The sequence below is a fragment of the Streptomyces sp. NPDC029674 genome (assembly GCF_044903205.1).
GTDB lineage: Bacteria > Actinomycetota > Actinomycetes > Streptomycetales > Streptomycetaceae > Streptomyces.
Window position 1 is genome coordinate 54,793 of sequence record NZ_JBJDPY010000018.1, and the last position, 93,987, is coordinate 148,779.

Annotated in this window: 76 protein-coding genes and 6 pseudogenes (1 of these 82 only partly in view); 39 read left to right on the forward strand and 43 right to left on the reverse strand. The window is 71.7% G+C overall.

The genetic code is table 11. The features are described from left to right. A protein-coding gene (locus ACI2L3_RS32965) for a hypothetical protein (RefSeq protein WP_404756072.1) crosses the window boundary here: on the forward strand, positions 1–8 show its final stretch. Its footprint begins 664 nt before the window's first position; the window shows 8 of its 672 coding nt (coding positions 665–672); its start codon lies beyond the left edge, outside the window; it ends in the stop codon at positions 6–8. A gap of 119 nt (positions 9–127) precedes the next feature. Here the strand turns inward: ACI2L3_RS32965 and ACI2L3_RS32970 are convergent, their stop codons facing one another. Next, positions 128–358: a chaplin gene (locus ACI2L3_RS32970; protein WP_404756073.1), complete on the reverse strand. Its 231-nt coding sequence runs from the start codon at positions 356–358 to the stop codon at positions 128–130. 384 nt (positions 359–742) lie between these two features. Between ACI2L3_RS32970 and ACI2L3_RS32975 the strand changes: the two genes are divergently transcribed. Together ACI2L3_RS32975 and ACI2L3_RS32980 are read left to right on the forward strand one after the other, a co-directional pair. After that, positions 743–988, forward strand: coding sequence for a hypothetical protein (locus ACI2L3_RS32975; protein ID WP_404756074.1), 246 nt, complete (start codon positions 743–745; stop codon positions 986–988). After that, entirely contained in the window at positions 985–1,236 is a 252-nt protein-coding gene (locus ACI2L3_RS32980; RefSeq protein WP_404756075.1) for a hypothetical protein, read from the forward strand. The genes ACI2L3_RS32975 and ACI2L3_RS32980 overlap by 4 nt, the downstream gene beginning before the upstream one ends. A 96-nt stretch (positions 1,237–1,332) precedes the next feature. Here the strand turns inward: ACI2L3_RS32980 and ACI2L3_RS32985 are convergent, their stop codons facing one another. Further along, entirely contained in the window at positions 1,333–1,473 is a 141-nt protein-coding gene (locus ACI2L3_RS32985; RefSeq protein WP_404756076.1) for a hypothetical protein, read from the reverse strand. Between the two features lie 609 nt (positions 1,474–2,082). Between ACI2L3_RS32985 and ACI2L3_RS32990 the strand changes: the two genes are divergently transcribed. From ACI2L3_RS32990 to ACI2L3_RS33000, 3 genes are all read left to right on the forward strand, one after another. Further along, a complete protein-coding gene (locus ACI2L3_RS32990) occupies positions 2,083–2,877 on the forward strand; it encodes a hypothetical protein (protein WP_404756077.1) in 795 nt (264 codons plus the stop codon). Positions 2,878–4,101: 1,224 nt separating this feature from the next. Further along, entirely contained in the window at positions 4,102–4,491 is a 390-nt protein-coding gene (locus ACI2L3_RS32995) for a hypothetical protein (protein WP_404756078.1), read from the forward strand. Between the two features lie 219 nt (positions 4,492–4,710). Beyond that, on the forward strand, positions 4,711–5,109 hold the full coding sequence (locus tag ACI2L3_RS33000; protein ID WP_404756079.1) for a hypothetical protein: 399 nt from the start codon (positions 4,711–4,713) through the stop codon (positions 5,107–5,109). A 74-nt stretch (positions 5,110–5,183) separates the two neighbouring features. Here ACI2L3_RS33000 and ACI2L3_RS33005 read toward each other — a convergent pair whose 3' ends face one another. Next, positions 5,184–6,056, reverse strand: a complete 873-nt coding sequence (locus ACI2L3_RS33005; protein WP_404756080.1) for an undecaprenyl-diphosphate phosphatase — start codon at positions 6,054–6,056, stop codon at positions 5,184–5,186. 151 nt (positions 6,057–6,207) lie between these two features. After that, positions 6,208–6,696: a winged helix-turn-helix transcriptional regulator gene (locus ACI2L3_RS33010; RefSeq protein WP_404756081.1), complete on the reverse strand. Its 489-nt coding sequence runs from the start codon at positions 6,694–6,696 to the stop codon at positions 6,208–6,210. A 140-nt stretch (positions 6,697–6,836) separates the two neighbouring features. On the opposite strand from ACI2L3_RS33010, the gene ACI2L3_RS33015 reads away from it, so the two are divergent. Then, on the forward strand, positions 6,837–8,006 hold the full coding sequence (locus ACI2L3_RS33015) for a thiolase family protein (RefSeq protein ID WP_404756082.1): 1,170 nt from the start codon (positions 6,837–6,839) through the stop codon (positions 8,004–8,006). 35 nt (positions 8,007–8,041) lie between these two features. Here the strand turns inward: ACI2L3_RS33015 and ACI2L3_RS33020 are convergent, their stop codons facing one another. Next, complete coding sequence (locus ACI2L3_RS33020) at positions 8,042–8,746, reverse strand: TVP38/TMEM64 family protein (RefSeq protein ID WP_404756083.1); 705 nt, start codon at positions 8,744–8,746, stop codon at positions 8,042–8,044. 49 nt (positions 8,747–8,795) lie between these two features. Here ACI2L3_RS33020 and ACI2L3_RS33025 point away from each other — a divergent pair, with 49 nt between their 5' ends. The 3 genes from ACI2L3_RS33025 (at position 8,796) to ACI2L3_RS33035 (ending at position 11,978) form a co-directional block, all read left to right on the forward strand. Further along, complete coding sequence (locus tag ACI2L3_RS33025) at positions 8,796–9,506, forward strand: DNA alkylation repair protein (RefSeq protein ID WP_404756084.1); 711 nt, start codon at positions 8,796–8,798, stop codon at positions 9,504–9,506. 332 nt (positions 9,507–9,838) lie between these two features. After that, positions 9,839–11,017 (forward strand): elongation factor Tu, encoded by a 1,179-nt coding sequence (gene tuf / locus ACI2L3_RS33030; protein ID WP_404756085.1) that lies wholly within the window; start codon positions 9,839–9,841, stop codon positions 11,015–11,017. 169 nt (positions 11,018–11,186) lie between these two features. Next, positions 11,187–11,978 carry a spermidine synthase gene (locus ACI2L3_RS33035; RefSeq protein ID WP_404756145.1) on the forward strand — a complete coding sequence of 264 codons (792 nt, stop codon included), beginning with the start codon at positions 11,187–11,189 and terminating at the stop codon, positions 11,976–11,978. On the opposite strand, the pseudogene ACI2L3_RS33040 reads toward ACI2L3_RS33035, so the two are convergent. The 4 genes and pseudogenes from ACI2L3_RS33040 to ACI2L3_RS33055 all read right to left on the reverse strand — a co-directional run. Beyond that, positions 11,940–12,128, reverse strand: a pseudogene (locus tag ACI2L3_RS33040) (MFS transporter); the annotation flags it as partial. The gene ACI2L3_RS33035 and the pseudogene ACI2L3_RS33040 sit on opposite strands and share 39 nt — an antisense overlap. Before the next feature lie 81 nt (positions 12,129–12,209). After that, positions 12,210–13,286, reverse strand: coding sequence for a hypothetical protein (locus tag ACI2L3_RS33045; protein ID WP_404756086.1), 1,077 nt, complete (start codon positions 13,284–13,286; stop codon positions 12,210–12,212). Between the two features lie 60 nt (positions 13,287–13,346). Beyond that, positions 13,347–14,345, reverse strand: coding sequence for a hypothetical protein (locus ACI2L3_RS33050; RefSeq protein ID WP_404756087.1), 999 nt, complete (start codon positions 14,343–14,345; stop codon positions 13,347–13,349). A 46-nt stretch (positions 14,346–14,391) separates the two neighbouring features. Next, positions 14,392–15,396, reverse strand: a complete 1,005-nt coding sequence (locus ACI2L3_RS33055) for a hypothetical protein (protein WP_404756088.1) — start codon at positions 15,394–15,396, stop codon at positions 14,392–14,394. A gap of 82 nt (positions 15,397–15,478) precedes the next feature. Between ACI2L3_RS33055 and ACI2L3_RS33060 the strand changes: the two genes are divergently transcribed. The 4 genes from ACI2L3_RS33060 (at position 15,479) to ACI2L3_RS33075 (ending at position 21,056) form a co-directional block, all read left to right on the forward strand. Further along, positions 15,479–15,931 carry a DUF4442 domain-containing protein gene (locus tag ACI2L3_RS33060; protein ID WP_404756089.1) on the forward strand — a complete coding sequence of 151 codons (453 nt, stop codon included), beginning with the start codon at positions 15,479–15,481 and terminating at the stop codon, positions 15,929–15,931. A gap of 204 nt (positions 15,932–16,135) precedes the next feature. After that, the gene (locus ACI2L3_RS33065; RefSeq protein WP_404756090.1) at positions 16,136–18,577 is read left to right on the forward strand and encodes a beta-glucosidase; all 2,442 of its coding nucleotides are present in this window, start codon (positions 16,136–16,138) and stop codon (positions 18,575–18,577) included. A gap of 31 nt (positions 18,578–18,608) precedes the next feature. Further along, complete coding sequence (locus tag ACI2L3_RS33070) at positions 18,609–20,291, forward strand: carboxylesterase/lipase family protein (RefSeq protein WP_404756091.1); 1,683 nt, start codon at positions 18,609–18,611, stop codon at positions 20,289–20,291. Positions 20,292–20,375: 84 nt separating this feature from the next. Further along, positions 20,376–21,056, forward strand: coding sequence for a DedA family protein (locus ACI2L3_RS33075; RefSeq protein WP_404756092.1), 681 nt, complete (start codon positions 20,376–20,378; stop codon positions 21,054–21,056). Position 21,057: 1 nt separating this feature from the next. Here ACI2L3_RS33075 and ACI2L3_RS33080 read toward each other — a convergent pair whose 3' ends face one another. Then, positions 21,058–21,591 carry a gamma carbonic anhydrase family protein gene (locus ACI2L3_RS33080; RefSeq protein ID WP_404756093.1) on the reverse strand — a complete coding sequence of 178 codons (534 nt, stop codon included), beginning with the start codon at positions 21,589–21,591 and terminating at the stop codon, positions 21,058–21,060. A gap of 153 nt (positions 21,592–21,744) precedes the next feature. Between ACI2L3_RS33080 and ACI2L3_RS33085 the strand changes: the two genes are divergently transcribed. From ACI2L3_RS33085 to ACI2L3_RS33095, 3 genes are all read left to right on the forward strand, one after another. Beyond that, on the forward strand, positions 21,745–22,482 hold the full coding sequence (locus ACI2L3_RS33085) for an acyltransferase (protein WP_404756094.1): 738 nt from the start codon (positions 21,745–21,747) through the stop codon (positions 22,480–22,482). A 59-nt stretch (positions 22,483–22,541) separates the two neighbouring features. Then, complete coding sequence (locus ACI2L3_RS33090; protein WP_404756095.1) at positions 22,542–23,126, forward strand: helix-turn-helix domain-containing protein; 585 nt, start codon at positions 22,542–22,544, stop codon at positions 23,124–23,126. Between the two features lie 74 nt (positions 23,127–23,200). Then, positions 23,201–23,788: a YbaK/EbsC family protein gene (locus ACI2L3_RS33095; protein WP_404756096.1), complete on the forward strand. Its 588-nt coding sequence runs from the start codon at positions 23,201–23,203 to the stop codon at positions 23,786–23,788. Positions 23,789–23,803: 15 nt separating this feature from the next. Here the strand turns inward: ACI2L3_RS33095 and ACI2L3_RS33100 are convergent, their stop codons facing one another. After that, the gene (locus tag ACI2L3_RS33100; protein ID WP_404756097.1) at positions 23,804–25,042 is read right to left on the reverse strand and encodes a CaiB/BaiF CoA transferase family protein; all 1,239 of its coding nucleotides are present in this window, start codon (positions 25,040–25,042) and stop codon (positions 23,804–23,806) included. 844 nt (positions 25,043–25,886) lie between these two features. On the opposite strand from ACI2L3_RS33100, the gene ACI2L3_RS33105 reads away from it, so the two are divergent. The 4 genes and pseudogenes from ACI2L3_RS33105 to ACI2L3_RS33120 all read left to right on the forward strand — a co-directional run. Continuing rightward, on the forward strand, positions 25,887–26,654 hold the full coding sequence (locus ACI2L3_RS33105) for a GNAT family N-acetyltransferase (RefSeq protein WP_404756098.1): 768 nt from the start codon (positions 25,887–25,889) through the stop codon (positions 26,652–26,654). Next, on the forward strand, positions 26,651–27,460 hold the full coding sequence (locus ACI2L3_RS33110) for a lysophospholipid acyltransferase family protein (protein ID WP_404756099.1): 810 nt from the start codon (positions 26,651–26,653) through the stop codon (positions 27,458–27,460). The genes ACI2L3_RS33105 and ACI2L3_RS33110 overlap by 4 nt, the downstream gene beginning before the upstream one ends. A 123-nt stretch (positions 27,461–27,583) precedes the next feature. Then, positions 27,584–29,011: pseudogene (locus ACI2L3_RS33115) on the forward strand (alpha-amylase family protein); the annotation flags it as partial. 179 nt (positions 29,012–29,190) lie between these two features. Continuing rightward, positions 29,191–32,250: pseudogene (locus tag ACI2L3_RS33120) on the forward strand (alpha-amylase family glycosyl hydrolase); the annotation flags it as partial. Between the two features lie 41 nt (positions 32,251–32,291). Here ACI2L3_RS33120 and ACI2L3_RS33125 read toward each other — a convergent pair. From ACI2L3_RS33125 to ACI2L3_RS33190, 14 genes are read right to left on the reverse strand one after another with little or no spacing between them, the layout of a single operon-like run. Continuing rightward, positions 32,292–33,215 (reverse strand): sugar nucleotide-binding protein, encoded by a 924-nt coding sequence (locus ACI2L3_RS33125; protein ID WP_404756100.1) that lies wholly within the window; start codon positions 33,213–33,215, stop codon positions 32,292–32,294. Further along, on the reverse strand, positions 33,212–34,273 hold the full coding sequence (locus ACI2L3_RS33130; protein ID WP_404756101.1) for an ROK family protein: 1,062 nt from the start codon (positions 34,271–34,273) through the stop codon (positions 33,212–33,214). Before ACI2L3_RS33130 ends, ACI2L3_RS33125 begins: the two co-directional genes overlap by 4 nt. Beyond that, positions 34,254–34,631, reverse strand: coding sequence for a cupin domain-containing protein (locus ACI2L3_RS33135; RefSeq protein ID WP_404756102.1), 378 nt, complete (start codon positions 34,629–34,631; stop codon positions 34,254–34,256). The genes ACI2L3_RS33130 and ACI2L3_RS33135 overlap by 20 nt, the downstream gene beginning before the upstream one ends. Beyond that, positions 34,624–35,844, reverse strand: coding sequence for a sedoheptulose 7-phosphate cyclase (locus tag ACI2L3_RS33140; RefSeq protein ID WP_404756103.1), 1,221 nt, complete (start codon positions 35,842–35,844; stop codon positions 34,624–34,626). The genes ACI2L3_RS33135 and ACI2L3_RS33140 overlap by 8 nt, the downstream gene beginning before the upstream one ends. Beyond that, entirely contained in the window at positions 35,822–37,951 is a 2,130-nt protein-coding gene (gene malQ / locus ACI2L3_RS33145) for a 4-alpha-glucanotransferase (protein ID WP_404756104.1), read from the reverse strand. The genes ACI2L3_RS33140 and malQ overlap by 23 nt, the downstream gene beginning before the upstream one ends. Further along, positions 37,948–41,562 carry an HAD hydrolase family protein gene (locus ACI2L3_RS33150; RefSeq protein ID WP_404756105.1) on the reverse strand — a complete coding sequence of 1,205 codons (3,615 nt, stop codon included), beginning with the start codon at positions 41,560–41,562 and terminating at the stop codon, positions 37,948–37,950. The genes malQ and ACI2L3_RS33150 overlap by 4 nt, the downstream gene beginning before the upstream one ends. A gap of 14 nt (positions 41,563–41,576) precedes the next feature. After that, positions 41,577–42,524 carry a carbohydrate kinase family protein gene (locus ACI2L3_RS33155; RefSeq protein ID WP_404756106.1) on the reverse strand — a complete coding sequence of 316 codons (948 nt, stop codon included), beginning with the start codon at positions 42,522–42,524 and terminating at the stop codon, positions 41,577–41,579. Further along, a complete protein-coding gene (locus tag ACI2L3_RS33160) occupies positions 42,521–43,705 on the reverse strand; it encodes a sugar phosphate nucleotidyltransferase (protein WP_404756107.1) in 1,185 nt (394 codons plus the stop codon). Before ACI2L3_RS33160 ends, ACI2L3_RS33155 begins: the two co-directional genes overlap by 4 nt. Next, positions 43,698–45,815 carry a glycosyltransferase gene (locus ACI2L3_RS33165; protein WP_404756108.1) on the reverse strand — a complete coding sequence of 706 codons (2,118 nt, stop codon included), beginning with the start codon at positions 45,813–45,815 and terminating at the stop codon, positions 43,698–43,700. Before ACI2L3_RS33165 ends, ACI2L3_RS33160 begins: the two co-directional genes overlap by 8 nt. Further along, entirely contained in the window at positions 45,812–47,269 is a 1,458-nt protein-coding gene (locus ACI2L3_RS33170) for a hypothetical protein (RefSeq protein ID WP_404756109.1), read from the reverse strand. Before ACI2L3_RS33170 ends, ACI2L3_RS33165 begins: the two co-directional genes overlap by 4 nt. Continuing rightward, positions 47,269–48,081, reverse strand: a complete 813-nt coding sequence (locus ACI2L3_RS33175; protein WP_404756110.1) for an ABC transporter permease — start codon at positions 48,079–48,081, stop codon at positions 47,269–47,271. The genes ACI2L3_RS33170 and ACI2L3_RS33175 overlap by 1 nt, the downstream gene beginning before the upstream one ends. After that, complete coding sequence (locus ACI2L3_RS33180; RefSeq protein ID WP_404756111.1) at positions 48,078–48,890, reverse strand: ABC transporter permease; 813 nt, start codon at positions 48,888–48,890, stop codon at positions 48,078–48,080. Before ACI2L3_RS33180 ends, ACI2L3_RS33175 begins: the two co-directional genes overlap by 4 nt. After that, positions 48,887–49,918, reverse strand: a complete 1,032-nt coding sequence (locus ACI2L3_RS33185) for an ATP-binding cassette domain-containing protein (protein WP_404756112.1) — start codon at positions 49,916–49,918, stop codon at positions 48,887–48,889. Before ACI2L3_RS33185 ends, ACI2L3_RS33180 begins: the two co-directional genes overlap by 4 nt. Then, positions 49,915–51,219, reverse strand: a complete 1,305-nt coding sequence (locus tag ACI2L3_RS33190; RefSeq protein WP_404756113.1) for an aspartate aminotransferase family protein — start codon at positions 51,217–51,219, stop codon at positions 49,915–49,917. The genes ACI2L3_RS33185 and ACI2L3_RS33190 overlap by 4 nt, the downstream gene beginning before the upstream one ends. 241 nt (positions 51,220–51,460) lie before the next feature. Here ACI2L3_RS33190 and ACI2L3_RS33195 point away from each other — a divergent pair, with 241 nt between their 5' ends. Both ACI2L3_RS33195 and rfbB read left to right on the forward strand, forming a co-directional pair. Beyond that, positions 51,461–52,528, forward strand: a complete 1,068-nt coding sequence (locus ACI2L3_RS33195) for a glucose-1-phosphate thymidylyltransferase (RefSeq protein ID WP_404756114.1) — start codon at positions 51,461–51,463, stop codon at positions 52,526–52,528. Next, a complete protein-coding gene (gene rfbB / locus ACI2L3_RS33200; RefSeq protein ID WP_404756115.1) occupies positions 52,525–53,526 on the forward strand; it encodes a dTDP-glucose 4,6-dehydratase in 1,002 nt (333 codons plus the stop codon). Before ACI2L3_RS33195 ends, rfbB begins: the two co-directional genes overlap by 4 nt. Positions 53,527–53,550: 24 nt before the next feature. On the opposite strand, the gene ACI2L3_RS33205 is transcribed toward rfbB, so the two are convergent. Then, the gene (locus ACI2L3_RS33205) at positions 53,551–54,576 is read right to left on the reverse strand and encodes a LacI family DNA-binding transcriptional regulator (RefSeq protein WP_404756116.1); all 1,026 of its coding nucleotides are present in this window, start codon (positions 54,574–54,576) and stop codon (positions 53,551–53,553) included. Between the two features lie 327 nt (positions 54,577–54,903). Between ACI2L3_RS33205 and ACI2L3_RS33210 the strand changes: the two genes are divergently transcribed. From ACI2L3_RS33210 to pulA, 7 genes and pseudogenes are all read left to right on the forward strand, one after another. Then, positions 54,904–56,178, forward strand: a complete 1,275-nt coding sequence (locus ACI2L3_RS33210; RefSeq protein ID WP_404756117.1) for an extracellular solute-binding protein — start codon at positions 54,904–54,906, stop codon at positions 56,176–56,178. A gap of 20 nt (positions 56,179–56,198) precedes the next feature. After that, positions 56,199–57,209: a carbohydrate ABC transporter permease gene (locus tag ACI2L3_RS33215; RefSeq protein ID WP_404756118.1), complete on the forward strand. Its 1,011-nt coding sequence runs from the start codon at positions 56,199–56,201 to the stop codon at positions 57,207–57,209. Positions 57,210–57,214: 5 nt separating this feature from the next. Continuing rightward, positions 57,215–58,081: a sugar ABC transporter permease gene (locus ACI2L3_RS33220; protein ID WP_404756119.1), complete on the forward strand. Its 867-nt coding sequence runs from the start codon at positions 57,215–57,217 to the stop codon at positions 58,079–58,081. A gap of 56 nt (positions 58,082–58,137) precedes the next feature. Beyond that, complete coding sequence (locus ACI2L3_RS33225) at positions 58,138–59,802, forward strand: glycoside hydrolase family 13 protein (protein WP_404756120.1); 1,665 nt, start codon at positions 58,138–58,140, stop codon at positions 59,800–59,802. Then, positions 59,790–60,854, forward strand: a complete 1,065-nt coding sequence (locus tag ACI2L3_RS33230; RefSeq protein ID WP_404756121.1) for a LacI family DNA-binding transcriptional regulator — start codon at positions 59,790–59,792, stop codon at positions 60,852–60,854. The genes ACI2L3_RS33225 and ACI2L3_RS33230 overlap by 13 nt, the downstream gene beginning before the upstream one ends. Positions 60,855–60,954: 100 nt before the next feature. Continuing rightward, a pseudogene (locus ACI2L3_RS33235) lies at positions 60,955–62,352 on the forward strand (alpha-amylase family glycosyl hydrolase); the annotation flags it as partial. 99 nt (positions 62,353–62,451) lie between these two features. Beyond that, positions 62,452–65,169 (forward strand): pullulanase-type alpha-1,6-glucosidase, encoded by a 2,718-nt coding sequence (gene pulA / locus ACI2L3_RS33240; protein WP_404756122.1) that lies wholly within the window; start codon positions 62,452–62,454, stop codon positions 65,167–65,169. A gap of 24 nt (positions 65,170–65,193) precedes the next feature. Here the strand turns inward: pulA and ACI2L3_RS33245 are convergent, their stop codons facing one another. The 5 genes from ACI2L3_RS33245 to ACI2L3_RS33265 all read right to left on the reverse strand — a co-directional run bounded on the left by ACI2L3_RS33245 (position 65,194) and on the right by ACI2L3_RS33265 (position 71,841). After that, positions 65,194–65,355 (reverse strand): hypothetical protein, encoded by a 162-nt coding sequence (locus tag ACI2L3_RS33245; RefSeq protein WP_404756123.1) that lies wholly within the window; start codon positions 65,353–65,355, stop codon positions 65,194–65,196. Between the two features lie 220 nt (positions 65,356–65,575). Then, positions 65,576–66,280 (reverse strand): RNA polymerase sigma factor, encoded by a 705-nt coding sequence (locus tag ACI2L3_RS33250; protein ID WP_404756124.1) that lies wholly within the window; start codon positions 66,278–66,280, stop codon positions 65,576–65,578. Positions 66,281–66,399: 119 nt separating this feature from the next. Then, entirely contained in the window at positions 66,400–70,098 is a 3,699-nt protein-coding gene (locus ACI2L3_RS33255; protein WP_404756125.1) for a hypothetical protein, read from the reverse strand. Positions 70,099–70,161: 63 nt separating this feature from the next. Further along, positions 70,162–71,256: a chitinase gene (locus tag ACI2L3_RS33260; RefSeq protein WP_404756146.1), complete on the reverse strand. Its 1,095-nt coding sequence runs from the start codon at positions 71,254–71,256 to the stop codon at positions 70,162–70,164. 132 nt (positions 71,257–71,388) lie between these two features. Beyond that, a complete protein-coding gene (locus ACI2L3_RS33265; RefSeq protein ID WP_404756126.1) occupies positions 71,389–71,841 on the reverse strand; it encodes an Lrp/AsnC family transcriptional regulator in 453 nt (150 codons plus the stop codon). Positions 71,842–71,981: 140 nt separating this feature from the next. On the opposite strand from ACI2L3_RS33265, the gene ACI2L3_RS33270 reads away from it, so the two are divergent. Together ACI2L3_RS33270 and aspA are read left to right on the forward strand one after the other, a co-directional pair. Then, positions 71,982–73,004 carry an asparaginase gene (locus ACI2L3_RS33270; protein ID WP_404756127.1) on the forward strand — a complete coding sequence of 341 codons (1,023 nt, stop codon included), beginning with the start codon at positions 71,982–71,984 and terminating at the stop codon, positions 73,002–73,004. Between the two features lie 107 nt (positions 73,005–73,111). Further along, positions 73,112–74,521 carry an aspartate ammonia-lyase gene (gene aspA, locus ACI2L3_RS33275; RefSeq protein WP_404756128.1) on the forward strand — a complete coding sequence of 470 codons (1,410 nt, stop codon included), beginning with the start codon at positions 73,112–73,114 and terminating at the stop codon, positions 74,519–74,521. 96 nt (positions 74,522–74,617) lie between these two features. Here aspA and ACI2L3_RS33280 read toward each other — a convergent pair whose 3' ends face one another. The 6 genes from ACI2L3_RS33280 to ACI2L3_RS33305 form a co-directional block, all read right to left on the reverse strand. Beyond that, positions 74,618–75,304, reverse strand: a complete 687-nt coding sequence (locus ACI2L3_RS33280; RefSeq protein ID WP_404756129.1) for an HAD family hydrolase — start codon at positions 75,302–75,304, stop codon at positions 74,618–74,620. A gap of 26 nt (positions 75,305–75,330) precedes the next feature. Further along, entirely contained in the window at positions 75,331–75,813 is a 483-nt protein-coding gene (locus tag ACI2L3_RS33285; protein ID WP_404756130.1) for an Lrp/AsnC family transcriptional regulator, read from the reverse strand. A 206-nt stretch (positions 75,814–76,019) separates the two neighbouring features. Next, positions 76,020–76,229, reverse strand: coding sequence for a hypothetical protein (locus ACI2L3_RS33290; RefSeq protein ID WP_404756131.1), 210 nt, complete (start codon positions 76,227–76,229; stop codon positions 76,020–76,022). 61 nt (positions 76,230–76,290) lie between these two features. After that, positions 76,291–77,577, reverse strand: a complete 1,287-nt coding sequence (locus tag ACI2L3_RS33295) for a ricin-type beta-trefoil lectin domain protein (RefSeq protein ID WP_404756132.1) — start codon at positions 77,575–77,577, stop codon at positions 76,291–76,293. A gap of 93 nt (positions 77,578–77,670) precedes the next feature. Then, positions 77,671–79,191 carry an MFS transporter gene (locus tag ACI2L3_RS33300; RefSeq protein ID WP_404756133.1) on the reverse strand — a complete coding sequence of 507 codons (1,521 nt, stop codon included), beginning with the start codon at positions 79,189–79,191 and terminating at the stop codon, positions 77,671–77,673. An 88-nt stretch (positions 79,192–79,279) separates the two neighbouring features. Then, entirely contained in the window at positions 79,280–80,446 is a 1,167-nt protein-coding gene (locus ACI2L3_RS33305) for an alpha-hydroxy-acid oxidizing protein (RefSeq protein WP_404756134.1), read from the reverse strand. Positions 80,447–80,677: 231 nt separating this feature from the next. On the opposite strand from ACI2L3_RS33305, the gene ACI2L3_RS33310 reads away from it, so the two are divergent. Together ACI2L3_RS33310 and ACI2L3_RS33315 are read left to right on the forward strand one after the other, a co-directional pair. Continuing rightward, positions 80,678–81,094, forward strand: a complete 417-nt coding sequence (locus ACI2L3_RS33310) for an ATP-binding protein (protein WP_404756135.1) — start codon at positions 80,678–80,680, stop codon at positions 81,092–81,094. 180 nt (positions 81,095–81,274) lie between these two features. After that, a pseudogene (locus ACI2L3_RS33315) lies at positions 81,275–82,020 on the forward strand (GNAT family N-acetyltransferase). Between the two features lie 49 nt (positions 82,021–82,069). On the opposite strand, the gene ACI2L3_RS33320 reads toward ACI2L3_RS33315, so the two are convergent. From ACI2L3_RS33320 to ACI2L3_RS33330, 3 genes and pseudogenes are all read right to left on the reverse strand, one after another. Further along, positions 82,070–83,563 carry a hypothetical protein gene (locus tag ACI2L3_RS33320; protein ID WP_404756136.1) on the reverse strand — a complete coding sequence of 498 codons (1,494 nt, stop codon included), beginning with the start codon at positions 83,561–83,563 and terminating at the stop codon, positions 82,070–82,072. A gap of 79 nt (positions 83,564–83,642) precedes the next feature. Then, positions 83,643–84,209: pseudogene (locus ACI2L3_RS33325) on the reverse strand (dioxygenase); the annotation flags it as partial. 212 nt (positions 84,210–84,421) lie between these two features. Next, entirely contained in the window at positions 84,422–85,408 is a 987-nt protein-coding gene (locus tag ACI2L3_RS33330; RefSeq protein WP_404756137.1) for an AraC family transcriptional regulator, read from the reverse strand. Between the two features lie 196 nt (positions 85,409–85,604). On the opposite strand from ACI2L3_RS33330, the gene ACI2L3_RS33335 reads away from it, so the two are divergent. The 5 genes from ACI2L3_RS33335 to ACI2L3_RS33355 all read left to right on the forward strand — a co-directional run bounded on the left by ACI2L3_RS33335 (position 85,605) and on the right by ACI2L3_RS33355 (position 89,855). Beyond that, positions 85,605–86,234: a TetR family transcriptional regulator gene (locus ACI2L3_RS33335; RefSeq protein ID WP_404756138.1), complete on the forward strand. Its 630-nt coding sequence runs from the start codon at positions 85,605–85,607 to the stop codon at positions 86,232–86,234. Positions 86,235–86,248: 14 nt separating this feature from the next. Then, positions 86,249–87,040 (forward strand): SDR family NAD(P)-dependent oxidoreductase, encoded by a 792-nt coding sequence (locus tag ACI2L3_RS33340; RefSeq protein WP_404756139.1) that lies wholly within the window; start codon positions 86,249–86,251, stop codon positions 87,038–87,040. Between the two features lie 84 nt (positions 87,041–87,124). Then, positions 87,125–88,171: an NAD(P)-dependent alcohol dehydrogenase gene (locus ACI2L3_RS33345; protein ID WP_404756147.1), complete on the forward strand. Its 1,047-nt coding sequence runs from the start codon at positions 87,125–87,127 to the stop codon at positions 88,169–88,171. 110 nt (positions 88,172–88,281) lie between these two features. Continuing rightward, positions 88,282–88,689, forward strand: coding sequence for a YciI family protein (locus ACI2L3_RS33350; RefSeq protein ID WP_404756140.1), 408 nt, complete (start codon positions 88,282–88,284; stop codon positions 88,687–88,689). A gap of 20 nt (positions 88,690–88,709) precedes the next feature. Then, positions 88,710–89,855, forward strand: a complete 1,146-nt coding sequence (locus ACI2L3_RS33355; RefSeq protein WP_404756148.1) for an RNA polymerase sigma factor — start codon at positions 88,710–88,712, stop codon at positions 89,853–89,855. Positions 89,856–89,876: 21 nt separating this feature from the next. Here ACI2L3_RS33355 and glgB read toward each other — a convergent pair whose 3' ends face one another. From glgB to ACI2L3_RS33370, 3 genes are all read right to left on the reverse strand, one after another. Then, complete coding sequence (glgB, locus tag ACI2L3_RS33360) at positions 89,877–92,066, reverse strand: 1,4-alpha-glucan branching enzyme (protein WP_404756149.1); 2,190 nt, start codon at positions 92,064–92,066, stop codon at positions 89,877–89,879. 186 nt (positions 92,067–92,252) lie between these two features. After that, on the reverse strand, positions 92,253–93,596 hold the full coding sequence (locus ACI2L3_RS33365) for a maltokinase (RefSeq protein ID WP_404756141.1): 1,344 nt from the start codon (positions 93,594–93,596) through the stop codon (positions 92,253–92,255). 13 nt (positions 93,597–93,609) lie between these two features. Beyond that, on the reverse strand, positions 93,610–93,987 hold a 378-nt coding region (locus tag ACI2L3_RS33370; RefSeq protein ID WP_404756142.1), incomplete at its 5' end, for an alpha-glucosidase C-terminal domain-containing protein.

Genomic DNA, 93,987 nt, shown 5'->3' on the forward strand with positions numbered 1-93,987 from the left:
TGAAGTAGCGGCCCCTCCGAGGTGCGCGCCCACGCACGCGAGCGCGCCACCGATAGGGAAAGTCGGTGACGCGCTCGCTCGGAACGCCGCGGTGCCCGTGTGGGGCCTCAGCGGTGAAATGCGTCGGTCAGTCGTTGACGCAGGTGTTGCCGAAGGCCGGGTTGAGCAGGCCGATGACGTTGATGGTGTTGCCGCAGGCGTTGACCGGGATGTGGATCGGGACCTGAATGGCGTTGCCCGAGATAACGCCCGGCGAGTTCTGGGCCGCGCCCTGGGCGCCGGCGTCCGCGGTCGCCATACCCGCGGCGCCCATCACGAGGGCGCCGGTGCCCAGCACCACGCTCATCGTCTTCTTCATGGTGGTTCTCCTTGGTGATTTGGTTGAGCTTGTGGGCGCCTGGCCGTGTCGCGCGGCCGGAGCAGCACTCTGTGTGGACACCCAGCCAGACCAACGCCGCACCGCACTCATGGACACGCTGAAGCGACCGATCCCCAGCGAAGGGCGTAAGCCCCGGAACCATTCAGTCGACGCTGCCCGGCCCACGCGCCGGTCGGCAGTGAAGGCGTCGCTGCACCTGGGGGAGCCTCATGGCATCCGGCCACAGCGGATACCCGCTGAACGGCAGCCCGATCACCGCGTACGCGAGCGAAGCTGGTAGCGCCCAACCGAGGCGCGTCTTCAACAACTTGCCGCTCGGCTCCGACTGCTTCACACGGCCCGATTCCCCCGAAGAGACGCCCGATGACCCTGGCGCTCCGCACCGCCCCCCGCACCTTCACCCTCACGGCGACCGAGCCCACCGATCACATCGCCGCCACCCGCGAACAGCTCGCCGCGCTCCTCGTGCCCCATGCCGACGTCATCGCCGCCCGATGGGACGCCGTCGCCCACGGCCGCGGACCCCGGGAGGTCGCCACGGCGCACGAACTCCTCGGCTCGCACTTCTCCTTCGAGGCCGACACCGAGCCCGCCCCGGGCCCATCGTGATCGGTGAAGCGCTCGACACCGCGCTCACCCTCCTCCGCGCCTTCATCTGGTGGATCATCGCCGCCGCAGCCATCGCCACCCTCCTGTTGCTCAGCCTCCTCGCCATCCTCTGGCACCTCTGGGCAGCCCTCCGAGGACGCCCCGCGCGCCCCTCATGGGCGCGCGGCAGACGCGGCGCCAGGACATTCGCCCGCACCCGCACCACCCCTACGAGCCGCACGGAGCCTCACCGTCGGGAGCTCCCATGACCAGTGCCGGCCTCGGTCGACGAAATGCGGCCTTAGCTGAACTCTCGCCGTAGTACGCACGATCGGCGGTAATCGCTCCTGCCCGGACTCGGACGTTCAGCGTTGGTTACGACGTCGCCGGATGAGGCCTCCGACGATGAAGACACCGGCGATCGCCCACACGACGAGGAACATGACCTGGCCCCATACCGGCCAGTCAGGACCGCCACCGGGGGCGGCGATGAGGGTGGCACGCATCGGATTCCTCCCGGATCGATGGATCGATGTACTTCTCAGTGCCCGCCTCCGCGGAGAGGACGCGTGGCACATGCCGCGTCCGAAGACGCAGCCGGCCCCCGGCCCCCGTCCAATCCGGCAGACCCGCCGCGCCCTCGCCGCGCGCCAGGTACGTCGACCTGCACAAGTTGCCGTCCACCGATCACGTCTTGGAGCAGCCCGTGCGCCATCGAGTATTCGCCGCAGAAATCGCCGCGCAGCACCGCACCTTGGAGCAGCGGTGCGCTTGCGGCGGTGCAATCGACGTCCACGGCGGCGAAGGGCGGCAGCCCCTCGCGCACTGCACAGGTTGCGGGCGCATCTGGACGGAGGGAGGACTCGTCGCCGCATGATGCAAGGAGCAGCAGACGGCAAAAGCCAGCACTAAACACCCAATGGGCTTGAAAGTGCGGTGACCAAGGTCCTGATAAGCAGGCAAACGCAAGGACCAAAGCCCTCAACTTCGCCGAGCTCAGTCGAACACCCTTCCCGTGATCGTTTGCGCATGCCAAGGTCATCGCAACCCCGGCGCCAGCCACCCCCCTCCACCGGCTGCGCCGGGGCCCGCGCACCATCCACGAAGGGTTTTCCATGAACCACCGTCAGCGCATAGTGAGGGGCGTCGTCGCCTCCATCAGCACGGCCGCCCTCACCCTGGGATCCGCTTCGCTGGCCATGGCCAGCGAGGCCCCCTCTGCAGCCGAAGGCACTGCGGCCACGGTAGAGAAGGCCACCGGCACCGCCGGCATCGCCTCGGCCCCGGCCTTAGGAACCACGATCCCCCAGCGTTCCACGGGGGACGCGAAGGCGGTCGCCGCAACGGGTGCCGCCGTATCCATCACACTCCCCAGCAGCAACAACGTCATCGGCACCAAGGCCGGCAAGAACACCACCGTCTACCCCGGGGCGGGCAAAGCCACCGACCTCGCGATCCAGCCCACCACTGACGGCGGCATCCGCGCCCTGGCCGTCCTCAAGAACTCCACCGCTCCGCGCGAACAGCGCTACGACATCGGCCTGCCCGACGGTGCCCACTTGGTCAAGCTCAACACCGGCGCCGTCGCCGCCTTCGCCAAGAACGGCACATTCCTCGGCGGTTTCACTACGCCCTGGGCCAAGGACGCCACCGGCAAACCCGTACCCACCAGCTACCGCATCGACGGCAACACCCTCATCCAGTCGGTACGGACCACGGACTCCACAGCCTTCCCCGTCGTCGCCGACCCCAAGTGGGTGCACGACGCGGCGAAGGGCACCGCCATGGGACTTGTCAGCGGGTGCGTGGGGGGCGCCATAGCCGGAGGAGGAGCTGGATGCATCCCCGGGGCTGTCGGAGGAGGTCTGGGCGGAGCCGTCGCCGGAGTCGTCGGCGGTCTGTTCGACTAACAGGCGACGCTGTCGCCCTTCCCGCGCCGACGACATGACTCGTGAGGAGCACTGCGATGACAGATGACTTGAAGAACCGTCACACCCGAGCCGAACGGGCCGCCTCGCTAGCGGTGTTGGCCGGCATGGGGGTGTTCCTCGGCCTTACTGTGAGCGATCAGTCCTGGGTAGCTTGCATGTTGTGGGCACTGGTCGGGGGGATCGCCGTAGTGCCCGTAGTCCTGGGCGCCCAACGAGTCGCCCGATACGTGAGCAGACGGCGAACACCCTGACACCTTCGAGCCGGTCCACTCCTGACAACCGCCAAGGCCGACGCCAGGAGTGGACCGGCCGCAAGGCCACAACCGACACAACCGATCCGTCTGACACAGTCGCAGGCATGTCGAGTCAGCCCGCCCACCCGACATCGAGCACCTCGGCGACGCCGTCCGCCACCGTGCACGTGATCCAACTCGCCCCGAGGGGCGGGCTTTGCGGCTACCAGCCGGCACCACGGGTCGCAAAGAGCCACGTGGCCATCACACCCGCGTCCCGCCCACCGACGCCGGTGACGTCTCGTTGGTGCCACCGTGCCGCCGCTAGCGCTCGGGCACCCCGCCGTCACCTCGTGACCGCCCACGTCGAGCTCGGCTTCGTAACGGATGGCGTACGTGCAGCCATCGTCGGAGGCGGTGAAGACCACGCGGCAGGGCCGGGTGTGCTCCAGTGCGGTGACTCGCTGGTCGACAATGAAGGCGTCGCTGTACCTGGGGAGTATGCGCCAGGCCTGGTGCCGACGACGCTGACGGGGGCGCGGCCGCAGCTCATCGGGCGGCTCAGCCCTTCTTCCGGCGTTTCTGTCGCCGAGCACTCAACTCCAGCGCCAGGATGACCAAGACCAGCGTGCCGCCGAAGACCACGAAGCGCCCCACGCATCCGGCCACAGCGGATACCTGCTGAACGGCAGCCCGGTCAGCGCGTACACCACCGACGCAAGTAGCGCCCAACCGAGGCGCCTCTTCAACGACCTGCCTCTCGGCTCCAACTGCTTCACGCAGCTCGACTGCCCCCAAATTGACGTCCGATGACCCTGCCGACGTCATCGCCGCCCGCCGTCACCGAGCCGCTCGACTGGCGCTCTGTACGAGGGCCCGAACAGGGCCCCGAGTAGGGCTTCGCCCGTTCCCGCCGCCAGCACCCGCCGGTCCCGCTACGCTCCGTGCCCCATTACATCTGGGGAGACCATTGCGCCGCACCACCATCCTGCTTGCCGCCGTCCTGCTCGCCGTCGGGGCGGTCGGCTGCTCGAAGTCCGACGAAGAGAAAGCCAAGGACTGTGCCACCGCGCTCACGGAGCGGACCGGAAGCGATTCCGCGGACACACCGACTGTCAGCGAGGCGGAGGGGCGGGTAGATGCGCTCGACGAGACGCTCGCGGGCATGGCCCGTGCGGGGCATGCAGGCGTAGCCAAGGACGCCGCGGACGCTGTGGAGAAGAAGTCCAAGGAGGGCGGAAAGAGCTGGCCGGAGGCGTGCGAGCCGCTCGCGGAGGATGACTACACCGCGCTGCTCGTGGCCAAGGCGATCGGCGGTCTCGGCTGGACGGGCGAGGGCGGGGAGTTCGACAAGAACTAGATGCTGGACAGCTCGCTCGACGACTAAGTCTCGGTCACTACGCCCGTAGTTGCATTCTCGCCGACCATCCCCCGCGCTGAGCCGCAGATCCGGCATGCCCTGAAACAACCAGGGCCGCCAGGTGCGGGCCCTGCTTATGTCACAGGACAGCCACTCTCCATTCATGCTGCTCTCACATGCCGCAGGATCTCCCTCACGCACAACATCCCAGGGGGGACCATGCGCACACGCATCACCATCACCGCACTCGCGGCCGCCGGATTACTCGCACTCACCGGATGCGGCGCCGAGGACACCGGCTCCGACACCACAGCCACGGGCACCAGCAAGGCGGACGACGCCAAGGAGGACAAGGCCCCCGGCTCAGACGCGGACTCAGGCGCGGAAGCGACAACGGCGAAGCTGCCCGACATGACCGGGAAGGGACTCCAAGCCGCCCAAGATGAGGCCCAGGCCGCAGGATTCTTCCTCCTCACGTCCACCGACGCCACAGGCGCCGACCGCATGCAGGCATTCGACCGGAACTGGAAGGTCTGCTCGCAGACGCCAGCGGCGGGTGAGCACCCTGTGGAGACCAAGGTCGAGTTCGACACGGTGAAGCTCGACGAGGCTTGCTGAACACGCTCTGGACGGCCCGGCCCCTCGCGTGAGCGGCCGGGCCTTCGCGCAAAGGCCTCGTCCCAAGACCCGTCTCAGCCGGCCGATTCCCCCGCATGCGGGCTCAGCGCACCCATGCTGACCAGCACCACCAGGACGATGCCGAGCAGGATCCGGTAGTAGACGAACGGCATGAAGCTCTTGGTGGTGATGAACTTCATGAACCAGGCGATGACCGCGTAGCCGACCACGAAGGCGATGATCGTGGCGAAGATCGTCGGGCCCCAGGAGACGTGGCCCTCGCCCGCGTCCTTGAGTTCGAAGGCGCCGGAGGCGAGGACGGCGGGGATGGCGAGGAGGAAGGAGTAGCGGGCCGCCGCCTCGCGGGTGTAGCCCATGAGGAGGCCGCCGCTGATGGTGGCGCCCGAGCGTGAGACGCCGGGGATCAGGGCCATCGCCTGGCAGACGCCGAAGATGAGGCCGTCCTTGACGCCGAGTTCCTTGAGGCTCTTGCGTTCCCGTACGGCACGGTGCTTGCCGCCCGTCTCGTCGCGGGCCGCCAGGCGGTCGGCGATGCCGAGGACGATGCCCATCACGATCAGCGTGGTGGCGATCAGGCGCAGATCCCGGAACGGGCCCTCGATCTGGTCCTTGAAGGTCACGCCGAGGACGCCGATCGGGATCGAGCCGACGATGACCAGCCAGCCCATCTGCGCGTCGTGGTCCGAGCGCGGCACCTTGCCGAGGAGCGAGCCGAACCACGCCGACAGGATCCGCGCGATGTCCTTGCGGAAGTAGATCAGCACGGCGGTCTCGGTGCCGATCTGTGTGATCGCCGTGAACGCGGCTCCGGGATCGTGCCAGCCGGCGAACGCCGCCGTCAGCCGCAGGTGCGCGCTGGAGGAGATCGGGAGGAACTCGGTCAGTCCCTGGACGAGTCCGAGGATGAAGGATTCAAGCCAAGACATGAGAACTGCGCCGTCCAAGTACTGATCATCAGGCCGCGGATGCGGTCGTAGCGGTCATAGAGGGGCGTAGCGGGGGTGGGAGGTAGGAGAAGGGGACGTGTGGGGTGAGGGGTGATCACGTCCCTTCGGGGGGCAGCGTAGCGGTCCTGGGTTACGGGACGGTGGGAGGGCCGACCGGGGACTGCGCCACCGGGCCCGCCGTCGTCCAGCCCGGGGCCTGCGGATGGGCGGTGAGGTCGTCGTGGCGGACCGGGTCGCCGCACGTCGAGCAGGTCACCACCGGCACGAGTTCGTGGCCGCAGGCGTGTTCGAGGACCATCGGGCGATCGTTCTCCCCGCGCAGGTGGCGGTCGCCCCAGGCCATCAGGGTCATCAGGACGGGCTCCAGTTCGAGGCCGGCGGGGGTCGGGCGGTAGAGGAAGCGCTGCGGGCGTTCGCTGTAGGTCACCTTCTCCAGGACGCCTGCTTCCACCAGGCGGCGCAGACGTGTCGCGAGGACGTCGCGGGGTGCGCCGATGTTGCGTACCAGCTGGTCGAAGCGTTCGTTGCCGAGGCACACCTCGCGGAGCACGAGCAGGGAGTGCTTCTCGCCGACGAGGGCGAGGGCATCGGCGATGGAGCAGGGGCGCGGATCCTTCATGCGGGCAGTGTAGGGCGCCGAGAGTGGAGGGTTTGTTTTTCCAACTCGCTTGGCTATGGTGAGTTTGGATTTCCTACTCACTGGTAGTCCGCCGTAGTCGCCGCCCGGCAGTTCACTGGTAGTCGAAAGAGGACCGGACCATGCGTGACGCCGTCATCGTCGAAGCCATCCGCACCCCGGTCGGCAAGGGCAAGCCCCAGGGCGCCCTCGCCGCCGTCCACCCCGTCGAGCTCCTCGCCCACACCCTGCGCACCCTCGTCGAACGCACCGGAATCGACCCGTCCCTGGTCGACGACGTGATCGGCGGCACCGTCGACCAGGTCGCCGAGCAGGCCATGAACACGACCCGCTACGCCGTCCTGTCCGCCGGTTTCCCCGAGTCCGTGCCCGCGACCACCGTCGACCGGCAGTGCGGCTCCTCCCAGCAGGCCGTGCACTTCGCGGCGCAGGGCGTCATGTCGGGCGCGTACGACATGGTCATCGCCTGCGGTGTGGAGTCGATGAGCCGCGTGCCCATGTGGTCGAACGTGCCCGAAGGCGCCGACCCGTTCGGGCCCGGCGTCGCCGAGCGTTACCCCGAAGGCCTGGTCCCGCAGGGCATCAGCGCCGAACTCATCGCCGCCAAGTGGTCCATCGGGCGCGAGCGCATGGACGAGTTCGCGACGACCTCCCACCAGCGGGCCGCGCGCGCCTGGGACAGCGGCCTCTTCGACGCCGAGACCGCGCCGATCGCGGGCCTCACGCGCGACGAGTCCGTACGTCCCGCCACCACCCCCGAGATCCTCGCCGGCCTCAAGCCCGCCTACTACGACCCGCACTTCGGCGAGCGCTTCCCGCAGATCGACTGGTCCGTCACAGCGGGCAACGCCAGCCCCGTCAACGACGGCGCGTCCGCCGTCCTCATCACCACCGGGGAGAACGCCGCCCGGCTCGGCCTGCGCCCGCTCGCCAGGCTGCACAGCTTCGCCGTCACCGGCTCCGACCCGCTCCTCATGCTCACCGGCGTCCTGCCCGCCACCGAGAAGGTGCTGCGCAGGGCCTCGCTGACCCTGGACGACATCGACCTCTTCGAAGTCAACGAGGCCTTCGCGAGCGTCGTCCTCGCCTGGCTGCAGGAGACCGGCGCCGACCCGGAGAAGGTCAACGTGCACGGCGGCGCCATCGCCATCGGCCACCCGCTCGGCGCCAGCGGCACCCGGCTGATGACCACGCTCGTCCACGCGATGCGCGTACGCGGCGCGCGGTACGCCCTGCAGACGATGTGCGAGGCGGGCGGCCTCGCCAACGCGACCATCCTGGAAGCCCTGTAATGCAACGACAGAGGTGAGGGACGGCCCCGGCGGGCTCAGCGGTCGCGGAAGTGGTGGCGCTTGAACCACGCCACCGTCGCGCCGCCCAGTCCCGTCACCGCGATGAACCCCATCGCGATCAGGAAGACGGGCGACGTCGGCGTCGACGCGCGGGCGCCCGCGATGACGTACGCCGCCGTGTTGGGGATCGACCCGAGGCCCGTGGCGATCAGGAACGGCAGCCAGCCCATGCGGGACACCGCCGCGCAGTAGTTGGCCGCGGCGAACGGCACGCCGGGGAACAGCCGCACGGCCAGCATCGACCGGAACCCGTGCCGGCTGAGCTGGCCGTCGGCCGCCTTCAGCCAGCGGCCGCGCAGCAGCGGGCGCAGCGCGTCCTGGCCCAGCATCCGGCCGAGCCCGAAGGCGATCCCGGCACCGAAGACCGTGCCGGCGATCGCCGCGCCGAGCCCCGCCTGCGAGCCGAAGAGCGCGCCCGCCGCCAGATTGAGCAGCGGACGCGGCACGAACGCGGCGGTGCACGCCCCGTACGCCACGGCGAACAGGGCCACCGCCGTGGCGCCGCCCAATTGCGCGGGCCACCCGTCGGAGAGGAGCCGCTGCGGCTCGAAGAGGAGCACGCACGTGGCCGCCGCGGCCAGCAGCGCCACCAGCAAGGACAGCCGCGACCACGGCGAGAGCAGCACTCTGGCGCAGCGCACGGCGAGGCCCTGCGGGCGGGCGGTGACGGTCTCGGACATCCCGGAAGCGTAACCGGCGCATGTGTCTGATCGCCGTATGGTGCGTCTCATGAGCGTCACAGTCCCGAGAACGGCTCCGAACAGTGACCTGGCCGACACGGTCGTCGAACGGCTCTTCACGACCTACCGGGCGGCGGCCGATCCGGTGCGGGCCGCGCAGATGAGGGCGTACATGAAGGACGTCGCCCCCTTCCTCGGACTGACCTCTCCGGTGCGCCGCGAACTGTCCCGCGCCGTCCTCGCCGGCACCCCGCGCCCCGACGAGACCGACTGCGCGGCGATCGCGCTGCGCTGCTGGGAACTGCCCGAACGCGAGTACGCCTACTTCGCCGTCGACTACCTGCGCCGCCACGTGAAGCGCTGCTCCTCGGGTTTCCTGCCCGTCGTCCGGCACCTCGTCACGACGCACTCCTGGTGGGACACGGTCGACCTGCTCGCCGCGCACGTCGTCGGCGGCCTGGTCGCGGCCGACCCTGAGCTGCGGACCGCCATGGACGAGTGGATCGAGGACGAGGACCTGTGGGTGGCCCGTACCGCCCTCCTCCACCAGCTCCGGTACAAGTCGGCCACGGACGCGGAGCGCCTCTTCGCCTACTGCGTGCGCCAGTCCGGGCACCCGGATTTCTTTCTCCGCAAGGCGATCGGTTGGTGTCTGCGGGAGTACGCCAAGACCGATCCGGACGCCGTCCGCGCCTTCGTGGAGCGGGAGCGGGGGAGGCTCGCGCCGCTGTCGGTGCGTGAGGCCCTGAAGAACCTCTGAAGCGGTCGCCGTTCGCGCGAAAACCATTCGACGTGCGCGGCTCCTTCGGTGAGGATCAGGCACATGTTCCGGTACGCCTTTTTCGCAGCCACGCCCGCAGTCGCGGGCGCTGCGAAGGCTGCCGTCCCCACGCCTGCCGTTCCCATGCCGGCCATCCCCACGCCTGTCGCCTTCGACGGCGCCCGAAGCTGACCCTCCCCGGATACTCCGGCGGACCCCGCAGGGGGAGGGTCGGTTCGGCCCCCGGGGTCCCCGTCCCGACCGCGCGCACGCCGCACGGCGCATGCCGCAGGTCCGGGGCAACAGCTTCGAGTTCCGGAGAAGGAACCACCATGTCCAAGACCGCCTACATCCGCACGAAGCCGCACCTCAACATCGGCACCATGGGCCACGTCGACCACGGCAAGACGACGCTGACCGCCGCCATCACCAAGGTCCTGAGCGAGCGCGGCACCGGCGGCGGCACCCAGTACGTCTCCTTCGACCGCATCGACCGCGCCCCGGAAGAGGCGCAGCGCGGCATCACCATCAACATCGCCCATGTCGAGTACGAGACCGACACCAGGCACTACGCGCACGTGGACATGCCGGGCCACGCGGACTACATCAAGAACATGGTCACCGGCGCGGCGCAGCTCGACGGGGCGATCCTCGTCGTGTCGGCGCTCGACGGGATCATGCCGCAGACCGCCGAGCACGTGCTGCTGGCCCGGCAGGTCGGCGTGGACCACATCGTCGTCGCCCTCAACAAGGCCGACGCGGGCGACGAGGAGCTCACCGACCTCGTCGAGCTGGAGGTCCGCGACCTGCTCACGGAGCACGGATACGGAGGGGACTCCGTGCCCGTCGTAAGGGTCTCGGGACTCGGGGCGCTGCGGGGCGACCCGCGGTGGACGTCCTCGATCGAGGCGCTGCTCGACGCGGTGGACACGTACGTGCCGACGCCCGAGCGCTATCTCGACGCGCCGTTCCTGCTGTCCGTCGAGAACGTGCTCACCATCACCGGGCGCGGCACCGTCGTCACCGGCGCCGTGGAGCGCGGCACCGTCCGCCCGGGGGACCGCGTCGAGGTCCTCGGCGCGGACACGGAGACGGTCGTCACCGGCCTGGAGACCTTCGGCAAACCGATGCAGGAGGCGCAGGCAGGGGACAACGTGGCGCTGTTGCTGCGCGGGCTGCCACGTGACGCCGTACGACGCGGCCATGTCGTCGCGGCGCCCGGCAGCGTCGTCCCCCGGCGCCGGTTCACCGCGCAGGTGTACGTCCTGTCGGCGCGCGAGGGCGGTCGTACGACGCCGATCGCCTCCGGGTACCGACCGCAGTTCTACATCCGCACCGCGGACGTGGTCGGCGACGTCGACCTCGGCGCCGCCGCCGTGGCCCGCCCCGGCGACACGGTCACGATGACGGTCGAACTCGGCCGCGACGTACCGCTGGAGACGGGCCTCGGCTTCGCGATCCGCGAGGGCGGCCGCACGGTCGGGGCGGGCACCGTCACCGGGGTCGTGTGACGCCGTCGCCCCGTTCCGCCCGCCTCGGGGGCACCGGCCCCCGGGGCGGGCGGGCACAATGGACGACGTGGACGCGCACGAGCACGAGTTCGAGGACGAGCCCGAGGACGAGGGCGAGAACGAGGCGGTTCCGGTGATCCGCGACGTCGATCACGGGACCGCCAAGCTCATGCCCGACATCGACCGGCCCCGGGCCTGGCTGCTCACGGTCGACGGGGCGCCCCAGTCGTACGTCGACCTGGACGAGCCCACGCACCTGGAGTTCGAGTACGCGCGCCGGCTCGCCCACCTCCTGGACACCGCGGCCGAGCCGGGCACCCCCCTCGACGTCATCCACCTCGGCGGCGGCGCCCTTACCCTGCCCCGCTATCTCGCCGCCACCCGCCCCGGCTCCCGGCAGCAAGTGGTCGAGGCGGACCGGGGACTGCTCCGACTGGTCGCCGAGAGGCTGCCGTTGGGGGAGGCGGCCGGGGTCGGCGTGCACGGCGCGGACGCCAGGGAGTGGCTCGACGCAGCGCCGGACGACAGCGCCGACGTCGTCGTCGCCGACGTCTTCGGCGGCTCGCGCGTGCCCGCGCACCTCACCACGGTCGCGTACGCGCGGACCGCGGACCGGGTGCTGCGGCCGGGCGGCCACTACGCCGCGAACCTCGCCGACGGCGCGCCCTTCGCCTTCCTCCGCTCCCAACTCGCCACGTTCGCCGAGGTGTTCCCGGAGCTCGCGCTGATCGCGGAGCCGTCCGTGCTGCGCGGGCGCCGCTTCGGGAACGCGGTGCTGATCGCCGCGCACGAGCCCATCGACGTCGCCGCGCTGGCCCGCCGCACCGCGTCCGACGTCTTCCCCGCCAGGGTCGAGCACGGCGCCGCACTGCGCCGCCTCATCGGCGACGCACGCCCGGTGCACGACGAGAACGCGCTCCCCTCACCCGAGCCGCCCGACGGAGCCTTCTCCGTGGGGTGAGGGCTCGCTGCCCCACGCGGGGGTCAGGTTGCGTACGTCGGGGCCGAACAGGACGGCCGCCGTGACCACGACCACCAGTGCGGCGCAGCCCCACAGTGACGCGGAACGGCCGAACGCGGACTCCGCGGGGCGCGCGAACGCCGCCGCGACCAACGCCCCGTGGCTTCCGAGGTTCGTCGCGATCGCGGCGGCGGGTTCGTCACCCCGGGACTGTATGTGCGGCGTGCGGCCTCAGGACTCGGGCGTCTCCTCGCTCAGCCGCACCGTGCCGAGGATCTTCTTCACGAGGTCGTCGGAGACCTCCTCCTTGACGCCCTTGGCGCCGTAGAGGGTCCAGGCGACGAATTCCCCCGCGCCGTTCTTGAAGGCGAACGTGGTGGCCTTGCCCTCGGAGTCGCACTTGGCCGACGTGGCGGCGCCGGACGTCGTCGACGTGGCGACGCTGCCCTTGATCCCGGCCTTGGTGGTGAAGTCCTCGATCTTGCCGATCTTGATCTTCTTCTTGTCGGCCTTCGTCTGCTCGGTGTAGCCGCCGAAGACCCACCAGGCCGAGTCGTTGCGCGCGACGTCCTGGGTGTTCTTCGCGCCGTTCTGGCCCTTCGTGCCGACCGCGGCGAGCGACGTGTCGTCGGGCTCGCCGTCCTTGTCGTCGTCGGACGTGCACCACTTGTCCTTGAGGATCGCGGGCGCCGACATGCCGATGATGGTCTTCGCGCCCTGGTCCTTGCGGTCGTCGAAGGCGATGAAGGTGTCCGGCGTCTTGACCTCCCAGTCGGGCGGCACGTCGAACGCGGTGCCCCACTTCGGGTTCACGACGACCTGCCAGCCGTCGATCATCGGCTTGTTGTCGTCACCCTCGCCGCGCGCGTTCCCGTCGTCGCTCGCCGTCGGGCTCGGCTCCTTCGACACGGACTTCGAGGGCTTCGCCGGGCCCGCCTCGTCGTTCTTGTCGTCGTCACCGCCGAAGACCAGGAAACCGGTGACGCCGGCCGCGACCACCACGGCGAGCGAGGCGACGATGGCGGTGATCTTCGTCTTGTTGCCGCCACCGCCCTGACCGCCGGCCGGCTGCGGCGCCACGGGCGGCGGCGTCGGGGCCGCCCACTGCGACTGCTCGGGCTGCGAGTATCCGCCCGCGTACGGTTGCTGGCCGCCGCCCATCGGCTGCTGGTAGCCGCCCGCGGGCTGCTGCTGGTATCCCGGCTGCTGATACGGGTTCGGCGCCTGGTACCCCGGCTGCTGATACGGGTTCTGATTCGGATCCTGCGGGTTCTGCTCGCCCCCGGGCGGCTGGTTTTCTGGCCACATGGCCAGTAACCATAGAGGTGCGGGGGGCGCGGTGCCATGCGCGCCCCCTCGGAGCCCCTGTCATGACTCCGTCGGTTCCCCATGGGTGCGCACCGTGCTGAGGATCTTCATCACGGTCTTCTCCGGTATCTCGTCCTTCACGCCCGTGGCTCCGTAGAGGCTCCAGGCGACGTAGTCACCCGCCGAGTTCTTGAAGCCGAAGGTGATCGCCTTGCCGTCCGTGGCGCACTTGCCCTTCTGGGGCGTGTCCGTGGACTTGGCGCGGGCGATGCTGCCCTTGATGCCGGACTTCGTGGTGTACGGCTGCGCCTTCTCGTCGGAGGTGAAGCTCTTCTTGTCCGGCTGGGTGTATCCGGCGTACACCCACCAGCCGACCTGGTTGACCGCGACCTCGTCGGTGTTCTTCGCGCCCTTGGCGCCCTTGGTGCCCACGGCGGCGAGTTCGTGGTCCTCGGTCCTGCCGTCCTTGTCGTCGTCGGTGACGCACCACTCGGGCGTGAGGTAGGCGGGCGCCGACATCGTCATCAGCGGCTTGCCGGTCTTGACGTCCTCGAAGGCGATCGCCGAGCCGGGATTCTGCACCTCCCACTCCGGCGGCACGTCGAAGGCGGTGCCCCAGCGCGGATTCACCACGACGTGCCAGCCCTTGATGGTCGGCTCGAGGCCGTTGTCCGTGCCGCGCTCGCTGTCGTCGCCGTCGTTGTCCACGGAAGGGCTCGGCTTCTTGGAGCCCGCCTGCGCGGGGGAATCGGCCTCGGAGTCCTTGCCGTCCCCGCCGCCGAGCACCAGGAAGCCGGTCAGGCCGGCGGCGACGACCACGGCGGCCGCCGCCACGATCGAGAGGATCTTGACCTTGTTGCGCCCGCCCCGGCCGCCGCCGTCACCGCTGCCCATGCCGCCGCCGATGCCGCCGGCCGCGGGCTGCTGGTAGGGGTTCGGCGCCTGGTATCCGGGCTGTTGGTACGGGTTCGGCTGGTGGTATCCCGGCTGCTGGTACGGGTTCGGTTGCTGGTTCTGCGGGTTCTGCTCGCCTCCGGGCGGCTGCTGTCCTGGCCACATGGCCGGACACGATACGGGGGGCCGCCCAGCAAGATCACATCGCCCTTCAGTCCTCGGGGACGTCGTACTCGCGTACCGTCGAGAGGATCTTCCGCACGGTCGCGTCCGGCAGTTCGCCCTCGACGCCCTTGGCGCCATGGAAGGACCAGGAGACGAACGCGCCCTCGGTGTCCTTGAAGGCGAAGACGGTCGCCTTACCGTCCGAATCGCACTTGTCCTGCTTCTCGACACCGGCCGAAACCGCGCTCGCCAGGCTGCCCTTGATGCCCGACTTGGTGGTGTACGTCTTGACCGGTCCTGTGGTGACCTTCTTCCGGTCCGGCTGCGCGTACGCGCCGTAGACCCAGTTGCCCGCGTCGTGCCGCGCGATCTCCTCGGTGCTCCGGGCGCCGCGGTTTCCCCGGGTGCCCGCGGACGCCAGCGACGTGTAGTCCTTCGTGCCGTCCCTGTCGTCGTCGCTCGCGCACCACTTCTCCTTGAAGTGGGCGGGTGCGGCGTACGCGGCGAGGAACTCCGCGGAATCGTCCTCGGCGTCCTCCTCCGCCACGACTCCGCCGGCCCAGTCCCGCGATTCCAGGGACCACTCGGCAGGCACGTCGAACGCGATGCCGCGCTTGGGGTTCACCACGACCTTCCAGCCGGGCACGGTCGGCTCCGGCATGCCGTCGCCGGTACGGGGGTTGGCGTCCCCGGAGCCGGTCGGGCCCGGTGCGGCGGAGGACCGGGTGGGGCCGGGCTTCGCGGTGTCGTCCTTGCCACCGCCGAGGACAAGGGCGCCGGCGACGCCCGCGGCGACCACGACGGCGCCGGCCGCGACGAGGGCGATCACCTTGGTCCGGTTGCTGCCGTTGCTGCCGTTGCTGTCGCTCGGCGGCTCGGGTGCCGCGCCCCGCGGGCCGCCGGGCACGGTCGGGGCGTTCCACGGAGCGCGCTGCCCGTACGGGTTGGGCTGCTGGTATCCCGGCTGCCGGTACGGGTTCCGCTCCGGGTCCTGCCCCTGGCTCTGCCCCTGGTTCCGCTCGCCCCCGGGCGGCTGCTGTCCTGGCCACATGGGCGTCCACGATAGGTGACGGTGATCTACGCGGGGACAGGTCCTGGTCAAGAATCGCTACTCGTGGGTAACATCGCGTGCCATGAGCGCAGAACAGATGTCGATCGGCGAGATGCTCGCCGCCACGGTTCCGATGGCCCGGACCCTGAACCTCGAATTCCGGGAGACCGCGCCGGACAAGGCCGTGGTGGCCCTGCCCGACCAGAGCGACTACCACAACCACGTCGGCGGCCCGCACGCCGGCGCCATGTTCACACTGGGCGAGTCCGCGAGCGGGGCGATCGTCCTCGCCGCGTTCGGCGCGGAGCTCTCGCGGGCCGTGCCGCTCGCGGTCAGCGCCGAGATCGCGTACAAGAAGCTGGCCATGGGCCCCGTGACGGCCACGGCCACGCTCGGCCGTCCGGCCGCCGACGTGATCGCCGAGCTCGACGCGGGGGAGCGTCCGGAGTTCCCGGTCGCCATCGAGATCCGGCGCGAGGACGGGGCGGTGACCGGTGAGATGACGGTGGTGTGGACGCTGCGGCCCAACAGCTGACGTTCACCGCCCGTGCGGGCCCGCCTCTGAGGGCCCGCGCTTTCTGTTCATCTTATTGACACGAGTCATCGACAGTCATAGGTTTCCCGCCGCCACGCGTGGTGTCTAACGGTGTGTCAAGTCCCTGTTGTCCCATAGTGCGTTCAAAGGGCGAACGAGTTCGCCCCCAGAAGGCACACAAGGCACAGAAGGAAGTGACGGCTCATGTCCGACTCCGTGTCCCGGCGGTCGATCCTCGGACTGGTCGGCGGTGCGGTCACCATGGCCGCCGCGGGCACCGCGGGTGTGGCGGTGCCCGCGCACGCCGCCGCCCGCGTCGAGTCCCTCGTCGGCAGACTCACCCTCGACGAGAAGATCTCCCTGCTGCACGGCGCGAAGGACCCGGAGGGCCTCGGCCAGGCGGGCTACGTGCCCGGCGTCCCGCGCCTCGGGATCCCGCCGCTGCGGCTCGCCGACGGCCCCGCCGGCGTCCGCGTCGCGGCCCGCGCCACCGCCCTGCCCGCACCCGTCCTGCTCGCCTCCGCCTTCGACCCCGCACTCGCCCGCCGCTACGGCCGGGTCATCGGCCGCGAGGGACGCGCCCTCCGGCAGGACGTCCTGCTCTCGCCGATGGTCAACCTCATCCGCACCCCGTACGCGGGCCGCAACTTCGAGACCTTCGGTGAGGAACCGCTGCTCGCCGCCGACATGGTGGCCGAGGAGATCGCGGGCATCCAGGGCGAGGGTCTCATCGCCACCGTCAAGCACTTCGCCCTGAACAACCAGGAGAAGGACCGCGAGTCCGTCGACGTGCGCGCCGACGAGCGGACCATGCACGAGACGGAGCTGCGGGGGTTCGAGGCGGCGGCCGCCGCGGGCGCCGGTGCCTTCATGGGCGCGTACAACAAGGTCAACGGCACCTTCGCCTGCGAGAACAAGGTGCTGCTGAGCGACACCCTGCGCGAGCGGTGGGGGTTCGAGGGGTGGGTGATGACCGACTGGTTCGCGCAGCACAGCACCGTCGCCGCCCTCGCCGCCGGGCTCGACATGGAGATGCCCGACGGCTCCCACTTCGGGGCCGCGCTGAAGCGGGCCGTCAGGAAGGGCAGCGTCCCGGAGGCGCGGATCGACCGCTCCGTGCGCAGGATTCTCGGTGTCATGGAGCGGTTCGGGCTGCTCGACGCGCGGGTGCCGCCGCGGCCGGTACGCGACCCCGCGGCCGGAGCGGCGGTCGCCCTCGACGTCGCCAAGGCGGGCGCCACCCTCCTGCGGAACGTGCGCGGGATGCTGCCGCTGGCGGGCCGCGCCGCCCGCGACATCGCCGTCATCGGGCCCACCGGCCGCCACCCCTTCGTCAGCGGCGGCGGCAGCGCACACGTCATCCCCGACCGCGCGGAGAGCCCGCTCGACGCCATCACCGCCCGCGCCGGACGCGGCGCCGACGTCACGTACGCGCTGGGCGAGGACCTGTACGGCAAGGCGATCCCGCGCCGGGCGCTCACCCCCGGCTTCGACCCGGAGGGGCAGCGGGTCGCCGCCGGGAAGACGTGGACGTACGACGGGAAGCTGACGCCCGACGAGTCCGACGAGTGGACGCTCGTCATCCACTACTCGGGCGAGCGGCCCGGGGTGGAGCTGGACGGCGAGGAGCTCTACCCGAAGCAGCCCGGCGTCGCCGAGTACTTCTCCGGCGGTCTCGTCTCCACCGCGCCCGACGGGCTGAACGTCCGCCGCGCGACGCTGCGACTCGCCCGCGCCGCGCACCGGCTGCGGATCACCGCGAAGGGCGGCGACCAGGGGCAGACGTTCCGGCTGCGGCGCGTCACCGGTGCCACCCGCGCGGCCGATGTCGCCGAAGCGGTGCGGGCGGCGCGTGGTGCGCACGGCGTCGTCCTCTTCGCGTACGAGGACGCCACCGAGGGCCAGGATCGCACGACCATCGCGCTGCCCGGCCACCAGGAGGCGCTGATCGAGGCCGTGACCGCCGTCAATCCGCGCACCACCGTGGTCCTGAACACCTCGTCGGCCACCTCCATGCCGTGGCTGCGGCGGACCGCCGCCGTGCTGCAGATGTACTACCCCGGCCAGGAGGGCGCGGCTGCCACCGCCGCCGTCCTCTTCGGCGACTGCGACCCCGGCGGCCGGCTCACCCAGACCTTCCCGGTGGACGACGACCACCATCCGATGGCCGGGAACCCGCGCCGCTATCCGGGCGCCGACGGCGTCGAGGAGTACTCGGAAGGCGTCCTCGTCGGCTACCGCTGGTACGACGCCGAAGGGGTGCGGCCGCTCTTCCCCTTCGGGCACGGACTCTCGTACACCACCTTCGACTACCGGGACCTGGCGGTCCGTGGCACCGGCCGCGGGGTGGACGTGAGCTTCACCGTGCGCAACACCGGCAGCCGTGACGGCGTCACCGTCGCGCAGGTGTACGTCGGCCCTTCCGCCGACCTCGGGCTGACCCAGGCCGAGCGGGTGCTCGGCGGCTACCGGCGGGTCGAGCTGCGCGCGGGCGAGTGGCGGCGCGTCACCGTCCGCGTCGACCGGCGGACCCTCTCCGCCTGGGACACCCAACGCCACGGCTGGGTGCTCGGCACCGGCCGAAGGACCATCCAAGTAGGCACATCAGCACGTGACTTGATCCTCTCCGCGAGCACCGTCGTCTAGCCGCGACCACCGTCACCCAAGGAGCCGGTTCATGAGGAAGAGATTCATGATGCAGAGGTTCGTGAGGACAACGAGAAGGGGGCGGGGCGCACGCGGCCGGATACGCCGCGCCGCGTCGCTCGCCGTCGCCCTGGCGGCCGGCGCCGCGGTCTCGCTGGTGCCGCTCCCGGCCCAGGCGTCGGGCGGCCCGGCCGCCACAGATGGCACGCTGGTCCGCACCACCGCCGGCTGGGTACGGGGCGAGTCCACCGCCGAGGGGAGACAGTTCCTCGGCATCCCCTACGCACAGCAGCCCGTCGGCGCTCTCCGCTGGAAGGAGCCGCGCCCCGCGAAGGCCTGGGACGGGGTGCGCCGGGCGACCGCGTTCGGCAACCGGTGCGTGCAGAGCGCGAGCTGGGACCCCGGCTACGAGAACCCCAGCCACACCGAGGACTGCCTCGACCTCAACGTCTACGCGCCCAAGGGGCACAGGAGCGACCGGGACCGCCCCGTCATGGTGTGGCTGCACGGCGGCGGGCTGACCGCGGGCGCGGGCGAGGACGTCGTGCCCGACACGTTCGCGCGCCGGACCGGCGCCGTCGTCGTGACCGTCAATTACCGCCTGGGCGCCATGGGGTTCCTCGCCGGCGCGGGCCTCGACGACGAGGCGTCCGACGGCGTGTCCGGCAACTACGGACTGCTCGACCAGCAGGCCGCGCTGCGCTGGGTGCGCGCCAACATCGGCCGCTTCGGCGGCGACCCGCACCGCGTCACCATCGCCGGCGAGTCCGCGGGCGGCCGCTCCGTCTGCACCCAGCTCGCCTCGCCCACCGCGCGCGGCTTGTACCGCGCGGGCATCGTGGAGAGCGGTGCGTACGGCGACTGCGCGGCGCGCGAGCGCGAGCGGGCGGCCAGGGACGGCGCCGCGTTCGCGAAGAAGGCGGGCTGCCCCGACACGGGGACCGCCCTCGCCTGTCTGCGCGGCAAGTCAGCGAAGGACATCCTCGCCGCGCAGGCCGGCTTCGACTGGGGCCCGGTCGTCGGCGGCGCGTTCCTGCCGGTACAGCCCGAGGAGGCGTACGAGAAGGGAACCGCGGCCCGCGTGCCCGTGCTGAACGGCGCCAACAGCGACGAAGGCACCCTCTTCGCCTTCGCCCAGTTCGACGGCCAGGGCAGGCCGCTCACCGCCGAGCAGTACCCCGGGGCGCTCACCGCCGCGTACGGGCCGGAGCTCGGCGGCCGCGTCCTGAAGACGTATCCGCTCACGGAGTACGCCTCGCCGACGCACGCGTACGCCGCGGCCGTCGGCGACCGGATGTTCGCCTGCACGGCACTGCGCATGAACACGGCGCTCGCGAACCGCGGACCCGTGTACGCCTACGAGTTCGCGGACCGCACCTCGCCGCCCTTCGCGTCGCTGCGCGACCTGGACACCGACTTCGACTTCGGGGCCACGCACGTCAACGAGGTCCAGTACCTCTTCAAGCACTTCGGCCTGGCCTCGCCGCTCGACGCGGAACAGCGGGCGCTGGCACGCCGGATGGTCCAGTACTGGGGCTCCTTCATCCGTACCGGTGTGCCGCGCGCCGACGGCGGGCCCGCCGCCCCCGACCAGCGCACCCGGCCGGGGCAGGTGCTCTCCCTGCGCACCGCGTCGGCGGGCGGCACCACGATCAGCACGACGGTGCACGCCGAGCACCGGTGCGGCCTCTGGGACACCGTTCCGGCGCAGTGATCCCCTCCGGGTAGGCTGCCCGGCGTGCGCGGCCGAGAGGCGCGCACGCCGGGCACGACACATGAACCACGGAAGGATCCGGCGTTGCACGTCCAGGAATGGCTGGAGCACGTCCCAGCCGTCAGCATCTACGCGCTGGTGGGCCTTGTCATCGGACTGGAGAGCCTGGGCATCCCGCTGCCCGGTGAGATCGTCCTGGTCTCCGCGGCGCTCCTCTCCTCCCAGCACGGCGACATCAACCCGGTGATCCTCGGGGCGTGCGCCACCGCGGGCGCCATCATCGGCGACTCCATCGGGTACGCCATCGGCCGCAAGGGCGGCCGCCCGCTCCTCGCCTGGCTCGAACGGAAATTCCCCAAGCACTTCGGCGCCGCGAACGTGGCGACCGCCGAGCGGTCCTTCCAGAAGTGGGGCATGTGGGCGGTCTTCTTCGGCCGCTTCATCGCCCTGCTGCGCATCTTCGCCGGACCGCTCGCGGGCGTCCTGCGCATGCCGTACTGGAAGTTCCTGATCGCCAACGTCCTCGGCGGCATCGTCTGGGCGGGCGGCACCACCGCCGTCATCTACTACATCGGCGTGGTCGCCGAGGACTGGCTGAAGCGGTTCTCGTACGTGGGACTCGGCATCGCCGTGCTGATCGGCGTCGGCTCGATGCTGTTCGTCAAGCAACGGGCGAAGAAGGCGGCGGCGGAGGCGGAGGCGGAGGCGGCGCAGACCGCCGAAGCCCCCGCGGCCGAGCCGCGGCCCGTCCCGGTCGCCGACTGACTCAGTCTGCGGCGTGCGCGTCGCGGTGGGCCCTGGCCAGTTCGACGTACATTGTGCCGTTGAGCGAGATGCCCTCGCGCTCCTCGTCGGTGAGCGGCCTGCGCACCTTGGCGGGCACGCCCGCGACGAGTGAGCCCGGGGGCACTCGCATGCCCTGCGGCACCAGGGCCTGCGCGGCGACCAGGGAACCGGCGCCGATCACGGCGCCGTTGAGGACGGTGGCGCCCATCCCGATCAGGCAGTCGTCCTCGACGGTGCAGCCGTGCAGGACGGCGTTGTGGCCGACCGAGACGCGCTCGCCGATCGTGATGGGGAAGCCGGGGTCGACGTGGAGGCTGCAGTTGTCCTGGATGTTGCTGTCGGTCCCCACGACGATGGGACCGCAGTCGGCCCGCAGCACCGCCCCGTACCAGGTGCTCGCCCCGGCGTGCAGCGTCACCTCGCCGAGCACGACGGACGTCGGCGCGGTGAAGGCGTCCTGGTCGATCTTCGGGTCCTTGCCGCCGATGCCGGTGATGAGTGCCTCGTGGCCCATCGACTCGCTCCCTCTTCCGTATGCCCGTGTGGACGTCTGTGCCGTGTCGCGCCTGACGGCACCGTACGGGACGGGGTGCCGGGACCCCCGCGTGGGGTGAAGATCACAGGCCATGGGCCTGCGGGCCCCCCTGGCACTGAGTAACGTGAGCGCGTGCCGAAGAACAGGAACACGTTCTCATCCCTCGCCGCAGCGCCGCGCCGGCTCGCGCAGCGCGCCGTCCACGCGGGCTGGGACTGGGTGCAGCGCACGGGCGCGGTGACGGCCGCGCACCCCGGGCGGCTGCGGTTCCGCGCGATCGGCGAGGGCACGAAGCTCGCCTTCCCGCAGGGCACCGTCTTCGGGGAGCCGTGGATCACGATCGGCGACCACTGCATCGTGGGCCAGCACGTCACGCTCACCGCGGGGATGATGCCGGACCTCGACCTCGGACCCGACCCGATCCTCCGCATCGGCAACGGCGTCGTGCTCGGCCGCGGCAGCCACGTCATCGCGGACACGACGGTGTCGATCGGCGACGACTGCTACTTCGGCCCCTACGTGTACGTGACGTCCACCAACCACTCCTACGACGACCCGCACACCCCCATAGGCAAGCAGTGGCCCCGCATGGACCCGGTCGAGATCGGTCCCGGCTGCTGGATCGGCACGGGCGCGGTGATCCTGCCGGGGGCGCGGATCGGCCGCAATGTGGTGGTGGCCGCGGGCGCGGTCGTCCGGGGCGAGGTGCCGGACCGCGCGGTGGTGGCGGGGGCGCCCGCGCGGGTCGTACGGACCTGGGACGCGGAGCAGGGGTGGCAGCCGCCGTTGCGCACGCCCGCGCCGGTGCCGATCCCCGACGGGGTCACGCCGGAACAGCTGATCGCCCTGGGCGAATTGGGCGAAGGGTGACCCACGGCGCGCGCAGTACAGTGGCGTGAACCCTGGCATTCAACATATTGGACGGGAATGTGTCGGACCTCGACCAGCTGACCCAGTCGCTCGCGCGCAACCTCAAGCGGTGGCGCAACGAGCGGGGCTTCACCCTCGACGCCCTGGCGGCCCGCGCGGGCGTGAGCCGCGGCATGATCATCCAGATCGAGCAGGCCAGGACCAACCCCAGCGTGGGCATCACGGTGAAGCTCGCGGACGCGCTGGGCATCAGCATCACCACGCTCCTCGACCACGAGCAGGGTTCCCACGTCCGCCTCGTGCCGCCGGAGCAGGCGGTGCGCATGTGGTCCACGGAGGCGGGCAGCAGCGCCACACTCCTCGTGGGGACGGAGGCGCGCGGGCCCTTCGAGCTGTGGTCCTGGCACCTGATGCCGGGCGAGGGCAGCGACTCCGACGCGCACCCGTCGGGCACCGTCGAGCTGCTGCACGTCTCGCGGGGCGAACTGACCCTCCTCGTGGACGGCACCGAGCACACCGTGCCTGCGGGGTCCGCCGTCAGCTTCGAGGCCAACGTGTCGCACGGCTACCACAACAGGGGTTCCGACCCCGTGGAGATGACCATGTCGGTGTCGGTGCCGCCGGCCCACGCGGGCTCCTACTGAGGGCTGTTGAGGGTACGGGCGTCGGTCCGAGGGGTGTCGGGCCTGCGCTCCCGGGCGGCTGTTAACGTGCCGCCATGCGTGCTCCCATCGGTGAATTCGACGTCGTCACTCCCGCTCCCGAAGCCCTCGACCTGCTCGTCCCGCCCGTCGCGGACGCCGTACGCGGCTGGCAGGGCCCCGTCGCGGCCGACGAGCTGATCCACGTCGACACCGACCCGCTGTGGGCCGACACGGCCACGTTCCTGGAGCACTACGGCCCCGAACTCCTCGCCCAGTCCGCCAACTGCGTCGTCGTCGCGGGCAAGCGCGGCGGCGAGACCACGCTCGCCGCGTGCGTCGTCCTGTCCGGGACACGCGTCGACGTGAACGGTGCGGTGCGCCGCCAACTCGGCGCGCGCAAAGCCTCGTTCGCGCCGATGGACACGGCCACGGGCGAGACCGGCATGGAGTACGGCGGCATCACACCGATCGGACTGCCCGCCGCGTGGCCGCTGCTGGTCGACGCCGCCGTCGCCGATCTGCCGTACGTCCTGGTGGGCAGCGGCAGCCGGCGCGGCAAACTCATCGTGCCGGGCAAGGCGTTCGCGGGGCTGCCGAACGCGGTGGTGCTCGAAGGGATCGGCGTCGCCGTCGACGGGTCATGGCTGACGGCTGACGGCTGACGGCTGACGGGGAGATCACCGGCAGACCCCGGCCGCCCGCAGTCGCGCGATGTCGTCGGGCCCGCGGCCCAGCTCGGCGAGGATCGCGTCGGTGTGCTCGCCCGCCTCGGGCACCGGGTCCATGCGCGGGGCGACCCCGGAGAGGTAGGCCGGCGGCAGCAGGGCCTGTACCGGCTCGGACGTGCCCGGCACCCTGATGTCCCGCCAGCGTCCGCGCTCGGCGAGCACCGGGTGGGCCAGGAACTCGTGGACCGAGTTGACGCCCGCGTTGGCGATGCCCGTACGGTCGAGGAGCTTCATGGCCTCGTCGCTGCCGAGCTCCGCGAAGCGTACGGAGATGATCGCGTCGAGCGCCTCGCGGTGCGCCACGCGGTCGGACCCGGTGGCGAAGCGCGGGTCGTCGGCCAGCTCGGGCCGACCGATGAACTCCCCGCAGAAGGCCGTCCATTCACGCTCGTTCTGCACCGAGAGCAGCACGTCCTTGCCGTCGGCCGCGGTGAACGGGCCGTACGGCGCGACCGTCGCGTGGCGGGCGCCGACGCGGGGCGGCTGGGTGCCGCCGTACCGCGTGTAGTAGGCGGGCTGGCCCATCCACTCGGCGAGCGCGTCGAAGAGCGACACCTCGACGGTGGGCGCGCGACCCGTCGTCGCCCGCGTGTACAGCGCCGACAGGATGCCGCTGTACGCGTACATCCCGCCCGCGATGTCGGCGACCGAGATGCCCGCGCGGGCGGCCTCGTCCGGCGTGCCGGTGAGCTGCAGCAGCCCTGTCTGGCACTGCACGAGCAGGTCGTACGCCTTGCGGTCCGCCCAAGGGCCGTCCGTGCCGTAACCGCTGACCGTGCACGGGATCAGGGACGGGTGGCGGTCCTGCAGCTCCGCCGGGCCCAGGCCCATGCGGGCGGCGGCCCCAGGAGCGAGGTTCTGTACGAACACGTCGGCCCCCGCGAGCAGTTCCTCCAGGATCTCCCGGCCCTGCTCCGACTTGAGGTCGAGGGTGAGCGACTCCTTGGACCGGTTGAGCCAGACGAAGTAGCTGGCCTGGCCGTGCACGGTGGTGTCATAACGGCGGGCGAAGTCGCCGCCGCCGGGCCGCTCGACCTTGATGACGCGCGCCCCGAGATCGGCGAGCTGACGGGTGGCGAAGGGGGCGGCGACGGCCTGCTCCAGGCTGACGACGGTGACGCCCGCGAGGGGGAGCGGGAGGCGGCCGGGGTCGGCGCCGGGGCCGGGCAGGGGGAGGGGAGGTGGCATGCCGTGTTTGTACGGGCAAAGGTGGGGTGGGTCAATGGTGGGGTGGGTGGGGTGGGTGGGGTGCGTGGGGTAGACGGGGCTGACGGGGTGCGTGGGTGTGGGGTGTGTGGGGTGTGTGGGTCCACTCGGCGGCTGATGCCTCAGCTCCGGTTCGGTGCGGTGCGGTGCGGGCGCGTGGAGCGGGCTCCGGTGCGTGGGCTCCAGTCCGAAGGGTGCGATGCGCGGGCTGCGGTGCGTGTGGTGGGGTCCGCCGGGTGGGCGGGCTCGGGGACGTAGGCCCCGCTGACCTTCAGTACGGGCTTCTTCGCGGCGTCCCCGGAACCGGAGCCCGAGTCGTCGGAGCAGCCCGCGAGGCGTACTGCGGTACGTGTGGTTGGGTCCGCGGGCTGGGATGTGCGAGTTGCGGTGCGTGGAGTTCGGTCCGGGAGCTGCGATATGCGGGCTGCGATGTGCGGGGCCCGATACGTCTGCTTCGGCCCGGGGGCTGCGATAGGGGGGGGCTCCGGTACCTGAACTCGGTCCGCGGGAGCCGATACGTCTACTGCGGTCCGCGGGCTCCGATACGTGAACCGGCGCCGTGGCTCGATTCCGACGTGCGCCGGACGGCGGGCCGATGCGCGGCCGAAGCGCGCAGTTCAGCCGGTGACGTCAGCGTGCTGAGTGAGCCGGGCCGTCCCCGCCCGGCTCTTCCCGCCCGCTTCACAGGCCCCGCCGCCATACCGTCCCCGCCGCCTCGCGTCCCTCCACCGCCTCACCGTCCCCGCCACCTCACGGCCCTCCACCGCCTCACCGTCTCCGTCGTCCCCCTCGTCTCGACCCCATCGATCCGAGAAACGGAACTGTCATGCACTCGACACCCTTCACTTCGGCCACCCCGCTTACTCCGGCCACCCCCACGTACGTCACCTCCGTCGCCGACACCACCGAGCAGATCAGGGCCGCCCAGCGCCTGCGCCACCGCGTCTTCGCCGGGGAGCTGGGTGCGGTTCTCGACACGCCTCTGCCCGGTCACGACATCGATGCCTTCGACGACCTCGCCGATCACCTGATCGTCACCGACACCTCGACCGGTGAGGTCGTCGGGACGTACCGGCTGCTGCCGCCGGGGCGGGCCGAACGTTCCTACTCGGACGGGGAGTTCGACCTGCGGGCGCTGAGCGGTCTGCGGTCGGCCACCGTCGAGGCGGGCCGCTCCTGCGTCCACCCGGACCACCGCTCCGGTGCGGTGATCAACCTGATGTGGTCCGCTCTCGCCCGCTACGTCCTGCTCTCCGGCCACCGGTACCTGGCGGGCTGCGCCTCCGTGCCGCTGGCGGACGGTGGCCGGGCGGCGTCCAGCGCCTGGCTGCTGGGCACGGCCAAGCACGCGGCGCCGCCCGAGCTGCGCGTGCACCCGCGCCGCCCCTGGACTCCCGCGGGCCCCCTGCCGGGACGCCCGGTCCACGCCGACCTGCCGCCCCTGCTGCGCGGCTACCTCCGGCTCGGCGCATGGGTCTGCGGTGCCCCCGCGCACGACCCGGAGTTCGACGTCGCGGACTTCTTCGTGCTCCTCGACATGGAACGGCTCAGCGACCGCCATCGCCGCTACTTCCTCGGCGAGGGCGCGCGGTGACCCCCTGGACGGTCGACCGCGGCTGTCCGGCGAGCTGTGCCGCCGATCCGGACCCGCGCGTACCGCTGGGCGAACTCGCCCGCCGTTACGCCGCGTTGACGTATTCCCTGACCCGGGCGGTGGCCCGTGGTGACCGGCTCGCCGAACCGGCGGCCCTGCGGGCCGAGGCGCGTGCGGTGCTCGGCGCACTCGGGGTGGGCCTGGAGGTGGCGGGCGACGATCGCCTCAGCGTGCGGGGAGCCGCCGTGGGCACGCTGGTCGTCGCCAACCACATCTCCTGGCTCGACGTCATCGCCCTGCTCGCCGTCGAGCCGGTGAGCGTGCTCGCCAAGCGCGAAGTGGGCCAGTGGCCGGTGATCGGCGCGCTGGCCCGGCGCGCGGGCACACGGTTCATCGATCGGGACGGCAGTCCCCGTGAACTGCCGGGGATCGTCGCGGAGTTAAGGGAGGCGTTGCGGGGCGGCGCTTCGGTCGTCGTCTTTCCGCAGGCGACCACCTGGTGCTCGGCGTCGGGCGGCCGTTTCCGGCGGGCCGTCTTCCAGGCGGCGGTCGACGCGGGCGCGCCCGTGCGCCCCGCGACGGTGGAGTACCGCCAGAGCGGCGCGCCGAGCACCGCTGCCGCCTTCCTCGGCACGGAGGAGTTCACCGCTTCGTTGCGCCGGGTCGCCGGCGCCCGCGAGCTGGGTGGGCGCGTCACGGTGCACGCTCCGATGTGGGGCACCGACCGACGGGAGCTGGCCGCGGCGGCGCGGCGAGCCGTTCTCGGTGCGGGAGCGACGCCCGTGCCGAACGTGCCCGCCGTGTGAAGCATGGTGCGCGGGGGGTTGACCCTTCAACAGGGCGCTCCTAGGGTCCCGACTGCAACAAGTTTCTGCAAGTCAGCGGAAACTTTTTCATGCCGCCACATCCCCCCACGTAGGAGGCTTTTGATGCACGGCCGCATATCGAGACGCCGCAGGATCGCCGTCATGGGCGCCGCACTGGCGGCGGGCACGGCGGGCAGCCTCTCCATCGGAGCCCAGCAGCCGAGCGAAGCGACGCCCGTCGGTGAACGACCGGCGGCAGCCGCCGGCAAGGACGTCACCGCGGTGATGTTCGAGTGGAGCTTCGACTCCGTGGCCAAGGCGTGCACGGACACGCTCGGCCCGGCCGGATACGGGTACGTCCAGACCTCACCCCCACAGGAGCGTCTGGACGGACCGTCGTGGTGGACCGCCTACCAGCCGGTCAGCTACAAGATCGCCTCCCGGCTCGGCGACCGCGCGTCGTTCAAGAGCATGGTCGACACCTGCCACGACGCGGGCGTCAAGGTCGTCGCCGACACGGTCATCAACCACATGACCAACGCCCAGGGAACGGGCTCCGGCGGCACGCGGTTCACCAAGTACGACTACCCCGGCACTTACGGGGACGCGGACATGGACAGCTGCAAGAAGGAGATCCAGGACTACACCAAGCGGGAGGAGAGCCAGAACTGCGAACTCGGCGGCCTCGCCGACCTGGACACCGGCGAGGAGCACGTCCGCGCGACCATCGCCGGGTACCTGAACGAGCTTCTCGGCCTCGGGGTTGACGGCTTCCGCGTCGACGCGGCCAAGCACATGCCCGAGGCCGACCTCAAGGCGATCAAGCCGCGGCTGAGCGACCCGGGCGTGTACTGGAAGCAGGAGACGCTGCCCGGGCCGGGCGAGGAGGTCCAGCCCGGTGAGTACATCGGCACCGGCGACGTGCAGGAGTTCACCTACGCGTACGCCTTGAAGGGGGCCTTCGAGGGCGGCGGCCTGGCCGGGCTGAAGAACATCGCCGACGGCAAGCTGCCGTCGGAGTCCGTGGGCGTCTTCGTCGCCAACCACGACACCGAGCGGCAGGGGAACGTCCTCACCTACAAGCAGGGCGCCCCCTACACCCTGGCGCATGTCTTCATGCTCGCCTTCCCGTACGGCTCCCCGGACGTCCACTCCGGATACGCCTTCGCCGGCAAGGACGACGGCCCGCCCGGCAACGGCAAGGCGGACTGTTCCGGTGAGGCGTGGGTGTGCCAGCACGCGCAGCGGCAGATCGCGAGCATGGTCGCGTTCCGCAACTCCGCGGACGGCGCGGAGCTCACCGACTGGTGGGACAACGGCGGCGGCGCCATCGCCTTCGGCCGCGGCGACAAGGCCTTCGTCGCCATCAACGCGGGCGACGGCGAACTGAAGGAGACCTTCACGACGTCGCTGCCCGCGGGCGAGTACTGCGACGTGCAGTCCGGCAAGCCCGTGACCGTCGACGGCAGCGGCAAGCTGGCGGCGACCGTCGCCGCCAAGAGCGCGGTCGCTGTCCACGTCGGCGCCAAGAGCTGTGCGGGCGCCGCCAGCTGATTACCCGTCACACAGATCCGGCAGCCCGGCGTGTGTCCGCACACGCCGGGCCGCCGTGTGCTCGGAGAACACCCTGATTCCGGAGAACACCCTGTTTCCAGAGAACAGAGGAGTGAGGAACCGTGTCCCGTCCCGCACGACTTGGCCGCTTCGGCCGCTTAAGAACGGCCGCCGTCCTGCCCGCCGCCCTGCTCGCGGGGCTCCTGCCCGCGGCGCAGCACCGGGCGGCGGCCGACACCGCGCCCCCGCCGCCCTCCGACGCCGCGCTCGCCGCCGAGCCCGCCCGGCACGACCTGACGCGCGAGCAGTTCTACCTCGTGATGCCCGACCGGTTCGCCAACGGTGACCCGCGCAACGACCGCGGCGGGCTGACCGGAGGCCGCGCCACCACCGGCTTCGACCCCGCCGACCCGGCCTTCTACGGAGGCGGCGACCTCAAGGGGCTCACCGAACGGCTCGACTACATCAAGGGCCTCGGCACCACCGCGATCTGGCTGACCCCGGTCTTCAAGAACAAGCCGGTCCAGGAGCGCGGGGGCCGCGACGTCGCCAACTACCACGGTTACGCCATCACCGACTTCACCCGCGTCGACCCGCACTTCGGCACCGAGAAAGAGCTCGCCGCCTTCATCGACCGCGCCCACGGCAAGGGCATGAAGGTGTTCTTCGACGTCCTCACCAACCACACCGCCGACACCATCCACTACGCGGAGAACGAGTACGGCTACCGGTCCAAGGGCGCCCACCCCTACCTGGACACCGAAGGGCGCCCCTTCGACGACGCCGAGGGCCCGCGCCCCGTGAACGCCGACAGCTTCCCCTACACCCCGCGCACGGCCCCCGCCGACCGCGACGCCAAGACGCCGGCGTGGCTCAACGACCCGACGATGTACCACAACCGCGGCGAGTCCACCTTCGCCGGGGAGAGCGGCCTGAACGGCGACTTCATGGGCAACGACGACCTGTGGACCGAGCGGCCCGAGGTCGTCGAGGGCATGAAGCGGATCTACGAGCGGTGGGTGCGGGACTACGGCGTCGACGGCTTCCGCGTCGACACGGCGAAGAACGTCGACATGGACTTCTGGACCCGGTGGGCGGGCGCGCTCGACGCCTACGCGGCCGGGCGCGGCAAGAAGGACTTCCTCATCTTCGCCGAGGCGTACTCGGCGGACGCGGCCATCACCGCCCCGTACGTCACCAAGGGCGGCCTCGACTCCACCCTCGACTTCCCCCTCCAGGCCGTCACCCGCAACTACGCCTCGCGCGAGGGCGCGCCCCGCGACCTGTCGAAGGTGCTCGCCCAGGACTACCGCTACACCACAGGCACCGCCAACGCCTACGAGCAGGTCACCTTCCTCGGCAGCCACGACATGGGCCGCATCGGCGGCTTCCTCCGCCGGGACAACCCGGGCGCGAGCGAGGCGGAGCTCCTGAGGCGCGACCGGCTCGCCCACGAGCTGCTGTTCCTCGGCCGCGGCAACCCCGTCGTCTACGCGGGCGACGAGCAGGGCTTCACCGGCGAGGGCGGCGACAACGACGCCCGCCAGCCGATGTACGCCAGCGCGGCGAAGGCGTACCTGGAGGACGACCAGCTCGGCACGGACCGCACACACGCCCGGGACGCGTACGACACCCGCCACCCCCTCTACCGCGCCATCGCCCGCCTCTCGAAGCTGGGCAAGAGGCACCCGGCGCTGCGCGACGGCGTCTTCACCGAGCGCCTCGCGGGACCGGCGCAGGGGCCGGGCGTGTACGCCTACTCGCGCACGGACCGGCGCACGCGCGTCGAGTACGTCGTCGCCCACAACAACAGGTCCCGGCCCGAGACCGTCGACGTCCCGACAGGCGCGCCGCGGGCCAAGTTCACGCGGCTGTACGGAGAGGCGGTCGGCGACGCGGTGCGCAGTGGCGCCGACCGGCGGATCACCGTGACCGTTCCCCCGCTGTCCTCTCTGGTGCTGAAGGCGAACCATCCGCTGCCCGCCCCGAGTTCGCGGCCCGCCGTATCGCTGAGCGCACCCCACGAGGGTGCCACCGGCACCGTGGAACTCTCCGCCGACGTCGGAGGCGGCGGGCTGAACCGAGTCGTCTTCGCCGCACAGGTCGGCAACGGCCCCTGGAGGGTGCTCGGTTCCGCCGATCACGCGCCCTACAAGGTCACGCAGGAGCTGGGGTCCGACGTGCCGGAGGGCACGCGGCTGCGTTACAAGGCGGTCGTCGTGGACAGCGCAGGCCGCACCGCGAGCGCCCTCGCCGCCTCCAGCACGGGCCGCACCCCGCAGCCGTCCCCGCCCACCGTCGAACGGCCCTACGCCGTCGTCCACTACCAGCGGCCCGACGGGGACTACGACGGCTGGCGGCTGAGGACCGGGGACGGCCGGGAGGCCGCCTTCGCCGGACGCGATGCCTTCGGCGCGTTCGCCTGGGTGAAGACGGACGACGGCGCGGACTCGGTCTCGTACACCGTCGAGAAGAACGGCGCCTCCGACGGGCCCGGGCGCACCGTCGACCTGCGCCGCACCGGCGAGGTCTGGATCAGACAGGGGGAACCGGGGCAGCGCGAGCAGCGGCCCGGGGACGCGGTCACCGAGCCGCCGCAGGGCACAGCCAAGGCGGTCATCCACTACCACCGCCCCGACGGCGACTACACGGGCTGGGGCCTGCACGTGTGGGACGGCGCGGCCAGGCAGTCCGACTGGGACGTGCCCGTGCGGCCGGTGCGGACCGACGCCTTCGGCGCCGTCTTCGAGGTGGAGCTGCGGTCCGGCGCGGAGAGCCTGAGTTACGTACTGCACAAGAAGGAGGAGAAGGACGTCGCGGGCGACGAGGCGCTCGACATCAGGCTGTACGGCCACGAGGTGTGGCGGGTGGCGGGGGAACCGGCCTACCTGACGCCCGCCGTCGGCGGCTCCCTCGGCCTCGATCTGTCCGCGGCCAAGGCCCGCTGGGTGGACGAGGAGACCGTCGCCTGGCCCTCCGGAGGGACGGGGGTCGCCGGCCGGCAGCTGGTGTACGCGCCCGAGGGCGGCATCACCCTGAAGGACGGCGCGCTCTCGGACGAGGGGCACTGGCTGCGGCTCAACCCGGCGAAGAGCGGTGCGGCCGAGGACGGGACCGCGGAATTCACCGTCGACCCCCGCGACCGGGACCGCATCCCGGAGGCGCGGCGGGCCCGGCAGCTCCTGGCCACCCAGCGCGCGACGGACGGCGCGCTGCTGGGGGCGACGAGTGTGGAGGCCGTTGCTTCCTGGGCTCCCCGGAGGCCCCCGGCGTCCCGCTAGGGCAGGAACGCGGCGGCCAAGTCGCGCGCGCCGTCCCGTACTCCGCGTACGGAGACGGCGCGCGTGGCCAGCAGGGTCGGCAGCAACTCGCTGACCAGGCAAGCGTTCTCGGGGCGCGAGGCATAGCGGCTCCGGGCCTTCGGGACCGGCAGCACGAGGCCGGCCGGTGCGTGCAGGGCCTCGGCGATGACCGTGGCCCACTCGGCGCGGGTGATCCGGTCGGGGCCGCCCAGGTGCAGGACAGGGGGGAGCGGATCAGGACCGGAAAGGAGCGCGGCCACCGTCTCGGCCACGTCGTCCACGTGGACCGGTGTGGTCCAGTGGTCGTCGGGCGCCTCGACCCGCTCGCCGACGGTCAGCCGGTGGGCGCAGGCGGCGAAGAAGTTGAGCCACTTGCCCGCGTCGACGGGCTCGTGGCCGTAGACGAGGCTCACGCGCAGACAGATCGCCCGCTCGGCGCGGGCGAGCAGCAGCCGCTCGGCGTGGCGCTTGGCGCGTCCGTAGGCGTTGGCGGGGGAGACCGGGGTGCGCTCCGTGTTGTGCCACGCGCGACCGTCGAAGACGTTGTCCGTGGAGATCATGACGATACGGGAAGTGCCGCTCAGTGCCGCGAAGTTGGCGGTCGCGGCGGCGTGTGCGGCGGCCGCCTCCTCGGGGTGCGCCTCGCACCAGGTCACGTCGGAGGGGCCGTGCACCAGCACGATCCGCTCCGGCCGAACCCGCTCCACGAGACGCCCGCAGGCCTCACCGTCCGTGGCGTCGAGCGCGGACCAGCGCGCCCCGTATTCCTGGGGAGGCCGGACTGGGCGCCCGCGCGAGACGAGGGCCACCGCGTCACCGGCCCGCGCGAGCCGGCGGGCGATGCCGGTGCCGACAAAGCCGCTGCCGACGACGAGGGTGCGGAGCGTGGCCGTGGTCATCGGGTGGGTCGCCTTTCCGGGGCGGTGGCGTGCGCATCCATGGCCGCGGCCCGGCTCGACAGGAGGCGGCCGACGCCGAGCAGACCGTGGTCGTCGTCGGGCGCGCCGAGGGACACCAGGGCGTCGACGCGGTCAGCGGTGAGGCCGAAGCAGCCCTGGCGCGCCAATTCCTGAGCCAGCAGCGTCCGGTAGCGTTCGCCGACCGCCAGCGCGAAGCCGCCCATCAGGATGAAGCGGCGGACGCCGATGGCGGTGAAGACGGCCGATATCGCCTGGGCGAGCGGCACGAGCGTGCCGCGGAGCACCTCCGTGGCGAATGCGTCGCGCTCCCCGACCGCCTTGGCGAGGGCCGGGTTGCCGATCGTGTCGGGATGGCCGCCGCAGAGCGCGGCGAGGCGGGAAGCGGCGAAGCCCGCCGGGTCGGCGGCCGCCGCGCGCCGGGCCGCCGCGAGCACACCGCGCCCCGAGGCGACGGCGCCGAGATGCCCCCGGCCACCGCAGTCGCACAGGGGCGCGTCGGGTGCGGGATCGCAGACCCAGTGGCCGAGTTCGCCGCCGTGGCCCGCCGGGTCGACGAGCACGTCGCCGCCGAGGAAGACCTTGTTGCCGATGCCCGAGCTGACGGTGAGGAGACAGAACGGCGCGGTCTCCGTGGCGGCGTACCGCCAGGCCGCCGCCGTGAGGTCGTTGACGACGGTGACGGGCGCGCCGAGCCGCTCGCCCAACAGCGCGCCGAGAGGCAGCGGTTCACCGCGCCGCCCCCACACGGTCGGTGCCGCCACGACCAGCCCCTCCGCCGTGACCGGACCGGCGAACGCGACCCCGACCGCGCGCGGCACCGCACCGGCCCCGTGCCGGTCGACCTCCCGCACGATCTGCTCCACCACCCGCTCCTGCAGCACGGGCACGGCGGCGTCCGGGTCCAGCGCCATGCCCTCGACCGGGACCCGCCGCACCCCCGAGAGGCGGCCCGTCGCGGGCGAGTAACTCCCCACCCGTAGCGTGGTTCCGCCCACGTCGAGCACGGTGAAGGGCCGGTCAGCCGCCGTCGTGGTCACGGAGTTCCTCCTCGAAGACCAGCAGGTGCAGATCGGTGCCGGCGCTGTCGTTGCGCAGGCCGTGCTCGCCGTGGGGGCGGTTGACGACGACGTCGCCCGCGCCCACCCGGAACTCCTCGCCGTCCCGGAACATCAGCCCGCTCCCGGCGAGCACGATGTACGTCTCGCGGTCCGCGCCGTGCCGGTGCCGGCCGATGGAGGTGCCGGGCGGCAGGACCGCCAGATCGATGAACTCGGCGCCCAGGCGGCCCGCTTCGCGGGAGAAGACGCGGTGCACGAGGATGGTGCCGAGGCCGCCGTGGTCGTGCTCCTTGGCGGTCAGCAGATCGCGTACGTTGCGTATGCGGGCCTCAGCCATCGCGCCGCACCTCCCGCGTCGCCCCCGCCGCCCGTTCCGCGAGGGCGTCCAGGGCGGCCCGCAGCGTGTCCGCCGGGATGTCATCGAGCTCGTCGACGAAGGCCGCCTTGCCCAGCGCCGTCGGCACGACCAGGTGCAGCTTGCGGCCCCGGCGCTGCCAGGACGCGCGCAGGGCCTGCGTCATCAGCTCGGGCGTGCAGGTCGCGGCGTCGTACACCGGGAGCCCGATCCGTTCGAGCAGGGTCACGATCCGCTCGCAGGTCTCCGCGTCGGTGAGGCCGAGGAGAAGCGCCAGGTGCGCGGAGAGGGCCATGTCGACGGCGACCGCCTCGCCGTGGGCCAGGCGGTGGCCGCCCGCCGTCTCGATCACCGGGCTGAAGGTGTGGCCGAAGTCGACGAGACGGGCCAGGTCGTGCTCGCGCAGGTTCGGGCAGAGCTCCTCCATCATGAGCCGCATGGAGGTACGGACGATGTACGTCTCCACGTCACCGCCGCCCGCCTTCGCGCCCGCCCCGGCGCTCGGCCGGGTGCGCAGGAACGCGTCCGGGTGGCGCTCCAGCGTCCGGAACAGCTCACCGTCGAGGATCACCGCCATCTTCACGATCTCGGCGAGACCGCAGCGGATCTCGCGCGCGGGCAGGGTGTCGAGGAGCGCGGGGTCGTTGAGGGAGGCGTGGGCGGGGTGGTAGGCGCCGAACATGTTCTTGGTGTGCAGGGCGTTGACGCCGGTCTTGACGCCGACGCCGACGTCGACCTGCCCCACCAGACTGGTGTTGACCTTGATGTAGCGGATGCCGCGGGCGTACATGGACGCGGCGAAGCCGACGATGTCCGCGACGATGCCGCCGCCCACCGCGAGCATCACGCCGTGCCGGTCGAGGCCCGCCGCCTTGGCCGTCGCGCAGACCTCCTCCACCGACGTGAGCGACTTGTTCCGCTCGCCGGTGGCGATGGTGTGCACGCTCCAACTGCCCGGCTCCAGACGCGTCGTGAGGTACTCGCGCAGTCGCTCCCCGTAGATCCGGTCCACCGTGGGGCCGACGAAGGCCGCCACGCGGCGGCCCGCCACATACTCCGCGAGCAGCGGATTGTCCGGGGAGAAGACCCCGCCTGTGACATCGACGCGGTAGCCGGTGCCGTCCGGTGCGAGCAGGTCGAAGCCCCCGGGGTCCTCGCGGACCCCCTCGGCCTCAGCAAGAACCTGGCCTGCCATGTCTCTCCTCGATCTCGTTCGCTGTGGTGTCGTTCGGTGCGGAGGGCGGGGCTCCCAGGTCCTCCAGGTCCGCGAAGACGCCCGCCAGGGTCCGCAGGAGCGCGGACCCGGGGAGCTCCTCCAGCGGGACCGGGCAGCCCTGCGTATCCGCCACGGGCAGCCGCCAGTTGGGGTGCTCCGTCGTGGTGCCCGGCAGGTTCTGCGGTCGCCGGTCGCCCGTCGCGTCCGGCAGCCACACGCCGACCATCCGGGCCGGTGTGAGCCGCAGGAACCGGTGCAGGGCGGCGACCTCACCGTCCGGATCGGGCAGCAGCCCCAGCCGGGCGAGCTCGGCGAGCCAGCCGTCGCGCTCGGCGGCGGCCGCCGCCTTCTCCTCGGCCTCCGGCCCGGTCAGCAGCCCGAGCCGGGCCCGGAGCTCCACGTGCTCCCCGGAGAGCCAGGCCGCCGTCGTGGGCAGATCGTGGGTGGTGAGCGTCGCCAGACAGTCCGCACGCCACTGGTCGGGCGGCAGCGGTCCGTGCCGGCCGGCCGAGCCGCCCAGGTACTCGAAGCGCTGCACGGACGTGCCGAGCATGCCGCGCGCGGCGAGCTCCTCGCGCATGCCGTCCTCGACGGTGCCGAGATCCTCGCCGATCACGTCCGCGCCCGCGCGGTACGCCTCCAGAGCGAGGACGCCGAGCATGGCGTCCCGGTCGTACCTGACGTACGTGCCCTCCGTCGGCGGGCGCCCCTCGGGCACCCACCACAGCCGGGAGAGCCCCATCACGTGGTCGACGCGCAGGGCACCGGCGTGCCGCAGGCCCGCGCGCAGCAGCTCGGCGAAGGGCCGGTAGCCCTCGGCGGCCAGGGTGTCCGGCCGCCAGGGCGGCTGGCCCCAGTCCTGGCCGCGCGGATTGAAGTCGTCCGGCGGCGCGCCCACGCTCATGCCCGCGGCGATGCAATGCCGCAGGGCCCAGGCGTCGGCCCCCTCCGGCGCGACACCGACCGCCAGGTCGTGGACGAGGCCCACCGGCATGCCCGCGTCGACCGCCGCGGCCTGGGCGGCGGCCAGCTGCTCGTCGGTGATCCACGCGAGCCACCGGTGGTGCTCGACTGCCGCGGCGAGCTCCCGCCGGGCCCGCGCCACGGCGGGGGAGCGGGGGTCGCGCAGCTCGGCGGGCCAGGAACGCCAGGCCCCGCCGTGCACGTCCGCCAGCGCGCACCACGTGGCGTAGTCGGTGAGTGCCTGACCCTCGCGCTCCGAGTACGCGGCGAAGGCGGCGGCGCGCCCCGGTGACAGCGGGACGTCGTGCACGGCGCGCAACGCCTGCCGCTTGAGATCGCGCACGGCCTCCCGATCGATGAGCGAACTCCCGCTCAGCACCCGTTCATTGAGCTGCCGGGCCCGCGCGACGAGGCCGTCCACGGCGGGGCGCGCCGCGGCGTCGAGATACGCGTACTCGGGCACCGCCTCCACGCGTACGTGCATCGCGTCGGCGAACCGGCGCGAACTCGGCCGGTACGGGGAGGGGTCGGGCAGCGCCCCCGGCTCCACGGCGTGCAACGGCCCCAACTGCACGAACCCCGCGCCCAGCGCCCGCCCCGACCAGGAGGCGAGCTCCGCGAGGTCGCCGAGGTCGCCCATGCCCCAGGAGCGGTGCGAGAGCACGGAGTAGAGCTGTACGAGGAACCCCCACGTGCGGCGCGCCGGGGCCGGCAGCCGCTCGGGCACGGCGAGCAACGGCGCACACGCCTCGTGCCCGTCGGGCGTGCGGACGCGGAGGGTGTGGTGGCCGGGCGGGAGGTCGGGGGAGAGGGGGACGGTGACGCCACCCTCCAACTCGACGTCCACAGGGGCGTGTTGCGGTAGCCGCCGCATGACCGCGTCGACGCTCTCACTCGCCCCCGCCCGCACTACCACGCACGGCGGCAGCACCCGCGTCTCCCGCTCCTGGCGGCGGGCCTCCAGCGCTTCCCGTGCCGCCCGCTCCGTACCGGCGTCCACGCCGCATGCCGCCAGGACGGCGACGAGGGTGTCCGGGGCGACGTCGACGCGGTGGCCCCGGTCGGTGACGTAGGAGGTGGCCACTCCGTGGGCGTGGGCGAGTCGGCAGAGCGGGTTCGTCACGACAGGGCCCCTTGGTGTGCGGAGGTCCGGGGAGCGGCCGGTGTCGGGGTGAACAGCCGTTCCAGGACTGCGGCGACTCCGTCCTCCTCATTGCTCGGGGCGATCTCGTCGGCCATGGCGAGGAGCTCCGCGTGCGCGTTGGCGACGGCCACGCCGTGGCCGGCCCAGGCGAGGAGGGGAACGTCGTTGGGCATGTCACCGAACGCGATCGTGTCCTTGCCGGTGAATCCCATGAGCCGCGCCGCCCGCGCGACCCCCGTGCCCTTGGTGACGCCAGGCGGCAGGACCTCGACCATGCCCTTCACGGAGTGGACGACGGTCACTTCGTCACCGCACAACGTACGGGCGACGGAGGCGAGTTCGTCCTCCGGCACCTCGGGGTGGTGCAGGACCAGTTTGTCGATGGGGCCGGTCCACAGCCGCGCCCGGTCGGCCGTCACGTCCCACCCGTGCCGGACCCGCTCCCCGAACCGTGGCGTCACCTTGAAGCGGCTCTCCGGCGGCGCCGTGACGACCCCGAGCTCCACCGTGCCGAGCGCGCCCTCGACCCGCTCGACCACCGACCGGGCCAGCCCCAGATCCAACTGCACGGCCTCGAGGAGCCGCCCCGCCCCCGCGTCGTACAGCTGGGCCCCCTGCCCGCACACCGCGAGACCCCGATACCCGATCCCATCGAGGAAGTGCCTGCACGCGGCGGCGGGCCGCCCGGTGACGACGAGGTGACGCGCCCCCGCGCCGGAGGCCAGCGCGAGGGCCCGCCGAGTACGTCCGGAGACGGACAGGTCACCACGCAGCAGGGTGCCGTCGAGATCGGTGGCGATGAGCCGGTAGGGCGGCGCGGTGGTCTCACGGACGGGAATGTTGCCCTCGGCGGGCGGCCTTGCCGTCTCAGGGACGGAGGCCGCGTTGCTCGCGGTTGGCCTGGTCGTCTGAACGACGGGGATTGTGTCCCCGGCGGGCGGTCTCGCCGTCTCCCGGATGGAGACCGCGTTGCCCGCGGTTGGCTCGGCCATCTGACCGACGGGGATCGCGTGCCCGGCAGGCGGCTTCGCCGTCTCACCGACGGGAACCGTGCTCCTGGCAGTCGGCCTTGCCGTCTCCCGCACGGAGAGCGCGCTGGCCGCGGTTGGCCCGGTCGTCTCGGTGAGGGGGATCGTGTCTCCGGCGGGTGGATTCGCCGTCTCCCGGACAGAAGCCGCGCTGCCCGCGTTCGGCTCGGCCGTCTCGCCGACGGGGATTGCGTCCCCGGCAGGCGGCTTCGCCGTCTCACCGACAGGAACCGTGCCCCCAGCAGTCGGCCTCGTCACCTCCCGCACAGAACCCGCGCTACCCGCCACCGACCCCGCCGCCACCCCAACGGCAACCACACCCCCCGCAACCGCCCCCGCCGCCTCCCCCACCGGCACCACGTCCCACGCCACCCGCCCCGAGCGCAGCGTCACCATGACGGCCAGTTCTCGGCCGGTCGGCGGTCCGGTCGGCAGGGTTCCGTGGAAGGTGCCGGCCGCATCCTGCTCCAGGGCCAGGAAGGTGGCCCCGCTCCCGGTGGGAACGGCCTCGTCGGAGGCGATGGCCTCGGAGGGGGACTCCAGTGCGGCGCCGGTGCGGCTCGTGGCCGCCGACTCCACGACCAGCTCCACGCGCTCCGCCGCGTCGTGGACGTACTCCACGCGCCAACCGGCACCACGGGGGTGCCGGGTGAGGCGGCAGCGGGAGGTCAGGCGGGTCGTCCAGTCGGTGCGGGCCGCGAGGGAGGCGAGGGCTGCGCAGCGGGGGAAGTCCGCGCGGGCCCATGCCGCTTCGAAGAGGCGCTCTTGGGCCGGGGCGTCCAGCGGGGCGCACCGGGCGTACGCCGCCGCGTCGCCCCGGTCGGCGGCCGCGCGCGCGATCCGGTCGCCGTGTCGCGCGACGTCCGTGTCGTCCAGCGCGTCGAACCATCCGTAGGAGATGGCCTCCTCGGCGGGGAAGGTGAGGCGTTCGCCTCGCAGTACCGTGTCGAACGCCGCCAGGCGGAGCTCCGCGCTGCGGGACCAGGTGAAGTCTCGGGCGAGGAGGCGGGAGTTGTGGGACAGGCGGGCATACGTGGCCGGGGCGGCACGGAAGAGCGCCGCGGCCTCCCGTATGCGGGCGGTCAGTTCGCGGGCGAGCGCGGGGTCGTCGTCGCGGAACGAGCCGCGTACGGAGAAGCCCGTCGCCTCCGGGTCGGTGAGCGGCCGCGCGTGCCCGAAGTGGCCGGTGACCCGCTGGGCCGTGGCGATCGGTACCGCCCCGCACGCCATCGCCTCGGCCTGGCCGATGAGGAAGCCGTCCAGCTCATACTTGGACGGGTAGACGCAGAAGTCGGCGCAGGCGGCCTGTTCGAAGAGGGTGTCCTCGTCGGCGAGCCGCCAGTCCAGGTATACCTGGCCGGGGTGGCGGTCGGCGACGCGCTGGAAGTACGCGTTCGCGGCCGCCGGCGCCGGCTCACCGCCGCCGCCCGTCGAGCAGCGGACGACGAAGCTGATGTCACGGTCGTCGGCGAGGATCTCCTCCATCGCGCGCACCAGCTCCAGCTGGCCCTTGTGGTGCACCGCGTAGCGCGCCGCGTGGAAGAAGACCGGGCGTGCGGGGTCGAGCCCGAGCGAGCTCAGGACGGCGGCGCGGTCCACCGCCGCCGGGTCCCGGCGCAGCCAGCTGTCCGCGACACCGCAGCCGCCCATCAGGAGCTTGTGCGGGTTGGCGCGCAGCTCGCGGGCCACGGGCAGCGTGGCGAAGAGCGCCTCGAAGGGCGTGCCTTCGAACGTGCTGCAGTGGGCCCGCTGCCCGGGCGAGACGAAGTCGACGAGGTCCGCGTGCGCCGCCACCAGCGGGAACACACCGACGTGGTCGGGCCGGCTCTCCTGGTGCATCCGCGTCCCGGCGAGGGCCCGCGCCATCGTCGCGACGGCGCTGTCCTCGGGGGGCGGCGGACCGTCGAGCGCGTCGAGGCCGATGGCGTCCGGTGCCGTTCCGAGGAGGGCCAACAGCCGCTCCACCTGCGGGCGGTAGACCTGTTGTCCGACCGGCGCGTTGGCCGCGACCGTGCTCACGGTGCGGCGCAGCGGGTCGGCGGCGAGCACCGGCGGCAGGAGGTAGTGGTAGTAGGGCTCGAAGCCGTGGACGACCGCAGGCCCGCCGCCGAGCACGTCCGACTCCAGGAACCGCAGCCCGTCCACCTGGAACACCAGCGGCTTGAAGTGCGCCAGATCCCTGCCCTCCAGGCCGGGGGGCGGGTAGAGCCGGTCGGGCAGCAGGTCCAGGTACGCGTTGGACAGGAAGTACACGTCCACGCCGTCGAGGCGCAGCCGGTACGCGCGTGTGCTCAGCTCGACGGCGATCTCCGCGGGGTGGTCCGGCCACACCTTGGCGTCGAGGACGAGCGGCACCACGTGGTCCGCGCGGTAGTCGAGTTCCTCGATCGGAAACGTCTCGCGGAGCCGGTCCAGGTGGCCGTGGGCCGGGGTGATCACCGAGACGCGGTGGCCGCGCGCGGCGTACTCCCGCGACAGGTTCCAGACCAGTGGCGAGAGCCCGCCCCGCATCAGCCGGTTGTCGAAGCCACCGCACTCGAAGGAGAAGTTGATGATGTGCACGTGAACGGTGCCCTTCAATCCGTGGTGTCGGCGGAGGCGGGGGTGGCCGCAGTGCTCGCGCGCGCACACGCGGCGCGCAGCCCCGGCAGGTCGATGAACTCGGTGTGCGTGCCCGCGCTGCCGCAGGCGAACGCCCCCGACACGGACCCGGCGAGCACGCACTCCTCCACCGGCCGCCCTTCGAAGTGGGCGTACAGGAAGGCGGTGACGAAGGCGTCCCCCGCGCCGTTGCTGTCGACCACCGGCCGTTCCGGGCGTACCGCGGGGAAGTGGCGCACCTTCGCGTCGCCGCGTACCAGGACGTGGCAGCCGTCCGCGCCGTCCGTGGCGACGACGAGGCGCGCCCTGCCCTCGTCGACGATCGCGTGCAGGACCTCGTCGAGGCGGTCGTGGATCGCGGCGGCGCTGAGGAAGACCTGGTCGGAGGCGAGCGCGTACGTGCGGTGGTGCGGGTTGCGGCCGTCCCAGTCGTGCAGGTCCGTCGAGCAGGTCACGCCGATCCTGCGGATGTCGTCGTACATGTCGCGGTTGGTGCCGGTGATGGAGAGGTGGACGTGCCGGGCGCGTTCCAGGTACGGGAGGTAGAAGTCGCGGGGCAGCCGCAGGTCCGCGGGGTGGCGGCCGTCGTAGAAGGAGAACCGGCGGCCCCGCGGGTCGACCAGGTTGACGCCGCGCGGAGTGCCGTGCGGCGACACCACATGGCTGAAGTCCAGGCCGCGCGTGGCGTACGCGTCGAGGACGGAGCGGCCCTGGGCGTCGTCCCCGAGGAAGTCGATGAACTTGGTGGCGAGCCCGAGGGCGTGCCAGCCGAGCGCGACTCCGTTGCCGGTGTGCGCCACGTAGTCGTACACGGGCGGTACGAACACCGAGTCGCCGGGCGGCAGCCGGAGCTCCTCCACGCGCACGATGGTGTCCACTCCGGCACCGCCGACCACCAGGACGTCGTACTGCGGCTCGCTCATGCGCGTACTCCTTCTGTGAGGGCCTTCGGGGCCGGCATCACCTGCTGGATCCGCCCGTCCTCCATGACCACCGCCCCGTCGATGTCGGCGCCCGCGGGGATCCGGGCGCCGGGCAGCACCACACTGCGCCGCACCCGGGCGCCCGCGCCGATCCGCACGCCGGGGAAGAGCACGCTGTCCGCCACCCGGCCGTCGTTGACGAGGTCCGACGCCACCACCGACGCGCGCACCCCGAAGCCGTCCGCCACCCAGGCGCGGCGCACACCGGGGGCGAGGGTCCACGGCATCCGGCCGACGGGCAGCCCGGCCGTGGGGGAGGCGGCGAGGGCGAGGTGCGCGCGGTGGTAGCGCTCGACGGTGCCGATGTCCTCCCAGTGCCCGGCCACCTCGTGGCCGCGGATGTGCTCACCGGCCGCGAGCATCGCCGGGATCACGTCCCGGCTGATGTCGTGCTGCCAGTCGGTGCCGTCCAGCTGTTCCAAATACCGGCGCAGGATCTTCGCGTCGAAGACGCAGAAGGCCGCGAACACCAGGTCGCTGGTGGGCACTTCGGGCTTCTCGACGAACGCGGTGAGCCTGCCCCGGGGATCGAACTCGACCATCCCGAAGAGGTGCACCCAACGCGGGTCGATGCGCTGGTACGCGAGGGTCAGCGCCGCCCCGGACGCCCGGTGGACCTCGATGAGCGGCCGGTAGTCGAAGCGGTAGACGTGGTCGGCGTGCAGGACGAGGACGTCCTCGGCGTCGGGCCGGCCGCCGTCACCCTCGAAGATGTGGCCGCTCTTGCGGATCAGCGCGTCGGCCGTACCCCGCTCCAAGAGCCAGGTGCGCGTGGGCAGTTCGGCCGGGAGCTCCGTCCCGGCCGCCGCGTACGCGCTGTCGTACGGGCCGAAGTGCACCCGGAAGTCCGGCCCCTGGTTCCACACCCGGTGCAGGTCGTCCATCAGCTGCCGCTCCTCGTACTGGGAGAGAAGCAGCACCTCGCCGAGGCCGGAGGCCCGGGCGTTGGCGAGGCTGAAGTCGATGAGGCGGCAGGCACCGCCGTACGGCACCAGCGGTTTGAGCCGGCCCGCGCCGAGCGGTCCCATGCGTCGGCCTTCGCCGCCCGCGAGCAGCACCGTCCGGACCGTGTGAGCCGTGTCCGCCGTGCTCCGGTGGTCAGTGTTCCGGTGGTCAGTCACCGCGCACCTCGTCCCAGGTGACGCGCCCGGAGGACAGCGTGAGGAGCAGCCGGGCGCCGGGCCGGCCCGGCGCCGGTCCCGTGAACTCGCCCGGTGCCGTGCGCTCCAGGGTCTGTACGAGGGGGAGGGCGCGGCCCCGTTCGTCGGCGTCCGAGGGAACGACCAGCTCGACGCGTTCGGCGTGGGGGAGCCGGTAGCGGATCCGCCCTTCAGCGGCGCCGGGGTGGCGGCCGCGCAGCCGGTCCACGTCCTCCTGGTCCACCGCGCCGCTCGGCGCCCGCTCCAGAATCCGCTCGCAGGCGGCGAAGTCGGCGCGCCGCCACGCGCTGTCGAAGATGCGGCGCGCGGCGTCGGCGTCCAGGGGCGCGTGGCGCTCGTAGACGTCCACGGCGCCGTGCGCGACGGCCGCCTCCCGCACCGCGTCGGCCGGCGCGTCCCGCAGGGCGTCGAACCAGCCGTGACGCAGGGCGAGTTGGGTAGGTGGCTCGGCGGGTTCGCCACGCCACAGCCGGCTAAAGGCGGCCAGGTGCAGCTCCGCGCAGTGCTCCCAGGTGAAGGCGCGCGCGACGGCCGACGCCCGCGCCGACAGCTCCCGGTAGCGGTCCGGCTCCTCGGACCACAGCGTCACCGCCTCCCGGATGCGGTCGACGAGCGCCGCCGTGAGCAGCGAGTCGTCCTCGGCGAACGACCGGTTCACGGCAAAACCGGTGCCCGTCACGGGCCCTTCGGCGTGCCGGAAGTGCGCCATGCCCTCCTGGGCCGTGGCGATGGGCACGGCCCCGCACGCCATCGCCTCGCCCTGGGCGATCAGGAAGGTGTCCATCTCAAACTTGGAGGGGAAGAGGCAGAAGTCCGAGCTCGCCGCGTACGCGAACACCCGGCCCTCGTCGACCCGCTCCCACTCCAGGTGCAGTCGGCCCGCGTGCCGCCGCGCGACCTCGTGGAAGTAGGGGTCGTCGATGCCCTCACCCGCGATGCAGCGCAGCACGAAGTTGGCGGCCAGGCCCTCGCTCAGGACCCGGTCCACCGCCCGCACCAGCTCCACCTGGCCCTTGTGGTGGACCGCGTAGCGCGCGTTGTGGAAGAAGGTGGGCAGGGCCGGGTCCATGCCGAGGCCGCCGAGGACGTCCGCGCGGTCGACGCGGGACGGGTCCCGGGCGAGCCACTCGTCGGAGATCGCGCAGCCGCCCACGAACATCTTGTGGGCGTTGCGCCGCACGACCTCCGCCATCGGAAGCCGCTCGAAGAGCTCGGCGAACGGGGTGTCGCGGAACGACGCGTAGAAGTCCAGCTGCCCGGGGGAGAGGAAGTCGATCAGGTCGGCGTGCTCGGCGGTGAGTTCGTAGAGGGCGACGTGGTCGGGCGGGTAGGTGTAGTGGAGGTGGGTGAGCTGCTGGTACTGCACGATCGCCGCGGGGCCCGCGTCCTCGTCCTGTCCCACCGCGTTCGCCAACTCGGCTTTCACATCCACAAGTTCCAGAAGCCGCCGAACCTCCGGCCCGTACACCTTCTTCCCGATCGGCATGTTGCTCTGCACGGTGCTGACGACCAGTTTCGTCGGGTCGTCGCGCAGCGCCGCGGGCAGCAGATAGTGGTAGTACGGCTCGTGCGCGTGCACGACGGCCCGCTCCTCGCCGAACCAGTGGCGCAGGAACCGCACGCTGTCGGCCTGGAAGACCAGCGGTTTGAAGAAGACCAGGTCGCGGCCCTTGGCGGAGTACGGCGGGTAGAAGGTGACGGGCAGCCGGTCGAGGTAGTCGTTGGAGAGGAAGTACAGGTCGACGCCTTCGAGCCGGATGCGGTGCGCGGTCGTGCGCAGCCCGATCGCCGCCTCGGCCGGGAAGCCCCGCCATACCTGCGGGTCCAGGACGATCGGAAGGGTGTACGTGTCCTCGTACGGCAGGTCCTCCACGTCGTAGCGCGAGCGCAGGTCGTCGAGTCGGCCGTGCGCGGGCGTGACGATGGAGACGCGGTGGCCGCGCGCGGCGAAGGCCCGGGAGAGGTTCCACAGGTACACCGAGGTGCCGCCCTGCAACAAGGTGTGGTCGAATCCGCAGCACTCGAAGTAGGTCTCGATGATGTGCATACGGGGGGTGTGCGGGGTCGTCACGGCCTCACGTCCTCGTGGTAGGGATTGCCCAGGCGCAGCGCGTGGCGCAGGTCGATCGCGGCGTGGTAGGGGCGCGCGTGGGCGTGGTTGTAGGCGAGTTCGTGCAGCAGCCTGCGCAGGTAGAGCAGCCGCCGCAGCGGTCCGTCGGCGGCGGGTCCGAGCAGCAGTTCCCGCACGCGCTCCCGCCAGCTGTCCGCCACCGCGAACACCCGCAGCAGCTCGCCCCGCCGGCCGGCGGGGAAGCTCCGCGCGCCGTCCAGCGAGCCGAACATGACCTCCAGCGCGTCGGCATCCAGGCGCCCGGCCGCCTCGAACGCCGCCTCGTCCGCCGCGAAGTACTCAAGGCCCCGCTGCAGGGCGACGACGTCCTCCAGCGGCGACTGCGCGGCCCAGCCCGGCGCGGTGGGCGCCACACTCGGCGTCGACAGGTCGATCAGGGCGAGCGGCCGCCACAGCAGATGCGACAGGTGCAGGTCACCGTGGCAGGGGCCGCCCGTCCAGGCCGCACCCGGCCGGGTCGTCCCGCGCCGCAGCGCCGCCACTTCGCCGTCCATGGCGTGGAACGCGTCCCGTACGGCCCGCGCGGGGAGCGCCGGATCGGCGGTGGTGCGGCCGTGCAGCTCGGCGAGCCGGTCCTCGGCCTGCGCGAGCCGTTCGTCCACCGGATAGGCGGGCTGCGGCGAGCCGTCGCCGAGCCGGTCGGCGAGGTCCGCGTGGAAGCCGCGCAGGAACTGCCCGGCCTTCCGCAACGGCCGCTCCAGCGGCCGCAGATGGCGGCGCGCCACCTCGTCCGGCGACGCCTTCTCCAGGAGCCGGGGCAGGGCGGGCCACAGCGAGCGGAGGTTCTGCCGCAGCGGTACGTCGATGCCTTCGCCCGGCGCGTACCGGTAGACGACGCCCAGCGGATGGCGTGTCCCGGACACGGGGTCGGTGTACGTGTAGTCGCCCGCCCACTCCGGTGTGCGCCCGGTGCCGTTCATCAGCCGCAGCAGGTCCGGCTCCCGCACGCCCTCGTCGAGACAGCGGTACGTCTTGTGAATGTGCGCGACGCCGCCGATCTCCAGCAGCGACAGGGCGTTGGACGACCAGCCCTGCTCGAAGGGGAGGGGCCGCACCTCGCAGGAGGCCCCGGGCCCACCGGGCGCGCTCCGGAACTCCACCGTGCCGCCGCGCGCCGTGTGCAGCAGGCCGCCCGTCAGTGTCCTGAGCACCGCAGTCCTGTTGAACTCCGCGGTGGAGTGGGCCTCTTGGAGCCCGCCCCGCACGGCCACCGGCACGAAGAACCGCCGGCCCGCCGCGGGCCCTCCGACCGCCGCCACGACGAGCAGCAGCGCGGCGGAGCCGAGCACGGCGTGGTCGACGCGCGCGTACCGGTCGGCCTTCCGCCCGTCCTCCGGCATCCACGATGCCGTGCGCAGCAGCGCGTCCAGCTCCTCGTCGCGGATCAAAGACATCAACTCCCCGTCATCTCGTACGTGTTGATGCCGCGCCGCCACACGGCCAGGGCGAGCAGCAGCGACAAGGCCGTCACCACCGGCAGCCACCCCAGCAGTCCCGTCCCGCCGGAGAGCAGGTAGACGCACGGGACGTACGAGGTGAAGGCGAACGGCAGCACCCAGGTCAGCAGCGCGCGCAGCGACGAGTGGTAGATGTCGAGGGGGTACGCGGCGAACTCCGACACCTGGCTCGCCGCGTACATCGCGGGCAGGCTCGTCACCGTCCAGAACGACAGGGACCCGAAGAACAGCTTCACCGCCGTGTGGATCAGCGCCCCGCAGAGCACGAGCAGCGGCGCGAGCGCCCACTGCGTCGCCGTGAGGTCCAGGTCGAGCGAGGCGCCCGCGTACGTCACGAGGACCGCGCCCACCACCAGCTCACCGACTGCGTCGGGGTGGAAGAAGCGCTCGGAGAGCAGCGAGAACAGCGGGTTCACCGGGCGGATCAGATAGCGGTAGAACTCGCCGCGCTGCACCAGCTTGCGGCCCAGCTCCCACAGCTGGTCGGTGAAGAGGTGGTCGAGACCGCGCGGCAGGAGCGAGAAGCCGAGCAGGAACAGCACCTCGTGGTACGACCAGCCGCCCACCGCAGGCACCTGCCGGAAGACCAGGCCCACCACCGCCGTCTGGATGCCGACCCGCACCAGGAACGCCCCGGCGCCGAGCGCGAAGTCGAGGCGGTACGCGGCGAGCCGGTGCAGGCCGACCCCGCCGAGGAACCAGGAGAGCCGGACGTACCAGAGGGCCGTGCCGAGGCGTGTGCGCGTCATCCGCCGAGCACCTCCAGACGGCCGAGCGCGGCCCGCCACAGCACGGCGCTGAGGACGGCGAGGCCGACGACCCACCCCACCTGCTGGGCGAGGACGGAGACGGCCCCGGCCACCCCCTCGTACCGTCCGAGGAGCAGCGTGAGCGGCCCGTCGACCATGCCCCGGAACGGCAGTGCGTGGGCGACGGCGGCCAGCGGGCCCGGCATCAGCGCGATCGGCACCAGCTGCCCGGCGAAGAAGGCGACGACGCTCTGCTTCACCATCCGCACGCCCCACGTGTTCGTGGTGAGGAAGCCGGTCATGCCGGTCAGCAGGTTCACGCAGAACGCGATGAGCACCGACAGGGCCGTCGACACGGCGAACAGCAGGGCGTCGCCGGGCCGGGGCGCGGCCAGCGGCACCAGGAACGAGAAGAGCAGCAGCACCGGCACGCCGACCAGGACGGCGTTGGCGGCGACCACCGGCAGGCATGCGAAGAGCCGCACCAGCGGATAGCTGACCGGGCGCACCAGCATCACCGCGACGTCCCCGCGGTAGACCTCGGCGGCCACCTCGTCGTCGACCCGGTTGGCGTGCAGGACCTGAAGCACCTGGGCCACCAGCAGATACGTGGTGACGCTCGCCGGAGTGAAGCCGCCGGGGCCGGTGCCGTCCGGGGAGCCCGCGTACACCGCCCGCCACAGAAAGACGGTCACCGCGGCGCCCGCGGCGGCGGTGACACCCGTGACGACGAACATCGAGCGGTACTGGAGCAGCGACTGCAGGCCGCCGGTGGCGAAGGGGACGTAGCGCCGCACGCGTGTGTTCATGAGCGGCCACCGTCGGCGCCGACCGGTGACGGCGCCGGCGCCCGGCCGTAGATCTGCCGCAGCACCTCCTCCAGGTCCGGCTCCGGGGCGTAGCAGTCCGTGAGGTCGAAGTGCTCCAGGAGGAAGGCGAGCACCTGGCGCGAGGTGAAGAGGTCCACCGGATAGTCGACCCGGATGCGGCCGCCGTCGCCGACGGACGAGCGCACCCCGGGCAGGCCCCGCTCGATCCGTTCGAGGGCGTCGCGCGGCGGGAGGCCGTCGCGGTGGTCGAAGGCGACCGAGCGCCGGTCGGCCGTGCGCAGCAGCTCCTGGATGGTGCCCTGGTGGACGACCCGGCCGTGGTCGACGACCAGCGCGCTGTCGCAGATCGCGGCGATGTCGGCGATGTCGTGGCTGGTGAGCACGACGGTGGTGCCGAGCTCCCGGTGGGCGCGGTTGACCAGCTCCCGCACGGCCTCCTTGAGGACCATGTCGAGGCCGATGGTCGGCTCGTCCCAGAAGACGACCGCCGGATCGTGCAGGAGACTCGCCGCGATCTCCGCGCGCATCCGCTGCCCGAGGCTCAACTGCCGTACGGGCGTGGTGCCGAGGGCGTCGATGTCGAGCAGTTCGCGGTAGAGCGCGAGGTTGCGGTGGTAGACCGGGTCGGGGATGTCATAGACGCGGCGCAGGATGCGGAAAGAGTCGGGCACCGACAGGTCCCACCACAGCTGGCTGCGCTGCCCGAAGACGACCCCGATGGAGCGGGCGTTCTGCCGCCGCTTGCGGTAGGGCTCGATGCCGGCGACCAGGCAGCGCCCCGAGGTCGGCGTCATGATGCCGGTGAGCATCTTGATCGTGGTGGACTTCCCGGCTCCGTTGGCGCCGATGTACGCGGTCTTCGACCCGGCGGGGATCTCGAAGGAGACGCCGTCCACGGCGCGCACGGTCCGGTACTCACGGGTGAGGAGCGTGGCGAGGCTGCCGAGCAGCCCGGGCCTGCGCTCGGCGATGCGGAACTCCTTGGTGAGGTTCTCCGCGACGATCACGCCACCACCTGCTCGACGGCCCGCTCGATGGCCAGCTCCAACAGGCGGGCGCCTTCGTCCAGTTGGGCCTCGTCGATGGTGAACGGCGGGGCGAGCCGGATGATGTGGCCGCCGAGCGCTGTGCGCAGGCCGAGATCGAGCGCGGTGGTGTGGACCGCGCGGGCGAGGTCCGGGTCCGGGGTGCGGCTCTCCCGGTCGGTGACGAACTCCAGGCCGTACAGGAGACCGACCCCTCGTACGTCACCGAGCCGGTCGAACCGGGCGTGCAGCGCCGCGAGCCGTTCACCCAGCAACTCCCCGAGCGCCGCCGCGCGTTCGGTCAGTCCGTCGCGTTCGATGACGCGCAGCGTGGCGTCCGCCGCGGCGATGCCGAGCGGGTTGCTCGCGTACGTCGACGCGTACGACCCTGCCGTGGCGGCCTCGGGGGAGCGCAGCAGCTCCGCGCGCCCGGCGAGCACCGCGAAGGGGAAGCCGTTCGCCATGCCCTTGGAGAGCATGACCAAATCCGGTTCTATGCCGAGCAGTTCGCAGGCCAGGAAGGCGCCCGTGCGGCCGCCCCCGGTCAGCACCTCGTCGGCGACGAGCAGCACGCCGTTCGCCCGGCAGGCCTCGGCGATCCGCTCCCAGTAACCGGGCGGCGGCACGACGACGCCCGCCGCGCCCTGCACCGGTTCGAAGACCAGCGCGGCGACGTTCGGCTTCTCGGCGATGTGCTTGCGCACCAGCGAGGCGCACCGCAGCTCGCAGCTCGGATACGTCAACCCCAGCGGGCAGCGGTAGCAGTTGGGCGCGTAGCCGAGGACGCTGTTGCCTGCGAAGGCCTGGTGGCCGATGTCCCAGTGGACGAGCATCCGGGCGCCCATCGTCTTGCCGTGGAAGCCGTGCCGCAGCGCCCCGATCCGGTTGCGTCCGGCGGGGGCGGTCGCCTGCACCACGCGCAGCGCCGCCTCGACGACCTCGGCGCCGGTGGAGAAGAACGCGTACGTACCGAGGTGGCCGGGCAGCAGCCGCGCGAGCAGGTCGAGGAGGTCGGCCCGCCCGGGCGTCGCGGCGTCGTGCACGTTCCACAGCCGCCGGGCCTGCGCGGTCAGGGCGTCGACGACCTCCGGGTGGCAGTGGCCGAGCGACTGGGTGAGGGTGCCGGCCGCGAAGTCCAGGTACTCGTTGCCGTCGAGGTCGGTGAGGAGCGCGCCCGCTCCTTCGGCGAACACGCGCTGCCCGGCGGCGGTCTCCTCGGACGCGCCGGGCGCGAGGTGCCTCGCCTCCCGGTTGAGCCGGGCGCGTTGCCGGTGACCTGTCACTGCTGCCCCCAGTCGATGTGGTGCCGGTGAACTGCCCGGTCCGGCAGTGAAGTTGAGCGGTGGACCGGCGATGCGCACCGAGTCAAACAAAGCCGCCCCAAGATTGGCAAGACATTGCTGAAAGTTTCAGTCCGCTCTTGCGGTGGTGTGCGGGGCTCTGCTTGAGTCGAGGCCTCGCAAGCGAGGAGGGACCCGTGAGAACGCATCCCCAGGCCGCCGCCCCACCCAGCGGGCGGCTTCCTTGAAGGCCCTGATCCTGGCCGGCGGAACGGGCAGCAGGCTGCGCCCCTTCACCGACACCGGCGCCAAGCAGCTGCTGCCCATCGCCAACAAGCCCGTGCTCTTCTACGGCCTGGAGGCCATCGCCGCGGCGGGCATCCGGGAGGCCGGGATCGTCGTCGGCCGGCGCGGCGGCGAGGTCCGCGCCGCCGTCGGTGACGGCAGCGCCTTCGGCCTGCGCGTCAGCTACCTCCACCAGGAGCGGCCGCTCGGCCTCGCCCACGCCGTGCTGATCGCGCGGGAGTTCCTCGGCGACGACGACTTCCTGCTCTACCTCGGCGACAACTACCTCCAGGACGGCCTCGCCGGCTTCACCGAGCGCGCGGCCGCCCGGCCCGCCGCCGCCCGCCTCCTGCTCACCCCGGTCGCCGACCCGTCGGCCTTCGGCGTCGCCGAACTCGACGCGCACGGCGACGTGGTGGGTCTGGAGGAGAAGCCCGAGCGGCCGCGCAGCGACCTCGCGCTCATCGGCGTGTACGCCTTCGGCCCGGACATCCACGAAGCGGTCCGGGCGATCGGCCCCTCCGTGCGCGGCGAACTGGAGATCACCGACGCCGTGCAGTGGATGCTCGACCGGGGCCTGCGGGTGCGCGCCGAGACGACCACCCGGCCCTGGCGCGACACCGGCAGCGTCGACGACCTCCTGGAGGTCAACCGCCAGGTCCTCGACGGCATCGAGGGCCGCGTCGACGGCAAGGTCGACCCGGACAGCACCGTCCTCGGCCGGGTCCGGCTCGCCGAGGGCGCCGTCGTGCGCGGCTCCCGCATCGTCGGCCCCGCGGTGATCGGCGCGGGCACCGTCATCAGCAACTCCAGCATCGGCCCGTACACCGCCATCGGCGAGGACTGCCGCATCGAGGACAGCGCCATCGCCCATTCCGTGCTGCTGCGCGGCGCCGACGTCGAGGGCGCGTCCCGCATCGAGTCCTCGCTCATCGGCCGCGGCGCCGTCGTGGCCCCCGCCCCCCGGCTGCCGCAGGCCCACCGACTCGTCATCGGCGACCACAGCAAGGTGCAATTGACCTCATGAACCACTTCGACCCCACGGGCCGCCGCGGCCGGCGCATACTCGTCACCGGCGGCGCCGGCTTCATCGGCTCCGCGTACGTCCGGACCCTCCTCGGCCCCGGCGGCCCGCCCGGCGTCGAGGTGACCGTCCTGGACAGCCTCACCTACGCGGGCAGCCTGGGCCGCCTCGACGAGGTGCGCGGCCACCCGGGCCTCACCTTCGTGCGCGGCGACATCTGCGACGCCCGGCTGGTCGGCGAGCTGGCCGCCGACCACGGACAGGTGGTGCACTTCGCGGCGGAGTCGCACGTGGACCGCTCGATCGCGGACGGCTCGGCCTTCACCCGCACCAACGTCCTCGGCACCCAGACACTGCTCGACGCCGCGCTCCGGCACGGCGTCACCACCTTCGTGCACGTCTCCACCGACGAGGTGTACGGATCGATCCCGCGGGGCGCGGCCACCGAGGAGGACCCGCTGCGCCCCAACTCCCCGTACGCCGCGTCGAAGGCGGCCGCCGACCTGATCGCCCTGGCCCAGCACCGCACCCACGGCCTGGACGTGCGCGTCACCCGCTGCTCCAACAACTTCGGCCCGCACCAGCACCCGGAGAAGCTCATCCCGCGCTTCCTGACCTCACTGCTGAGCGGCGGCAGCGTCCCGGTCTACGGCGACGGGCTCCAGGTGCGGGACTGGCTGCACCTGGACGACCACGTCCGCGGGCTCGAACTGGTCCGCACCAGGGGACGGGGCGGGGAGATCTACAACATCGGCGGCGGCACCTCCCTCACCAACCTGGAGCTGACCGAGCGGCTCCTCGCGCTGTGCGGCGCCGACGCCACCCGCATCAGGCATGTCACCGACCGCAAGGGCCACGACCGCCGGTACGCCGTCGACCACACGAAGATCAGCACCGAGCTGGGCTACCGGCCGGCCGTCGACTTTGACACGGCGCTCGCCGAGACGGCCCGCTGGTACGAACACCACCCGTCCTGGTGGCAGCCGCTCGTCGCGGCCTGAGAGCCTGTCTTTGAACCCGCCCGGCTACCGCGGCCCCCGCCGCCCCGACCCCGTGGAGCCCCGCACCACCAGCTCCGGCATGAAGACGAACTCGCCGTGCGGCGCGGGCGTCCCGCCGATCTCCTCGAGGAGCGCGCGGACCGCCGCCTGGCCCATCGCCTGCACGGGCTGGCGGATCGTGGTCAGCGGCGGATCGGTGAACGCTATGAGCGGGGAGTCGTCGAAGCCGACCACCGAGATGTCGCCGGGCACGCTCAGGCCCAGGTCGCGGGCGGCCCGGATGGCGCCGAGCGCCATCATGTCGCTGGCGCACACGACGGCCGTGCAGCCGTCGCCGATGAGGGTGGCGGCCGCGGCCTGCCCGCCCTCCAGGGTGTAGAGGGAGTGCTGGATCAGCCCGGCCGACGCCTCGGCGTCGAGACCGAGCCGCTCGCGCAGCCCCAGCTGGAACCCCTCGATCTTGCGCACCACGGGCACGAACCGCTTGGGTCCGACCGCGAGGCCGATCCGGGTGTGGCCGAGCGACGTCAGATGCGTGACAGCCAGCCGGACGGCGGCGCGGTCGTCGGTGGAGACGAAGGGGGCCTTCACGTCCGGCGAGAAGCCGTTGACGAGTACATAGGGGACGTCCTGGGCGCGCAGCGCGTCGTAGCGCGTCATGTCGGCGGTGGTGTCGGCGTGCAGCCCCGAGACGAAGATGATGCCGCTGACCCCACGGTCCACCAGCATCTCGGTGAGCTCGTCCTCCGTGGAGCCGCCCGGCGTCTGCGTCGCGAGCACCGGCGTGTAGCCCTGGCGGGTCAGGGCCTGCGCGATGACCTGGGCGAACGCGGGGAAGATCGGGTTGTCCAGCTCGGGCGTGATGAGGCCGATGAGGCCCGCGCTGCGCCGCCGCAGCCGCACCGGACGCTCGTACCCGAGCACGTCGAGGGCGGCGAGCACCGCCTCACGGGTGGCCACGGCCACTCCGGGCTTGCCGTTCAGGACACGGCTCACGGTGGCTTCACTGACCCCCGCGTGAGCTGCGATGTCGACAAGCCGTGCGGTCATGGCACTGGACTGTACCTGTCGTCGACGGGATTGCACACCGCCTGTGAAAGCTTGCGGAAAGAGCTGTCCTGCAAGAGTCTTGCAGTCGCCTTCCACGCCCTCAAGGTGTCCCCGGGCCGGTGCCGGGCCGGTGTCAAGCGCGGTACCGGCAACGGTAAGGACACACAGAAGTAACGATCACCGGCGCTTGCAGAAATTTGCCGCAAGGTCTTTCGGCGGCATTCCAACGCTGTTACGTTCCTGGCAACCCGGCGCCGCGTCGAGAGCGGCCAGCAGGAGGCACCTCTTCGTCTCCCCGTGATTCCGGGATCAGTTGAAGGAGTTCACATGCGGCGTGGCATAGCGGCCACCGGGCTGATCGCTGCCCTGGCCATGACAGCGGCAGCCTGCGGGAGCGACGACGAGAGCGGCGGCGGCAAGAAGGGTTCCGGCGAGCTCTCCGGCACCGTCACCTTCTGGGACACCTCGAACGACGCCGAGAAGGGCGCCTACGAACAGCTCGCCAAGGGCTTCGAGAAGCTGCACCCCGACGTCAAGGTCGACTATGTGAACGTGCCGTTCGGCGAGGCCAACGCCAAGTTCAAGAACGCCGCCGGCGGCAACTCCGGCGCCCCGGACGTCATGCGCACCGAGGTCGCCTGGACCCAGGACTTCGCCTCGCTCGGCTACCTCGCCCCGCTCGACGACACCGTCGCGCTCGACAAGGCCGACGACTACCTCCCGCAGGCCGCCGCGAGCACCAAGTTCAAGGGCAAGACCTACGCGGCGCCGCAGACCATCGACACCCTCGCGCTCTTCTACAACAAGAAGATGCTCAAGGCCGCCGGCGTCGACGTCCCGAAGACCTTCGACGAGGTCAAGACCGCCGCGAAGAAGATCAAGTCCAAGTCCGGCAAGACCGGCCTCTACCTCCGCGGCGACGACCCGTACTACTACCTCCCGTACCTCTACGGAGAGGGCGGCGACCTCCTGGACACCAAGAGCAAGAAGGTCACCGTCGACGACCCCGAGGGCGCCGAGGCCTTCTCGGTGATGAAGGACCTCGTCGACTCCAAGGCGGCGGTCACCGACGCGAGCGACGGCTACAACAACCAGCTCAACGCCTTCAAGGACGGCGACGTCGCGATGGCGCTCGACGGCCCCTGGTCCATCGAGGGCGCCCTGCAGGGCAAGGAGTTCAAGGGCGACAAGGGCAACCTCGGCGTCGCCCCGGCCCCGGGCGGCAGCGCGCGCCAGGGCGCCCCGCAGGGCGGCTGGAACCTCGCCGCGTACGCCGGTTCCGAGAACCTCGACGCGTCGTACGAGTTCATCAAGTACATGAGCTCCGCCAAGGTGCAGCAGCAGACCACCGAGAAGCTCAGCCTGCTGCCGACCCGCACCTCCGTCTACGACGTGAAGTCCGTCAAGGACAACCAGATGGTGCAGTTCTTCAAGCCCGCCGTGGAGAAGTCCGTGCAGCGGCCGTGGATCCCGGAGGCCAACGCGCTCTTCGAGCCGATCCGGCTGCAGCTGGGCAAGGTGCTCAGCGGCAAGACCTCGCCCGAGGACGGCGCCAAGGGCATCGGTGACGCCTACCGCAAGCTCCTCAAGGACTACAAGTAAGAGGGAGGGCTGACCGACCCATGGCTGTCGAGACGGGCCGGTCGGTGGCGAAGGCCGCGGATGTGCAGAGCATCCGCGGCCGCGGCCACCGCCCCGCCGAGAAACCGGGACGGCTGCGCAGGGCGTTCGCCACCTATTGGTACGCGTGGGCCATGGTCGCCCCGGTGGTGATCGTGATCGGCGTGATCGTCGGCTACCCGCTGGTCCGCGGCATGTACCTGTCGACGACCAACGCCAACGAGGCGAACGTCGAACGGCACATCGGTGTCAACGACATCCCCGCCACGTACGAGTCCGTAGGCCTCGACAACTACCAGGCGATCCTGTCCGACGGCGTCTTCTGGGACCGGCTCACCTGGACCGTCGTGTGGACCGTGTCCTGCGTCGCGCTGTCCTTCGTGCTCGGCCTCGCCCTCGCCCAGATGCTCAACCGCAAGCTGGCGGGACGCTCCCTCTACCGGATGGCGCTGATCCTGCCGTGGGCGGTGCCCGCCTTCGTCTCCGTCTTCACCTGGCGGCTCCTCTTCAACGAGAAGAAGGGCCTGCTCAACAAGCTCCTGGCGGGCGGCGGCATCGACGCGGTCCCGTGGCTCAACGACCCGACCTGGGCGAAGCTCTCGGTGATCACCGTCAACGTCTGGCTCGGCGTGCCGTTCATGCTGGTGGCCATGCTCGGCGGCCTGCAGTCCATCCCGGGCGAGCTGTACGAAGCGGCCGAGATGGACGGCGCCGGCCCCTGGCAGCGCTTCCGCCACATCACCCTGCCGGGACTGCGCTCCGTCGCCAGCACGGTCATCCTCATCAGCGGCATCTGGACCTTCAACATGTTCCCGGTGATCTTCCTGCTGACCAGAGGCGGACCAGGAGACTCCACCGAGATCCTGGTGACGTACGCCTACCGGCTCTCGTTCGTCGTCAGTCCCCGCGACTTCGCGGGCTCCGCGGCCTGGGGCGTGCTCATCCTGGCCCTTCTGTCGATCATCGCGGTGGCCTACCGCCGCGCGCTCCGCAAGCAGGGAGAGGTGTGGTGACCACCGTGCCGACCGAAACGAAGGACAAGCGGCGGAAGGCCAGGGGGCGCGACGAGCGCGGGCCGCTGGCCTCGGTCGCCCTGCACGCGACCCTGCTGCTCGCCAGCGCCATCGCGGTCCTGCCGCCGCTGTGGCTCCTGGTCACGTCGTTCAAACCGGAGAGCGAGGCCTTCTCCACCGACCTGGTGAAGGACTTCACCCTCGGCAACTACGACCACGTCCTGAACGACACCGAGTTCCCGAACTGGCTCCTCAACTCCCTCGTCGTGGTGGGCCTCACCACGGTGATCGGCGTCTTCATCGCGGCCACCACCGGCTACGCGGTGAGCCGCTTCAAGTTCCCGGGCATGCGGCCGCTGATGTGGCTGCTCCTCATCACCCAGATGTTCCCCGTCGCGGTGCTCATCGTGCCGCTGTACAACCTGCTCGCCAACCTCGGCCTGCTCAACCAGCCCATCGGGCTCGTCGTCACCTACCTGACGATCGCCGTGCCGTTCTGCGCCTGGATGATGAAGGGCTACTTCGACACCATCCCGGTCGAGATCGACGAGGCCGGGCGGGTGGACGGACTCAACCCGTTCGGCACCTTCTGGCGGCTCATCGTGCCCCTCGCCAAGCCGGGCCTCGCCGTCACCGGGTTCTACAGCTTCATCACCGGCTGGGCCGAGGTCGCCTACGCCTCCGCCTTCATGACCGGCGAGGAGAACCTCACGCTCGCCGGCGGCCTGCAGACCTTCGTCAACCAGTACACCAGCGACTGGGGTTCGCTGACGGCGTCCGCCGTGATCGTCGCGGTGCCCGCCGCGATCATCTTCGGCTTCGCCCAGCGCCACCTGGTCTCCGGCCTGACGGCGGGCGCGACGAAGTCCTGAGACGACCCGTTCCGGGACATCCCGCCGCCCCCACCAACTCGATCCCCAGGGAAGACATGACCCAGCATCTCGCTGCCCCTGCCGCCCCCGCCACCGAGACGCGCACGGACTGGTGGCGCGGCGCGGTGATCTACCAGGTGTATCCGCGCAGCTTCGCCGACGGCAACGGCGACGGCATGGGCGACCTGGAGGGCATCCGCAGCCGGCTGCCGTACCTCAGGGACCTCGGCGCCGACGCCGTCTGGCTCAGCCCCTTCTACGCCTCGCCGCAGGCCGACGCCGGCTACGACGTCGCCGACTACCGCGCCATCGACCCGATGTTCGGCAGCCTCATGGACGCCGACGCGGTCATCCGCGACGCCCACGAGCTCGGCCTGCGCATCATCGTGGACCTGGTGCCCAACCATTCGTCCGACCGCCACGACTGGTTCCGCCGCGCGCTGAGCGAGGGCCCGGGCTCCCCGCTCCGCGAGCGCTACCACTTCCGCCCCGGCAAGGGCGCGCACGGCGAACTCCCGCCCAACGACTGGGAGTCCATTTTCGGCGGCCCCGCCTGGACCCGGGTGCCCGACGGCGAGTGGTACCTGCACCTCTTCGCCCCCGAGCAGCCCGACTTCAACTGGGAACACCCCGCTGTCCAGGACGAGTTCCGCTCGATCCTGCGCTTCTGGCTCGACATGGGCGTCGACGGCTTCCGCGTCGACGTCGCCCACGGCCTGGTGAAGGAGGCAGGACTCCCCGACATCGGCAGCCACGACCAGCTCAAGCTGCTCGGCAACGACACCATGCCGTTCTTCGACCAGGACGGCGTGCACGAGATCTACCGCAGCTGGCGGCGGGTCCTCGAGGAGTACCCGGGCGACCGCATCCTCGTCGCCGAGGCGTGGACGCCGACCGTCGAGCGTGCCGCCCAGTACGTGCGCCCCGACGAGATGCACCAGGCCTTCAACTTCCAGTATTTGGGCACCTCCTGGGACGCCCGCGAGCTGCGCGAGGTCATCGACGTGTCGCTGGCCGCGATGCGTCCCGTGGGCGCGCCCGCCACCTGGGTGCTCTCGAACCACGACGTGACCCGGCACGCCACCCGCCTCGCCAACCCGCCGGGCCTGGGCACCCAGCTGCGCACCGCGGGGGACCGCGAGCTCGGCCTGCGCCGCGCCCGCGCCGCGACCCTGCTGATGCTGGCGCTGCCCGGCTCCGCCTACCTGTACCAGGGCGAGGAGCTCGGCCTGCCCGACGTCACCGACCTGCCCGACGAGGTGCGCCAGGACCCGTCGTTCGTCCGCGCCGACGGACAGGACGGCTTCCGGGACGGCTGCCGGGTGCCCATCCCGTGGACCACCGACGGCTCCTCGTACGGCTTCGGGAAGGGCGGCAGCTGGCTGCCGCAGCCCGCAGAGTGGGGCGAGCTCAGCGTGCAGGCGCAGACCGGTGACCCCGGCTCGACCCTGGAGCTGTACCGCAGCGCGCTCGCCGTGCGGCGTGCGGAGCCGGGGCTCGGCGCGGGCGAGTCGATCCAGTGGCTCGACGCCCCCGAAGGCGTGCTCGCCTTCGCCCGCGAGGGCTTCGTGTGCACCGTGAACACCACCGCCGAACCCGTGCGGATCCCGGCGCCCGGCCGGGTCCTGCTCGCCAGCGACGAGCTCGCCGACGGGCCGGCACAGGTCACGGACGGAGCCGTGACCCTGCCCGCCGACACCACCGTCTGGTGGGCGGTGTGACGCTTTCCCCCGCGCCGCGGGACGCCCACCGGGGCGCCCCGCGGCTCCTGGACATCGCGGCCCACGCCGGCGTCAGCGAGGCCACCGCGAGCCGGGTGCTCAACGGCAGGACCGGGGTCGCGACCGGCACCAGGCGCCGGGTCCTCGCCGCCCTCGACGTCCTCGGCTACGAACGGCCCACGCGGCTGAAGCGGCGCAGCGCCGGCCTCGTCGGCCTGGTCATCCCGGAGCTCACCAACCCGATCTTCCCCGCCTTCGCGCAGGTCATCGAGCAGGTGCTGGCCGGGCACGGATACACCCCGATGCTCTGTACGCAGATGCCGGGCGGCGCCACCGAGGACGAGCTGGTCGAGCAGCTGGAGGACCGCGGGGTCAGCGGCATCATCTTCCTGTCGGGCCTGCACGCCGACATGACGGCCGACACCTCCCGCTACCGCGAACTGGCCCACCGCAAAGTGCCGTTCGTCCTCGTCAACGGCTACAACGAGGACATCCCGGTCTCCTTCGTCTCGCCCGACGACCGCTCCGCGGTGCGTATGGCCGTGCGCCACCTCGTCGACCTCGGGCACGAGCGCATCGGCCTGGCCATCGGCCCGACCCGGTACGTCCCCTCGCGCCGCAAGGCGGAGGGGTTCACGGCGGCGCTGCACGACATGCTCGGCCTGGCACAGGGGGAGGCCGAACGGCTCGTGCGGCGCACCCTGTTCACCGTCGAGGGCGGCCAGGCCGCGGCCGGCGCACTGCTCGACCTGGGGTGCACGGCGATGGTCTGCGGCAGCGACCTGATGGCGCTCGGCGCCGTCAGGACCGTGCGCGAGCGCGGCCTCACGGTCCCCGGCGACGTCTCCGTGGTCGGCTTCGACGACTCCCAGCTCATCGCCTTCACGGACCCGCCGCTGACCACGGTGCGCCAGCCGGTGCAGGCCATGGCGAGCGCCGCGGTGGGCGCGCTCCTCGAGGAGATCGACGGAAACCCCGTGCAGCGCACGGAGTTCGTGTTCCAGCCCGAGCTTGTCGTACGGGGATCAACCGGAGTGTGTCCAGAGGGTTGACCGAGGGGTGGGGGCGCCATACGTTCCAACCCGCAACAAGTTGTGATGACTTGCTGCAAGCACTTGCTGAAGGTTCCCCCAACGCGCCAGGAGGTACCCCATGTCCGGCCGCACCATGAAGAGCCGCAGACCCGTCGCGACCGCACTCGCCCTGGCGGCGGGCCTCGCGGGCAGCGTCGTCGCCGGAGCGCCCGCGGCCCAGGCCGCCCCGCCCGGCGGCAAGGACGTCACCGCCGTGCTCTTCGAGTGGAACTTCAACTCGGTCGCCAGGGCCTGTACCACCCAACTCGGCCCGGCCGGTTACGGATACGTCCAGGTGTCGCCGCCGCAGGAGCGCCTCCAGGGTGAGGCGTGGTGGGCGGCGTACCAGCCGGTCAGCTACAAGATCGGCACCCGGCTCGGCGACCGCGCGGACTTCAAGAACATGGTCGACACCTGCCACTCCGCCGGGGTCAAGGTCGTCGCCGACGCGGTCATCAACCACATGACCAACGCCAACGGCACCGGCTCGGCGGGCTCCCGCTTCACCAAGTACGACTACCCCGGCACCTACTCGTCCTACGACATGGACGACTGCAAGGCCGACATCAGCAACTACCAGGACCGCTGGAACGTCCAGCACTGCGAACTGGGCGGCCTGGCCGACCTCGACACCGGCGAGGAGTACGTGCGCGGCCGCATCGCCGGGTACCTGAACGACCTCCTCTCGCTCGGCGTGGACGGCTTCCGCATCGACGCGGCCAAGCACATGCCCGTGGCCGACCTGAAGAACATCAAATCCCGGCTGAGCAACCCGGGCGTCTACTTCAAGCAGGAGACGCTGCACGGCGCAGGCGAGGCCGTCGACCCGGCCGAGTACACCGCCACCGGCGACGCCCAGGAGTTCCGCTACGCCAAGGACCTGAAGCGGGTCTTCAACAACGAGAAGCTCGCCTACCTCAAGAACTACGGCGAGGGCTGGGGGTACCTGCCGAGCAGCAAGTCGGCGGTGCTCGTCGCCAACCACGACACCGAGCGCCACGGGCAGACCCTCAGCTACAAGGACGGCGCCAACTACACCCTCGCGCACGTCTTCATGCTGGCCTGGCCCTATGGTTCCCCCGACGTGCACTCCGGCTACGAGTTCAGCAGCAACGACGCCGGGTCGCCCGACGGCGGCCAGGTGAAGGCCTGTTACAGCGACGGCTGGAAGTGCCAGCACGCCTGGCCGGAGATCCGCAGCATGGTGAAGTTCCGCAACACCGCGCGCGGCACGTCGGTCACCAACTGGTGGGACAACGGCAACAACGCCATCGCGTTCGGCCGCGGCGACAAGGCGTACGTGGTCATCAACCACGAGGGCTCCACCGTCAACCGCACCTTCCAGACCTCCCTGGCGGCAGGCACGTACTGCGATGTGCAGAGCGGCAGGAAGGTCGACGTCAACGGCTCCGGGCAGTTCACCGCGTCCGTCGCCCCGAACACCGCGCTCGCGCTGCACACCGGCTCCAAGAGCTGCTGAGCAGCCCCCATGACCGGCCGCCCGGCCCATCCTTGTCCCCGCTGCCGGGCGGCCACACCTTCTTCCCACGCCTCTCACGCCTCAAGGAGAACCACCGTGCCCGGCTCCCCGCGCCGCACCGCCGTCACCGTGGCGGTCGCCCTGCTCGCCGCCACCGCGCCCCTGACCGTGACGGCCGCGGCCGCGCCGCTCGGCCCGCCGGCCCGGCCCGCCGCTGCCGCGCCGGCCGACGGCCTCGACCTGTCGAAGTCGCGGGCCCAGTGGATCGACAGGACCACCCTCGCCTGGGACACCGGCACGGGCACCGCGCACGAACTCCTCCACGCACCCCACGGCGGCCTCACCGTCAAGGACGGCGACATCGACGGCAAGGCGCACCGGCTGCGCCTGACCCCGGTCGACGGCGGCCTCACCGACGCCCAGCGGGCCAAGTACCCGCACCTCAAGGGCTACGCCGCCTTCACCGTCGACCCCCGCGACCGCGACCGGATCCGCACTGCCCTCACCGGTCAGCTCGTCGCCACCGCCCGGACCGCCGACGGCACCCTGCGCGCCGCCACCGGCGTCCAGATCCAGGGCGTCCTCGACGACCTGTACGGCGCGGCCGCCACCAGGGCCGCCCTCGGCCCGCGGTTCGCGCACGGCCGTGTCACCCTCGCCGTCTGGGCCCCCACCGCACAGAACGTCTCCCTCGACATCGGCGGCCGCACCGTTCGCATGCACCGCGACCGCGACTCCGGGGTCTGGTCGGCGACCGGTCCGAGGAGCTGGTCGGGCAAGGTCTACCGGTACGTCGTCAAGGTGTGGGCGCCGAGCGTCCGCGAGGTCGTCACCAACAAGGTCACCGACCCCTACTCGACGGCCCTCACCACCGACTCCGAGCGGAGCCTCGCCGTCGACCTGGGCGACCCGGAGCTCGCCCCCAAGGGCTGGTCCCGGCTGCGCAAACCCAAGGCGACACCCCTGCGCGACGCGCAGATCCAGGAGCTGCACATCCGGGACTTCTCCGTCGACGACCGCACGTCGGACCACCCCGGCAAGTACCTGGCGTTCACGGAGAAGAACTCCGACGGCATGCGGCACCTGCGCCGTCTCGCCCGCTCCGGCACGTCGTACGTGCACCTGCTGCCCGCCTTCGACATCGGCACCGTCCCCGAGCGCGCGTCCGGACAGTCCCGCCCCCACTGCGACCTGCCGTCGTACGCCCCCGACTCCGAGGAACAGCAGGCGTGCGTCACGGAGAACGCCGCCAAGGACGCGTACAACTGGGGCTACGACCCGCTGCACTACACCGTCCCGGAGGGCTCCTACGCGAGCGACCCCGACGGCACCCGCCGCACGGTCGAGTTCCGCAGGATGGTGCAGGGCCTGAACGGCTCCGGTCTGCGCACGGTCATGGACGTCGTCTACAACCACACCGTCGCGAGCGGCCAGGCCGACAAGTCCGTCCTCGACAAGATCGTGCCAGGCTACTACCAGCGCCTGGAGGCCGACGGCTCGGTCGCCACCTCCACGTGCTGCGCCAACACCGCGCCCGAGAACGCCATGATGGGCAAGCTCGTCGTCGACTCGATGGTCACCTGGGCCAGGGAGTACAAGGTCGACGGCTTCCGCTTCGACCTGATGGGGCACCACCCCAAGGCCAACATCCTCGCCGTCCGCAAGGCCCTCGACGCGCTGACCGTGGCGAAGGACGGCGTCGACGGGAAGAGCATCATTCTGTACGGCGAGGGCTGGAACTTCGGCGAGGTCGCGAACGACGCCCGCTTCGTCCAGGCCACCCAGAAGAACATGGCGGGCACCGGCGTCGCGACGTTCTCCGACCGCTCGCGCGACGCGCTGCGCGGCGGCGGCCCCTTCGACGAGGACCCGGGCGTGCAGGGCTTCGCCAGCGGCCTCTACACCGACCCCAACTCCTCGAAGACGAACGGCACTCCGGCCGAACAGAAGGCGCGCCTCCTCCACTACCAGGACCTCATCAAGGTCGGCCTCGCCGGCAACCTCGCGGGCTTCACCTTCACGGACTCGGCGGGCCGCACGGTCAAGGGCGCGGACGTCGACTACAACGGCGCCCCGGCCGGATACGCGGCGGCCCCCGGCGACGCCCTCTCCTACGCCGACGCGCACGACAACGAGTCGCTGTACGACGCGCTCGCCTTCAAGCTCCCCGCCACCACGTCGACGGCCGACCGCGCCCGCATGCAGGTCCTCGCGATGGCCACGGCCGCGCTCTCCCAGGGCCCGGCGCTCTCCCAGGCCGGCACGGACCTGCTGCGCTCCAAGTCCCTGGACCGCAACTCCTTCGACAGCGGCGACTGGTTCAACGCGATCCACTGGGACTGCCGCGCGGGCAACGGCTTCGGCCGGGGCCTCCCCCCGGCCGCCGACAACAAGGCCAAGTGGCCGTACGGGAAGCCTTTGCTGGCCTCGGCGGCGGCACTGACACCCGCCTGCGCGGAGATCAACGGCACGTCGGCCGCGTACCGGGACCTGCTGAGGATACGGACGACCGAGCCGGAGTTCTCGCTGGCGACGGCCGGGCAGGTCCAGTCGGCGCTGTCGTTCCCGCTCTCCGGCACCGCGGCCGAGACCCCCGGGGTCATCACGATGAAACTGGGCGACCTCGTGATCGTGTTCAACGCGAGCCCCGAGGAGCAGCGGCAGCGCGTCGACGCGGTGCGGGGCGCCGGATACGCTCTGCACCCGCTCCAGGCGTCCGGCGCCGACCGGAAGGTCAAGTCCTCGACGTACGAGCGGACGTCGGGCACCTTCTCCGTACCCGCCCGTACGGTCGCCGTCTTCCGGCGCGGCTGAGCGGACCTCGGGCCCGCGGCGCCGTCACCGCGCCAGCCAGGTCGCGCCCACGAGCGGCCCGGCCACGGCGGCGGCGAGGGTGAGCAGGCGGTAGGGGACCTGTTGGATCGTCACGCGGAGTCCGCCGACGCGGAGTTCGAAGAACGGCGGGGCGGGCGGCTGCTTGGACGCGGGCGTGCGGTTCATGGGTGGTTCCCCTCCGGGAGTGTCGGGAGCGAAGCCGAAGTGTGCGGAAAACGCCGAAGCCCCGCCGGTTGGGGCGGGGCTCCGTGTCACTTCGGGGGTCGTTGACCTGCGGGCGTCCTCCGCCACGAACCCGGCGGGCGCACCGGGCTCGCGCTTGCGCGACCGCGAAGCGGCTTGGCCTGGTGCGCCCGCCGGGTTCGTGGCGCGATGGACGCGCAGGTCAACGACCCCCGAAGTGACCTGCCCCGCTGTCCATGGGGTCATCGCTGCCGTACGGGGAGAGCGCACTGCTCCGCAGCTGCTTGCGGAAGCGGTGGAGCCGCCCCTCGACGGCGCGTGCGCTGATCCGGAGGCGGTCGGCGATCGCGCTGTGCGGGTAGCCCTCGACGACCAGCGCCAGCATGGTGCGCAGCTCCGGCCCGGCCGTCCGCACCACCCGGTGGAGCGTGTCGCGGGCGATGGCGTCGAGGGCGGGGTCGGTCCAGGTGGCCCTGGCGGCGGGGCCGGTCGGGGCGAGGTCGCGCAGGCCCCGTGCGAGGGGCTGGTGGCGGCGTCCCGCCTGCCACTTCTCGAAGGCGCGGGGGAAGCGCAGGATCATGGCCCGGACAAAGTACGTCTCCCTCGACGCCCCCTTGTCCCTGTCCCAGGTGGACCAGATCTTGTCCCAGTCGGCGAGGGCGGTGAGGAGGGTCTCCCCGGCGAGGACGTGGCGCTCGTCGGACGATCGGCGCAGGACCTCCAGGTCGTCGGAGGTCGGGGCGATGGGCGGCTGCACGCCGCGGCACTGGTCGTATATCCGCTGTGCACGGATCAGCCTCCGCAGCGTGCTGTAGCCGTAGGTCGCGAGCCGCTCCCGATCGTCACCGTTGCGTACGACTTCGTCGGGGCGCGGCACAGGTGGGTCCTCCCGGTGTTGGTGGAGCATGCATCACAGTTATATGCACCACGAGGCCCGGAACCCACGCCGGATTCAGAAATTCTTCGCTGTCACTCGCCGTGCAAGAGCTGGATCAGGTTCCCGCAGGGCGCGCGGCACCGGCGGGGTCACATGGCCTTGGCGGATTGGAGCTTGCCGCGCTCCTGCCCGATGAGTACCGCTGACATGGCGATGTCGATCCCGTCGGCCAAGCTGAGCACCGTGTACGCCAACGCTCGGACTTCCGCGTTCTCCTTGACGCAGCGGAGTTCCATCGCGGACAGCAGGCCGCGGAGCGCAGCAAGGACGGAGATGGCTGTCTGCTCCGGTTTGATCCTGGTCAGCGTATAGATGAGAGCGCCGATGGCTGCGAGTTCCTTGATCAGCGGGTACACATAGTCGCGCAGCACGGGAGGGCCGTATTCCTGGATCGCGGCGTATGCGCACAGAAAGTTGATCAGTCCGTTTACGGCGCTCTCGATGGCGAGGGCTTCCACCGGGTCGTTCTGGGCACCCTGGGTGGCGAACACGGGGACCGACATCACCACCGTCAGGAATCCCACACCACAGCCGATCCACTTGAGGAGGTCGGGGGTTTTCCCGGTGAAACCGGTCCAGACATCGGAGACGAGTTTGACGACCGAGGAGACGATGCGCCACGCCAGGGAGGCGATCTTCACGTGCGAAAGCGCAGCGTCGACGTCTCCTGAGAAGAAGTCCGGGGAATCGGCCTGGTCGGTTCCGTCCGGGTAGGGCTCGCGACCGTCATTGCACAGTTTGTACACGACGGTGTAGGGGATTGCCGCGGCCCAGGCCATGAACGTCTTGTTGTCCGGCAGCCGCACGCCGAAGAATTCCAGGATGTGCCCGACCAGGCCGAGGTCCATCTTCTCGTCGAGGTGTTCTTGCAGCGTGTCGGTGAGCTTGTAGCCCATCGCCGCCATGGCGTCTTTCCCGGCGGCCATGGTGGATACGCCCGCATCGGTCAGAGACCTGGCCGCCTCGATCAGTTCGGGCAGGGCCTCGTCCTTGAACCGTTCGGGGTGGGTGAGCGTGTCCCTCAGCCCTGCCCAGGCGTGTTCGGCCGCGTCACCGAAGGCGCCGATCGCTTTTGTACATTGCCGTGCGGCATCGGCCCAGCTCTCGGAGGCGTCATCGCCGGAGGCGGCGGCGTCCGGCGTGGGTTCCGGTGTCGCTCCGTGGTCGCCGGTGGCTTTGTCGAGGATCCAGCGCACCTGGTGGTGGTGGGCGAAGTCCTGGTTTCCGCCGGGCAGGGCCGCGGCTTGCGCGTCGGCCCTTTGCTGTTCCGATCGCAGCGTGGCGCCGGTCATTCCGGTCCGCAGGGTGTCGAAGAACTCCGCGGTGTTCTCGCGGATGTGCTCGATCCACTGGTCTGCGGCGGCGTCGCTGTCCTCGATCCGTCGGCGTAGCTGGTCCGGCAGTCCCTCGAGCTTCCGCTCGAACACCTCCGCTGTCCTTTTGAAAGCATCGATGTCGAAGACCATGGTGAAGAACTCACCGACGTCGCTGACCAGTGTGGCGAGCTTGTTGAAGGTGGCGACGATGAAGTGCTGGAAGCCTTCCCATGCCTTGATGAGGAACTTTCCGCAGTCGTCGAGCAACTCCCCCAGGTCGTCGAGGAGCTTGTCCTCCGCGAGATTGATGGTCTTGCGGCAGCGGCGGTAGGCGTCCAGCGTGTCCCCGGCACCGGGGATACCGATGGACTTACCCAGGTTGAGCGCGCCGTCGACGACCAGGTCGCAGAAGCCCGAGAGCGGGTCCAGCCAATAGGTCCCGGCCGCGGGCCCCGTGTTCACCCGCAGGGTTTCCAGGCGAAGGTCGACGGCCTGCGTGGTCGTCGCCAAGTGCAGGAAGTCGCCCTGGAAGCGAGTACCCCCCAGGGCGGCCGGACGCCCGTCGGGCATGAGGATCTGTAGTGGGGGCGGTGCGGCGGTGCCCGGGGCCTCGGTGTCGGTGTCCGTGGTGGGGGCGCCCGTGATGCCGGGGGAGAACCTGATCGGTTGCGTGGGGTCGGGCGGCAGCGCGTGAGCGGCGCCGGTACGGATGGCCCTGGCGGCCTCGCCCGCGGCCTCGGCGGTCAGGGGCCGCACCGAGGGAAAGCCGGCCAGCGTGGTGCCCGCGTCGTCGAACGGGCGGAGGCCGCCTCCCGGGTTCGTGACGTTGAGTGTGTTCGTACGCCCCGCCAGGTAGTCGAGCACCGTGCGGTTGGGCACGATGAGCGCGGCCGACGGGCCGGAAGAGCTGTCGGCCGTCGGTGCGGTGTCGCCCATGCCGTCGCAGCGCACGGCGAGAGTGGGGACGGCAAGACGTGAGCCGTCCATCGAGAACGTGAAGCTGCCGTCCCCGCCGGTGACGAACGGGGTGGCCGTGGAGGTGATCCTGGCGTGCCCTCCCGCGTGGCTGATGTCGCAATCGGAGCCGAGGGACTTCATGTACAGATTGCGCACCCCCGCCACCGGAAGTCCCGACTCGTCCACGACCCGGGCACGGACATGGTGGATCCGCACCTTGGTGACGCGACTCTTCCCCGGGGCGCCGGGCTCGTGAACGAGCATCAGCGGCCGCACGCGCCAGACGCCCGTCCGTGCGTCCTGGGAGTGGACGCTCAGCCGGTGGTCGGTGCCGACGACGAACAGGCGCAGATCCCTGTTCTTCTCGGCGACGGCATCGGCGAACAGAACGTTCTGGTGGACCGGCAACGGCGGCGAGACCAGCGGTGTGCCCGCGCCCGGCGCCGTACTGCCGTCCTCCGGCACGGGAACCCACTGCGGCCCGTCGTCCACCTGATGGAAGGACCACAGGGTGTTGTGGTCGTCGGTGACGTACAGATGCCACGACTCGTCCACATCGTGGTGCAGAACGGCGTGGGCCACCGAGAGGGAGGTCAACGTGGACATGCCCACGAAGGCGCCGTTGGGATCCACGGCCACGGCCTTGAGTTCGTGTTTGCCCCCTTCGCCGGCCGTGATCACGATGAAGGCGGCCCCCGCGCCGCCGGGCCTGCGCAGGGACCCGACGACCTTGAGCACGTGGCCGACCGCGTCGTGGGTGATGAAGTGTTTCCCCACCTCGGGGGCGAGCCGGTCGTGGAAGCGCCCGGTGAAGGTCTTGAAGACGCCCTTGAAGGGGGAGGCTCCCACGAAGGTGTCGTGCTGGACGCCGATGACCTCGGCGTCCGTGCGGGCGAGCACCTGGCAGTCCTCTCCCGACAAGGGGTCGAAGAGGTACGTCGAGCCGAAGCCGTCGGCCTCGTCGTCGCCCCAGGCCGAGTACACGAACAGGGGCCTGCCTTCGAACGTCCTTCCCGCGCGCAGGTTGCGGGCCTTTCCGCGCCGATCGTTGACGCGCTTCCAACACGCTGCCCCGTCGGGGTGCTGGAGGTACCCCGCTCGGTGGACGACTCCGTTCTGAGTACGGAACAGCGCCTCGACCCGGCGTACACGCTCGCCCTCCCGCAGTGTGTCGATGCAGCCCACCGCCACATCGACCAGCGTTTCGTCCGTGGGATCGCCGGGCCCCGGCCACACCACGGCCCGGTCGAATCCATGAGGCTTCGTCTCGTCCGGCCATACATGCACGAGTTGGGAGACTCCGTCGTCCTCCGTGATCACCAGTGCTTCTCCGTGCCGACCGGACACGGGGTTCGCGAACACGGCGATACTGCGCTCCGCGCTCTCCGCGGCCGCGAGGTGCTGTACGCGCACGAAGTCTTCGGTGAAGGTGTCGGTGTACTCGATGTGGACCGGCCCCGCATCGGCCAGTTCCACCGGGCTGAAGGTCGATCCGGGGGCGATGACCGTGGTCATGGTGCGTTCCGCCTCTCGCTGCCGCCTGCGTGTGTCGAGAGGCTTTCGCTGCTGGACGGGGGACTAACCGCCAACGGCCTTCGTTCCACCCGAAGGTGGCAGTCGTTTGAAGTTGTCCCCGAACGTCCAGCCCTTCGAGCCGTCCCAGTTGATGGACCAGGTCATCAGGCCCTTCAGGGCGCCGTTGTAGTGGTTCCAGGCCTGGGAGACGAGGCTCGGGGACATGTGGCCGCCGCCCGCGCCCGGCTGGGCGGGGAGGCCGGGGACCTGTTTGTCGTAGGGCACCTTGATCGTGGTGCCCTGGATGACCAGGCCCTTGTTGAGGCAGTCCGTCTGTGCGGTGAAGCCCTGGACCGTACCGGCGGAGTAGGAGTCCCCGGAGCAGCCGTACATGCTGCCGTTGTAGTACTGCATGTTGAGCCACCACAGGCGGCCGTTGTCCGCGTACTTCTTGATGACCGGCAGGTACGCGCCCCAGATCGAGCCGTAGGCGACGCTGCCCCCGGTGACGTACGCCGTCTCCGGGGCCATCGTCAGGCCGAAGCCCGCGGGCATTTTGGCGAGCACGCCGTCGATGATGCGGACGAGGTTGGACTGGGAGGGCGACAGCTGGTTGATGTTGCCGCTGCCCACGAGGCCGGTCTCGATGTCGATGTCGATGCCGTCGAAGTTGTACTTCTTCAGGATCGGCACGATCGTCTCGACGAAGCGGTCGGCGACCCTGCTCGAGCTCAGGTCGATGCCGGCCGTCGCGCCGCCGATGGACATCAGGATCGTGGCGCCGTCCGCCTTCGCTTGGCACATCTCCGCCGGCGTCGCGACCTTCACGGTCGAGTCCATGCCGTCCTCCCAGAGGACGGTGCCGTCGGAGCGGATCACGGGGAAGGCCGCGTTGATGACGTTGTAGCCGTGCTCGCGGATGCGGGGATCGGTGATCGGGGTCCAGCCGAAGGGCGGGTGCACGCCGTTGGCTGCGCCGTCCCAGTTCTCCCAGTAGCCCTGGAGCACCTTGCCCGTGGGCCTCGGCTTGAGCGGGCAGGTGTCGGCCCGGGGCGTGGGGGGTTCCGGGGCGGCGGAGGGGGTCGCCGCGGCGGCGGGCAGCTGTGCGACACAGACCAGTGCCAGGGCGGACCCCAGCAGGCGTAACGTCCGACCGATCACGCTGTGCTCCCTGGGTGCGGTGGGGGACTGGGAGACGTGCCTCGTGCGGTGCGTCAACCTAGGCTGGACCAGACCAGTCGTCAATAGGTCTGTACCAAAGCAGGGCGGGCAGGCGGGACCGGTCGCGCCTCAGGACACCGGCAGCCCTTGCGGCTCCTTGATCCGCTTCATGATGATCTGCGAGTTCACCTCGGTCACCCCCGCCAGCGCCGTCAGCCGCTCGATCCAGAGACGCTCGTACGCGGCGAGGTCCGCGACGGCGATGCGCAGCAGGCAGCCGGGGCTCCCGAACAGCCGGTACGCCTCGATGACATCCGGAATGTCCTGCAGCGCCGCCTCGAACGCCTCGACCGTCTCGCGGTCGCGCCGCACCTCGATGGAGACCAGCACCTCGAAGCCCCGGCCCACCGCCTCCGGGTCCACCACGGCCCGGTAGCCCTGGATCACGCCGTCCAGCTCCAGCTGGCGGACGCGTCGCATGCACGGCGACGCGCTGAGGCCGACGCGCGCGGCCAGCTCCTGGTTGGTCAGCCGGCCGTCGCTCTGCAGCTCGCGCAAAATATTGCGGTCGATGTCGTCCATGGCGCAATTATCCACCACGTATGTTGCGTGATCACCGGAACTCAGCAAACACATTGCGCGATGTTCGATCTATCCTTGCGCCGAGGCTGCCCACCACCCGGGGGCTGAAGGACCTCAGCACCCCTGGGAGGTACGCGGACGTGGAGGCACAGGCCCGGCGCATCGTCGTCATCAGCACCGGCGGGACCATCGCGAGCCGCTGGCAGGGAACCGGCTTCGCCGCCGACGCCCCCGGCCGCGAAGTGCTCGCCACGGCCGCGATACCCCACGGCATACGCTCCGAGGTCATCGACCTGTTCAACGTGAACAGCCCCCGGCTGACCTCCGCCCAGCAGCTCACCCTGCTGCGCACCGTGCGCGAGGTGTTCGCCGACCCCGGCGTCGACGGCATCGTCGTCACCCACGGCACGGACACCCTGGAAGAGTCCGCCTTCCTGCTCGACCTCCACCACGACGACCCGCGCCCCGTCGTCCTCACCGGAGCCCAGAAGCCCCTCGGCGCCGAGGACGGCGACGGACCCGGCAACCTCTACGACGCGCTCCTCACCGCCGCGACCGTCCGCGACCTCGGCGTCCTCGTCGTCTTCGACGGCAAGGTGCACGCCGCGCGCGGCACCGTGAAGACGCACACCCTCGACGCCGACGCCTTCGCCGACCCGTCCCGGCCGCCCCTCGGCAAGGTGGGCTTCGGCAAGGTCTCGGTCCTCGACCGCCCTGCGCGCCCCGAGCCGCTGCCGATGCCCGCGGACGTGCCGACCGGCTCCCTGCCGCGCATCGACATGGTCATGCACCACGTCGACGCCGACCCGCTGTTCCTGGAGACCGCGGTCGAGGCGGGCGCCGAGGGCATCGTGCTCGTCGCCACCGGCGCGGGCAACGCGACCCCCGAGTTCGTCGCCGCCGTCAGGGCCGCCATCGAGCGGGGCGTCGTGATCGCCCTCACCACCCGCGTCCCCGCGGGGCCCGTCACCGAGATCTACACGCACGGCGGGGCGGTCGACCTGGCGGCGGCCGGAGCGGTGCTGACCGGCACGTTGCGGGCCGGGCAGGCCCGTACCGCGCTCCTCGCGGCGCTGCTTTCGGCCTCCGGCCCGGGGGAACGGACGGCCCTGCTGCGGCGCATTGTCGGTGACGCGTCGGTCGTCGCGGACCAGGCTGCCTGAGGCGTCCCGCCTCGTCAGACCGATGACAATTCTGCGGGCCGCATGTGGCTGGTCGCGCAGTTCCCCGCGCCCCTGAAGGGGCGCTTCGGCCCCGGAAGAGAACCATCATGACCCCCGCACCCGCCCCCGCCCTCCGTCGCGAGCACGATCTGCTCGGTGAGCGGGACGTGCCCGCCGACGTCTACTGGGGCATCCACTCCCTGCGCGCCACGGAGAACTTCCCCATCACGGGCATCCCGATCTCCGTGTACCCGCACCTCATCGACGCGCTCGCCGCCGTCAAGGAGGCCGCCGCCCGCGCCAACGAGGAGCTGGGGCTGCTCCCGAAGGCCAAGGCCGACGCCATCGCCGCCGCCTGCCGGGAGATCCGCGCGGGGCACCTGCACGACCAGTTCGTCGTCGACGTCATCCAGGGCGGCGCGGGCACCTCCACCAACATGAACGCCAACGAGGTCGTCGCCAACCGCGCGTTGGAGCTCCTCGGGCACCCCAAGGGCGCCTACGAACACCTGCACCCCAACGAGGACGTCAACCTCAGCCAGTCCACCAACGACGTCTACCCGACGGCCGTGAAGGTCGCGACGGTCAGCGCGGTGCACGGGCTGCTACGCGCGATGTCGGTGGTGCAGGACGCGTTCGCGGCGAAGGCCCTGGAGTTCCGTGACGTCCTGAAGATGGGGCGCACGCAGCTCCAGGACGCCGTGCCGATGACGCTCGGCCAGGAGTTCTCCGCGTACGCCGTGATGATCGACGAGGACCGCATGCGGCTCGCCGAGGCCGTCGAGCTCATCCACGAGATCAACCTCGGCGCCACCGCCATCGGCACCGGCCTCAACGCTCCCGCCGGGTACGCCGAGACGGCCCGCCGCCACCTCGCCGATATCACCGGCATGCCGCTGGTGACCGCCGCCAACCTGGTCGAGGCGACACAGGACTGCGGCGCCTTCGTGCACCTGTCCGGCGTCCTGAAGCGGATCGCCGTCAAGCTCTCCAAGAGCTGCAACGACCTGCGGCTCCTCTCGTCGGGGCCGCGCGCGGGCCTCAACGAGATCAACCTGCCGCCCGTGCAGGCCGGTTCGAGCATCATGCCGGGCAAGGTCAACCCCGTCATCCCCGAGGTCGTCAACCAGGTCGCCTTCGAGGTGATCGGCAACGACGTCACCATCACCATGGCCGCCGAGGCGGGCCAGCTCCAGCTCAACGCCTTCGAGCCGGTCATCCTGCACTCGCTCGCGAAGAGCATCACCTCGCTGCGCCAGGGCTGCCTGACGCTCGCCGAGCGGTGCGTGACGGGCATCACCGCCAACACGGAGGTGCTGCGCGCCTCCGTGGAGACGTCCATCGGCCTTGTCACCGCGCTCAATCCGCACATCGGCTACACCGCCGCCACGGAGATCGCGCGGGAGGCTCTCGCCACGGGGCGGGGCGTCGCCGAACTGGTCCTTGAGAAGGGCCTGTTGCCGCCGGAGCGGCTGGCGGAGCTGCTCACCCCCGAGCGGGTGGCCGGCGCGGCCTGAGCGGTTCGGGGCCGGGTCTCTTCTGCGGGCTCGTCGTGGCTTGTCGCGCAGTTCCCCGCGCCCCTGAAAAGCCACCCTTCGGCGCGCCCCTGATGGCTACCCTTCGGTGGCCAGAACGTCCAGGGCCGCCTGGGCCGTGAACTCGGCCTGGCCGCCCGGGAACAAGAGATCCGCCTCGGCGAAGGCATCGTCGTCGGCGTGCGCGGCGACGTACGGTATCGCCACGCACCGCATCCCGGCCGCCCTCGCCGCCAGCGCGCCCGGCGCCGCGTCCTCGAAGACCACGCAGTCCGCGGGCTCCGCGCCCAGCAGGGCGGCCGCCGCGAGGAAGACGTCCGGTGCGGGCTTGCCGCGCGGGACTTCCTCGGCGGAGACGAGCGTGGTCAGGTGGGCGTCCAGGCCCGTGCCGGACAGGATCGCCTCGATGGCCGCGCGGGAGGACCCGGACGCCACCGCCATCGGCACGCCCGCCTCGTGCAGGTGCTCGACGAGCTTGCGCATCTCCGGGTAGACGGGCGTGTTGGCGCGGGCCAGTTCCAGGTAGCGGCGGTCGAGGTCGGCGAGGAGTTCGGCCGCCGACGCCGCGATGCCGTACTCCGTCTTCCAGAGCGCGAGCGTCTCCACGGAGCTGATGCCGACGTACCGCTCGTTGTCGGCCCAGGTGTACTCCCGGCCCGTGAAGTCGGCGAGCAGGGCCCGCGACGCTTCGTAGTAGTTGGGCTCGCTGTCCACGAGCGTGCCGTCGAGGTCGAAGACGACCGAGGTCCTGCCGAAGGTGCTCATGGCCTCCAGGATGCCAAACGGCCAGGTCATCCCGGTCCGGCGGTCGACCTGCCGACCGACTCGACCAGCGGGAGCAGGCGGTGCGGCACCCGCTCCCGCAGCGCCATCTCCGTACGGGTGCGGACCACGCCCGGCAGGTTGATCAGCTGCTGGATGACGTCCTCCAGGTGCCCGTTGTCCCGGGCCGCGACCCGGGTGAGCAGGTCTCCGCCGCCCGTGATCGAGTGCGCCTCGATGATCTCGGGCACGGCGGCGAGCGCGTCCCCCACCTCGTCGAGATGCCCCTGGGTGACCTCGATGTGGACGAAGGCCAGCACGGGGTGGCCGAGCGCGGCAGGGGAGAGGAACGGGCCCGTGCCGGTGATCACACCGTCCCGCTCCATGCGGTCGAGCCTGGCCTGGAGGGTGCCGCGGGCGATCCCGAGGACGCGCGCGTACTCGCGCAGGCTGGTGCGGGGCTGTTCGAGGAGCAGCCGCAGGATGCGGGTGTCGAGTTCGTCGACGGCCATGGTCCGAGGTTCTCCCAGGTGGGCGGGGTGGATCGCTGGTGACTGTAGCTCCTCGGCCCCTGGCCGCGGCCGTAGCGACAGGTGCGGCGGACGGCTACGGCCGGGCCATGGCCGCGATGAACTCGTCCCAGGTGGCGACCGATCCGGCCGGCGGGGCGGAGATCGTCGGGACGGCGCCGAACTGCGAGTACTCCTCGTTGACCACCTCACGCCCCTTCTTGCCCTCGCCGGTCTTTGCCGCGGTAGTGGTCCGCGGCGCGGCCGCCGGCCTTCTCCTCGGCGACCCAGCGGGTGGCGTCCGTCGCGGCGAGCGCGCCCGCGAACTCCGGGACGTACCCCGCCGCCCGCGGCGAGCTCATGTCCCCACCGAGGTCCATGCTGTACCACTTCTTGCCGGGCACGCTGTCCGTCTTCATGTACGACGTGCCGCCCTGACCGGCCTGGACCGTCTTGTACGAGGACTGCGCGTCGGCGCGGCTACTTCGGTGTGACCCAGATCTGGCGCTTGTACGTGTTCGCCGCGTACAGCTGCACCTTGGTGCCGTTGGCGGTGGAACCGCCCGTCACGTCGAGGACCTTGCCGGACGCGACGTGCACGATCTGGCCCCTGGCATTCACCGACCAGCGCTGCGACGCGCCGCCCGTGCAGTCGGAGAGGCTGATCTTGTTTCCGTTGGTGCTCTTGTTGCGGTAGTTGTCCAGGCACTTGCCCAGCGCCCGGAACGTGCCGTCCTTCTGCGGGATCCACGACTGCGCGACGCCGTTGTTGCAGGTGTAGAGCTGGATCTGGGTGCCGTTGGCCGCCTTGCCGCCCTTGACGTCGAGGCACTTGCGGCCGATGCCGGTCACCTTGCCCTGCGGGGGCAGCGCGGCGCCGCCGCCGCGGGCCAGGTGGCGCAGCCCTTGCATGTCGTACTGCTGGACGTAGGTGCCCGCGCGCTTGTCCTGGTACGCGTTGGTGGGCGTGCACATCACCGGGAACTGGCCGGAGTCGCTGCCCTTGACGCAGTCGCCGCGCGCCGCGCTCCGGTTGGCGTGCGCGAGGCCCATGGTGTGCCCGAGCTCGTGGCTGATGTGGTTGCGCAGGTAGGTCGCGCCCATGGTCGGGGCGGGCTTGCCGTCCGCGGTGAAGAACTCGTCGTCGATGTACGCGTGCCCGCTGGTCACCGTGTCGGCGAGCGACGAGGCGTAGAAGCCGCAGCTCAGGTTCTTGCTGCCGGAGCCGTCCCGCACCACCTTCCAGCCCGCGGAGCCGCCGTCGGCCGGCGGAATGCAAGGGCGCCGCAGGAGACCGACCACGATCTCGCCCCTGGGCCGCACGTAGTCCCAGCCGACGGGCCTGGTGTCGACGGACATGGGCAGCGTGGTGACCCGCTGGAGGTCCGCTGCGGACTTCTTGACGTAAGGGCCCAGCCAGTCCGCGGCCCGCTTGTCGTAGAACTTGATGGTGTAGCCGGTGGCGAGGTACTTGGACGCGCCGCCCGACTTCCAGCCCGTGCCGTGCGGGGCCGCGGCGGCCGACTGCCGGGCGGAGGGCGCCGGCTTCAGGGACATGACGCCGTTCTCGAACGTGGTCCCGTCCGAGCGGGAAACGCCGAAGTCGTCCGTCTCGGCGGCCGGTCGAGTGGCCGGGGGCCTGTCGTCGCCGCCGGTGCCGAACGCGGCGGGCGACAGCTGGACCCCCGCCACGACGGCCGCCGCGGCGCCCGCGACGGCCATCGCCATGCGGCGCTTGCGCGCGCCGCGCTTCCGTATGGAACTCAAGTCCCCGTCGTCCTCTCACTGAACCCACTGAGCCGAACAGATGATAGGGGGAACTGAGGTACGGACGTGGCCAGTTGGGGTCGTCGGCCGGGGTCAGTGCGCGTCCTCCGTCGGGCGCAGGCCCTTGGGGATCTTCGCCCAGGTGAGCGCCGCCGCGGCCAGCGGCAGCGCGGCCGCCATCAGGAACGTCGGGGTCATTCCGGAGGTGAACGCGTCGGCGGCCCGCGTGAGCAGGGTGGCGCCGGCCGGACCCGTGAGCTCGGAGGCCACCCGCGCCGCCTCGCCGATCGAGTCGCTGACGGCCGCCGTGGTTCCGGCCGGCAGGCCCAGCTCTGGCAGGTTCACGCGGTACAGCGCGGTGGCGACGCTGCCGAGCACGGCCACGCCCATCGCGGCGCCGAGTTCGTAACAGGTCTCCTCGACCGCCGCGGCACCGCTGACGTCCTCGGCCGGGGCGGCGGCCATCAGCGTCACCGACGCGGCGGTCGTCGCGATGCCGACGCCGCAGCCGAGCACGCCAAGGGCGACGGCGATCCCGCCGTAGCCGAGCGGCCCCGACTGCTGGAGCAGCCACGGCAGGGCGAGCCCGGCCGCCATCGTCACCAGACCGCCGGCCATCACGTGCCGGATCGGCAGCCGGTGCATCAGTGCCGGGGTGACCAGCGAGGTGAGGACCAGGCCCAGCGGGGCGGGAAGCAGCCGGATGCCCGCCTCCAGGGGCGTGTAGCCCTCCCCGTACTGGAACCACTGGGTGATCAGGAACAGCGCCGAACCCAGCGCGATCATGCCGAGGAAGATCGAGGCGGCGGCGATGGCGAAGGGCCGGGACATGAAGAGGCGTACCTGGAGCAGCGGGTGTGCCAGCCGCAGCTGCCGGCGCACGAAGACGGTGAGTGCCACCGCGGCGACGACGAGGAGTGCCCAGGCCATCGGGTCGGCGGGGCCGCCCTTGCCGAGCTGTTTGATGCCGCCCGCCAGGGCGAGCATGCCGACGACGGACTGGCCGACGCCCCACCAGTCCCAGCGGCCTTCCCGGGGTTGGCGGGACTCGGGCAGGATCCACAGGCCGAGCGCGATGACGGCCAGCGCGACGGGGATGTTGATCAGGAACGCGGAGTGCCAGTCGTCGTGCTCGACCAGCAGGCCGCCGACGACCGGGCCGAGCGCCATGCCGCCACCGAAGACGGCCGACCACACCGCGTAGGCGAGGGCGCGCTCGCGGGCGTCGGTGAAGACGTGCCGCAGGATCGACAGGGTGGCGGGCATGATCGCCGCGCCACCGGCGCCGAGCAGCGCCCGGGCCGCGATGACCTGCCAGGCGGCGGTCGCGAAGACGGCGAGCAGCGAGGCGAGGGCGAAGACGCCGAAGCCGATCAGGAGCAGCCGTTTGCGGCCCCACCGGTCACCGAGCGCGCCCGCGGTCACGAGGAGTCCGGAGAGCACGAGGGCGTAGCTGTCGATGATCCACAGCTGCTGCACGGAGCTCGGCCGCAGGTCGCTGACCAGGGACGGGAAGGCGACGTTCAGGATCGTGGTGTCCATGGCGATCAGCAGGAGGCTGCCGGAGAGGATCGCGAGGACGGCCCAGCGCCGTGAGTCACGTTGCGGGGTCATGTTGGGGTAACACCTCAGTTCCGAATGAGACACCAATGTCTCACGCGGAACATGTGAGTGTCCAGCGGGTCGCCGGCTGTGCCGTCGCTCACCGCACGGGCTGGAGCGCCTCCGGGGTGAGATCGGCGAGGGTCGGATAGCCGTCCACGGCCATCAGCAGATCGGCCTCGGCGAGGAGCGAGCGCAGCACGTGCGTGGCGCCGTCCGCTCCGCCGATCCCCAGGCCGTACGCGTACGGGCGGCCGACCCCGACGGCGGTGGCGCCGAGCGCGACGGCCTTGACGATGTCCGCGCCGCTGCGCACCCCCGAGTCGAAGAGGACGGGCAGCCCGTCGGCGGCCTCGACGACCGCGGGCAGCACGTCGAGGGCGGGAAGCCCGCCGTTGGCCTGGCGGCCGCCGTGGTTGGAGCAGTAGATGCCGTCCACCCCGCCGTCCTTGGCGCGGCGCACGTCCTCGGGGTGACAGAGGCCCTTCACGATCAGCGGCAGCGACGTGAGGGAGCGCAGCCACGGCAGGTCGTCCCACGTCAGCGGCTTGCCGAAGACCTGCACCCACTTGAGCACCGCCGACTGCATGTCCTGCTCGGGGTCGGCGGGCAGCTGGGCGCGGAAGACCGGGTCGCTCGTGTAGTTGGCCAGGCAGTGGCCGCGCAGCTGGGGGAAGTTGGCGGTGCTCAGGTCGCGCGGGCGCCACCCGGTGACCCAGGTGTCCATGGTCACGACGATCCCCTTGAACCCGGACTTCTCCGCCCGGCGCACCAGGCTCTCGGCGAGCGCGCGGTCGGTCGGCGTGTACAGCTGGAAGAAGCCGGGCGTCTCACCCAGCTCGGCGGCCACCGCCTCCATCGGATCGGCGGAGAGGGTGGACGCGATCATCGGAACGCCGGTCCGCGCGGCGGCCCGCGCGGTGGCGAGATCCCCGTGCCCGTCCTGGGTGCAGATGCCCAGCACCCCGATGGGCGCCATGAACAGGGGCGAGGGCAGCGTCATGCCGAACAGGTCGACGGAGAGGTCGCGTTGCGAGGCCCCGACGAACATCCGCGGTATCAGCCCCCAGCGGTCGAACGCGGCGACGTTGGCGTCCTGCGTACGTTCGTCGCCCGCGCCCCCGGCGACGTACGAGACCACCGAAGGCGGCATCGCCGCATGCGCACGCGCCTCCAACTCGGCGTACTTCATGGGGTACTTCGGTACGACGCCACGCAGGCCGTCGAGGTAGATCTCGTCCTGGTAGTCCTTGAAAGGGCGGGGCATCGGGTGCATGGGCGGCCTTTCCCGGCGTGGAGGGGCGGACCGCTCAGTCTGGTTTGAATCCGATGTCAAGGTCAATGTGTGGCAAGGGAAGCGGCGGCGGGCGGATTGGGGATCAGCGGGCGAGGGCATCACTGGGGGGCAGGACCGGTCGCGCACCACAGGTGGCGGCCCCGGTGGCGACGTAGATCGCGGGTGGACGCCGGTTTGTCTCGGGGAGGGGAGTGAGCTGCCATGCGTGCGCACCAGCGCGCCCATCGGTCCAAGGAACGAGTGGAGTACGCGCTGCCGCAGGAGCCCGCGTCGGCGGGCCGGGCGCGGCGCCTGACCTCGGGATTCCTCTCGGGATCCCGCCGCCGCAAGACCGAGGTGGACGCCGAGCGCGTGGACGACGCCACGCTCGTCGTCTCCGAACTCGTGTCGAACGCGCTGCGGCACGCGGACGGCGGCTGCCGTCTGCGCGTGGAGGTGTCCGGCGGCCGAGTGACCGTCGAGGTCACCGACACCAGCCCCCACCGCCCCCGGGTCCAGCAGGAGAGCACCGACCGGGAGAGCGGCCGCGGCCTCGCGATGGTCCGCCTGCTGAGCCGTCGCCTGGAGGTCGTGGGCGCGCACCGCGGCGGGAAGACGGTGCGGGCGGTGCTGGCCTGAGCCCCGCGCCGGCCCGGGCCTACGGCGGCCTCGCAGTGCGCCGAGGCCGCGCGCGGGAACCTGCGCACGGTCGTGCACGAGGTGCTGTCTCCGGACCAGGCGGCGCGGGCCCAAGGGGAGGCGTTCGCGCCGGTAGAAAATGCGTTGTGGTCCAGGCCGCCGCCACCGGACAGTGGACCCATGACGACGTCCATCACGCCGCCCCCGGGCCTGACCGTGCGCCCGGCGACCCTCGCCGACGCGGCGGCCGTGTGCGCGCTGCTCAACGAGGTCGACCTGGTGGAGATCGGACGCGCCGACACCGGACTGGCCGAAGCAGAGGCCGAGGTGAAGCACCCCGAGGTGGACCTGGAGCGGGACTCGTGGCTGCTGTTCGACGGTGACCTGCTCGTCGGGTACGCGCTGCTGTGGGACGAGTCCGGCGGTGAGCGGATCGACGTCGACCACTACGTCCTGCCCGGGCGCCCCGAAGCGTCCCTGCACCTGTTCGACCTGATGGAGGACCGTGCCGCGCAGCGCGCGGCGGCCAACGGCGCGGCCCGCGCGGTGGTGCACCTGCACCTCAACACCGCGCCCACCACGGACCCGGCGGCGCTGCGCGCACGAGGCTGGCGAACCGTCCGACGGTACAACGTGATGGAACGTCAACTGCGGGCTGCCGATGACGTGTTGCCCGTGGCGCCGCCCGGAGTGACGCTGCGCCCCTGCCTCGCCGAAGAGGACCGCAGGCGCGCCCACGACCTGCTCCAGAAGTCCTTCGCGGAGCACTTCGACCACCAGCCGGGCACTACGCGGCGCTGGGCCGCGACCGGATCGGACTCGGCGTCGACACCGACAACAGCAGCGGTGCGCTCGCTCTGTACGAACGGCACGGCATGTCCCTCGACTACGCCGTCGACACATGGGAGTTGATTCTTCCGGTCTGAGGCCGCCGACGGGGGGTGGCCTCAGACCGGAGCACATGCCCAGCAGGTGCTAACGCAGCCTGCTGCCGAACAGCGCCGCCGTGTTCGGGGCCCCGACGTCCTTGGGGCCGAAGGCCACGGACTTCTTGGCGGTCAGGCCCGCGGACGTGCCGCGCAGCGACCACACCGCGCCGGCCCGGGCGTTCTCCGCGGCGGAGGACGCCGCGAGGTCACCGCGTCCGTCGCCCGTGACATCGAGCAACGACACGGCCGCCCCGAACAGGTCGTCCTTCTCGGCGACCCCGGGCACATCCGCCGTGTTCTGGTGGAAGGCCTGCGCGCCGGTGCCCGTCACGCCGCCGGCGCCGCCGCGCACGAGGACGACCGAGCCCGCGTCGGCGACGGCGCCGACGTTCTCGCCGATCACACCGAGCGCGACGTCCGCGTAACCGTCACCGGTCACGTCGCCGACCGCGACCGAGCTGCCGAAGGCGTCGCCGCTCTCCTCGGCCCCCGGCACACCCGGCAGATCCTGGTCGAACTTCTGCACGTCGCCCTTGAGACCGTCCGCCGAGCCGTACGAGACCATGGCCCTGCTCTCGTAGTCGCTGTCGCCGACGACCAGATCGTCGTAGTGGTCGCCGTTGATGTCCCCGACGCCCAGGGCCCCGCTGGAACCCGGCGCGTCACCCCGCTCGAAACCGGTGGCACCGCCGTACAGGACGCTGTTGCCCCATTCGCCGTCGCCGTAGTAGTCGTTCATGGCGATGTCGGCGCGGCCGTCGCCGTTGATGTCGCCGACGGCCTGCGGGACCACCGGGCCCTTCACGGACTGGGGACCGTCGACGCACGTCTCGGGCCGCTCACCGCACGACGGGTCGGGGCGCTCCTCGTTCTCGTAGCTCCACCACTGCGACTTCTCCATGAAGTCGAGGGTCGCGGCGGGGGCCCCGGTGCGCTTGACGGGGCCCTTCCAGAGGCGGGCGCCCTGGCCTGTCGCGTCGTCGCCGTACGAGCCGACCCCGGCGAACAGCGCGAGGTCGGTGGTGCCGTCACCGTCGAAGTCCCCGGCCTGCGGCGCGAACCCGTACGTGGCGACCTTCGTACCGCCGGTGAGGCCGGACGCGGAGCCCCACAGGATCACCGCCCCCGCCGCGGAGCTCCGGCTGTCGTTGCCGATGACGAGGTCGGCGAACCCGTCGTGGTCCAGGTCGCCCCTGGTGAAGGCGGAGCCGAACTCCTGCTTGGCGGTGGCCGCGCCCGGCACGCCGCTGGTGGAGCGGCTGACGATCTTCTTGCGGGCGGGGTCGAGGCCGTCCTTCGAGCCGTACGTCACGACCACGTACCCGGCCTTCGCCTTGCCGGACACGGTGCCGCCCGGGGCGCCGACGACCAGGTCGGCGTAGCCGTCGCCGTTGAAGTCGTCCGACACCCGCTCGGCGGCCGGCGGGGCCGCGTGGGCGGTGCCCTGCCCCAGCGTCCAGGCCGAGAGGCCGCTGCCGACCAGCAGGGACGCGGCTATCAGGGGCATGGTGCGACGGACTCTGCGGTCGGCGAGCGACATACGGTTTCCTCTGTTCCTCAGATGTTCTTGACCGGTCGGTTGACCTGCCGCGCCCACCAAAGGTTGTACGGCGCCGCTACTGCGGCACGTTCAGGACGAAGTCGAAGTCCGCCTCCTTCGCGTTGCCGACGGTACGGACGTTCATCAGCAGCCGGGCGTCGAAGATCGGGTCCGTGTTGTTGCGCGGCTCGCCGGGGAAGTACAGCTGCGTCGTGAGGATCGGGCGGCCCGGGGCCTGCACCTTCACGTGCAGGTGTCGGGTGCGGCCGGGGTAGAGGCCGGGCACGATCGTGGTGAGCCTGAACGCCCCCGAGGCGTCGGTGAACTGGTGGCCCCGGAAGCGGTACCCCGTGTTGTCGTACGTGCCGTAGGCATCGGCCTGCCAGAAGTCCAGCAGGGCCCGGGATATCGGCTTGCAGGCCAGCCCGAAGACGTAACCGGTGACGGTGAGGCGCACGCCCGGTGTGCCGGGCTGGACGAGCGAGGTGCGCTGCGGCGAGTTGCGCTTGAAGTACGGCCCCTCCATCTGCGGGATGGTCGGGTCGTCTCCGTCGTCACAGGTCGGCGTCACCTCCGGGGCAACGCCACGCTCGCCGGCGGTCCTGGCCAGCGCCGGTACGCCCATGAGGGACACCGGCACGGCCATGCCAAGGGCGGCGGCGGCGCGCAGGACGGTCTTGCGGCTCGGGCCCTTGCCGCTGTCCTTGCTGCCGTTCACGCCGGTCGCGGCGTGCGTACCCGAGGTGCTGTCCTCGGCCGGGCCTTCGTCTCCCGGGATGCCGATCTCGTGGTCCATCGCTCCTCCTGAGCCTGACGGGGTGGGGAAGGGGTGTGGTGGGTTCCGGATCGGCTATGAAGTTATGCGGGGGAGGAGGGCCCGGCGATGGACTCGAGCCGGTGGTCGTGGTGAATATCGCCACCGCCGCGACGGAAGTCCCCGGGGCTCGCGCCGGTCTCGCGGCGGAAGAAGCGGCAGAAGTACGCCGGGTCACCGAACCCGACCCGCCCCGCCACCTGGCGCACCGTCAACTCCGTGCGCAGCAGCAGGCGTTTGGCCTCGTGCACCCGTGCCTGCCGGATCAGTTCGCCGGGCGTGCGGCCGGTGGAGGCCTTCACCACCTCACTGAGGTAACTCACCGAGACGCCCAGCTGGGCCGCGCACGACCGCACCGACTGCAGGGCGCCCTCGGGAGCGCTCAGCAGCGTCACGAATTCCGTGGCCACCGAGGCGGGGCGGGAGTGCGGCGCGCCCTCGTGCCCATGCTCCGGCGCGGCCCCGGACGCCGCCGCCGACGTCCGGGAGGCGGGCAGCCGCGCCGCCCGCACCACCAGGATGTGCAGCAGGGCCCGCAGCACGCCGTGGAACCCCTCGGCCCCCGACCGGTACTCGCCGTTCATCTCGGCCACCAGGCGCGCCGTCCACTCCGCCGCCTCGTCGGGCAGGTCGAGGCACGAGCGCCGGGCGAGACCCCGCAGGATGTGCCGGTCGGCGGGGTGGTCCAGGAGGAAGTCGTCGGTGAAGAGGATGACCTGGCCCTCGAGACCGGTCACGTTCTCCCAGTGGTGCACCTGCCCGGGGGCGATGAAGCACAGGTTCGGCGGCCGCAGCGCGAAGCGGGTCAGATCGACCACGTGCCCGCCGGTGCCGCCCGTTACGTGGACGATCTCGTGGAAGGTGTGCCGGTGCGGGAACGGGGCGCGCGACATGGGGCCGATGGTGTCGAACGTACCGATGGCGAAGGGGAGCGTGTTGGGCATCGGCACCTGGAGGCGGTGCGTCGGCATGCCCTCCTCGCCCGGTTCTCCGTTGTTCCCCTGACCCGGTAGGACGGTGGTGCCGCGCATGCGCACGCTCCTCATCGGCGTCCGGCGTCTGCTGTGACCTTCCAGTCTTTTGTGCGCTGGTCCGGACCAGCGGCCTTCCCACGATGGCACGCGGGGCTCCCTGCGGGCAGGGCGCGGATCCGCCGAAGCCGGGCACGATTCTGTCCCGCTGAGCCAACTGTCCCACTGGGACATTTCGAGGAGTACAGTCGACAGCATGAGCACCACAGAGGGCCGCAGGAGCCGCAAGGTCCAGGAGAGCCGGGCCGCCATGGCGAACGCCGCCGTGGACCTGGTCCTCGCCCACGGCCTCGACCAGGTGACCGTCGAGACGATCAGCGAACGCGCCGACGTCTCGCGCCGCACCTTCTCCCGGTACTTCGCCGGGAAGGAGGACGCCGTGGTCGACGCCCTGCGCGCCGACTACGCACGGATCAACGCGGCGCTCGCCGCCCGCCCCGCGGAAGAGGACCCCCTCACGGCCTACTACCGGGCCCTCCGCGGCTGGCTCGACGAGGAACCGACCGCCTGGCACCGCCTGCCCCGCTCGGCCGACCTGCTCCGGCTGCTCCACGAGGAGCCGTCGCTGCTCGCCGCCTACCTGCGGGTGCGGGACGAGGCCGAGACCGAGTCGGTGGCGATCGTCGCGCGCCGGCTCGGCCTGGACGCCGAACGCGACCTGCGCCCGGCGCTCGCCGTCTCGCTGGCCGTCGGGGCGTTCGGCACCGCCGTGCGGTTCTGGATCGCACCCGGCGCGAGCACCCCCCGCGCCCCCCTGCCGCAGCTCATCGACGCGGCGTTCGCGGCCCTGGCCGACGAACCGGCACCCCGAACCACCACCACCTGAAACCAGGCACCACCATGAGCACGAGCACCACCACCAGCACCACCACGGCCGGCACCACCGCGCCGGAGTTCGCCGGGCAGACCGCCCTCGTCACCGGCGCCGCCTCCGGCATCGGCTACGAAGTCGCCCGCCGCCTCGCCGCGGCGGGAGCGGCCGTCGTCGTCGCGGACCACAACGAACAGGGCGCGCGGGACAGCGTCCGCGCGATCACCGAGGCCGGCGGCCGCGCCGCCGCCGTGCACGTCGACGTCACCGACCCCGAATCGGTGCGCGACGCCGTCGAGTTCACCGTCGAGACCTTCGGCGGACTGCGGCTGGCCGTCAACAACGCCGGGATCGCCGGAGCCTCCGCCCCGACCGGCGAGTACACGGTCGAGGACTGGCGGCGCGTCATCGACACCAACCTCAACGGCGTCTTCTACTCCCTCCGGTACGAGCTGCCGCAGATCCTCGCCGCGGGCGGCGGCGCCGTCGTCAACATGTCCTCGATCCTCGGCACCAACGGCTTCGCCGGTTCCCCCGCGTACTCCGCCGCCAAGCACGCGGTCGTCGGACTGACCAAGAGCGCCGCCGTGGAGTACGCGGCACGGGGCGTGCGTGTGAACGCCGTCGCCCCCGGCTTCATCGACACCCCGCTGCTCAAGGGTGACGAGACCCAGCGCCGGCAGCTGGTCGCGCTGCACCCGCAGGGCCGCCTCGGGACCGCCGACGAGGTCGCCGAGCTCACGCTGTTCCTGCTCTCGGAGCGGGCCTCCTTCATCAACGGCAGCTACCACCTGGTCGACGGCGGCTACGCGGCCCGCTGACGCGGCGAAGACCCCACAGAGAAAGAGGAAGAGGCACCCGAGATGTCAGACCGAGAACTCCCGGGCGGGAGCCTGCCCGCCGAGATGAAGGCCGTCCAGTACCGCAGCGCCGGCGCCGCCCCCGAGGTCGTCACCGTCCCGCGGCCAGATCCGGGCCCGGGCCAGGTGCTCCTGAAAGTCACCGCCGCGGGCGTCTGCCACTCCGACATCGCCGTGATGAGCCGGCCGGCCGAGGCCCTCGGCTTCCCGCTGCCGCTCACCCTCGGCCACGAGGGCGCGGGCACCGTCGCCGCGCTGGGCGAGGGCGTCACCGGGCTCGCGCCCGGCGACTGCGTGGCCGTGTACGGACCGTGGGGCTGTGGCACCTGCACGATGTGCGCGCAGGGCAAGGAGAACTACTGCACGCGCGCCGCGGAGCTGGGCATCCGCCCGCCCGGACTCGGCGCGCCCGGCGCCATCGCCGAGTACATGATCGTGGACGACCCGCGCCACCTCGTCCCGCTCGACGGCCTCGACCCCGTGACCGCCGTGCCGCTCACCGACGCGGGCCTCACCCCGTACCACGCCATCAAGACGTCGCTGCCCAAGCTGACGCCCGGCAGCACGGCCGTGGTCATCGGCACCGGCGGGCTCGGGCACGTGGCGATCCAGCTGCTGCGCGCGCTGACCCCGGCGCGCGTGATCGCCCTCGATGTCACCGAGGAGAAGCTGCGCCTGGCCCGTGAGGTCGGCGCCCACGAGGCCGTCCTGTCCGACGGGGCGGCGGCGGGCACGGTGCGCGGGCTGACGGGCGGCCTGGGCGCCCAGGCCGTGTTCGACTTCGTCGGGGCGCCGCCCACCGCCGCGACGGCGGCCGCGTGCGTCGCGGTGGAAGGGGACGTCACGATCGTCGGCATCGGTGGCGGCACCGCGTCGGTCGGCTTCGGCACGACCCCGTACGACGCCGCGTTCCGCGCCCCCTACTGGGGCAGCAGGGCCGAACTGATCGAGGTCCTGGACCTGGCCAGGTCCGGCGTGATCGACGTCCACGTGGAGACGTACGCGCTGGACGACGCCCCCACGGCGTACGAGCACCTGCACGCGGGCAAGGTCAACGGCCGGGCGGTCATCCTCCCGAACGGTCAGCCGTAGATCCGGCCGCTCGAAAAAAATCTGGCCGACGATGTCGAGAATCCGTGACCGGCTCCGTCCCCGGTGTGAACGCGACAACAATGGGTCGCACCAGCACCGAGGAGAACACCATGGCCAAGTACCTGCTCCTGAAGCACTACCGCGGCGCCCCGACGGCGGTCAACGACGTGCCGATGGACCAGTGGACGCCGGAGGAGATCACGGCGCACGTGCAGTACATGCAGGACTTCGCGGACCGCCTGGAGAAGTCCGGTGAGTTCGTCGACGGTCAGGCGCTCGCCCCCGAGGGGACGTTCGTGCGGTACGACGGCGAGGGCCGGCCGCCGGTCACCGACGGCCCGTTCGCGGAGACGAAGGACCTCATCGCGGGCTGGATGATCATCGACGTCGACAGCTACGACCGCGCCGTCGAACTGGCCGGTGAGCTGTCCGCCGCCCCCGGGGCGGGCGGGAAGCCGATCCACGAGTGGCTCGAGCTGCGCCCCTTCCTGTCCGCGCCGCCCACCATCACCGAGTGACGCGCCGCGTGACCGCTGAAGTGGACGAGGCCCTGCTGAGAAGCCTCACACCCACCGTGCTCGCCGTCCTCGTCCGCCGCGGAGCCGACTTCGCGGCGGCCGAGGACGCCGTGCAGGACGCCCTCGTCGAGGCTGTCCGCGTCTGGCCCGCCGACCCGCCGCGCGACGCGAAGGGCTGGCTGGTCACCGCGGCCTGGCGCAAGTTCCTCGACGCGGCCCGGGCGGACACCGCCCGGCGCCGCCGCGAGGGCCTCGTCGACGAGGAGCCGGCGCCCGGCCCCGCGCCCGCGCTGGACGACACGCTCCAGCTCTACTTCCTCTGCGCCCACCCGTCGCTCACACCGTCGTCGGCGGTCGCGCTCACGCTGCGCGCCGTCGGCGGTCTCACCACCCGCCAGATCGCCCGGGCGTACCTGGTGCCCGAGGCGACCATGGCGCAGCGGATCAGCCGGGCCAAGCGCACGGTCTCCGGCGTGCGGTTCGACCGGCCCGGCGACGTCGCCACCGTGCTGCGCGTGCTCTACCTGGTCTTCAACGAGGGGTACTACGGAGACGTCGACCTCGCCGCCGAGGCCATCCGCCTCACCCGGCAGCTGGCCGCCGCGATCGACCACCCCGAAGTGGCGGGACTGCTCGCCCTGATGCTGCTCCACCACGCCCGGCGGGCCGCCCGCACCGCGCCCGACGGCAGCCTCGTGCCGCTCGCCGAGCAGGACCGCGGCCGGTGGGACACCCGGATGATCGCCGAGGGTGTCGGCATCCTGCAGACCGCCCTCTCGCGCGACCGCCTCGGCGAGTTCCAGGCCCAGGCCGCCGTCGCCGCGCTCCACGCCGACGCGCCCACCGCCGAGGAGACCGACTGGGTGCAGATCGTCGAGTGGTACGACGAGCTCGCGCGCCTGACCGACAGCCCGGTCGTCCGGCTCAACCGCGCGGTGGCCGTCGGCGAGGCGGACGGACCCCGCGCCGGCCTGAAGGCCCTGGCGGCCCTGGACGACTCGCTGCCCCGCCACACCGCCGTGGCGGCGTACCTCCACGAACGCGACGGCGACCCGACGACGGCGGCACGCCTGTACGCCGAGGCCGCCGCGAAGGCCCCTACCCTCGCCGAACGCGACCACCTGACCCGCCAGGCCGCCCGCCTCAACGCCCGCGAACGAGGGTGACGCCACGCCCGCCCGCACACCTCACTCAGGCTGCAGCCACACCGTGGCCAGCGGGGGCAGCGTCATGCGCAGGCGGGCCGGGAAAGCCCCGGCCGCCTCCTGCTCCGGTCGCAGCGGGCCCTCGTTGCGCACGTCCCCGCCGCCGTAGTCGGCCGCGTCCGTGTTCAGCGTCTCCCGCCACGTGCCCACCGCGTCCGGCACCCCGACCGCGTAGTCGTTGCGGATCACGGGTGAGAAGTTGCTGACGGCCAGGAGCGGGGTCCCGTCGGCGGCGAAGCGCAGGAACGACACCACGTTGTCGTGGGCCGCGTCCGCATCGACCCAGGCGAAGCCGGCGGGCACCGTGTCCTGTTCCCACAGCGCGGGTGTCGCGCGGTACCGGTGGTTGAGGTCCCGCACCAGGCGCAGCACACCGCCGTGGTCCGGTTCCGCCGGGTACGACGGGTCCAGCAGCCCCCAGTCCGGGCCGTGGTCCGGCGACCACTCGCCGCCCTGGGCGAACTCCTGGCCCATGAAGAGGAGTTGCTTGCCGGGGTGGGCCCACATGTAGGCCAGGTAGGCGCGGTGGTTGGCGCGCTGCTGCCACCAGTCGCCCGGCATCTTGGACACCAACGCGCGCTTGCCGTGCACGACTTCGTCGTGCGAGACCGGCAGGAGGTAGTTCTCGCTGTACGCGTAGACCATCGCGAAGGTCAGCTCGTTGTGGTGGTACTGCCGGTGCACGGGTTCGTGCTGGATGTACTCCAGGGAGTCGTGCATCCAGCCCATGTTCCACTTCAGGCCGAAGCCGAGCCCGCCGAAGCCGTCGTGGCCGACGTGGTCGGTGGCCCGCGTGACGCCGTTCCACGCGGTGGACTCCTCGGCGATGGTGACGACGCCGGGGCACCGGCGGTAGACCGTCGCGTTCATCTCCTGGAGGAACGACACCGCGTCCAGGTTCTCCCGGCCGCCGTGTTCGTTGGGCGCCCACCGGCCGTCCTCGCGGGAGTAGTCGAGGTAGAGCATCGAGGCCACGGCGTCCACCCGAAGGCCGTCGATGTGGAACTCCTCGCACCAGTAGACCGCGTTGGCGACCAGGAAGTTGCGCACCTCGCGGCGGCCGTAGTCGAAGGTGAGCGTGCCCCAGTCCGGGTGTTCGGCGCGCCGCGAGTCCCCCGGCTCGTACAGCGGGTACCCGTCGAACTCGGCGAGCGCCCAGTCGTCCTTGGGGAAGTGCGCGGGGACCCAGTCCACGATCACACCGATGCCCGCCCGGTGCAGCGTGTCGACGAGGTGCCGGAAGTCGTCCGGCGTGCCCATGCGGGAGGTCGGCGCGTACAGACCGGTGACCTGGTACCCCCACGATCCGCCGAACGGATGCTCCGCCACCGGCATGAACTCCACGTGCGTGAAGCCCGCGTCGGCCACATAGGCCGTGAGCTCATCGGCCAGCTGACGGTAGGTCAGACCCATACGCCAGGACGGAAGGTGAACCTCGTACACCGAGAAAGGTGCCTGGTGGACCGGGCGGTCCGCCCGGTGCGCCATCCACTCGTCGTCCGCCCACACGTGGGTCGACCGGGTGACCACGGACGCGGTCGCCGGCGGCGTCTCCGCCAGGCGCGCCATCGGGTCCGCGCGCAGGGTGTGCGTGCCGTCGGGGCGGGTGATGTCGAACTTGTAGCGGTCCCCATCGCCGATGCCGGGCAGGAACAGCTCCCACACCCCGGACGACCCCAGCGAACGCATCGGATAGGCGGCGCCGTCCCAGTGGCAGAAGTCCCCGCACACCCGCACACCTCTGGCGTTGGGCGCCCACACCGTGAACCGGGTGCCGACGACGCCCTGATGGGTCATCGGATGCGCCCCCAGCGCCTTCCACAGCTCCTCGTGCCGGCCCTCGCCGATCAGGTGCAGATCGAGTTCGCCCAGCGCGGGCAGGAAGCGGTAGGGGTCCTGGACCTCGGTGTCCCGGCCGTCGTACCTCACCCGCAGTGCGTACGCGGGAATCGCCGGGAGCGGCAGCACGCCCGAGAACAGCCCGTCTCCCACATCGTTCAGCCGCGCGCTCCGCCCGTCGACGACGACCGTCACCGCCTGGGCGTACGGGCGCAGCACCGTGAACGCCACGCCCCCGGGTACGGGATGCGCGCCGAGCACCGCGTGCGGGTCGTGGTGGGTGCCCGCGAGCAGGCGTCCCCGGCTCTCCTCGTCGAGCGGCGCCTCGGACACGTGCCAGTCCTGGCGGGGGCCGGCGTCGACGACGGGAGCCGTGTCGAGCAGCGGGGTGCGGAGGGTGACCGTGGGGTCGGGGGTGGACGTATCGGCGATGACCACGGGATCAGGTCTCCTCTGAGCGGGTGAAGGGCGGTCGGCCGGGGAAACCGGCAGGTGCGGGCGGCAGGAGGTCGAGCGAGGTCACCGGCCTTCCGCAAGACGGGCGATCGCCGCCATGGGCACGGGCAGCCAGTCCGGACGGTGCCTCGCCTCGTACAGCGCCTCGTAGACCGCCCGGTCCGTCTCGTAGGCGCGCAGCAGCTCGGACTGTCCGCGTGGGTCCCACACCGCCTCGGCCGCGTAGCCCGCGCAGTAGGCGTCCCGGCAGCGCTGGGCCCATTGGGGCTGCCAGGGCCGCCTGGCGTGGGCCGCGTAGTCGAAGGAGCGGAGCATGCCCGCGATGTCGCGGACGGGGGCCTGGGGGCGTCTGCGTTCGGCGATCGGGCGGGCCGGCTCACCCTCGAAGTCGATGACGAACCAGCGCTGCCCGGCCCGCAGGACCTGCCCGAGGTGCAGGTCTCCGTGGATCCGCTGCGGCGGCCGGCCCAGGCCGCGCGCCGCGACGGCGTCGTACGCGGCCCGCAGCCGTGACACGTACGGAACGAGCGCGGGCACCTGACGGGCGGTGGTGTCGAGGCGGGTGGTCATCGCGGCGGCGAGCAGCCGGCCCCCGTGCCGGTCCGCGGGTCCTGGCGCGAAGACCTGGGCCAGCGCCAGATGCACTTCGGCGGTGGCGCGCCCCAGTTCGTACGACTCGTCGGTGAAGTCCCGGCCCGCCGCGAGGGACTGGAGGGCCAGCGTCCAGCCGTCCGTCGCCCCGGGCAGGAACGGCTGGAGCACTCCGAGCGTCGTCCTGCGCGGCTCGTTGGTCCAGAACCAGGCCACGGGAGCGGGCACGCGGGCGCACCCTTCACGGGCCAGCGCCCACGGGACTTCCAGGTCCGGATTGACGCCGTACTGCACACGGCGGAACAGCTTCAGAATGTAGGAATCGCCGTAGACCAAAGAGGTATTGGACTGCTCGCCGTCCAGGATGCGCGGCGTGAGGCCCGAGGGCACCACGGTCCGCGCGTCACCTTCGAAGCGCAGCGGGCCTGCCGTGCCCGGGGTGCGGAGGCGTTCGAGGAGCAGCGCGGCCGACCGGGGGTCGTGGAGGGCGTCGTACACCGTGAGCCCGGCGAGGGGACCCTCGCTGGGGCGGCCGATGACGGCGTGGTGGAGGCGGGACGGCAGCTCCTCGCTCACGCCGAGGAGCAACTGGTAGCAGTCGTCGCGCGACCCGGCGTGCCCGGAGCTGATCAGCAGGTGCAGGCAGCCGGGGTGCAGTTCGGTCATCGACACCACGGCCAGGTCCGTGACGGGCAGCCCCTTGCCCGCGAACCACCGCTGCTGGGGCAGCCACTCCTGGAGTACGCCGGCCAACGACGTGAGCAGCAGCGGGGGGCTGAGGCTGCTGCCCCGCGACTGCGTTGCGGTCTTGAGCATGCGACACGTCCCTTCAGAGGCGCACGGCGAGGTCCGCCGGTCGGCGCGGGTGGAGGTCGTTGCACAGCCGGAACCAGTAGAAGCCGTGGCCCGCCAGTGTCAGCAGGTAGGGCAGCTCACCGATGGCCGGGAAGCGCACCCCGCCGATGAGCTCCACGGGGTGGCGTCCGTCGAATGCCTGCAGATCGAGTTCGGTGGGCTGCGCGAAGCGGGAGAAGTTGTGCACGCACAGCACGAGGTCGTCCTGGTACTCGCGCAGATAGGCGAGGACCGCCGGGTTGGACGACGGCAGTTCTGTGTAGGAGCCGAGTCCGAACGCCGGGTTCTGCTTGCGGATCTCGATCATGCGCCGCGTCCAGTGGAGCAGGGAGGACGGGGAGGACATGGAGGC

What these genes read in the sequence shown, in the direction of transcription:
- ACI2L3_RS32970 (WP_404756073.1), bottom strand. Translation starts at nt 358, where the DNA reads ATGAAGAAGACGATGAGCGTGGTGCTGGGCACCGGCGCCCTCGTGATG.
- ACI2L3_RS32975 (WP_404756074.1), top strand. Translation starts at nt 743, where the DNA reads ATGACCCTGGCGCTCCGCACCGCCCCCCGCACCTTCACCCTCACGGCG.
- ACI2L3_RS32985 (WP_404756076.1), bottom strand. Translation starts at nt 1,473, where the DNA reads ATGCGTGCCACCCTCATCGCCGCCCCCGGTGGCGGTCCTGACTGGCCG.
- ACI2L3_RS32990 (WP_404756077.1), top strand. Translation starts at nt 2,083, where the DNA reads ATGAACCACCGTCAGCGCATAGTGAGGGGCGTCGTCGCCTCCATCAGC.
- ACI2L3_RS33000 (WP_404756079.1), top strand. Translation starts at nt 4,711, where the DNA reads ATGCGCACACGCATCACCATCACCGCACTCGCGGCCGCCGGATTACTC.
- ACI2L3_RS33005 (WP_404756080.1), bottom strand. Translation starts at nt 6,056, where the DNA reads ATGTCTTGGCTTGAATCCTTCATCCTCGGACTCGTCCAGGGACTGACC.
- ACI2L3_RS33010 (WP_404756081.1), bottom strand. Translation starts at nt 6,696, where the DNA reads ATGAAGGATCCGCGCCCCTGCTCCATCGCCGATGCCCTCGCCCTCGTC.
- ACI2L3_RS33015 (WP_404756082.1), top strand. Translation starts at nt 6,837, where the DNA reads ATGCGTGACGCCGTCATCGTCGAAGCCATCCGCACCCCGGTCGGCAAG.
- ACI2L3_RS33020 (WP_404756083.1), bottom strand. Translation starts at nt 8,746, where the DNA reads ATGTCCGAGACCGTCACCGCCCGCCCGCAGGGCCTCGCCGTGCGCTGC.
- ACI2L3_RS33025 (WP_404756084.1), top strand. Translation starts at nt 8,796, where the DNA reads ATGAGCGTCACAGTCCCGAGAACGGCTCCGAACAGTGACCTGGCCGAC.
- tuf (WP_404756085.1), top strand. Translation starts at nt 9,839, where the DNA reads ATGTCCAAGACCGCCTACATCCGCACGAAGCCGCACCTCAACATCGGC.
- ACI2L3_RS33035 (WP_404756145.1), top strand. Translation starts at nt 11,187, where the DNA reads ATGCCCGACATCGACCGGCCCCGGGCCTGGCTGCTCACGGTCGACGGG.
- ACI2L3_RS33045 (WP_404756086.1), bottom strand. Translation starts at nt 13,286, where the DNA reads ATGTGGCCAGAAAACCAGCCGCCCGGGGGCGAGCAGAACCCGCAGGAT.
- ACI2L3_RS33050 (WP_404756087.1), bottom strand. Translation starts at nt 14,345, where the DNA reads ATGTGGCCAGGACAGCAGCCGCCCGGAGGCGAGCAGAACCCGCAGAAC.
- ACI2L3_RS33055 (WP_404756088.1), bottom strand. Translation starts at nt 15,396, where the DNA reads ATGTGGCCAGGACAGCAGCCGCCCGGGGGCGAGCGGAACCAGGGGCAG.
- ACI2L3_RS33060 (WP_404756089.1), top strand. Translation starts at nt 15,479, where the DNA reads ATGAGCGCAGAACAGATGTCGATCGGCGAGATGCTCGCCGCCACGGTT.
- ACI2L3_RS33065 (WP_404756090.1), top strand. Translation starts at nt 16,136, where the DNA reads ATGTCCGACTCCGTGTCCCGGCGGTCGATCCTCGGACTGGTCGGCGGT.
- ACI2L3_RS33070 (WP_404756091.1), top strand. Translation starts at nt 18,609, where the DNA reads ATGAGGAAGAGATTCATGATGCAGAGGTTCGTGAGGACAACGAGAAGG.
- ACI2L3_RS33080 (WP_404756093.1), bottom strand. Translation starts at nt 21,591, where the DNA reads ATGGGCCACGAGGCACTCATCACCGGCATCGGCGGCAAGGACCCGAAG.
- ACI2L3_RS33095 (WP_404756096.1), top strand. Translation starts at nt 23,201, where the DNA reads ATGCGTGCTCCCATCGGTGAATTCGACGTCGTCACTCCCGCTCCCGAA.
- ACI2L3_RS33100 (WP_404756097.1), bottom strand. Translation starts at nt 25,042, where the DNA reads ATGCCACCTCCCCTCCCCCTGCCCGGCCCCGGCGCCGACCCCGGCCGC.
- ACI2L3_RS33105 (WP_404756098.1), top strand. Translation starts at nt 25,887, where the DNA reads ATGCACTCGACACCCTTCACTTCGGCCACCCCGCTTACTCCGGCCACC.
- ACI2L3_RS33125 (WP_404756100.1), bottom strand. Translation starts at nt 33,215, where the DNA reads ATGACCACGGCCACGCTCCGCACCCTCGTCGTCGGCAGCGGCTTTGTC.
- ACI2L3_RS33135 (WP_404756102.1), bottom strand. Translation starts at nt 34,631, where the DNA reads ATGGCTGAGGCCCGCATACGCAACGTACGCGATCTGCTGACCGCCAAG.
- ACI2L3_RS33140 (WP_404756103.1), bottom strand. Translation starts at nt 35,844, where the DNA reads ATGGCAGGCCAGGTTCTTGCTGAGGCCGAGGGGGTCCGCGAGGACCCC.
- ACI2L3_RS33155 (WP_404756106.1), bottom strand. Translation starts at nt 42,524, where the DNA reads ATGAGCGAGCCGCAGTACGACGTCCTGGTGGTCGGCGGTGCCGGAGTG.
- ACI2L3_RS33170 (WP_404756109.1), bottom strand. Translation starts at nt 47,269, where the DNA reads ATGTCTTTGATCCGCGACGAGGAGCTGGACGCGCTGCTGCGCACGGCA.
- ACI2L3_RS33175 (WP_404756110.1), bottom strand. Translation starts at nt 48,081, where the DNA reads ATGACGCGCACACGCCTCGGCACGGCCCTCTGGTACGTCCGGCTCTCC.
- ACI2L3_RS33180 (WP_404756111.1), bottom strand. Translation starts at nt 48,890, where the DNA reads ATGAACACACGCGTGCGGCGCTACGTCCCCTTCGCCACCGGCGGCCTG.
- rfbB (WP_404756115.1), top strand. Translation starts at nt 52,525, where the DNA reads ATGAACCACTTCGACCCCACGGGCCGCCGCGGCCGGCGCATACTCGTC.
- ACI2L3_RS33205 (WP_404756116.1), bottom strand. Translation starts at nt 54,576, where the DNA reads ATGACCGCACGGCTTGTCGACATCGCAGCTCACGCGGGGGTCAGTGAA.
- ACI2L3_RS33210 (WP_404756117.1), top strand. Translation starts at nt 54,904, where the DNA reads ATGCGGCGTGGCATAGCGGCCACCGGGCTGATCGCTGCCCTGGCCATG.
- ACI2L3_RS33215 (WP_404756118.1), top strand. Translation starts at nt 56,199, where the DNA reads ATGGCTGTCGAGACGGGCCGGTCGGTGGCGAAGGCCGCGGATGTGCAG.
- ACI2L3_RS33225 (WP_404756120.1), top strand. Translation starts at nt 58,138, where the DNA reads ATGACCCAGCATCTCGCTGCCCCTGCCGCCCCCGCCACCGAGACGCGC.
- ACI2L3_RS33245 (WP_404756123.1), bottom strand. Translation starts at nt 65,355, where the DNA reads ATGAACCGCACGCCCGCGTCCAAGCAGCCGCCCGCCCCGCCGTTCTTC.
- ACI2L3_RS33250 (WP_404756124.1), bottom strand. Translation starts at nt 66,280, where the DNA reads ATGCTCCACCAACACCGGGAGGACCCACCTGTGCCGCGCCCCGACGAA.
- ACI2L3_RS33255 (WP_404756125.1), bottom strand. Translation starts at nt 70,098, where the DNA reads ATGACCACGGTCATCGCCCCCGGATCGACCTTCAGCCCGGTGGAACTG.
- ACI2L3_RS33265 (WP_404756126.1), bottom strand. Translation starts at nt 71,841, where the DNA reads ATGGACGACATCGACCGCAATATTTTGCGCGAGCTGCAGAGCGACGGC.
- aspA (WP_404756128.1), top strand. Translation starts at nt 73,112, where the DNA reads ATGACCCCCGCACCCGCCCCCGCCCTCCGTCGCGAGCACGATCTGCTC.
- ACI2L3_RS33280 (WP_404756129.1), bottom strand. Translation starts at nt 75,304, where the DNA reads ATGAGCACCTTCGGCAGGACCTCGGTCGTCTTCGACCTCGACGGCACG.
- ACI2L3_RS33285 (WP_404756130.1), bottom strand. Translation starts at nt 75,813, where the DNA reads ATGGCCGTCGACGAACTCGACACCCGCATCCTGCGGCTGCTCCTCGAA.
- ACI2L3_RS33290 (WP_404756131.1), bottom strand. Translation starts at nt 76,229, where the DNA reads ATGAAGACGGACAGCGTGCCCGGCAAGAAGTGGTACAGCATGGACCTC.
- ACI2L3_RS33300 (WP_404756133.1), bottom strand. Translation starts at nt 79,191, where the DNA reads ATGACCCCGCAACGTGACTCACGGCGCTGGGCCGTCCTCGCGATCCTC.
- ACI2L3_RS33305 (WP_404756134.1), bottom strand. Translation starts at nt 80,446, where the DNA reads ATGCCCCGCCCTTTCAAGGACTACCAGGACGAGATCTACCTCGACGGC.
- ACI2L3_RS33310 (WP_404756135.1), top strand. Translation starts at nt 80,678, where the DNA reads ATGCGTGCGCACCAGCGCGCCCATCGGTCCAAGGAACGAGTGGAGTAC.
- ACI2L3_RS33320 (WP_404756136.1), bottom strand. Translation starts at nt 83,563, where the DNA reads ATGTCGCTCGCCGACCGCAGAGTCCGTCGCACCATGCCCCTGATAGCC.
- ACI2L3_RS33330 (WP_404756137.1), bottom strand. Translation starts at nt 85,408, where the DNA reads ATGCGCGGCACCACCGTCCTACCGGGTCAGGGGAACAACGGAGAACCG.
- ACI2L3_RS33335 (WP_404756138.1), top strand. Translation starts at nt 85,605, where the DNA reads ATGAGCACCACAGAGGGCCGCAGGAGCCGCAAGGTCCAGGAGAGCCGG.
- ACI2L3_RS33340 (WP_404756139.1), top strand. Translation starts at nt 86,249, where the DNA reads ATGAGCACGAGCACCACCACCAGCACCACCACGGCCGGCACCACCGCG.
- ACI2L3_RS33345 (WP_404756147.1), top strand. Translation starts at nt 87,125, where the DNA reads ATGAAGGCCGTCCAGTACCGCAGCGCCGGCGCCGCCCCCGAGGTCGTC.
- ACI2L3_RS33350 (WP_404756140.1), top strand. Translation starts at nt 88,282, where the DNA reads ATGGCCAAGTACCTGCTCCTGAAGCACTACCGCGGCGCCCCGACGGCG.
- ACI2L3_RS33365 (WP_404756141.1), bottom strand. Translation starts at nt 93,596, where the DNA reads ATGCTCAAGACCGCAACGCAGTCGCGGGGCAGCAGCCTCAGCCCCCCG.